Origin of the sequence: Pseudomonas sp. R3-57, from assembly GCF_051132065.1 — a bacterium.
GTDB lineage: Bacteria > Pseudomonadota > Gammaproteobacteria > Pseudomonadales > Pseudomonadaceae > Aquipseudomonas.
In genome coordinates, this window is the sequence record NZ_CP071655.1 from 4233569 (window position 1) to 4348911 (window position 115343).

Sequence of the window (115343 nt, forward strand, 5' to 3'; positions counted from 1 at the left end):
CCGTGCTGCCGCCGTCCGGTGCCCGTGAACGGCCGCTGGAAATGCCCGAAGCCGAAGTCAAAAAGAAGCCGGAAAAGCCGCCTGAGCCGACAGTCAAACCGACCCGTGTCATCACCACGCCAGTGCGTGGTGGCCAACAGATATACGCCCAGGGTGGCGATCTGGTGGTGGTGTCCTCGGTCAGTCCGGGGGCGGAACTTCTCGCCGATGGCAACATCCATGTATACGGTCCGATGCGTGGCCGCGCGCTGGCCGGCGTGAAAGGCGACACCAAGGCACGGATTTTCTGTCAGCAATTGAGCGCTGAACTGATCTCCATCGCCGGTCATTACAAGGTTTCCGAAGATCTGCGTCGCGATCCGATGTGGGGTTCGGGCGTGCAGGTCAGCCTGTCGGGCGACGTGTTGAATATCATTCGGCTTTAACGGATACTGCCGCATTTTCCAAGCATCTCTAAAACGTAGCGAAAACGGCTCAAACGAAGTAGGAAAAAGGCCTTAAAGCCAAATTCCAGCCAAGGCTGTCCGACTGCAGTAGTTTTCAAGAGATGTTTTTCAGGGGCTGAACAGTCCTTCTTCCTTAGGGGTGAAACACCTTGGCCAAGATTCTCGTGGTTACATCCGGCAAGGGTGGTGTGGGTAAGACCACCACCAGCGCCGCTATCGGTACCGGTCTCGCACTGCGCGGCCACAAAACAGTGATCGTCGACTTCGACGTCGGCTTGCGTAACCTCGACCTGATCATGGGTTGCGAGCGCCGCGTGGTATACGACTTCGTCAACGTCGTGAACGGCGAAGCCAACCTGCAACAGGCGCTGATAAAAGACAAGCGCCTGGAAAACCTCTACGTACTGGCCGCCAGCCAGACCCGCGACAAAGACGCGCTGACCGTCGAAGGCGTCGAAAAGGTCCTGATGGAGCTCAAGGAGCAATTCGAGTTCGTCGTCTGCGACTCTCCGGCGGGCATCGAGAAAGGCGCGCACCTGGCCATGTACTTCGCTGACGAAGCGATCGTCGTGACCAACCCGGAAGTCTCCTCGGTACGTGACTCGGACCGCATGCTCGGCCTGCTGGCGAGCAAATCGCGCCGTGCCGAACGTGGCGAAGACCCGATCAAGGAACACCTGCTGATCACCCGCTACCATCCAGAGCGTGTTGAAAAAGGCGAAATGCTCGGCGTTGAAGACGTCAAGGAAATCCTCTCGGTAACCCTGCTCGGCGTGATCCCGGAATCCCAGGCGGTGCTCAAGGCTTCCAACCAGGGCGTGCCAGTGATTCTCGACGACCAGAGCGATGCCGGTCAGGCTTACAGCGATACCGTCGACCGCCTGCTGGGCAAAGAAAAAGCCCACCGATTCCTCGATGTCGAGAAGAAGGGATTCTTCGAGCGCCTGTTTGGAGGTAGGTAATGAACCTTTTTGACTTCTTTCGTGCCAACAAAAAGCCAAGTACCGCCTCGGTAGCGAAAGAGCGTCTACAGATCATCGTGGCGCATGAGCGCGGCCAGCGCAGCACGCCGGATTACCTGCCAGCCTTGCAGAAGGAACTGGTCGACGTGATCCGCAAGTACGTCAACATCGGCAACGACGACGTACATGTTGCACTGGAAAACCAGGGCAGTTGCTCGATTCTGGAACTCAACATCACCCTGCCCGATCGCTGAGTCGATCCGGCAGGTACGACGGCGGTTCAGGGTCATTCCTTCAGAGGAATGACGCTGAACCGCCGTTGGCATTTGTTACGAGGCTGTTTAATGCCGTTGTCCAACATCCGCATCATCCATCAGGACGCCGCCGTACTGGTGGTCGACAAACCGACCCTGCTGCTCTCGGTGCCCGGCCGCGCTGACGACAACAAGGACTGCCTGATCACCCGCCTGCAGGAAAACGGCTACCCGGAAGCGCGCATCGTCCATCGTCTGGACTGGGAAACTTCCGGCATCATTCTGCTGGCTCGCGACGCCGACACGCATCGCGAACTGTCGCGACAATTTCACGACCGCGAAACCGAAAAGGCCTACACCGCACTGGCCTGGGGTCAGCCGGAACTCGACAGCGGCAGCATCGATCTGCCCCTGCGTTACGATCCGCCGACCAAGCCACGGCACGTGGTCGATCACGAATTCGGCAAGCATGCGCTGACGTTCTGGAAGGTGCTGGAGCGTTGCGGCGATTGGTGCCGCGTCGAACTGACGCCGATCACCGGTCGTTCGCACCAGTTGCGCGTGCACATGTTGTCGATCGGCCATCCGCTGCTCGGCGACGGGCTCTATGCCCATGAACAGGCGCTGGCAGCGTGGCCGCGGCTGTGCCTGCACGCGAGCATGCTCAGCTTCACCCACCCGCAAAGCGGCGAACGCCTGCGCTTCGAGTGCCCGGCACCGTTCTGACAAGCAGCACCGAACCCCTGTAGGAGTGAGCCTGCTCGCGATTGCGCCCTGTCAGTCAATCCATAATGATCTGACACACCGCAATCGCGAGCAGGCTCACTCCTACAGGGGTTACGCGTCGGATTCAATTGTTTGGCCAATACGTTAAACTCCCGCCCATTGCTGTCTGGAGTTTCTTATGCGCGAAGAGTTGAACCAAGGCCTGATCGACTTTCTCAAGGCCTCCCCTACCCCGTTCCACGCCACCGCCAGTCTGGTTCAGCGTCTGGAGGCCGCCGGTTATGTGCGCCTCGATGAGCGCGAGCCGTGGACCACCGAGCCGAACGGCCGCTATTACGTCACCCGTAACGACTCTTCCATCGTCGCCATCAAAATGGGCCGCACCTCGCCGCTGCATGGTGGTATCCGTCTGGTCGGCGCGCACACCGACAGCCCATGCCTGCGGGTAAAGCCGCAACCGGAACTGCAGCGTCAGGGCTTCTGGCAACTGGGCGTGGAAGTCTATGGTGGTGCCTTGCTGGCGCCGTGGTTCGACCGTGATTTGTCGCTGGCCGGCCGCGTGACTTTCCGCCGCGATGGCAAGGTCGAGAGCCAGTTGATCGACTTCAAGGCGCCGATCGCGATCATTCCCAACCTGGCCATTCACCTCAACCGTGAAGCCAATCAGGGCTGGGCGATCAACGCGCAGACCGAACTGCCACCGATCCTCGCGCAGTTCGCCGGTGACGAGCGCGTGGATTTCCGCGCCGTGCTCACCGATCAACTGGCCCGCGAACACGGTTTGAACGCCGACGTGGTGCTCGATTACGAGCTGAGCTTCTACGACACGCAAAGCGCGGCGGTGATTGGCCTTAATGGCGACTTCATCGCCGGCGCGCGCCTCGACAACCTGCTGTCGTGCTATGCCGGCCTGCAAGCCTTGCTCAACGCCGAAACCGACGAAACCTGCGTGCTGGTGTGCAACGATCACGAAGAAGTCGGCTCCTGCTCGGCGTGCGGCGCCGATGGTCCGATGCTCGAACAGACCCTGCGCCGCGTGCTGCCGGAAGGTGATGAGTTCGTTCGCACCATCCAGAAATCCCTGCTGATCTCGGCCGACAACGCCCACGGCGTGCATCCAAACTATGCCGAGAAGCACGACGCCAACCACGGTCCGAAACTCAACGCCGGGCCGGTGATCAAGGTCAACAGCAACCAGCGCTACGCCACCAACAGCGAAACCGCCGGTTTCTTCCGTCACCTGTGCATGGCCGAGGAAGTCCCGGTGCAGAGCTTCGTGGTGCGCAGCGACATGGGCTGCGGCTCGACCATCGGCCCGATCACCGCCAGCCATCTAGGCGTGCGCACCGTCGACATCGGCCTGCCGACGTTCGCCATGCACTCAATCCGCGAATTGTGCGGCAGCCATGATCTGGCGCACCTGGTCAAAGTGCTCAGCGCGTTCTATGCCAGTCGCGACTTGCCTTAAAGGCTGAACAGCTTCGCGAGCAGGCTCGCTCCCACCTTGGAATGGATTCCAACTGTAGGAGCGAGCCTGCTCGCGAAAGCGCCGGTTCAGACACAAGTAATCTCAAATTGCTGCACCACATCACTCCCCCAACACGAAAAGCCGCCTAGACTTCAGTCATCTCAAAGACAAGGCAGTCTCCATGATCTCGATGTCGTCGTTCCACGCCATGCTCATTCCGATCCTCAGCGGGATGCTCCTGCTGGCAGTCGGTTTCAACTTCCGTGACAAGAACGCCGGCGTCTTCGCCATGTGGATCGGCATGCTGATGATCCTCGCCACGGTGATCTACAAGATCCTCGCCAAACTCAACGAATGACCCGTGCCGGCTCGCATTGCCCCCATGGGCCTCGTACACTCCAGCGCATCCACCCCTTGCCCGGTTGACCGCCCAGTGTTCGCTCGTTTCCTTGCCTTGCCCAGTCTGTTTCTCGTTTGCCTGCTGTGCCTGCTGCCGCTGGCGCCCGCCCATGCGGTCGGTTTGCCCGGCGTGCTCAACACCGGTAAAGCGCAGCCCGTCGCCGAGGAACCGCTCGGCCAGTCCCTCGACGAAGTCATCAAGTCACTGGAAAACGACCAGCAGCGCGCGCAACTCTTGAGCGACCTGAAGAAACTGCGCGACGCCACCAACAAGGCTCAGGCCAGCTCCGAAGAAGGCGTGCTCGGCCTGATCGGCGGCACCCTCGCCAATTTCGAAAAACAGTTCACCGGCGCCGACAGCCCACTCAATCGCTGGGGCAATGAATTCGATCTGGCCAAGGACGAATTGCGCGGCCTGATGCTGCCGGCCAATCAATGGCTGCCAATCATTTTCGGCTTCGCGATGATCCTGATGCTCTGGAGCCTGCTCGCCGCCGCGTTGATCTGGCTCGGCCACCGCGTACGCCTGCGCTTCGGCCTCACCGAAGAACTGCCGCAACACCCCCGCGCGCTCGACATGCTGCGCTTTGCCCTGCGCAAGCTCGGGCCGTGGCTGATCGCGTTGGTGATGACCGTGTACATGAGCTACGCCTTGCCCTCGTCTCTGGGCAAGAGTCTGGCGATGGTGCTGGCGTATGCGTTGGTGGTCGGCACCTGTTTCTCGGCGATCTGCGTGATCGCGTTCTCCCTGCTCGACGGTCCGCACCGTCACCGAGCGCTGTACATCCTGCGCCATCAGGCGTTCCGGCCGCTTTGGCTGATCGGCAGCTTCGCCGCGTTCGGTGAAGCCTTGAGCGACCCGCGTCTGGTCGCCAGCCTCGGCGTGCATCTGGCCCACACTGCCGCTACCGTGGCCAATGTCCTCGCGGCGCTGTCGACCGGCTTGTTCATCTTGCGTTTCCGCCGACCGATCGCGCACCTGATCCGCAACCAGCCACTGTCGCGACGCCTGACCCGCCGCGCCCTCAGCGACACCATCGAAATCCTTGGCACCTTCTGGTACGTGCCGGCGCTGGTGCTGGTGGGTATTTCGCTGTTCGCCACCTTCGTTTCCGCCGGCGATACCAGTACCGCATTGCGCCAGTCGCTGATCTGCACGGTGCTGCTGGTGCTGTGTATGGTCATCAACGGCCTCGTTCGCCGCCATTCACTAAAACCGCAACGCGGGACGAAACGCCATGCGCTGTATTCGGAACGCTTGAAAAACTTCTTCTACACCCTCGCGCATTTGCTGGTGTGGCTGCTGTTCATCGAACTGGGCCTGCGGGTCTGGGGCCATTCGCTGATCGGTTTCGCCGAGGGCGACGGTCATGACGTCAGCGTCAAACTGTTCAGCTTGATCGGTACGCTGATCATTTCCTGGCTGATCTGGATTCTCGCCGACACCGCTGTGCATCACGCCCTCACCCGCTCACGCAAAGGCCTGGCCAACGCTCGCGCACAGACGATGATGCCGCTGATCCGCAACGTGCTGTTCGTGGCGATTTTCATCATTGCGCTGATCGTCGCCCTGGCGAACATGGGCATGAACGTCACGCCGCTGCTGGCCGGTGCCGGTGTCATCGGTCTGGCCATCGGCTTCGGTGCGCAGTCACTGGTCGCGGACTTGATCACCGGCCTGTTCATCATTATTGAAGACTCGCTGGCCATCGACGATTACGTCGACGTCGGCGGCCACCTCGGCACGGTCGAAGGCCTGACCATTCGCACCGTGCGCCTGCGCGATATCGACGGCATCGTTCACACCATCCCGTTCAGCGAAATCAAAAGCATCAAGAACTACTCGCGCGAGTTCGGCTACGCGATCTTCCGCGTGGCGGTGCCGTACAACATGGAAATCGACGACGCGATCAAACTGATGCGCGACGTCGGGCAGAAAATGCGCACCGATCCGTTGCAGCGGCGCAAAATCTGGTCGCCGCTGGAAATCCAGGGCGTGGAAAGTTTCGAGTCCGGCAGTGCGATTTTGCGTGCACGCTTCAAGACCGCGCCGATCAAGCAATGGGAAGTGTCCCGCGCGTTCAACCTGTCGCTCAAACGCCATCTCGACGAGGCCGGGCTGGACCTGGCAACGCCGCGCATGAGCGTGCAGGTGATCACCGCCGGTGGCGGCCAGCCGAAGGAATAGCACTCAGGCGCGCGGTTGCAGTCACAGGCAGGGAAGCCCGACAACAACAATCAAGGAAAAAGCCATGCAACTGACGCGCATTGCCCAGACTGTTTTGCTCAGCCTGATCGCCAGCCACGCCGGCGCCGCCACCCTCGAGAGCAGCCGCCAGCAGATCGCCGAACAAGCGCAACAGCTTGAGCCCGAACTGCTGGAAACCCGCCGCGACCTGCACGCTCACCCGGAACTCGGCAACAGCGAAAAACGCACCGCCGAGCTGGTCGCCAAACAGCTCAAAGCCATGGGCCTGGAAGTCAAAACCGGCGTCGCCCGCACCGGCGTGGTCGCCATCCTCAAAGGCGCCCTGCCCGGCCCGACCGTGGCCCTGCGCGCTGACATGGACGCGCTGCCGGTCAAGGAAGTCTCCGACCTGCCGTTCGCCTCGAAAGCCAAAGGCACCTACCTCGACAAGGAAGTCGACGTCATGCACGCCTGCGGCCACGACGCCCACACCGCGATCCTGCTGAGCACGGCGAAAATCCTGACCGGCATGCGCGACACCCTGCCCGGCACGGTGGTGTTCTACTTCCAGCCCGCCGAAGAAGGCCCAAGCGACTTCATTCCCGACGGCAAAAATACCTGGGGCGCGAAAATGATGGTGCAGGAAGGCGTAATGAAATCACCCAAGCCCGACGCGGTGTTCGGCCTGCACGTCTGGGCCGGCGTCCCCGCCGGCCAGATCGCCTACCGCCCCGGCCCGACCCTGGCCAGCTCCGACGACCTGCGCATCAAAATCCTCGGCAAACAAACCCACGCCGGCCGCCCCTGGGACGGCATCGACCCGATCACCGTCAGCGCCCAAACCCTCGTCGGCCTGCAAACCGTGGTCAGCCGCCGCACCGACATTTCCTCTTATCCATCCGTGGTCAGCATCGGCACCATCAACGGCGGCACCCGCTACAACATCATCCCCGAATCCGTCGACATGACCGGCACCCTCCGCTCCTACGACTACGGCATCCGCCAGAAACTGCACAAAGACGTGCGCCAGACCATCGAGAAAATCGCCGAAAGCGGCGGCGCAAAAGCCGACGTCACCATCATCGAAAAATACGACCCGACCATCAACAATCCGGCACTCACCGAGAAAATGCTCCCGACCCTGAAATGGGCCGCCAAGGACGACGTCGTCCAGGGGCCACTGGTGGGCGGCGCGGAAGACTTCTCCTTCTTCGCCAAGGAAGCGCCGGGGCTGTTTGTATTCCTGGGCGTGACCCCACGAGATCAGGACATGAGCAAAGCCGCGCCGAACCATAATCCGGGGTTCTTTGTCGACGAATCGGCATTGGTGGTGGGAGTCAGGACATTGGCCTCGCTGGCGACGGATTATCTGTATGCGAATGCCGAGGTGGGCAAATGAGACCGAAGCGGTTGAAAACCCTCAACATCAAAAGCCCCTCACCCTAGCCCTCTCCCAGAGGGAGAGGGGACTGATCGTGGCGGATGCGAGAGCTGCGCCGACATGACCTACCGAGTTGTACGCAAATATCGAAGCCAACACAGATCGGCTCCCTCTCCAAGGGGAGAGGACTGGGGTGAGGGGCAGCCACACCACAAAACCAAGGCCAACCACCCGCTTCTCACCACTCAACAATGAGCGCCAGCTCGAGTGCCCTTGATCTTGATTTTGCCTAACCAGCGACATCGGAAGGCTGAGCGCAGGGATCGATCGGGGCGTGGGAGCGCAGCGACCGTCTGGCGCAGCCAGACACAGCGGAAGTAGGTGCAGCGAAGCAAACCGTAGCCGCTGCGCCCGGATCGGTCCCGGAGCGAAGGGACCCGAGCCTGCGAGGGCCGTACGTAGGAGCAAAGCCTTTTGGTTCCTTTTTGGCGTCTGAAAAAGGGACTCGCCGTAAGGGCGAAACCGCCATCAGCACCACCCGAAGCAACGGATATTCACGCAAAACACCCAAAGCCTGGTCGGCCCAGAGGCCGCCAAGGATCAAACCACATCAACCCCAACATGAATCGCATCATGCCGCCAAAACTCCAGATCACAATCAATCAACCGCTCATGCTGATCATAATTGACCCGAGCAATCCGCAACCCCGGACTCCCCACCGAAACCCTTAAAGCGGCCGCCGCATCCACCGACAATGACGTCGGCACAATCTCAAAGCGCACCCGCCCGTAGTGCAAATCAAAATGCCGCGCATACAACTCAGTCATCGACTGATTCAGATCAAACCCCAGAATCCCCGGAAAAAACTGCGGATTCAGATAATGCTCCACGTACAACACCAACCGCCCGTCAATGCGCCGCGAGCGGCAAATCTGAATCACGCTCGACAGCGCCGGCAACTGCAACCACGCACACACCGCGGCCGACGCCGGCTGCAAACGCGCCGAAATCACCTCGGTCGACGCTACCCGCCCCTGCGCACTGACCATCGCGTGAAAGTGACTGCGCTGCATCAGGTTGTAGGCCAGACGCGGCGGCGACACGAACCAGCCCCGGCGCTCCTCGCGATAAATCTGCCCCTGCGCTTCCAGCTGCAACAACGCCTCGCGCACGGTAATCCGCGTCGTGCCGAACAACTCACTGAGCTTGCGCTCGGCCGGCAACTTGCTGCCCGCCGCCAGCAAGCCGTGATCGAGCTGCTCCTGCAACACCTGGCCAATCGCTGTCACCGCTTTTGTTGCCTCATCACGCATCAACGTTACCTATCTGGACTAGACCAGCACTGTTTCGGGGCAAAAGCGCACGGCCAACGTGCCGATTGCTGATGTTGCAAGCCTAGGCAGTGCAGATGACCGGCAGATGACAAAACTGCCCAGCGGTCGTGCTCACGACTTGCAATACATCGGCCAAGTCCCTTGCGTACCGGGCTTTCGGGGTTGGTCTACGCTTAGCGAGCACCTGCCCACACCGGGCACAGAAAAGGCCGGACAAACCGCCGTCGACATTAAAGTGTCATCCAGCCCGCTTAAATTGGCTCAGGTATTGCTGACCTAGACCAACACAAACCGCAATCGCAGCGTTGATCACGACCAAGGAGCTTCGGAATGAAACAGCTTTTCCTGGCAACACTGTTAGGCTCGACCATTGCACTGTGCACCTCCGCCATGGCGGCCGGCACCGATCTGAAAACCCTCGAAGCCGCTGCCAAAGCGGAAGGCGCCGTCAACAGCGTCGGCATGCCGGATGACTGGGCCAACTGGAAAGGCACCTGGGAAGACCTGGCCAAGACCTATGGCCTGAAACACATCGACACCGACATGAGCTCGGCGCAGGAAATCGCCAAGTTCGCTGCGGAGAAAGACAACGCCACCGCCGACATCGGCGACGTCGGTGCGGCCTTCGGCCCGATCGCGGTCAAGCAGGGCGTGGTGCAACCGTACAAGCCAAGCACCTGGGATCAGGTGCCGGACTGGGCCAAGGACAAGGACGGCAACTGGGCGCTGGCCTACACCGGCACCATCGCCTTCATCGTCAACAAGAAGCTGCTGCACGGCTCCGAAGTACCGACCAAATGGGCTGACCTGAAAAGCGGCAAATACAAGGTCTCCATCGGTGACGTGAGCACCGCCGCCCAAGCGGCCAACGGCGTACTCGCCGCTGCACTGGCCAACGGTGGCGACGAGAAGAACATCAAACCGGCCCTGCTGCTGTTCGCCGACATCGCCAAGCAAGGTCGCCTGTCGATGGCCAACCCGACCATCGCCACCATGGAAAAAGGCGAGATCGAAGTCGGTGTGGTCTGGGACTTCAACGGCCTGAGCTACAAGGCCAAGATGGCCAACCCGGATGATTACGTGGTGCTGATCCCGTCCGACGGTTCGGTGATTTCCGGCTACACCACGATCATCAACAAGTACGCGAAAAACCCCAACGCCGCCAAGCTGACGCGTGAATACATCTTCAGCGACGCCGGCCAGACCAACCTCGCCCGCGGCAACGCCCGTCCGATCCGCGCCGAACACCTGCAACTGCCGGAAGACGTCAAAGCCAAACTGCTGCCGAACGAGCAGTACAAAAAGGTCACCCCGATCAAGGACGCCGATGCCTGGGAAAAGACCTCCAAAGGCCTGCCACAGGTGTGGAACGAGGAAGTCATCGTAGAGATGAAGTAAGGCTTCAGATCGCCACTCTTTGATCTGAAGCAAATCCCCCTGTAGGAGTGAGCCTGCTCGCGATAGCGGTCGAACATTCACCAACCATGTTGGCTGAACCACCGCTATCGCGAGCAGGCTCACTCCTACAAGGGATCTCTGTTGAATTTGAAATTCACTGTTTCGCGGAGTTCTTGCCCCTATGAAGCACAACGTCATCCTTGTCGTGTTCGACGGCCTCAACTACGAGGTTGCGCGTCACGCCATGGGGCATCTGCAGGCTTATGTTGGCGCAGGACGCGCCGCGCTCTATCGACTGGAGTGCGAACTGCCGGCCCTGTCCCGACCGCTTTATGAATGCATTCTCACCGGTGTGGCGCCGATCGACAGCGGCATCGTTCACAACAACGTCTCGCGCCTGTCCAGCCAGCGCAGCATTTATCACTACGCACGCGATGCCGGGCTGAAAACCGCGGCGGCGGCCTATCACTGGGTCAGCGAACTGTACAACCGCTCGCCATTCGTCGCGGCGCGTGATCGACACACCGACGATCCGTCCTTGCCGATTCAGCACGGGCACTTCTACTGGAACGACCACTACCCGGATTCGCACCTGTTCGCCGACGCGGAAAACCTGCGCCTGCGCCACGCGCCGAATTTCCTGCTGGTCCATCCAATGAACATCGACGATGCCGGACACAAGCACGGCCTCGACAGCTCGCAATACCGCAACAGCGCGCGTTCGGCCGATATCGTTCTCGCCGATTATCTGCAAGGCTGGCTCGACGCCGGCTATCAAGTGCTGGTGACAGCCGACCACGGTATGAACAACGACCGCTCGCACAACGGCCTGCTGCCGGAAGAACGCCAGGTGCCGCTGTTCGTCCTCGGCGATGCCTTCAGCCTGAACGCGAACGCTGCCCCCAGACAGACCGAAATCTGCGGTACCGTCTGCGAGATGCTCGGCGTGCCCCACGATAAACCTGTGTGCCGGGAGCTGCTCAAGTGAACGCCCTGACTCGCGGCAAATGGCTGGCGGCGCTGTGTCTGGTGCCGTTCGCGCTGTTCTTCATCGTCTTCGAAATCGCCCCGCTTGTCTGGGTGATGATCAACAGCCTGCAATCGGAAGAGTCCGGCTGGGGCCTGGCCAATTTCAGCAAGATCTTCGCATCGAAGTTCTATCGGCAGGCGATCCAGTACAGTCTTGAGATCAGTTTCTGGTCGAGCGTGTTCGGCATCCTGATCGCCGTCCTCGGTGCGTATTCGCTGCGTCGGGTCGACTCGAAACTGCGCAACTTCGTCAACGCCTTCGCCAACATGACCAGCAACTTCGCCGGCGTGCCGCTGGCGTTCGCGTTCATCATCCTGCTCGGTTTCAACGGCAGCATCACGATCATGTTGAAACAGTCGGGGATCATTCAGGACTTCAACCTGTACTCGAAGACCGGCCTGATCATTCTCTACACCTACTTCCAGATTCCCCTCGGTGTGCTGCTGCTCTACCCGGCCTTCGACGCGCTGCGTGAGGACTGGCGCGAATCCGCCGCGCTGCTGGGTGCCAATGGCTGGCAGTTCTGGCGGCACATCGGCTTGCCGGTGCTGACGCCAGCGCTGCTCGGCACGTTCGTGATCCTGCTGGCCAATGCCCTCGGCGCCTATGCCACGGTGTATGCGTTGACCACCGGCAACTTCAACGTGCTGCCGATCCGCATCGCGGCAATGGTTTCCGGGGACATCTCTCTCGACCCGAACCTGGCCAGCGCGCTGGCCGTGGTGCTGGTGGCGCTGATGACCATCGTCACCGTCGTGCATCAACTGCTGTTGAAGAGGAGCTACCATGTCTCGCGCTGAATCCGGCCCGGCCGGTCTCTACCACCGCGTCGTGGTTTACCTGTTGTTCGCGATCCTCTTGCTGCCACTGGCCGGCACTCTGGTGTACTCGATCGCCAGCAGTTGGTCGGCGACCATTCTGCCCAGCGGCTTTACCTTCAAGTGGTACATCCAGTTGTGGAGCGATCCGCGTTTTCTGCACGCCTTCGGCCAGTCGTTGCTGGTGTGCGTCGGCGCGCTGGTGCTGTCGGTGGTGCTGATCCTGCCGCTGCTGTTCGTGGTGCATTACCACTTCCCGAAACTCGATGCGCTGATGAATATCCTGATCCTGCTGCCCTTCGCGGTGCCGCCGGTGGTGTCCTCGGTGGGCCTGTTGCAGCTTTACGGCTCCGGGCCGATGGCGATGGTCGGCACGCCGTGGATCCTGATCGGCTGCTACTTCACCGTGGCGTTGCCCTTCATGTACCGGGCGATCACCAACAACCTGCAAGCGATCAACCTGCGCGACCTGATGGACGCCGCGCAACTGCTCGGCGCCAGCACCTTTCAGGCGGCAATCCTGGTGGTGCTGCCGAACCTGCGCAAAGGCCTGATGGTGGCGCTGCTGCTGTCGTTCTCGTTCCTGTTCGGTGAGTTCGTCTTCGCCAACATCCTCGTCGGCACCCGCTACGAAACCCTGCAGGTGTACCTGAACAACATGCGCAACAGCAGCGGCCACTTCACCAGTGCGCTGGTCATCTCGTATTTCTTTTTCGTGCTGGTCCTGACCTGGATCGCCAACACCTTGAACAAGGACAAAAGCGAATGAGCTATGTCAGCGTCCAACACCTGCAGAAAAACTACGCGGGCACCACGGTGTTCAGCGACATCAACTGCGAGATCAACAAGGGTGAGTTCGTCACCCTGCTTGGCCCGTCCGGTTGCGGCAAGTCGACCCTGTTGCGCTGCATCGCCGGGCTGACACCGGTGGATGGCGGGCAGATCCTGCTCGACGGCGTCGACATCGTGCCGTTGAGCCCGCAGAAGCGCGGCATCGGTATGGTGTTCCAGAGCTATGCGCTGTTTCCCAACATGACCGTCGAGCAGAACGTCGCCTTCGGTTTGCGCATGCAGAAGGTCAATAGCGACGACAGCCATAAACGCGTTTCCGAAGTGTTGAAACTGGTTGAACTGCACGACTTCGCCAGCCGCTACCCGCACCAGCTCTCCGGCGGCCAATGCCAGCGCGTCGCCCTCGCCCGCTCGTTGGTCACCCGCCCGCGTTTGCTCCTGCTCGATGAGCCGCTGTCGGCCCTCGATGCACGAATTCGTAAACACTTGCGTGAACAGATCCGGCAGATTCAACGCGAACTCGGCCTGACGACAATTTTCGTCACCCACGATCAGGAAGAAGCGCTGACCATGTCGGATCGAATCTTCCTGATGAATCAGGGCAAGATCGTCCAGAGCGGCGACGCCGAAACCCTCTACACAGCGCCGGTCGATGTGTTCGCCGCCGGCTTCATCGGCAATTACAACCTGCTCGACGCCGAGGCCGCTTCGAAGCTGCTGCAGCGGCCGATCAACCACCGCATCGCGATTCGTCCGGAAGCCATCGAGCTAAGCCTCAACGGCGAACCCGACGCGCAGATCCGCAGCCACAGCCTGCTGGGCAATGTCATTCGCTATCGCGTCGAAGCCCGAGGCGTTGAGCTGGTGGTGGATGTGCTCAACCGCTCGGCAGCGGATTTGCTTCCCGATGGTCAGCGCCTGGCACTTTCCATCGATCCGACCGCCCTGTGCGAAGTAGCTTAGGAGCAGCTGCAAGCTTCGAGCTATCAGCTTCAAGCTGTAGACTGCGGCGCACCTGATTTTAATTCTTGCAGCTCGAAGCTTGTAGCTTGCAGCTGTTCTCGGAGAGAACCCATGGCTTTGGCAATTTTTGATCTGGACGAAACGTTGATCCACGGCGACTGCTCCTCGCTGTGGAGCGAGCAAATGGTCCGCCTCGGTTGGGTCGATGGCGAATCGTTCATGCAGCGCGACAAGGAATTGATGGACGCCTACGGCCGCGGCCACCTGGCGATGGAAGACTACATGGCCTTCAGCCTTGAACCGCTGATCGGCCGCACGCCGGCAGAAATCGACCACCTGGTTGGCCCGTGGGTAGAAGATTTCATCGAACCGATCATCTTCAGCGATGCGACCAAAACCATCGCCGCACACCGCCAGGCCGGCGACCGCATTCTGGTGATTTCGGCATCGGGTACGCACCTGGTCAAACCGATCGCCGAACGCCTGGGCATCGATGAGGTGCTGGCCATCGAACTGGACGTCGCCCATGGCGTTTACAGCGGCAAGACCGTTGGCACCCTGACCTATCGCGAAGGCAAGATCACCCGCTTGCTGGAATGGCTGGATGCCGAGGAAGAAAATCTTGAAGGCGCGAGTTTCTACTCCGACTCGCGTAATGATCTGCCGTTGTTGCTGAAGGTGGATTTCCCGCATGTGGTCAACCCGGACCCGGTGCTGCTCGAACACGCAGAAAAATCCGGCTGGCCAATCCATCTGTGGAAATAAACCGATCCCTGTAGGAGTGAGCCTGCTCGCGATTGCGGTCTATCTGCCAACTGTGATGGTGACTGACACGGTGCTATCGCGAGCAGGCTCACTCCTACAGGAGGGCTGTATTGTCAGCTCAGGCTTTCATCAATCAACAACACCACTTTCCCCGCCACCGTATTGCTCGCCAACTCGGCAAACGCCGCCTCGGCATCCTTCACCGCAAACGCCTTGGCCAATTGCGGACGCAACCGCCCTTCAGCAAACAACGGCCAAACTTGCTGACCGAGATCGCTGAGCAAATCTGCCTTGAACTGATCACTGCGACTGCGCAATGTCGAACCGAGCAGTTGCACACGCTTGGCCAGCACCTGCGCCAGATCCAGTTTCGCCTCACGGCCCCCCATCAGACCGATCAGCACCCAACGTCCGTCCAGTGCCACCAACTGCAGATTCAGCGCCGAATAGTTGCCGCCGACCGGATCGAGGATCACATCGAACGGACCGAAATCGCGCAGGCTTTGCAGATCGTCAGTACGCAGCACGCCGCCCTGCGCGCCCAATGACTCGCAGTAAGCCAGACGTTCGGCCGAACCGACGCTGACCCAACACGGGTTACCGAAAGCCTTGCACAGCTGAATGGCGGCTGAACCGATTCCACTGGCGCCGGCATGCAGAAGAACTTTCTCACCGGGTTTGAGCGCCGCAAGTTGAAACACATTCAGCCAGACTGTTGCATAAACCTCGGGCAATGCGGCGGCTTCGATCAGCGAAACGCCTTCAGGAACCGGCAGCACGTGCCGCCCATCGACAACCACCTCTTCAGCCATGCCGCCCCCGGCCAACAAGGCGCAAACCCGATCACCGACCTGCCACGCACTCCCCGCGCCGACCTCGCTGATGATCCCGGAGCACTCAAGACCGAGCACTTGGCTGGCCCCTGGTGGCGGCGGATACAGCCCCGCTTTCTGTAACAAATCGGCGCGATTGAGGCCGGCTGCCGCCACTCGGATGCGGACTTGTCCTACATCGCACGTAGGACTCGGCTCTTCAACCCATGCCACTTGACCGTCAACGCCTTGCAATGCCTTCACAGTGCCTCCATAGTGAGTCTGGACTGAGCCCGAAGCTGTAGCGCCGGGCTTTTTGCATTATGCGACCGGCTCTCGTAGAACCGGCGACTTCAAAGACGGCCTAATATGCGTTATCAATTGTCCCCGCGTCGAATCAGCATGAAGCATCTGCTCCCCAGCACCGCCCTCGCTCTTTTCATCGGTATCGGTCTGTTGCCGGTGTCGGGCACTACATTCGCAGCCAACAGCTGGGACAAGTTGCAGCCTGATCGCGATGAAGTCATCGCCAGTCTAAACGTCGTCGAGTTGCTCAAGCGTCATCACTACAGCAAGCCGCCGCTGGACGATGCGCGTTCGGTGATCATCTACGACAGCTACCTCAAGCTGCTGGATCCGTCGCGCAGCTATTTCATGTCCAGCGACATCGCTGAATTCGACAAGTGGAAGACCCAGTTCGACGACTTCCTCAAGAGCGGCGACCTCAACGCCGGGTTCACCATCTACAAGCGCTATCTGGACCGCGTCAAGGCGCGTCTGGACTTCGCCCTTGCCGAGCTGAACAAAGGCGTCGACAAGATGGACTTCACCACCAAAGAGACCTTGCTGATCGATCGCAAGGACGCGCCTTGGCTCAAATCCACCGCTGAACTCGACGACCTCTGGCGCAAACGCGTCAAGGACGAAGTGCTGCGGATGAAGATCGCCGGCAAAGAGCCCAAGCAGATCCAGGAAACCCTGACCAAGCGCTACAAGAACCAGTTGGCGCGCCTGGACCAGACCCGTCCGGAAGATATCTTCCAGGCGTACATCAACACCTTCGCCATGTCCTACGATCCGCACACCAACTATCTGTCGCCGGACAACGCGGAGAACTTCGACATCAACATGAGCCTGTCCCTCGAGGGCATCGGTGCCGTGTTGCAGAGCGACAACGATCAGGTGAAAGTCGTGCGTCTGGTGCCGGCAGGCCCGGCTGACAAGACCAAGCAAGTGGCTCCGGCCGACAAGATCATCGGCGTTGCCCAGGGCAACAAAGAAATGGTCGACGTGGTCGGCTGGCGTCTGGACGAAGTGGTCAAGCTGATCCGCGGGCCGAAAGGCACCGTGGTGCGCCTTGAAGTGATTCCGGCGAGCAATGCGCCCAACGACCAGACCACCAAGATCGTGCCGATCACCCGTGAAGCGGTGAAGCTCGAAGACCAGGCCGTGAAGAAGTCGGTGCTGAACCTGAAACAGGACGGCAAGGACTACAAGCTCGGCGTGATCGAAATTCCGGCCTTCTACCTCGACTTCAAGGCGTTCCGTGCCGGTGACCCGGATTACAAGAGCACCACGCGCGACGTGAAGAAGCTGCTGACCGAACTGCAGAAAGACAAAGTCGACGGTGTGGTCATCGACCTGCGCAACAACGGCGGCGGTTCCCTGCAGGAAGCCACCGAGCTGACCAGTCTGTTCATCGACAAGGGCCCGACCGTCCTCGTGCGTAACGCCGATGGCCGCGTCGACGTGCTGGAAGATGAAAACCCGGGCGCGTTCTACAAAGGGCCGATGGCGTTGCTGGTCAACCGCTTGTCCGCCTCGGCTTCGGAGATCTTCGCCGGCGCCATGCAGGACTACCACCGTGCGCTGATCATCGGCGGTCAGACTTTCGGTAAAGGCACCGTGCAGACCATTCAGCCGCTGAACCACGGCGAACTGAAACTGACCCTGGCCAAGTTCTACCGGGTTTCCGGGCAGAGCACCCAGCATCAGGGCGTGCTGCCGGACATCGACTACCCGTCGCTGATCGACACCAAGGAAATCGGCGAGAGCGCCCTGCCGGAAGCCATGCCGTGGGACACCATTCGCGCGGCAATCAAACCGGCAGCCGATCCGTTCAAGCCGTACCTGGCTCAGCTCAAGTTCGAACATGACACGCGCACCGCCAAGGATGCCGAGTTCGTGTTCATCCGCGACAAGCTGGCGCTGGCGCAGAAACTGATGGAAGAAAAAACCGTCAGCCTCAACGAAGCCGAGCGTCGTGCCCAGCACGCCGACATCGACGCCAAACAGCTGACCATGGAGAACCTGCGTCGCAAGGCCAAAGGCGAAGAACCGCTCAAAGAGCTGAAGAAAGAAGACGAGGACGCACTGGCGGCAGCCGATCCGGACAAAGTCAAACCGGAAGACGATGCCTACCTGAGCGAAACCGGGCGCGTACTGCTCGATTACCTGAAGCTGAGCAATCAGGTGGCCAAGAAGTAAGTGATGGCAAATTAATGCTGACGATCCCTGGATCGTCATCAAACAGTCATCATTCTGTCGTGCAATAAAGGACCGAGAGCTCACGCTCCCGGTCCTTTTTTTATCGCCAGAGACTGCCATGACCACGACCGAACAGCTGAGCGCGTTGAGCTCGATCCTGACTCAAAGCGGTTTGCACAGCCTGTTCCAGCCGATCATCAGCCTCTCCGAGCGACGCATCCTCGGTTACGAAGCGCTGACTCGCGGCCCGTCCAACAGCCCTCTGCACTCACCGATTGCGCTGTTTGCCGTGGCGCGTCAGGCCGGCCGTCTGAGTGAGCTGGAGATTGCCTGTAGAGAATCTGCCTGCCGGCGTTTCAACGAGCAGAAGCTTCCGGGCAAACTGTTTCTCAACGTCTCGCCGGAATCTCTCCTCGAAGCGGCGCATCAGCCGGGACGAACCTTGCAGTTGCTGCAGGACTTCGGCATTCCGCCCAGTCAGGTGGTCATCGAACTGACCGAACAGACACCCATCGACGATTTCCAGTTGCTGCAAACCGCCCTGCATCATTACCGGGCCATGGGTTTTTCCATTGCGCTGGATGACCTTGGTGCCGGGTATTCGAGCCTGCGCCTGTGGTCAGAACTGCGCCCGGATTACGTGAAGATCGACCGGCATTTCATCGACGGCATTCATCAGGATGCGTTGAAACGCGAGTTCGTCGGCTCGATTCTGCAAATCGCCAAAGCGTCGCGCGCGCAAGTTATCGCCGAAGGCATCGAGCTGCCGGAAGAACTCGCCGTTCTGACTGAAATGGGCGTCGATCTGGTGCAAGGCTATTTGCTCGGTCGCCCCCAGGAACACCCATCGCGAGACTCGCGCGCGCTGATGCCGAAACACGACAGCAGCGCCGTAGCGCTGAACGACGAAGGCAGCGACCTCAGCGCCCTGCTCAACGAGCAGCCGGCGGTGCACCGCGACACACCCACCGCCACCGTGCTCGAAGCGTTCCGCCGCCAGGCCAACCTCAACTCACTGGCGGTGCTAGACGAACAGGGCCAACCGGCTGGCATCGTCCACCGTCATTCGCTGTCCGACGCCCTGCTCAAACCGTTCGCCACCGACTTGTTCGCACGCAAGCCGATCAGCCGCCTGATGAGCGACGACTTCCTCGCCGTGGAAATGAGCCAGTCGCTGCAACAAGTCAGCCGCCTGATCACCAGCCGCGCTCGCCAGCGCATCGAAGAAGACTTCATCATCACCCTCAACGGTATCTACCTCGGCCTCGGCCGGGTAATCGACGTGCTCAAGCTGATCACCGAACTGAAAATTCAGCAGGCCCGCTACGCCAACCCGCTGACCTTGCTGCCCGGTAACGTGCCGATTCAACAATGCCTTACCCGCCTGCTGCAGCAGGGCCGCGAGTCGATCATCTGCTACGTTGACATCGACAGCTTCAAACCTTTCAACGACATCTACGGCTACGGCCGTGGCGACGAAGTCCTGCTGTGCCTCGCCCAGTGCCTCAACGAACGCGTCGACCCCACCCGCGACTTCGTCGGCCACATCGGCGGCGACGACTTCCTCCTCGTCCTCGGCCCGGAAGACTGGCGCAAACGCCTCAATCAACTGCTTGATGATTTTCAGAGCCAGTGCCGCCGGTTCTACCGGCCTGAGCATCTTGAGGCGGGGTGTTTCGTCGCGCCGAACCGCCAAGGCGTGCGGCAGGAGTTTGCGTTGTTGTCGCTGTCCATTGGCGTGGTGCACCTACACCCCGAGGCCTGCGCGCAGCTGGATGCGAGCCAGCTGGCGGAGATGGCTTCGCAGGCAAAGCATCATGCGAAGAATGTTCCGGGGTATAGCGTGCATGTGCTCGGCGATTTAGCGCCCACACCCCGGACGACGCAACTAGTTAGTTAAGACCACGAGAGAGGCCGCCCTAATAGCACAAAAAGCCAGACTGGAATTTCATTGTCCGAGGTCTTTTTTTTCATTTCGATATTTCGTCAAACACCTTAACAAAACCCCCATAAAGCGCGGCCTTTCGGCAACTTCTTGACCGAAATAAGTCGTCATACGATTGAATACGAGGTCAAAATTGTCATTCGTCATCAAAAAATGATCGACTGTTCCTATGAGAGATTCTTGCTCTGTATCTGTGTACTCATAAAATTCAGGCTTTAACAAAGTATCGAATAACTCCGTCAACTGCTGCGAATCATTGACGTCTTTTTCAGCTATCAATCGCTCTCGCTCTATGTCGTGAGTATTTTCAATATCGAATACAAACAGTAAATTTTTTATGTCCAAAATCTCATATATTTTTTTCATCAATCAAAATCCGCGTACGAAGTTACGGTGTCGCCATTTGCTTTGAGAATAACTACAGCTTTCTTTTGCTGCCCATAAACCCCGTCCCTCGTATAACCTTCGCCAATGATCTTCCCCATATCCATCGGCCTTCTCGACGTTTGCAGATCGGTCCTTCGGAGTATCAGCTTGGCTCTGTAGATAGCATTTAGCTGGTCTCTATGACTGAGAAAATGAGTGGCCGCGCTAGGGATTTTAGGTTCTCCATGGTTTGGTCCGCCGTAGTAGGTCTCTACTATCCCAGTTGTCGGATTTTTCCCTGTCATAATTCGTTCAAATTGAGATCGTAGAGTTGTTTGAGCTCCGTGCTTCTCTACAAAGTGAGCGCCTTGTGTTGACCTCTCCATCTCACCCAAACGCCGATAAGCGTTTGCCTCCGCCAACTCATCAATCCTCGCCCTCCGCTCCTGCGCCGTCATCTTCGGCAGCGCTGGCTCACCCTCATCAACCTTAGCGCCACCAGTCCCACCCGGCACTTCGCAACCCGGCTTCTTCGGCGGCGGGCAGTTGGAGTTCAACCCCAACGGATCCACCCACCCCGTCGGATTCGGCACGTACTGGTATTGATTCAACCCACCCGCCAGCTTCACCGGATCGGGCGTCAGATAGCGCCCCAGCCGCGGGTCGTAATACCGGTGCCGGTTGTAGTGCAATCCGCTTTCGGCATCGAAGTACTGCCCTTGAAAACGCAGCGGCTGGTTCAGGTAATCGTCGCCGGCCAGGGTCAGTGCGGCGGTTTTGCCGTAGGCGTCGTATTGCGCGGACCAGACGATGTCGCCGCCGTAGTCGGTGAGTTCCTGCGGCGTGCCGAGGTGGTCGAGTTGGTAGTAGAACGGGCAGGCTTTTTTCGGGCCTTTGCCGTCGATCAGCGCGAGCGGGCGAAAGGTGCCGGGTTCGTAGACGTAGCTGCGGTATTCGTTCTCGCTGCTTTCGGCGACGACTTGGTCGCCTTGCCAGAAGAATTCGGTGGTCTGGCCGTCGACGGTTTTGCGGATGCGGCGGCCGAAGGCGTCGTATTGATAGGTCGCGGTCTGACCGTCGGGACGGGTCAGGCCGATCAGGCGGTGCTGGCTGTCGTAGCGGTATTCGGTGACGAGTGTCTGTTCTTTGCCGCGGCGTTCGCGGATCAGGTTGCCGAAGGCGTCGTAGTCGTAATGGCGGTCGCCCTGCATCAGCAGGCGGTTACCTTTGACCTGACTCGGGCCGGCGCGGTCCTGCATCAGCAGGTTGCCGGCCGGGTCGTGGGCGAAGGATTCCGGCAGTTCGTCGCGCGAATGGCGGACGCGAATCAGCCGGTCGAGGGCGTCGTAGCCGTAGGTGCGTTGGCCGTGGCGGCTGTCGGCGATGTGGGCGAGGTTGCCGTTGGCGCTGTAGGCATAATCGCGGCGGTAGACCGAATCGCGCTGATGGCCTACGGCGTGAGCCAGTAACCTTCCCTGTTCGTCGTAGGCATATTCGCTGAGCAGCAGGCCTTGCTGGCGCTGCACTTCGCGGCCGAACTGGTAGACGTGGCGGGTCAGCGGCGTGCCGTTGAGGTCGATCGCCGTCAGCGCGCCGCCTTTGGCGTAGTGGTAATCGAGTTTGCTGTTGTCCGGCAGGCGCAGACGTTTGAGCTGGCCGCAGGCGTCATAGGCGTAACGCAGGGTGCCCCAGCCCTGGTGTTCGGTGATCAGCCGGTCCTGGCGGTCGTATTCGAAGGCCAGCGGGTGGTTGTGGCCGTCATCGACGGCGATCAGACGGCCGAGGCGGTCGTAGGAATATTTAACATTGATGCCGTCAGGCAGGGTCTTGACCAGTAGGCGTCCGGCCGCATCGCGCTCATAAGCAGTCAGCAAACATGAGCCGTCATCACCAAACTCGGTCTTTTCCAGCAGATGCCCGTTGAGGTCATAGGCATACGCCGTGCGCCGTCCGTCAAAACCCGTTTCCTGTCGGATCAATCCGCTTGGCGTGTAGTCCAGCCGGTACTTTTCCCCGGACTCGTTTTCGATCTCGGTGAGCAGCAGTTGCGCGTGGTCATAGCGGTACTGCACCTGCGTGCCGTCGGGGTTGATCCGCCGCGAGACCAGGTGCAGGTCATCGTCGTACTCGTAACGGGTGATGCGCCCGAGTTCGTCGCGTTCGGCGGTGACCTGGCCGTAGGCGCCGTAGCTGTAGGCGCGGCTGCTGCCGGTAGGAAAAGTCGTCAGGATCAGTCGGCCAACGGCGTCCCATTGCTGGCGGGTGACGGCGCCGTGTTCGTCGGCAGTCGTCGTCCGCCGCCCCAATGCGTCGTAGGAAAAGCGTCGCACACCGCCATCGGGCAGGGTTTCTTCGGTCAACTGGCCGAGCGGATTCCACACCAGCTTATGGCGGCTGCTGTCCGAGTAGCGGATCGACAGCAGTTGCCCGCGCACGTTGTAGTAGTAATGGGTGACCTGGCCGTCAGGATCGACCGCTTCAGTGACGTCGCCCTCGGCGTTGCGCCGATAAATCCACACCGCATCGCCGCGGGTGCGCCGGTAGAGAAAACCGTTGCGATACTCGTAGGACGTTGGCACATCATCCGGAGGAATCAACGCGATCAGCCGTCCGACCTCGTCGTAGCGGTATTCGGTGACCGCGCCCAGCGGGTCCTGCTCGGCGATCAACCGGCCTTCAGCGTCATAGGCCTTGAGGTGTTCGCCGCCATCCGCCTCGACCTTGCGCACCAGTCGCGCGCGGTCGTCGTGAACGTAGGTTTCTTCGGTGCCGTCGACGTACTGCACCGCGACGCTGCCGTCGTCGGCCCAGACGTAGCGGGTGTTCATTTGCGAGAACGAGGCCCAGTGGCGGACGCACCGCGCCGCCTTGCCGGAGCGTTCCCATTCCCAGAAAAAACTCGCCCCACCGGCCAGTTGCCGCTGCAGGATGACGTGAGCGTCGTCGTAGTCGTAACGCTCGCTGTCGCCGACCGCGTTGGTGGCTTCGATCAGATTTTGATAGGCATCGAAGCCATAACTAACGAGCGTCTGTTCGGTGTGCCAGGCAGCCTCACGAAACACCTGATAATCCACGCCGACCAACTGCGCGCGGTCATAACGCAACAGCAGCGAACGACCAGCGCCGTTATCGAGTCTTTGCACTCGATCAGCCCGATCACGAAGCACCGAGAGCCGATTGCCATACGCATCACTGATCGCCGTCAGCCGACCCGCGCGAAAGTGATAAAACCGCGCCGTCTCGCCGGCCAGCGCGAGAATCAGTTCCTCCGGTTCATCGCCAAGAAAAATCGCTGCCCGCGAGAGACTGTTATGAATCGCCGGCCGGGTCGCACTGGGCAACGGAAACCGCGTACGCCGGTTTTCATGGTCGACCCAGACAACAAACTCACCCTCAAACTCCAGCCGATGCGCCAGCGAGTGGCTCCAGCCAAACCCCAATCCAATGTCGATCTCAACGGCGCTTGAGCGATACAAACGGCTGAATTCAAACGGCAGCACACCATCAAGCACCGCATCCGTCAGCGTCAGCAGCTCCTCACCGGTAACCATCGACACCGGGCAACCATTGGTGCAGGTCAGCGGCACGCAATCGGCGCTGTCGCCGTTGGGGTTTTTCGCTTGGTCGGAAGCGTCGTCGTGCGGCTCGTCTTTCTTCAGCGTGGTGTTGCGCCTGGCATCCCAACGCAGTTGCATCCGGCCTTTCTTCACACCGACTGCAATACCGCGGGCAGCGACGCTCTTGTAGCGGTCGACGTATTCAATGAAGGTGCTGACGATGCCGAAGATGGCCTTGACCAACCGCTTCACCGCCGAGAGCAATTGCACGGCGCGGTCAGCCAGACGCAGGGTCAAATAGGCAATGCCCGCACCGCCACTGGCGAATGTCAGAACCACGCCGATCAGCACATCGATGAGCAACTGCACGATCATCATTGACGCGGCTTCGGCGGTTTTGCCGGCGATCTCACTAGGCGGCAGCATCTCCAGCCAAAGGCTGGCCGTGCGCAGCAGCAAACACAGCGCCGCTTCGTCACTGACCAGCAACTGCAGCTTTTCCATCAGCTCAGGTGCCGTCGTGGCCAGTTCCATCAACTCGGTCGCGCCGCTGCCCAGTCGCTCAACAAACGCGCCGGGGTTTTGCAGGATGTCGGAGAGCAGGCCGATGCTGTCCCAGACGCCCTCAATCGCCGCCCAACTGCCGGCCAGCAGGCCGTTGCCGGCTGCCGTCGCCACGGACTGCGACCACTGCGGCCTGAAGCCTTGCCATTCGCTGCGCAGCCAGCCGTCCAGTTCGCGGGTCAAGCCGTCATAGGCTTTGAAAAGATCGTCGAGCTGGCCCGGCGTGACCTCGCTGTGCACTTGCACCCGGTAGAACTTGCCCGGCGTGCCCTCGAACGAACCCTTGCCTTGAGCATCAAGGGTCACCGGCGTCGTTTCGCCACCGTCCATGGCGATTACATCGACTTGAATGTTGCCGAGCGCAATGTCGTAGACCGACTCGAACTTGCTCTCGATCTGCATCACCCCGCCCTGCGGACACTGCACGACATCCGAGAAAAACTGGTCGTCCGTGCTGCTGACAGTGGTGCTGCGTTCGCCGAAGCGGATGACCCGCTCCATGCCCATCAGCGAAGGCATGTCCGCCGCATGGCTGACCGAGTCGGCGCTACGACTGGCCCAATGCTCAAGTTGCTGGCGGTAGAGACTGAGAGTGCCGGGAAAGCTGTCGAGTGCTTGCTCGATGCGGTGGATGGCGTCCATCAGCGCACGCGCAAGTGCGAAGTGGATGGGTTCAGCGGGTCAAACATGAGCGTTCCCTCGCGCAAAAAGTTAGGCGCGGGAACTGTGCGGGGGATCAATCAGGAAAGAAGTCAGGCAAGTAGGCGATACCTGTAGGACTTGTCTGTAAAAAATTACCTACAGATAAACAGGTGCGCGAAAACGCAAACATGGCCTGAGGAAAACCTCAGGCCATGTTTATAGAACCGACATAAAGAGAATTAATGCGTTGAATCGCCGCGGCTCAGTTCTTTCAATTTGAGCTCGGCCAAGGGATGCCCGGCCCTGGCAGCGATGCCCCACCAGCGCGCAGCGTCGGCAGTGTCCGGCGCCTTGCTCGGTGTGCCGGCGAGGCTGATCACGCCGAGCTGATAAGCCGCTTTGCCGTCACCACCGAGCGCTGCCAGACGCAACAAGCGCACGCCCTCTTCGCGCGCACCGAGGCCGACGCCGCGAAAGGTCAGGATGTGTCCGTAGAAGCTTTGCGCACCGACATCGCCAAGGTTGGCCATGCGCGCAAACCGGCCTTCAAGCCAGTGCCAGCCACGCGGCTGACGCACCAGCCACGACCAATGAAACAACCGGCGGGCCAGCCAGTAACCGGCCCGCGCCTTGAGGCGCAAGAACACTCAGGCCTCCGCCGATTCCGGGTACTCGTACTCAAAGACCCGCACCACTTCCGAGGCATGCCAGGAGGCAGCGGCGACGCCATCGGACGGCCCGGAAAAACGCCCGAGACGTTCAACGCATTCAAAAAAACCGGTGCGTGGCAAACGGCTTGCGCCCTGGCTGATCACCAGCGAACTGCGCAGTGGTTGTTCAGCCCTGGCGTCCAGTGCCGCCAGATGCTCAAGCGCGGCAGTCAGGGTTTGCATGGCCGGTGTCGGCAGTTGCAAACGCTCCAGCAAGGCCCGGTAAGTCAGCAGATGGCGCTGACGTCGCGCCTGATCCAGTTCCCCCAGCAGTCCGTCCCAATGTTGTCGGCTGATGCGTACGCTCACGATTCTTCCCTCCACCCTGGCACCGTCAATTCCCAGGCCAGGCTGCGGCGAATCGCGGCGTCGGGCTGACGCTCGCCACTTTCGATCATGGCCAGATAAGACGGGCTGATGCCTACCGTGCGGGCCAGCGCCTCGATGGCGATGCCCTTCCCTTCGCGCAAACTGCGTAGTTGATCCAGACCCGGAAGAATCGGATCTGCCGTGGCTGCGAGCGGCGTGGCTGCCGGACGCGTCGGTGTCTCGTTGATGCCTGCTGCTTTTAGTAGAGCCTGATACTGAGCCCAGGGCAGAACCGCGTATTCGGGTTCGCCATCGCGAGCAATTATCTGAATATCCATGACTACCCCGTAGGACAACAACACTTAGCGAGTCGGCACTTTTCCCTAGAAGTGTAATCCTAACAGCGGCCAAGGTCGCGGGGGGTATCTATCTGCAGGCAGGTTTGCACAATCAGGGCTTTTTGGGTCCCTGAAGTTGCAGTTGTTCGGGGGTGTCAGGCAAGCGTTCGACCACGGCGAGTTTTTCCGGCGCCTGGCGGTTGCGCCACTGGCGAAAGGCATCGAGCTCACCGCTGAGGGTTTTCATCAGCCAGGCCAGGACGGCGACGTCGTCGAGCATGCCGAACATGGGGATGAAATCCGGCACCGCATCCACCGGGCTGAGGAAGTACATCAAACCCGCCACCACCGAAATCAGCGCTTTGCCGCTGATGGCTCGGTACTCGCCGCGCCAGTAGGCCAGGCACAAGGCCTGAAGCAGGCGCAGATCGTCTTTGAGTCTACCGAGGCGATTGCCTTGTGCCGCGCCTTTGCTGGCGACTGCGAACAACAAGGTCGGCAAACGACCACGGGCCAGCAGACGGCCGGCCAAGGGCAGGAATCGAGCGAAATTCCACGGAGCTTTCATCTATTCCTCCCACTGAAATGTTATCCACACAAATTGTGGATAACCTTGTGAACAGAGCTGCATTTCAGCGCTGAAAGCCCCGTTTCATAAGGGCTGCGCTCAGATCGGGCGTTTTTTACTCACATAAAAAACCCCAATATTTCATTGACTTGGCTGCTCAGGGCGGCTAGCGCGGGCAGCCTCAATGGCTATGACTGTGCCAAGCGGCATCGGTTCGTTCTGTTTACCCTTGCCAAGGTCCAGATGCAACAACGCCCCGCATAAGCGAGGCGTTGTTGTTGAAGCTTTTACCAATTACTTGGCAGCGGCAGCTTCTTTGGCCGGATCCTTGATGGCCAGCAGTTCGAGGTCGAAGACCAGAACCGAGTTGGCCGGGATTGCCGGGCTAGGCGATTGCGCGCCGTAAGCCAGATCGCTAGGGATGTACAGTTTGTACTTCTCGCCAACGTGCATCAGTTGCAGACCTTCGACCCAACCCGGGATCACGCCGCTCACCGGCAGATCGATCGGGCTGCCGCGCTCGACGGAGCTGTCGAACACGGTGCCGTTGGTCAGCTTGCCGGTATAGTGAACGGTCACTACGTCAGTCGGCTTGGGCTGTGGGCCGTCGGCTTTCTTCACCACTTCGTATTGCAGACCCGAAGCGGTAGTGGTCACGCCGGCCTTCTTGCCGTTTTCTTCGAGGAATTTCTTGCCGGCGGCTGCCGACTCTTCGCTCATCTTGGCCATGCGCTCTTCGGCACGCTTTTGCAGCGCGGCGAAGGCTTCGACCAGCTCTTCATCTTTCAGCTTCTGTTCTTTCTTGCCGACGGCATCTTCGATGCCCTGGGCTACCGCTTTGGAGTCCAGGTCATCCATGCCTTCCTGAGCCAGGCTTTTGCCCATGTTCAGGCCGATGCCGTAGGAAGCTTTCTGCGCCGGGGTTTTCAGCTCTACGCTGGTCTGCGAGTCACAACCCGCGAGTACCAGGCTAACCAGGGCTACCGCCGCCGCCAACCGATGCTGTTTCATGCTATTTCCTTGTTCATGCGCCGAATGGGCAATCGAGTAAAGCCGCGAGCTTATCAGGCCGCCACGACCAATGGCTACCGGCATGAGAGCAGCAAACTTGCGATAAGTTCAGGGACTCAAAGGTATTGGCCGCCTGCAACGATGAAGCTTCTGTCATCTGCTTGCGACAATCGCAGCCAGCCCTTTTCGCTACATCTGGCGTAATGGCCACTTGCCGCATAGGGGCTTACTCAGGCATAACAGCGCAACAACTCGACAAGGACGTTTATCTTGCGCCTCTTCTTCCGTGTGCTGACGCTGATCGTCGTACTGCTGGGCCTCGTTCTGGCCGTGGTGCTGTATTACATCGCCAATCCGAAATTGCCTTTCTACACGCCCGCCGAGCAAGTGCATTACCTTGATCAGTGGAGCGAGCAGGACCGGCAAACCTATTACTTCACGCCGCAGGGCACACAGGTCAAAGGCCTGCGCTACGAATGGTTCCAGGCACTCGAACTGCCCTTCTCGCAGCAGCGCTTCGCCTCGCCCGAGTACCTCGCACGTTTCGGTTTCCTGACTGATCCGCACCAGCAAGCCACGCCAAACAATCCCGGCAACCTGCCCGTCGGCTTCGCTCGACATCAGAATCCTGGCAGTGGCGAGCACTATCTGGACATTACCTGCGCCGCTTGCCACACCGGTGAGCTGCGCTTCAAAGGTCAGGCTGTGCGGATCGATGGAGGCGCGGCGCAACACGTGCTGCCGTCCAGCGTTCCTACACTGCGCGGTGGCAGTTTCGGACAGGCATTGGTAGCCAGTCTGACCTCGACTTACTACAACCCGTGGAAATTCGAACGTTTCGCCAGAAACGTATTGGGCGATGCCTACGACGCGCGCCAGCAACAGTTGCGCAAAGACTTCAAAACCTCGCTCGACACCTTCCTCAAGGTGGCCTGGAACGATACCCATCGCGGCCTCTATCCAACCGAAGAAGGTCCCGGTCGCACCGACGCGTTCGGGCGGATCGCCAACGCCACGTTCGGCGATGCGATTTCCGCGAGCAACTATCGCGTGGCCGATGCGCCGGTGGATTACCCGCAACTGTGGGACATGTGGACGTTCGACTGGGTGCAGTGGAACGGCTCGGCGCAACAGCCGATGGCGCGCAATATCGGCGAGGCGCTGGGCGTCGGCGCCACGCTGAATTTTTTCGACAGCAACGGCCAACCGCTGCAAGGCGATGCGCGCTACGCCTCCAGCGTGCGCGTGCGTGATCTGCATACCATCGAAGAAACCCTGCAAAGACTCCGCCCGCCCGCCTGGCCAGAGGCGCTGTTCGGTGCCATCGACAAGCCGCTGGCCGCGAAGGGCCGCGCACTGTTTACCGAGAATTGCGCCGGTTGCCATGTGCCGCCGCAGACTCAGGAAGGCGGGCGCTGGGTGCAAAGTCTGCACATGTTGCCGGTCGCGGTGATCGGTACCGATCCCAACGCCGCCAACAACATTGCCAGCCACCGTTTCGACCTGAGCGCGCTGCAATGGGACCTGAAAGAGCTGGAAACGATGGACGTCAAACTGCACCCGACGCCCAAAGAGCCGCTGGACCTCAGCCAGTTGTCAGTGGCCAAGGGACTGGCGTACGTCACCGCTTTTGTCGAGAACCGCGCCTATCGTGAAGCCAACGTCACGCCGCAGGAGAAACCGCAACTGGACGGTTTCGGCCTGCCGATCGGTGTACGGGAAAAAGTCGCCTACAAGGCGCGGCCATTGGCCGGGGTCTGGGCCACTGCGCCGTTTCTGCACAACGGTTCGGTGCCGAGCCTTTATCAGTTGCTGTCGCCGCAGGATGAACGCGCCAGCACCTTCTATAAGGGCAGCTTCGAATACGATCCGCGCCATCTGGGTTACCGCACCGAAGCGTTCACCAATGGTTTCCTGTTCGACACGCGCATCAGCGGCAACCACAACAGCGGTCATGAATTTCGTGCCGGCGAACGCGGCAACGGCGTGATTGGCCGCTTATTGCAGCCGGAAGAACGCTGGGCCTTGCTCGAATACCTGAAAGTGCTCGGCGGCCCGCTGGAGGCGCAACTGCCATGATCTCGACCTTCAATAAAGAACTGCCACTGTTGGCGCGGATCTGGCTGCGTATTGGCCGATGGCTCGGCAAGCTTGTGCTGATCGCGCTCGCCGTCGGCCTGCTCGGCTGGGCCACTGCCAGCGCCTGGTTCGCCTGGCAGCACCGCGGCCCGGTGTCGGCGCTCGAGCAAGTTCCGGCTGGCGAAGCGGCGTTGACGCAAAGCGTGATCCAGACCGCCGTGCGTATCGTCGATCAGCATCGCGAACCGACGCGCTATCTGCGCGATGCCCACGCCAAGGCTCACGGCTGTGTCAAAGCGCAGGTGCAGGTCTTGCCGGATCTCGAGCAGTCCCTGCGTCAAGGCGTGTTCAATGAGCCGGGCAAAACCTGGCAGGCGCTGATCCGGCTATCGAACGGCAATGCCTATCCGCAGTTCGACAGCATGCGTGACGCCCGCGGCATGGCGATCAAACTGCTTGATGTTCCGGGTAAACAGTTGCTCGGCAACCGCCAGGCTTCGCCGGAACAGGATTTCGTCATGTTCAGCCACCCGAATTTCTTTGTCAGCGATGTCGCCGAGTACCGGCAGAATGTTGCGGCGCAGGCCGATGGCAAAAAAGTCATGGCGTTCTTCCCGACGTGGGATCCGCGCACCTGGCAGGTCCGCCACTTGTTCATAGCGCTGGCAACCTTGGCCCCGCCCCCGGACAGCCCGACCGAGACCACGTACTTTTCGGTTTCACCGTATAAATTTGGCGAGGCCAACGCGAAGTTTCGCGTCGTACCGGACCCGGACAATTGCCCGACGTACACATTGCCCAAGCAAAACCACGATCTGCCGAATTTCCTGCGCAGTGCGTTGACTCAACAATTGTCGACCGACCGGGTGCCGGCCTGCTTCGTTCTGCAGATCCAGCGTCAGGATGCCAACAAGTTCATGCCGATCGAGGACACCAGCATTGAATGGCGCGAGAAGGATTCGCCCTTCGAAACCGTCGCGCGGATCACTTTGCCGCCGCAGGATTTCGACACTCCGGCGCTGAATCTGCAATGCGACAACCTTTCGTTCAACCCGTGGTTCGGCATTGAAGCGCATCGCCCGATCGGTGGCATCAACCGCCTGCGCAAAGCGGTGTACGAGGCCGTCAGCGACTATCGTCATCAACGCAACGCCGAGTGAGCCGCGCAAAGTGCAGAAACACAAACGCCAGACAGCAAAAAGCCCGCACTAGGCGGGCTTTCCGTGGTATCTGGCGTTCAGTGTTCCAGATGCCGAATATGGCGCAGCGGACGGGACTCGAACCCGCGACCCCCGGCGTGACAGGCCGGTATTCTAACCGACTGAACTACCGCTGCGCGAAACGCTTGAAACGAATGGTGGGTGATGACGGGATCGAACCGCCGACATTCTGCTTGTAAGGCAGACGCTCTCCCAGCTGAGCTAATCACCCTTCGCTTCGTTACGGGGCGCATTATGCCACAAGTTTTCGTAATGTGCTGATTTAATTGAAGTTTTTTTTCAAATAAATCCGAAAACCGGTGAAACGATGCATCCCGTGGGTACAACCTTGGGGCAGAAAAAAGCCCGCTTCAGCGGGCTTTTCCGTGGTGACCTGGCGTTCAGTGGTCCAGGTTACCGAATATGGCGCAGCGGACGGGACTCGAACCCGCGACCCCCGGCGTGACAGGCCGGTATTCTAACCGACTGAACTACCGCTGCGCTAAACACTTGAAACGAATGGTGGGTGATGACGGGATCGAACCGCCGACATTCTGCTTGTAAGGCAGACGCTCTCCCAGCTGAGCTAATCACCCTTCGCTTCGGTGTGGCGCGCATTCTACGGAGCGCCCCCACCTCTGGCAAGCACTTTTTTAAATAATTTTCCGAGGCCTTCCAAAGGCTTAGAGAAGGGTTGGCCTATGCCACGGCGAAGACAATAATGCCCCCCTTTGTATAAAGGAGAGACTCACCCCATGTGGTTCAAGAACCTGCTTATCTATCGCCTGACCCAAGACCTGCCTGTCGATGCCGAGGCGCTGGAAACTGCACTGGCCACCAAACTGGCGCGTCCATGTGCAAGCCAGGAGTTGACCACCTACGGTTTCGTCGCGCCGTTCGGCAAAGGCGAAGACGCACCACTGGTGCATGTCAGCGGTGACTTCCTGCTGATTGCCGCGCGTAAGGAAGAACGCATTCTGCCGGGCAGCGTCGTGCGTGACGCGGTCAAGGAAAAGGTCGAAGAGATCGAAGCCGAGCAGATGCGCAAGGTCTATAAAAAGGAACGCGACCAGATCAAGGATGAAATCATCCAGGCCTTCCTGCCGCGCGCGTTCATTCGTCGCTCGTCGACCTTTGCCGCCGTCGCGCCGAAACAGGGGCTGATCCTGGTCAACTCGGCCAGCCCGAAACGCGCCGAAGACCTGTTGTCGACCCTGCGTGAAGTGATTGGCACCCTGCCTGTGCGTCCGTTGACCGTGAAAATGGCACCGACCGCCGTGATGACCGATTGGGTCACCACGCAAAAAGCCGCCGACGACTTCTATGTACTGGACGAGTGCGAACTGCGCGACACCCACGAAGACGGTGGTATCGTGCGCTGCAAGCGTCAGGACCTGACCAGCGAAGAGATTCAGCTGCACCTGAGCACCGGCAAAGTGGTCACCCAGTTGTCGCTGGCGTGGCAGGACAAACTGTCGTTCATGCTTGACGACAAGATGACCGTCAAGCGCCTGAAGTTCGAAGACTTGCTGCAGGATCAGGCAGAACAGGACGGCGGCGACGAAGCCCTCGGCCAGCTCGACGCCAGCTTCACCCTGATGATGCTGACCTTCGGCGACTTCCTGCCGGCACTGGTGGAAGCGCTGGGCGGGGAAGAGACTCCGCAGGGGATCTAAAACCAACCTGTTCCCATTGAAGGAACCGGTCCAAATGTGGGAGCTGGCTTGCCAGCGATAGCGGTGTTACAGATGGCTTATAGGGAGTCTGACACGCCGCCATCGCTGGCAAGCCAGCTCCCACAATGTTATGTGGTGTAACCTAAAATAAGGACCAGGCCATGCGCGCACTGACTGCACTCAGCCGTTTCGTCGGCAATACCTTCGCTTACTGGGTTCTGATTTTCGCCGTGATCGCGTTTCTGCAGCCGGCGTGGTTCCTAGGCCTGAAAAGCGCCATCGTGCCGCTGCTGGGGCTGGTAATGTTCGGCATGGGCCTGACCCTCAAACTTGACGACTTCGCTGCCGTTGCTCGCCATCCATGGCGTGTGGCGTTGGGCGTGGTTGCGCATTTCGTGATCATGCCCGGTGTGGCGTGGTTGCTCTGTCAAGTGTTTCATCTGCCACCGGAAATCGCCGTTGGCGTAATCCTGGTCGGCTGCTGTCCGAGTGGCACGTCGTCCAATGTGATGACCTGGCTGGCGCGCGGTGATCTGGCGTTGTCGGTGGCCATCGCCGCCGTCACCACCCTCCTCGCCCCGCTGCTGACACCGGCGCTGATCTGGCTGCTGGCTTCGGCGTGGCTGCCGGTGTCGTTCATGGAGTTGTTCTGGTCGATCCTGCAAGTGGTGCTGCTGCCGATCGTGCTTGGTGTGGTGGCCCAGCGCGTATTGGGGGACAAGGTCCGCCATGCGGTCGACGTGCTGCCACTGGTGTCGGTGGTCAGCATCGTGATCATCGTCACGGCGGTGGTCGCCGCCAGTCAGGCGAAGATCGCCGAGTCGGGCCTGCTGATCATGGCGGTGGTGATGCTGCACAACAGCTTCGGTTACCTGCTCGGCTACTTCACCGGGCGCCTGTTCAAATTGCCATTGGCGCAGCGCAAGTCGCTGGCGCTGGAAGTCGGCATGCAGAATTCGGGTCTCGGCGCCGCGCTGGCCAGCGCGCACTTTTCGCCATTGGCGGCAGTGCCGAGTGCATTGTTCAGCGTCTGGCACAATATTTCCGGCGCGCTGCTGTCGACGTATTTCCGCCGGATGAGTGAAAAGGCAGATCGCGATACTGCGGCGCAACAAGCGGCCGACTGAGGCGAAAACTTGATCCCCGGGTTAATGATCGCCACTATATTGCGCAACGCGGGGACGACCCTGCGGCTCGCTCGAGTCATTAATCTGGGGACGACCCCGTCAAACGATGGAGGTCTCGCATGTCCTGGATCATTCTGTTTTTCGCCGGCCTGTTCGAGGTTGGCTGGGCCGTCGGCCTGAAATACACCGACGGCTTCACCCGCCCGCTACCCACCGTACTGACCCTTGCAGCCATGGCCATCAGCCTTGGGTTGCTGGGCCTGGCCATGAAGGAATTGCCGCTGGGCACGGCTTATGCGATCTGGACCGGAGTCGGTGCTGTCGGCACGGTGATCGCCGGGATCATTCTGTTTGGCGAATCGATGGCGTTGATTCGGCTGGCGAGTGTGGCGTTGATCGTGACCGGGTTGATTGGCCTTAAGATCAGCGCTTAGGCCACCGGCCCCATCGCTGGCAAGCCAGCTCCCACAAGATTGGTGTACACCATCGAACCTGTGGGAGCTGGCTTGCCAGCGATGAGGGCCGTCCAGTCAACGCCTATCTAACGGATCCGCGCAATTCTCCGACCAACACCTGCAACTTCGCCGGCTCCGCCCCTTCGGTAATCGCCGAACCCGCGACCAGCGTCACCCGCGACCACAACCGGCGCAAAAAGCCCTTGTTCGGATCGCGACTGAAGAAACTCCCCCACAACCCCTGCAACGCCAACGGAATCACCGGCACCGGCGTCTCCTCGAGAATCCGCGTCAACCCACCCCGGAACTCGTTGATCTCGCCATCGGCCGTCAATTTGCCCTCGGGAAAGATGCACACCAGTTCACCTTCCTTCAGATACTGCGCAATACGGCTGAAGGCCTTTTCGTAAATCTGGATATCTTCCTGGCGTCCGGCGATGGGAATCGCGCCAGCGGTGCGGAAGATAAAGTTCAGCACCGGCAGGTTGTAGATCTTGTAGTACATGACAAAGCGAATCGGCCGACGCACCGCGCCGCCGATGAGCAAGGCATCGACGAACGACACGTGGTTGCACACCAGCAACGCCGCGCCTTCATCGGGAATCGCTTCAAGATTGCGGTGCTCGACGCGGTACATGGAATGGCTGAGCAGCCAGATCATGAAACGCATGCTGAACTCGGGCACGATCTTGAAGATGTAGGCGTTGACGCCGATGTTCAGCAGCGACACGACCAGGAACAGCTGCGGGATCGACAGCTTGGCCACGCTCAGCAGCACGATCGAAACAATCGCCGAAACCACCATGAACAGCGCGTTAAGAATATTGTTCGCGGCAATCACCCGCGCCCGCTCGTTCTCGGCGGTGCGCGACTGGATCAGCGCGTACAGCGGCACGATATAAAAGCCGCCAAATATGCCCAGGCCAAGAATGTCGATCAGCACTGCCCAGGTGTGAACGAAGCCGAGCACTTCAATCCAGCCATGACCGTTGACGCTGTCGGGAATCCCGCCGGAATGCCACCACAGCAGCAGGCCGAACACCGTCAGCCCGAACGAGCCGAACGGCACCAGCCCGATCTCGACTTTGCGCCCGGACAGCTTCTCGCAAAGCATCGACCCCAACGCAATGCCCACCGAAAACACAGTGAGGATCAGGGTCACCACGGTCTCATCGCCGTGCATCCACTCCTTGGCGTAGGCCGGAATCTGCGTCAGGTAAATCGCCCCGACAAACCAGAACCACGAGTTGCCGACGATCGAGCGCGACACGGCGGGCGTCTGGCCCAGGCCGAGTTTCAGCGTCGCCCAGGATTGGCTGAAGATGTTCCAGTTCAGGCGCATCTCCGGGGAGGACGCAGCAGCGCGGGGAATACTGCGGCTGGCCAGATAACCCAGCACGGCAATGCCGACGATGGCGGCAGACACCACCGGCGCGTAGTGTTCTGACGACATCATGATCCCGGCACCAATCGTCCCGGCGAGAATCGCCAGAAACGTGCCCATTTCCACCAGACCGTTGCCACCGACCAACTCGTCATCACGCAGCGCCTGCGGCAGGATCGAATACTTCACCGGCCCGAACAGCGCCGAGTGGGTGCCCATGGCGAACAGCGCCACCAGCATCAGCGACAAATGATCGAAGAGAAAACCGACCGATCCTACGGCCATGATCGCGATTTCCGCGAGTTTGATCAGACGGATCAGTGCGTCCTTGGCGAACTTTTCGCCAAACTGCCCGGCCAGTGCCGAGAACAGAAAGAACGGCAGGATAAACAACAGCGCACACAGGTTGACCCAGATCGAGCGGTCACCCTCGATGGTCAGCCGATAGAGAATCGCGAGAATCAACGACTGCTTGAACACGTTGTCGTTGAACGCACCGAGCGACTGCGTAATGAAGAACGGCAGGAAGCGCCGGGTGCGCAGCAGGTTGAACTGTGAGGGGTGACTCATCTTCCGTGTTTCCCTGATGTTTAAGGTAGCGAGGCCTGGATACTGCTTATTGGAATCTCGAACCGCGTTCCAGGCCACACCTTACCTAAACTTTTCAGGTTATTGCTTCAAACCTGCGATGCAAGGCGAGACAAACAGCTCGCCGCGCCAGGCACCCTGCACGGTGCGCTTGCCGACGATCAGCCACATCAGCGCCAGCAACATCACCAGCGCCGTGCCGACGACGCTGAAAAACGTCAGGTTCAAGGTGCTCGCCAGTTTCAGGGTGGCCAGCGAATACACGCCCAACGGGAAGGTAAACCCCCACCAGCCGAGGTTGAACGGGATGCCATCGCGCAGGTAGCGCACGGTGATCAACAGCGCCATCAACATCCACCAAAGGCCGAAGCCCCACAGCGTGATACCGGCGACCAGCCCGAGCCCGGCAGCGATTTCACCGACGCCCGGCAAACCGTTGGCAGCGAAAATCAGCGGCGCATCGCTTCCCAGCAGCAGCATGCCCAGCGCGCCGGTGCCGATCGGCCCGAGGGCCAGCCAGCTCGACGCGGCCATGTTTTCATGGGGCAGTTTATGCAGGGCCATGCGCAGCAGCAGGATCGTCAGAATGCTGAACGCCACGGGTAGGGAAAATGCCCAGAGGACGTAGCTTGTGGTCAGCACCACCAGTTGCGCATGAGCATCGGTGAGATGCGGCGCAAGCAGGCCACCACTGGCCGCGGCCACTTCCGCTGCCACTACCGGCAGCAGCCAGACGGCGGTCATCTGATCGATACTGTGTTCCTGACGGGTGAACATCATGTAGGGAATCAACACCCCGCAAGCGAGCGACATTGCCACGTCAATCCACCACAGCACTTCGGCCAGATCAATCACGCCCTCGCCCCAGCGCGGCAGACCGAATACGAGAAAGCCATTGATGATCGTCGCCAGCCCCATCGGGATCGTGCCGAAGAACATCGACACGGTGGAGTGGCCGAAAATCCGCCGGGCTTCGTCGAAAAACAGGATCCAGCGTGCGGCGTAGGCAACGGTAAACAGCGTGAACAACAGAATGTTGAACAACCACAGTGCTTCAGCCACGGCGCGCAGGCCGGGAACGGCAAACGGTAGTTGCGCCAGCGCCAACGCCAGCACACCGGTGCCCATGGTTGCGGCGAACCAGTTGGGAGTGAACTGACGAATCACTTCACGCGGGTGCTGAAGCTGGCTGAACGGCATGAGGCCGGGTTTGGCGGTTTGTGGGCAAATCATCATGAACTCCTGTCCTCTGGTGAGGTTGAGTCCATGGTAGAACCGAATCGAATATCTATATAACGGGTAATATCTCTAACTGTTATCGGCTTTGCCGATATGGGTCAAACGCTGCCTTCGTTTTCGATCACCAGAATCCGCGCCTCGCCTTGCGGATGGGCGACATGCTCGGTGCCCACGGAGGCGTAAAAGATGTCACCGACGGCGAGCTGCACCTGTTTTTCTTCGCCCTGTTCGCGGTAATGCATCGTCACTTGACCATCGAGCACTACGAACACTTCCTCGCCATCGTTAACGTGCCACTTGTATGGTTGATCAGTCCAGTGCAGGCGCGTGGTGATGCCGTTCATGCTGGCAATGTCCAGCGCGCCCCAGGCGCGGTCGGCGGTGAAAGCTTTGCTGCGAATAATCTTCATGATCGGTTCGAGAGAAGAATGGCCAAGGCAGGTTAACCGAAAGCCCGACGATCAGGGCGCGCTGCATACTTTGGCAGGCGCTGCACGCAAGCTGAGCAGCAACGCGGCGACAGCCAGGATGATCAGCACCGCGCCGTAACCATCGGTTGTCTGCACTAACCCGTAGAGGTGCGAGAAGTGCCCGGCGAGCATTGCCGGCAGGCAGAACGCCAGATAACTGAGCACGTAATACGCCGCCATCAACCCGGCGCGCTCATGCGGCAAGGCCAACGGAACCAGGCTGCGTACGGCGCCGAGAAATCCCGAACCAAAACCACAACCGGCCACCAGCGTGCCGAGGAAAAACAACGGCAGGCTGGCGCTGTGCACGCCCAGCAGAATCAGGATCACACCGATCGGCAGCAGGCTGGCGCCTAAACGCAGCGCTTGTGCTGCCGGACGCTGACGCAGGGTAAAAATCATCATCGCGCCGGTCACGGTCAATACGGCTACCGTCGCGCCGCCGATCAGATTTGACGTCGACCCGGTAGCGGTGCGCACCAGCGATGGCGCGAGAGAGGCGTAAAACCCGCCGAGCGCCCAGGTGGCTGTGTTCAGCGGCAATACTCGCCACAAGGTCGACCGGGCTTGCACCGGCACATGCAAGGTTGGCCGCAACGAGGCCCACGCGCCAACCTGCGGTGTGACGCTTTCCGGCAATCGCCAGACATACACGCCCTGCAAGACAAACAGCGCCAGCAACAGCCAATAGGTCAGCTGCAACGGTGCCGGGGCAAATTCGGCCAGCAAACCACAGCCCATCCCGCCCAGCGCCATGCCCAGCAACGGCGCCACGCTGTTGATCAGCGGGCCGTGCTGGCGATCGGTATCGAGCAATGTCGCACTCAACACAGCCGTGGCCATGCCAGTGGCGAAACCTTGCAGAACGCGTGCACCGATCAGCCATTCCACGCTGTTGGCGTAGATGAACAAGAGCATCGCCGCCCCATTGAGGAGTATCGCCGTGAAGATCACCGGTTTGCGGCCAAGGTGATCCGACAGCGAACCCACGGTCAACAACGCTGCGAGCAGACTGAGCGCATACACGGCAAAGATCAGCGTCAGCACCGTCGCGGAAAATTGCAGTTGCTGCTGATACAAGTGATACAGCGGTGTTGGCGCTGTAGAGGCGGCGAGAAAACTCAGTAAAGTGATCGCCAGAAACCACAGGCTGGATCGATTGGACGCAAGGCTAAACATGTGCACACTCCGCAAAAGCTAATTTTTTGCTTTTGCGCAGTGTGCTACCGCCTCGCGCTTAAAGCAAATTCTTTGTGTTAAGGTCTGCGCCATGGCTATTAAAGAAGGTTTACGCCCCGGCGGCCGCAGTGCCCGGGTGCAAGAGTCGGTTCATTCGGCTGTCCACGCGCTCCTCGAAGAACAGGAGCGCTCCACCGTGACCGTGCCGCAAATCGCCGCACGCGCGGGGGTTACGCCGTCGACGATCTATCGGCGCTGGGGCGATCTGGCGGCGTTGCTTGCCGATGTCGCCCTCGCCCGCCTGCGCCCGGATAGCGAACCGGCCGACACCGGCAGTTTGCGCGGCGATGTTCGCGCCTGGGCCGAGCAATACCTCGATGAGATGAGTTCGGAGATCGGGCGCAACATGATGCGCGACGTGCAGGCGAGCGCGACGCCAGGCTATTGCGTGACGATTATCGGTGCGCAGTTGCAGGCCATCGTTGATCGTTATCCGGATGAAGCGGCGCCGAGTGTCGATCGGCTGATCAATCTGGTGGTGGCACCAGTGGTGTTCCGGATTCTGTTTTCGGCGGCGGCGCTGGAAATTGATGAAATGCACAGGTTGATTGATATCGCATTGCACCAGGATTGACGCCTTCGCTGGCAAGCCAGCTCCCACAGGGATCGCCAGCGAGCACAAACAGGGTGGGCACCATGAATCATGTGGTAGCTGGCTTGCCAGCGATGAGGCCCGCCTGGTCACCCGAGAAACCCTCCGGTTCCACACCTGCGACACCCCGCCACGCCACGACCATGGTCGACACTGACTAACCGCCGCGCGCGTGCCAGACTGTCCGCCCGGGCAGGAGTGCCCCGGGAGTCTTTAGTCGGGAGTGTTGCATGTCGCTGTCCACCGGGCTGATCGCCGTCGTCGCCCTGGCCTATATGGCCATCATGTTCGCCATCGCCTTTTACGGCGACCGTCGCAGCACGCCATTGCCGCCGCGTGTGCGTGCCTGGGTGTACAGCCTGTCGCTGGCGGTTTACTGCACCAGCTGGACGTTTTTCGGTGCGGTCGGTCAGGCGGCGGAGCAATTGTGGTCGTTTCTGCCGATCTACCTCGGGCCGATCCTGTTGCTGGTCGGCGCGCCGTGGGTCCTGCAAAAAATGGTGATGATCAGCAAACAGGAGAACATCACCTCCATCGCTGACTTCATCGCCGCGCGCTACGGCAAATCGCAATCGCTGGCAGTGGTGGTGGCGCTGATCTGTCTGGTCGGCGTGCTGCCCTACATCGCCCTGCAACTCAAAGGTATCGTTCTTGGCGTGAACCTGTTGATTGGCGCCGGCGCCGACGCGATGGGCACGCGCGCGCAGGACACCGCGCTGATCGTGTCGCTGGTGCTGGCGCTGTTCACGATCGTCTTCGGTACGCGCAACCTCGATGCCACCGAGCACCACCGCGGCATGGTGCTGGCGATTGCCTTCGAATCGCTGGTCAAGCTGTTCGCGTTTCTCGCGGTCGGCGCGTTCGTCACCTACGGCCTGTATGACGGTTTCGATGATCTGTTCAATCAGGCGATGCTCGCGCCGCGCCTCGAGCAATACTGGAAAGAGACGATCAACTGGCCGTCGATGGTGGTGCAGACCGGCGTGGCGATGATGGCGATCATCTGCCTGCCGCGGCAGTTCCACGTCACCGTGGTGGAAAACATCGATCCGCAGGATCTGCGCCTGGCCAAATGGGTGTTTCCGGCCTACCTCGCCCTCGCTGCGCTGTTTGTAGTCCCGATCGCTTTGGCCGGGCAGATGATGCTGCCGAGTGACGTGCTGCCCGATTCTTTCGTGATCAGCCTGCCACTGGCCCAGGCGCATCCGGCGCTGGCGATGCTGGCGTTTATCGGCGGCGCATCGGCGGCCACCGGCATGGTGATTGTCGCCAGCGTGGCGCTGTCGACCATGGTTTCCAATGACATGCTCCTGCCGTGGCTGCTGCGGCGCAACAATGCCGAGCGGCCGTTCGAAGTGTTCCGTCAGTGGATGCTGTCGGTGCGCCGCGTGAGCATCGTGGTCATTCTGCTGCTGGCCTACGTCAGCTATCGCTTGCTCGGCTCCACCGCGAGCCTGGCAACCATCGGCCAGATCGCTTTTGCCGCAGTGACGCAGCTGGCCCCGGCCATGCTCGGTGCGCTGTACTGGAAGCAGGCCAACCGGCGCGGCGTGTTTGCCGGCCTCGCGACAGGCACATTCCTGTGGTTCTACACCTTGGTCTTGCCAATTGCCGCGCACAGTCTCGGTTGGTCGCTGAACAGTTTTCCGGGGCTGGCATGGCTGCACAGCAACCCGCTGAACCTGCCGATCAGCCCGCTGACCCAAGGCGTGGTGCTGTCGCTCGCCGGCAACTTCACCCTGTTTGCCTGGGTCTCGGTGCTGTCGCGCACGCGGGTGTCGGAACACTGGCAGGCCGGACGTTTCATCGGCCAGGAGATCAGCGCACGGCCAAGTGCGCGCTCGATGCTGGCGGTGCAGATCGACGATCTGCTGCAACTGGCTGCGCGCTTCGTCGGTGAAGAACGTGCGCGGCAGAGCTTTATTCGCTTCGCCTACCGCCAGGGCAAAGGCTTTAACCCGAACCAGAATGCCGACAGCGAATGGATCGCCCACACCGAGCGTTTGCTCGCCGGTGTACTCGGCGCTTCGTCAACGCGTGCGGTGGTAAAAGCCGCCATCGAAGGCCGGGAAATGCAGCTGGAGGACGTCGTGCGTATCGCTGACGAAGCCTCAGAAGTGCTGCAATTCAACCGTGCCCTGCTGCAAGGCGCGATTGAAAACATCACCCAGGGCATCAGCGTGGTCGACCAGTCGCTGAAACTGGTGGCGTGGAATCGTCGCTATCTGGAGCTGTTCAATTACCCCGACGGCTTGATCAGCGTCGGCCGGCCGATTGCCGACATCATTCGCTACAACGCCGAGCGCGGTTTGTGTGGCCCCGGCGAAGCGGAAGTCCACGTTGCGCGACGCCTGCACTGGATGCGCCAGGGCCGCGCGCACACCTCCGAGCGGCTGTTCCCCAACGGTCGAGTGATCGAGTTGATCGGCAACCCCATGCCCGGCGGCGGCTTCGTCATGAGTTTCACCGACATTACCGCGTTCCGCGAAGCCGAACAGGCTCTGACCGAAGCCAACGAAGGGCTGGAGCAACGGGTCAGCGAACGTACCCAGGAACTGTCGCAGCTCAACCTGGCGCTGACCGCGGCCAAAGGCACCGCCGAAGCGGCCAGCCAGTCGAAAACCCGCTTTCTGGCGGCGGTCAGCCACGACCTGATGCAGCCGCTCAACGCCGCCCGCCTGTTCTCCGCCGCCCTCTCCCACCAAAGCGAAGGCTTGAGCAGCGACGCGCAAAAACTGGTGCAGCACCTCGACAGCTCGTTGCGCTCGGCCGAAGACCTGATCAGCGATCTGCTGGATATTTCCCGCCTGGAAAACGGCAAGATCAACCCCGATCGCAAGCCCTTTGCGCTCAACGAACTGTTCGACATTCTCGGCGCCGAGTTCAAGGCCCTGGCGCAGGAACAGGGGCTGACCTTCCGCGTGCGCGGCAGTCATTTGCGCATCGACAGCGACATCAAGTTGCTGCGGCGGATTCTGCAGAATTTCCTTACCAACGCCTTCCGCTACGCCAAAGGCCCGGTGTTGCTCGGCGTGCGCCGGCGCGGCGCTGAGCTGTGTCTGGAAGTGTGGGATCGCGGGCCGGGCATTCCCGAGGACAAACAGCAAGTGATCTTCGAGGAATTCAAACGCCTCGACAGCCACCAGACCCGCGCCGAAAAAGGCCTCGGCCTCGGCCTGGCGATCGCCGACGGCTTATGCCGCGTGCTCGGCCATACCCTGCGCGTGCGTTCATGGCCGGGGCGCGGCAGCGTATTCAGCGTCAGCGTACCGCTCGCGCGCTCACAAACCGCGCCGGCCAGCGCCATCGCCGAAATCAACGGCAAGTTGCTCAGCGGCGCACAGGTCCTGTGTATCGACAATGAAGACAGCATCCTGATCGGCATGAACAGCCTGTTGAGCCGCTGGGGCTGCCAAGTCTGGACCGCGCGCAACCGCGATGAATGCGCAGCGCTGCTCAGCGAAGGCGTCCGCCCGCAACTGGCGCTGGTCGACTATCACCTCGACCACGGCGACACCGGCACCGAACTGATGGCGTGGCTGCGCACGCGCTTGGGCGAACCGGTGCCCGGGGTAGTGATCAGCGCCGACGGACGCCCGGAGATGGTCGCCCAAGTGCATGCGGCGGGCCTGGATTACCTGGCCAAACCGGTGAAGCCGGCGGCGTTGCGAGCATTGTTGAGCCGGTATTTGCCGTTGTAGGGGGTGATCTTGTAGACGCTATCGCGAGCAGGCTCGCTCCCACAGTTTGATCGCATTCGTTCAGTTGGAATGCCGTCTACCTCTAGGAGCCAGCCTTCTGGCGGTGGCGGTGGTTCATGCAAATGCTTGAACTCAGCCTGAAAATCAAAAGCCCCTCACCCTAGCCCTCTCCCGGAGGGAGAGGGACTGACCGAGGTGGATGCGAGAGATACGCTGACCTGGGATACCGAGTCGTATGCGATTTCAAAGCCAACGCAAATCGGCTCCCTCTCCAGGGGGAGAGGGCTGGGGTGAGGGGCGAATCCAACCGAAATCCCAAGCCAACCACCCGCTTCTAACCACTCAACAATGAGCGTTAGCTCGAGTGTTCTTGATCTTGCGTCACCGGCGACGTCGGAAGGCTGAGCGCAGGGATTGATCCGGGCGTGGGAGCGCAGCGACCGTCTGGCGCAGCCAGACACAGCGGAAGTAGGTGCAGCGAAGCAAACCGTAGCCGCTGCGCCCGGATCGATCCCGCAGCGAAGGAACCCGAGCCTGCGAGGGCCGTACGTAGGAGCAAGCGTTTTGGTTCCTTTTTGGCGTCTGAAAAAGGGACTCGCCGTAAGGGCCATCCCTTTCAAGGTCTTCTGTAAAATCCCCTGAAATTCATTTAGGGATACCCGAACGATGTGGGCCGATGTTCTAGCGCGTTTCGAGAAAAAAGCACCTGCCAGTGTCATGGCCAAATTGGCGCTGGAGCAGGCTATTGCCCCTGAGTGGATCGATCAGGTTTTCGAAGAGCATCGGCAACGGCAGTACTCTCGCGAACTGCTGTTTTCGACCATTATCAAGCTGATGTCCCTTGTTTCATTGGGCTTGAAGCCATCCCTTCACGCCGCCGCGCGGCAGCTTGAAGATCTTCCTGTGAGCTTGGCGGCTCTTTACGACAAGATCAGTCGTACCGAGCCTGCTCTGTTGCGCGCGTTGGTTACGGGCTGTGCACAGCGCCTGACTCCAACCATCAGGGAGTTGGGCTGCACGGCGATGTTGCCGGGCTGGCAGATTCGGGTGGTGGATGGCAACCACTTGGCGTCCACTGAGAAGCGTCTAGGGGCTTTACGTAATGAGCGCGGCGCTGCTCGTCCCGGTTTTTCGGTGGTTGCCTACGACCCCGATCTGGACCAGGTCATCGACCTTCAGGCGTGTGAGGATGCGTACGCAAGTGAGCGTGTTTGTGTGCTGCCTCTATTGGCCAATGCCGAGCCGGGCCAAGTCTGGCTGGCTGATCGGCTCTACTGCACGCTGCCGGTTATGGAGGCCTGTGAGCAGGTTCAAACCTCGTTTGTCATTCGTCAGCAAGCCAAACATCCACGCTTGATTCAAGAGGGTGAATGGCAAGAGCCGGTACCTGTGGAAACAGGCACTGTGCGAGAGCAGATCATCCAGGTCAGAGGCGGTTACCAATGCCGGCGTGTCGAGCTGACGCTTCATTCGCCAACGGACTCCGGTGACAGCAGTTTGATGTTCTGGAGCAACCTGCCTGAGAGCGTCACTGCACCACAGATCGCGGAACTCTATCGCCGCCGCTGGAGCATTGAAGGCATGTTCCAGCGACTGGAAGCGATTCTGGAAAGTGAGATTGAAACTCTTGGTAGCCCAAAGGCTGCCTTGCTCGGGTTCGCTACGGCGGTACTGGCCTATAACGTTCTGGCCGTCCTCAAACGAAGTGTTGAGCAAGCTCATCGCGATACCCAGCCGAAAGGATGGGAGGCCTCTATCTATCACTTGGCGGTTCAAGTCAGGAGTGGATATGAGGGAATGCAAATTGCGTTGCCCGCGGAACATCTTCCCGTTATCCCGCTAGAAAAACTGGCCCAGCGCTTATTGGAACTGGCCAGAAATATCCAGCCCAAACAAGTCGCGAAAAGCCCTCGCGGTCCCAAAGTGCCCAAGCCTAAAACATGGGTCCAGGGCACCGCAGTACATGCGCATGTTTCAACGGACCGGTTAATCAAGGCTAAAAAAACGAAAAGACCTTGAAAGGGATGGCCGTAAGGGCGAAACCGCCAGCCGCAGTACCCGAAGCAACGGATATGCACTCAAAAACCGAGCGCGCCAAGCTTCTAGTCCGGCAACTCGACCAGCCCATCAACATCCGTCATCGCCCGCTCCAGCAGATCAGCCGGCAGACTCTTGCTCGCCCGCGCCCCCAGCAACTTCAACTGCTCACTGCGACTGACCAGATTGCCCCGCCCTTCTGTGAGCTTGTTACGCGCCGAACTGTAAGCCTTGTCCAGTTGCTGCAAGCGATTGCCCACCTCGTCCAGATCTTGAATGAACAACACAAACTTGTCATACAGCCACCCGGCACGCTCAGCGATCTCCCGGGCATTCTGACTCTGGCGCTCCTGCTTCCACAGACTGTCAATGACCCGCAACGTAGCGAGCAAAGTGGTCGGGCTGACAATCACGATATTGCGATCGAAGGCCTCCTGAAACAGCGTCGGTTCAGCCTGCAACGCCGCCGAGAACGCCGCTTCGATCGGCACGAACAGCAAAACGAAATCAAGGCTGTGCAAACCTTCCAGACGCTTGTAATCCTTACCAGCCAAGCCCTTGACGTGATTGCGCAGCGACAGCACGTGCTGCTTGATCGCGATCTGCCCGAGCGTGTCATCGTCGGCGGCTACGTATTGCTGGTAGGCGGTAAGGCTGACCTTGGAGTCGACCACCACTTGCTTGTCGCCAGGCAGGTAAATGATCACGTCCGGCTGGAAGCGCTCGCCGTCCGGGCCTTTGAGATTGACTTGGGTCTGGTACTCTCGGCCCTTCTCCAGACCGGCGTGTTCAAGCACGCGCTCGAGAATCAGTTCGCCCCAATTGCCTTGGGTCTTCTGCCCTTTCAGGGCACGAGTGAGATTGGTCGCTTCATCGCTCAGGCGCAGGTTCAGCGCCTGTAAACGCTCAAGTTCCTTGGCCAGGGAAAAGCGCTCACGAGCCTCAGCCTGATAACTCTCCTCGACGCGTTTTTCGAAGGACTGGATGCGCTCCTTCAGCGGATCAAGCAACTGGCCGAGCCGTTGCTGACTGGTTTCGGCGAAGCGCTGTTCGCGCTCATCGAAAATCCTCCCGGCCAGCTCGGCAAACTGCGCGCGCAGTTCATCGCGCGAGCCTTGCAGGTCGTCGAGGCGTTGTTGATGGCTTTCCTGTTGCTCGCGCAGCTCGGCATTCAGCGACGCGGCTTGCGCATCGAGGCGGCGCAGTTCGGCTTCCTTGTTGGCGCGTTCGAGGTTCCAGGCGTGGGCGGCGTCGCGAGCGTCGTCGCGCTCGATCTGCAGCAGTTCGACTTCACGACGCAGGGCGGCCAGCTCAGCCTGTTTGGCGGCGTTGGCCTGGCCGAGATCGGCGACTTCATCGCGACTGGCCTCGAGCTGCGCATTGAGCCCGTCCTGGGCCAGTTGCGCCATGGCCAGCCGTTCTTCCAGCAAGGCCTGCGCGGCTTGCCCGCTGCTCGCCCGGCGTTGCAGCTGCCAGGCAAGAGCCAACAAGGGCAGCCCTGCCGCTGCGAGACCGAGCAATATGCTGGTCAAGTCCATAGCCATAGCGACTCCTGCCGGTCCGATAAAGCCTGAAGGTTAACCAAGGTGTCAGGTCTTGGACAGCTCAGTCTTCGAGCTGGCCGAGTTCCCTTTGTGCACGACGGTCGCCGGCGCGGGCGGCCTGGCGCAGCAGTTCCTGGCCAATGCGTCGATCCCGTGCGTTACCGCACTCGCGGCACATCAGTTGACCGAGGCGGCTTTGCGCCGTGACCACGCCTTCGCGCGCCGGTTGCTTGAGCAGGCGGCCAGCGAGGTGCTTGGCGTTATGGCTGGCGCTCAGGCGCGGACTGTCGAGCAACCATTCCGCAACACGTACGGAAAATCGCTTGGGCGGGGTAACAGCAGGAAGGTCTGAGGTAACAGAGTCTGATACTGAGCGAAACTTCATAAAGCACTGTGGGACGAATCGGAGGCGCGCCACTCTACTCTTTTTTTCTTACAGGTAAAGTCTAAAAACAACCCGGCACGCCCGTGCTAGAGCAAGCGCTCGGGACAATCCACAGAAGCTGTGGATAACTCAGTGGACAACCGTCCTGCAACCCGCGCAAAGCCTTATGGAACGGGGCTCGCAGTCAAACTGACGATTTTTTCACCAACAAAAAAAAGCGATGTTTTTCATTGACTTAAACTTTCGATGCAGGCAGCCACCGGGGTCAGGATTGATATGACAGTGCTGTGACAGCCTGCGCAACTAATGTGCACAAGTACCTGTTACCCGGTTATATCGCTGCGCTTTTTCGGGTCGTTTTGGCTGTTGATCCGTGGATAAGCCGCTTGCCAGCGCGGTTGATCAACGTAACCGCGCCGACCGACGGTCGAAAAATGCCCGTTTACGGCGGCCACGTTTTCACGCCAGGCAAACCCTGCGCTGGACTGCAATGTTTTTTTTCGCCGGCCATTTGCTTTAGCGATTTCGATCCGTTACTATCCGCGGCGTTAGTACCAAGCTGAAAGTCAATTCCGGTCGAACACATCCCCACGGTCAGCCTCTTGCAAAGAAGCCCAACCGAAAAAAGCGGGAACGACCCCTCGATGGTTTCCAGGTAAATCTTGCGCCAACACAGCCTTCCACTGATGCGAAGGGTGTTGCGAAGAACACTTACTCTGACCGAACCAACCTGCAAATTGATCAGGATCTTCACCCTGGGCCCAGAACCTCTGCCCTCGTTGTGATGCCTGTCCTCCTAAGTACCTACCTGCCAGCCCAAAGCGCGCCAACTTAATATAGCGCTGCAAACTGGCTGCTTTGTTCCAGTCGGGTTCTTCGTTCGATCAATGGTGATCGACGTTACTGGAACGTTTTAACGTTGCACGGTTCTTAACCGTGTCATTTGTAGGAACACCTAATAACTATGTCTACTCAAATCCAGACTCAGGATGCCATTCGCACCCTAACCAACGCTTTTGCCCCCATGAACTGCATGATCATGGCCGCTCGCAAAGGCTGCTTCAGCTTCACCGTGGTCAATGAACACGGGATCGCCCGCCACAGCGAGCGTCTGTACCCCGATCAGTACTCCAGCGCCGAACCGCTGCAGGCCGTGATCGATCGTACACGTCAGGCGCTGATCGCCTGAGAGCCGAAAAGGCTGCAAGCACAAGCCCCGCATGAAAATGCGGGGCTTTTTATTGCCCGATGTTTCTCTTTTTACGCATTAAGCCTAAGTACCAACGGATATAACGTTTATAACTCGAAGCCGGAAAGAATTTAAAAACAGGCTTTTACGTCGCGAATATGACACTACACTTGAACTCGGGCGACATGATTCGCTCACGGCGAGCCTGAACCGATCCACCGCTGCCAAGCCTCCTTCAGGACTCGCCACCCATTACCAGAACCGAGGGATTTATGGGTATCGCTGCCAGTGAACTGTGTCGATATGTGATTCGCCCTACGCTGATCTATCTGGGCCGTCACTGCGCCACTGCCGAATCACTGCTGCTGGGCATTGCCGCCAGCCAGTCAGCCCTCGGATCCGCCCTGCACGACCGCCGTGGCCACGGCCTCTACCGCATCGCCGAACAGCGCCATCAAGCGCTGTGGGATGACTACCTGGCGCTCGACCCGGAGCGTGCCAGCCTGGTACGCGGCCTCGCCAGTCAGCATGCGTTTCTCAGCGGTCCACACGTCGAGTTGACCGTCAATCTGCGTTATGCCACCGCCATCGCCTGGCTGCTGGTTGAAGAACAAAACCCCACCCTCCCCGCCCCGAACGATCTGTTGGCGATGGCGCGCATCTGGCGTCAGACCTTCCAGCCCCAGGGCCGTCTGCGCGATTTCACATTTGCCTGGCAAACCTGTGTTTCACCGCTGAAGCAGGTCGCCTGCTGACCGAGCGGTTTCGCAAGTTCTCGCAACAGGCCGCCATTCTGGTCGGATTGTCCTACAAAACCTCTCTAAATCAAGGCATACGGGCTATAGCGCTGCGGCGAAAATGTTGGTAATTTTCGCCCCGGTGATCACCAGGAGTTCTAATAATGAAAAAAGTCATGCTCAAAACCACCCTTAGCCTCGCCGTTACCCTTGCCTCCACCCAGATTTTCGCGGCAGGTTTTGCCCTTAACGAACAAAGCATCAGCGGGATGGGGACGGGTTTTGCCGGGCGATCTTCTTCTGCCGACGACGCAAGCACTGTTTATGGCAACCCGGCCGGCATGGCGCGCATCAAGCGCGAACAAGTCACCGGCGGTGTCGCCCTGGTTGACGCACATACCGATATCAGCGACGCCAGCTCCAGCCCCAACCGCGGTAGCAACGACGGCGATATGGTGCCTCTCACCGCCGTACCGATGGGCTTTTATGTCAAGCCGATCGACGATCACTGGGCATTCGGTCTGGGCGTGTACGTGCCGTTCGGCCTGATCACCGATTACGAAAACGGCTTTGCCGGCCGTTACTTCGGCAGCAAGTCCGAAGTGCAAGTCATCACCTTCCAGCCAACCGTCAGCTACGCCTTCAACGACAAGGTGTCGATCGGTTTCGGTCCGACCATCAACCGCATCGACGGCTCGCTGGAATCGAACCTGTCGATCACCCAGGCGCTGCCGGACGGCAAGGTCAAGATCAAGGGTGACGACACCGCGCTGGGCTACAACATCGGCGTGCTGGTGCAAGCCACCGACACCACGCGCGTGGGCCTGACCTACCACTCCAAGGTTGATTACAAGCTCGAAGGCGACACCAAGGTCAAGTACGGCGCACTGGCGCTGGCAGGTCTGGGCGCCAGCCAGAAGTACGACGCTTCGCTGAAGATCACCACGCCGGAATCGGTGGACCTGTCGGTTACTCAGGCAATCAACGATCGCTGGAACGTCTACGCCGGTACTACCTGGACCCGCTGGAGCCAGCTGGACAAGATCACCGTGAAAAACTCCGGTGTGCAGCCTGCGCTGGCCGGCCAGTTCGGCTCGATCAACGAAGACCAGAACTGGCATGACTCCTGGGCTTACGCCGTCGGTACGTCGTACCAGTTGAACAAGGAATGGGTACTGCGTACCGGCCTGACCTTCGACCAGTCGCCGACCAACAACGAAGACCGCTCGCCACGTATCCCGACCGGCGACCGGACCATCTTCAGCATCGGTGCCGGCTGGAGCCCGACCGACGACCTGACCATCGACGTTGCCTACTCGTACCTGAAGGAAGAGTCGGTCAACATCCGCAACGAAAACGCACGTGGCCAAAGCTACGACGCCAAGTATGAAAACTCGGCAAACGGTTTCGGTGTCGGCGCGACCTACCGCTTCTGATGCACGCTGGCGAGGCTGACCCCTCGCCACAAAAAAGCCCCGCTCTCTTGCCAGAGGCGGGGCTTTTTCATGCAGATCCAAAATTCGGGAACAGGGTGAGTCAGTTGGCCAACGGCTTCGAGGCAATCGCCTTCTCGATCGCCGCAATGAACTCCGGATCATCCGGTTTGGTCAGGCTTGAGAAACTGGCAACGACCTTGCCCTGCCGATCGATCACGTATTTATAGAAATTCCATTTCGGCGCATTGCTCTGCGCAGCCAGCACTTGAAACAGGTGCGTGGCATCGTCGCCGCGGACCTTTTGCGGTTCGGTCATGTTGAAGGTGACGCCGTAGTTGGCGTAGCAGACCTTGGCGGTTTCGGCGCTGTCCCTGGACTCTTGCTTGAAGTCATTGGACGGCACGCCGAGCATTTCCAGGCCCTGGGGCTTGAAGCGCTGATTGACCGCCTCAAGACCTTCGAACTGCGGGGCGAAACCGCAGAAGCTGGCGGTGTTGACCACCACCAGCGGTTTGTCCGCGTACTGTTTGCACAGATCGATGGATTCCTTGGCCCGCAACTTCGGCAGCGAACCTTGCAGCAGCTCCGGGCAATCCGCGGCCTGGGCGAGGCCGGTCATCGCCAGCAGCAATGCGGGAACAGCACACCAACGCATCAACATGTCGAACATCCTTGAGCAGTTGTCAGGCCTTGACGTTACTCGCCATGCCGAGTTCTAGCAAATGCTCATGCCCAACTGCATCAGGGCCAGACCGCCCTGCTGCCAGCCCCACCACGCCAGCGCCAGCAGCGCGGCGCCGAGTGCGCTGATGGCCAGTCGCGGCCAGAGGCGATTCACGCGGCGCTCGCACTGGCTTGCAGGCGTGCGACCGGGCACTCGCGCACCGGCCAGTTCAACGCCGCGGCCAACAGGCTGAGAAGAATCGCCACTTGCCAGATCAAGTCATAACTCCCGGTGCGGTCGTACACCACCCCGCCCAGCCAGCCGCCGAGGAACGAGCCAAGCTGATGGAACAGGAACACGATGCCACCGAGCATGGACAGGTTGCGCACGCCGAACAAGGTCGCCACCGTACCGTTGGTCAGCGGCACTGTCGACAGCCACAAAAAGCCCATGGCCATGCCGAACAGGTACGCCGATGTGGTGGTTACCGGCAGCCACAGAAACAACACGATCACCACCGCCCGCAACAGATACAGCCCGGTCAACAAGCGCGGCTTGGACATGCGCCCGCCGAGCCAGCCGGCGGTGTAGGTACCGAAGATATTGAACAAGCCGATCAGCGCCAGCACCGTGGTGCCGACTGTGGCCGGCAGGTGCTGGTCGACCAGGTAGGCCGGCAGGTGCACACCAATGAACACCACCTGGAAACCGCAGACGAAGAAGCCGAACGCCAACAGCCAGAATCCGGAATGCGAGCAAGCTTCACGCAAGGCTTCGGACAGGCTTTGCTCATGCCCTAGGACCGGCAATGGCTTGTCCTTGAGCATGCTCACCAACGGCACGATCATCGCCACCAACAGGCCCAGCACCAACAACGCCGCCGACCAGCCGAGCCAGCCGATCAGGCCGAGGGTGCCCGGCAACATCGCGAACTGGCCGAACGACCCGGCGGCGCTGGCAATGCCCATGCCCATGCTGCGTTTCTCTGCTGGCACGGCGCGCCCGACCACACCGAGAATCACCGAGAATGAGGTGCCGGACAGGCCGATACCGATCAGCAGCCCGGCACTGAGCGACAGCGTCATCGGCGAATCGGACAAGCCCATGCAGACCAGCCCCAGCGCATACAGCACTCCGCCGATCAGCACCACTTTCGCCGCGCCAAAGCGGTCGGCCAATGCACCGGTGAACGGCTGCGCCAAGCCCCAGATCAGGTTCTGCAAGGCAATGGCGAAAGCGAACACCTCGCGCCCCCAGCCGAACTGCGCGCTCATCGGCGACAGAAACAGACCGAACCCGTGGCGCACGCCCAATGACAACGCCAGGATCAGCGCACTCCCCAGCAACACCCAACCGCACGTACGCCACATCGATGTCATTATTATTCTCCGGTCGCGGGTATATACCCGCTTGAGTTCGGAAAAAACCGGCCTCAGGCCAGTTCATCCAGCAATTTGAGCAAGGTCTCGCGTTTTTCCGCGCCGAGCCGATCAATCAAGCGCTCCTGCGCCGCTTCCCAGGCCGGCAATGCTGCGGCCAGGCGCTGCGCACCGGTTTCGGTCAGACGGACGATGCGGTTGCGCATGTCCTCGCCTTCGGCCAGCGCCACCAGCCCTTCGCCTTCCAGCACCCGCAGATTGCGCCCGAGGGTGCTGCGGTCCAGGCCCATGGCTTCGGCCAGTTCGGAAATGCTCGGCTGCTCCAGACGCTGCAGATTGCACAGCAGAGAATACTGGGCAACGTTGATCCCGAAGCCGTCGAGGGCGCCGTCGTAATGCCTGCTGACGCCACGCGCGGCGCGACGCAGGTTGATGCATAAACACTGAGAAGGAAGCATGGTGCGTGTATATACCCGCGACTGTGTTAAATCAAGTTACAGATGGATTTTGACCGGAACATTTGTGGTGGCTGGAATATCGCTATCGCGAGCAGGCTCACTCCTACAGGGGATTGCATTTCAAATGTAGGAGCGAGCCTGCTCGCGAAGGGGCCAGCACAACCGACGCGAAAACCTCAGACCAACGCCAGCCCAACCAACACCGCCATCTCCAGCAATTCCAGCAACGCCCCCGCCGTATCGCCAGTCGTCCCGCCCAACCGGCGCATCATCACCTGACGCAGCCAGACAAACATGACGACGCAAATCACCACCGCAACGATCCCGGCAATCAACGCGCACGCAAGCGCACTCAAGCCCAGCACCCACCAGCCCGCCCTGCGTGGCAGATGGTCGGCCAACGCCTGCCCCAAGCCGCCGGCCCGCACATACGGCGTGGTCAGAAACAATCCTAACAACGCCGACCGACCCAGCAGCGGCACGATGATCAACGCCAGCCCCTGCCCTTGCTCGATCAACGCCAGCAACGCGGCGAACTTGAGCAGCATCACCAGCACCAGCGTTACCACGGCAATCGGCCCGCTGCGTGGGTCTTTCATGATGGTCAGCGTGCGCTCGCGATCACCGAAACCGCCGAGCCAGGCGTCGGCGCTGTCGGCCAGACCATCGAGATGTAGCGCGCCGCTGAGCAACACCCAGACCGTCAGCAACAGTGCCGTGTGCAGCAGCAACGGCGCACCGGCCAGCAGCAGATTCAAACCCCAGAGGATCAGGCCAAACAACAAACCCACCAACGGATAGAACAGCAATGAGCGACCGAGCTGTTCCGGCTCGGGCATCCCCGGCAGCCGAATCGGCAAACTGCTGAGAAACTGCAAGGCGATCCACAGCGGCAACATCTCAGTGACCTTCCTTGAGCGAGCCATCGGCCGCGACCGTCAGCGCAAATAGTGCGCCATGACCCACCTCGACATTCAGCAGTTGCTCGCGAGGCAAACCGCGCGCCCGCGCCAGCAGCAGGCGCATTACGCCGCCATGGCTGACCAGCAGAATCCGCTCACCTGCGTACGCGGCGTACAGCCGTTCAATGGCCGCCAATACCCGCGCCGAAAAGTCGCTGACCGCTTCTCCATCCGGTGGCGTAAAGGCATACGGATTAGCCCAGAACAGCCCCAACGCCTCGGCGTCAGTCTCCATCAGCGCCGCCGCACTTTGTCCTTCCCAAGCGCCGAAATGCAGTTCCTGCAAGTCCTTGTCCAGATGCACGCTGAGGTTCAGTTGTTCGCCGAGTTCGGCGGCGAACCGCGCGCAACGCTGCAACGGCGAGCTGACGATTCGATCCCACGGTCCGCCCGCGACCACCGCCGCGCGCATTTGCGCCCAGCCCTGCTCGGTCAGCGCATCATCAAGACTGCCGCGCAAACCGCCGCCCAGTTCGGTTTCGCCGTGGCGCAGCAGATGCAGATGCAAAGTCATGCGGGACGATCCGCCACTGCCGCTTCGGCGAACGTTGCCATGTGCCCGTGCAGATCGCAGGCCAGGCGCAACAGCGGCACCGCCAGCGCCGCGCCACTGCCCTCGCCCAAGCGCAGACCGAGTTCCAGCAACGGCTCGGCCTGCAGCGTTTCGAGCACATGCCGATGCCCCGGTTCGGCACCGCGATGGCCAAACAGCAGCCATTCGCGGCAGGCCGGATTCAAGCGCACCGCGACCAGCGCCGCGACTGTGCAGATAAACCCGTCCACCAACACCGCAACACCCTCCTGCGCCGCCGCCAGATAAGCGCCGACCAGCGCGGCGATTTCGAACCCACCGAGGTTGAACAGCGTCTGCAACGCATCGCCGCGCTGTGCCGCGTGCAGTGTCAGGGCACGCTCGATGACCTGCGCCTTATGACTGACGCCTGCGGCATTCAACCCGGTGCCGGGACCGGTCAGGTGCGCGACCGGGCAATCGAGCAAGGCGCAGGCCAGGGCGCTGGCCGCCGTGGTATTGCCGATGCCCATTTCGCCACCGATGAACAACTGCGCGCCCGCCGCTTTCGCCCGCAGCAGGGTTTCACGCCCGGCCTGCAAGGCCCGCTCGCCTTGAGCTTGGGACATTGCCGCGCCGTGGACGAAGTTCGCCGTGCCCGCGCCGATGTTCACATGCCGCACGCCGGGCAGATTCAACGCCGGATTCACTGTGCCCAGATCGACCACTTCCAGCTGCGCGCCGAGCTGGCGCGCCAACACGCTGATCGCCGCGCCGCCGCTGACGAAGTTGAGCAGCATCTGCCCGGTGACTTCCTGCGGGAACGCCGAAACACCCTCGGCGACCACACCGTGATCGCCGGCAAAAATCGCGATCCAGATCTGCTCCAGCGTCGGCTTGACCTGCCCTTGCAGGCCGGCCAGTTGCACCGCAACGGTTTCCAGCCGACCGAGCGAGCCGGCCGGTTTGGTCAGTTGCTGTTGCCGCGCCGCCGCTTGTTCAACGGCGTTGTTGTCGACCGATTGGCACGGGTTGAGCCACCAGGCTTGAGTCATAACGCAGGTCCTTTCAGAGTCAGGGGCAGGCCGGCAACGGTCAGGACGACTCGCTGACAACGCTCGGCCAGAGCTTGATGCAGCCAACCGGCTTCATCGACATAGCGGCGAGTCAATTCGCCCAGCGGCACGACACCCATACCGGTCTCGTTGCTGACAAAAATGATTTCACCGGGCAGCGAGGCCAGGCAATCGAGCAGCGCTTCACGCTCGGCGACGAGGCGTTCGGCGTCGTCGAGCATCAGCAGATTGGTCAGCCACAAGGTCAGGCAATCGACCAACAGGCAACGCTCGGCGCTGGCAGATTCGCGCAACACCCGAGCCAGTTCCAGCGGTTCTTCGATGAGTGCCCATTCAGCCGGACGGCGGGCGCGATGGTGAGCGACGCGCGCGTTCATTTCGCCATCGAGCGGTTGGCTGGTGGCGACGTACGTCACCGCCAGCTGGCTGTCGCTGGCGAGTTTTTCGGCCAACCGGCTTTTGCCGGAGCGGGCGCCGCCGAGGATCAGTTGGAGCATGGGGAACATCCTGAAAATTGTGGGTTGAGGCGACTGGCGCTATCGCGAGCAGGCTCACTCCTACAAGGGATCTCGAGTAGCCATGAATTTTGTGTAAAACACATAACCCTGTAGGAGTGAGCCTGCTCGCGATGAGGCAATTGAACCCACCTCAAACCCCACAGAGCTCACGCAACAACCCGGTATCCAGATGCTGCTCCACCAGATCCGCCAGGCGCTCGATATCGCGCTCGCGCAGGCCGTGGTAATCCACCGTTTGCACATCGCTCAACCCGGCCCAGCGCAGCACCGCCACACAAGCCTGGGGCGATTCGAACAAGCCATGCAGATAGGTGCCGAACACCTGACCGTCAGCATTTTGCGCGCCGTCGCGACGACCGTCGTCAAGCAACACCGCCGCGTTCTCCAGCGCCGGCCCGCGGGTGACGCCAGCATGGATTTCATAGCCGCTGACTTGCGCGTTTTCCAGCGCCAGCCGCCCGCGCACGTTGCGCAATTGCTTCTCGGCTTCGAGCGTTGTTTCAAACGCGAGCAAGCCCAGCCCGGCGCTGGAACCTGCTGCGCCTTCCAGACCCAGCGGATCGTGGACCTGCTCGCCAAGCATCTGCAGACCACCGCAAATGCCCAACACTTTGCCGCCGTAGCGCAAATGCCGGTTGATCGCGGTTTCCCAGCCGTTGCCACGCAGATACGCAAGGTCGCTGCGCACGCTTTTCGAGCCCGGCAGGATGATCAGGTCCGCAGGCGGAATCGCCTGCCCCGGCCCGACAAATTGCAGATCGACTTGCGGATGCAAACGCAGCGGATCGAAATCGGTGTGATTGCTGATGCGCGGCAGCACCGGCACCACGACTTTCAGTACTTGCTCGGCCTTGTCGGTCTGGCGCTGGTCGATGCCGTCTTCCGCTTCCAGATGCAGATCCAGCACATACGGCAGGACGCCAACCACCGGTTTGCCGGTGCGCTGTTCCAGCCAATCGAGGCCCGGTTGCAGCAAGGCGATGTCACCGCGAAAGCGGTTGATGATGAAACCCTTGACCCGCGCCTGCTCGCTCGGCGACAACAACTCCAGGGTACCGACCAGATGGGCGAAAACCCCGCCGCGATTGATGTCGGCAATCAGCAGCACCGGGCAATCCACCGCTTCGGCAAAGCCCATGTTGGCGATGTCGCCGGCACGCAGATTGATCTCGGCCGGTGAGCCCGCGCCCTCGACCATCACCAGTGGATAGGCGGCGCTAAGGCGTTGGTGCGAGGCCAGCACCGCTTGCATGGCGATGGCTTTGTAGTCGTGATAGGCGACGGCGTTCATCGTCGTCACCGCGCGGCCGTGAATGATCACTTGCGCGCCGGTGTCGCTGTTGGGCTTGAGCAGCACCGGGTTCATGTCGGTGTGCGGTTCGAGATACGCGGCTTGCGCCTGCACCGCTTGCGCGCGGCCGATCTCGCCGCCGTCCGCCGTCACCGCGCTGTTGAGCGCCATGTTCTGCGGCTTGAACGGCACCACCGCGACGCCCTGACGGGTCGCCCAACGACAGAGCGCCGTCACCAGCGTACTTTTACCGGCATCCGACGTGGTGCCCTGCACCATCAGCGTGGTCATGGGTGTTCCTTACGGTAGGCGTCGAAGGCGTGTGCCAGTCGCAGCTCATCGGCGGCATCGCCGGGCAGGCCGAAACGCAGGCTGCTGTTGTGGGTGAACAGGCGCAGGAGGATGCCGCGCCGGGCCATGAAATCGTGCAGCGTTTCGGCGTCTTCGGTGATCAGCCATTGGAACAGCGCGCAGCCGCCCTGCGGCTTGAAGCCGTAGCGCTCAAGCAATGCCGCCAGCCGTTCGCTGGCTTCATCGCTGCGAATCCGTTGGCGCGTGTGATTTTCGGTGTCTTGCAGACACGCCTGACCGAGCACCCGCGTCGGCCCGCTGACCGCCCACGGTCCGACCTGTTCGGCGAGCAGTTTGAGCAACTTGCGCTCGGCTAGCACGAAGCCCAGACGCACCCCGGCCAGACCGAAAAACTTGCCGAACGAGCGCAACACGATCAGGCCGATGAGATGGCTGTGCGCGGCCAGGCTCAAGTGCGGCGTGTTGTCCATGAACGCTTCGTCGACCACCAGCCAGCCGCCGCGCTGGGCCAGCCGCGCGTGCCAGTCGAGCAGCCGCGCCGGGGTCAGGCTGAGGCCGGTCGGATTGTTCGGGTTGACCACCACCAGCACATCGAGGCTGTCGAGAAAGAACTCGACTTCCTGCTCCAGCACTTCGCGGACGATATAGCCACTGCGCCGCCACGCCTCGGCGTGTTCGGCATAGCACGGCGACAACACGCCGACCTTGCCGGCACGGCGCAAGCGCGGCAGCAACTGGATGGCCATCTGCGAACCGGCCACCGACAGCACTTGCGCGGCACCGTAGTAATCGCACGCTGCCTGCTCCAGGCCATCGTCGGTTTCCGGCAGGCGAGCCCAGGCGCGCAAGGGGATTTCCGGGATCGGAAAAGGCCACGGCGCCAGGCCGCTGGACAGGTCCAGCCAGTCGGCTTCGGCAATGCCGTAATCGTGTGCCGCCTTGCGCAGTCGGCCACCGTGCTCAAGCATAGAATTCAGCCCCCACGCAAAGAATCAGCAGCCATAACCATACCCCGCGCTGGACCAATTGCCAGCCGCGCTCGATGGAATCGGCGTCGGCGGGGGCGCCTTCACCGAGTTGAGGGCGCTCGTGCAGTTCGCCGTGGTAGATAGCCGGCCCGCCCAGCTCGACGCCGAGTGCGCCGGCACCCGCGGCCATCACCGGGCCGGCGTTGGGGCTGTCCCATTGTGGCGCCTGGGTGCGCCAGCACGTGAGCGCGAGGCGGGTTTTGCCGAGCAGCGCGTAGGTCAGCGCCACCAGCCGTGCAGGAATGTAGTTCAACACGTCGTCGATTTTCGCCGCCGCCCAGCCGAAGCGCTCGAAGCGTTCGTTGCGATAGCCCCACATCGCGTCCAGCGTGTTGCTCAAGCGATAGAGCACCACGCCCGGCGCACCGGCGACAACAAACCAGAACAGCGCAGCAAATACCGCATCGCTGCCGTTTTCCAGCACCGACTCGGTGGCGGCGCGGGCCACGGCGTTGCTGTCGAGTTCGTCGGTCTGGCGGCTGACCAGATAGCCGACGCGAGTGCGCGCCTCAGCCAGATCATCAGCGCGCAATGCCGCAGCCACTGGAGCGACATGTTCGCCGAGGCTGCGCATGCCGAGGGCACAATACAGCGCAAGAATCTCAACGACCCAACCCACGTACGGCGCCCAGGAAAATGCCGTGGCGAGCAGCGTCAGCGGCAGCACCGCGATCACCCACGCGGTCACGCCATGGCTGCGCCAGCCGCGGCCACCGGCGTTGAAACGTTGCTCGATGCGCCCGGCAAAATTGCCGAACGCCACCAGCGGATGCCAGCGTTTCGGTTCACCGAGCAGCGCATCCAGCGCCACTGCGGCGACACTCAACAACGCCACACTCATTGACTCACTCCCCAATAATTTTCGTACAGCAATTCGTTCAGCGGTCGCGCCTGCGCCCAGCCTTCGAGGACCAGCATCGGCGCCGGGTAGAATTCCTTGACCGGGCCCAGACACAGCACCGCCAGCGGCTTGGCACCCGGCGGCAATTGCAACAGATCCGCCAGCGCTTGCGGCTCGAACAGCGACACCCAGCCCATGCCCAATCCTTCGGCACGGGACGCCAACCACAGATTCTGGATCGCGCAGGACAGCGAAGCCATGTCCATTTCCGGCAGCGTGCGCCGGCCGAAGATGTGCTTTTCACGATCGTCCATCAGCGCCGCCACCAGTACTTCGGCGCAGTCATTGATGCCTTCGACCTTGAGTTTCATGAACTCGTCACTGCGCTCACCAAGGGCTTCGGCGGTGCGCACGCGTTCGGCTTCGACCAGATGCTGGATCTGCCCGCGCAGGGTGCGGTCGCTGATGCGGATGAAGCGCCAGGGCTGCATCAGGCCGACACTTGGCGCTTGATGGGCGGCTTCGAGCAGACGCCGCAGCAGTTGCGGTTCAACGGTGCCGCCGCTGAAATGGCGCATGTCGCGGCGTTCGGTGATAGCTTTGTAAACGGCCTGGCGCTCGGCTTCGGAGAATGCGTTGTCGGTCATGGCCCTTTCGCGAGCAGGCTCGCTCCCACAGGGGATTGCGTTTCGTCAGGTGTTACACCGTCCAATGTGGGAGCTAGCCTGCTAGCGATAGCGGTTTCAAGATCAGGCACAAACAGCGCGGCAATCGCAGTCGGATTCGACGGAAAATAAAAGTGCACATAAGAAGCCGTCATCCGCCCTTCACGATAAACCGCCTCGGCCCCGCGCCCGCCATTCGGGCTCAGCCCACGGGCAATCGGCGTCAGCTCAGTGGTCGTCAGCGAATGATGATACGTGTGGCCGCGCAACGAGCCTTCCGGCAGATCGACCGCCTGCAACGCCAGTGCCGCCAGACGCTTTTGCATCACCGCCTCGCCCTGTAACAACCCGACCAGTTCAGCGCGGGTGCCTTCGACATCGGTCAGCGAATCGAGCAGATAAAGCATGCCACCGCATTCGGCCAGCAACGGCTTGCCTGCCGCATGGTGCGCGCGGATCGCCTCGAGCATCGCAGTGTTCTGTGCCAGTGCAACGTGGTGCAGCTCGGGGTAGCCGCCCGGCAGATACAGACTGTCCGCCTCGGGCAATTGCGTGTCGCGGATCGGCGAGAAGAAGCTCAACTCGGCGCCCATCGCCCGCAACAGATCGAGGCTTGCGCCATAGGTGAAAGCGAACGCTTCGTCGCGGGCAACGGCGATCCGCACGCCTTGCAACAGTGGCTCGGCAGCGATGACATCCGGCGCGGCAAATTCAACGGCCGGCGGCAGCGCCACTTCGCAACTGCTGGCCAGGGCATCGGCGGCGGCGTCGAGACGCAAGTCCAGATCATTCAGTTCGCTGGCCTGCACCAGGCCGAGATGGCGACTCGGCAGCTCGATGCCGGTCTCGCGCGACAACGCGCCGTACCAGCGCAGGCCTTCGGTGAGGCTGCCTTCGAGCAATTGCGCATGACGCAAAGTGCCGACGCGGTTGGCCAGCACCCCGGCGAACGGCAGGTCCGGCTGATATTTCGCCAGGCCCAGCGCCAATGCACCGAAGGTCTGCGCCATGGCGGTGCCGTCGATCACCCCGAGCACCGGCACGCCAAAGTGTCGCGCCAGGTCAGCGCTCGATGGCGTGCCGTCAAACAGGCCCATCACGCCTTCGATCAGAATCAGGTCCGCATCGGCGGCGGCTTCCCACAACAGGCGACGGCTTTCCTGCTCGCCGACCATCCACATGTCCAGTTGATAGACCGACGCACCGCTGGCGCGCTCAAGGATCATCGGGTCGAGAAAGTCCGGACCGCATTTGAACACGCGCACCTTGCGCCCCTGATTGCGATGCAAACGGGCGAGCGCGGCGGTGACCGTGGTCTTGCCCTGGCCGGAAGCCGGCGCGGCAATCAGGACGGCCGGGCAGTGACGGGGCTGATTCAAAGTTCGACGCCTTTCTGCGCTTTGATCCCGGCCTGGAACGCATGCTTGAGCATGCCCATTTCCGTGACCGTATCGCCCATCTCGATCATTTCCGGCTTGGCGCCGCGCCCGGTCACGACGACATGCTGCATCGGCGGCCGCGCCTGCAAATCGCTGAGCACCTGATCGAGATCCAGATAACCGTGCTTGAGGGCGATGTTCAATTCGTCGAGCACCACCAGCCCTATCGACGGATCGCGCAGCAGCTCACGAGACACTTCCCACGCCGCCGTGGCGGCGGCGATATCGCGCTGACGGTCCTGGGTCTCCCAAGTGAAACCTTCGCCCATCACATGGAAGCGCACTTGCTCGGGGAAGCGGCGGAAGAACAGCTCCTCGCCTGTGCTGTTGCGGCCCTTGATGAACTGCACCACACCGCACTGCATGCCGTGGCCCATGGCGCGGGCAAGCATGCCGAAGGCCGAGCTGCTCTTGCCTTTGCCATTGCCGGTCAGCACCAGCACCAGGCCGCACTCGTCGGGCGAATTGGCGATGCGTTCGTCGATCACGGCTTTTTTACGCTGCATGCGCGCCAGATGGCGTTCGTCGCGCTCGGGGGAATCGGTCATGGGGGAGCTCTCCGTTGAGACGGGTAAACGGCGGGCAGGCACAAGAATAGACGGCAAAAAGCCTGGCATCGCCCACCGTGATGCCGCTGGATGGATCAGGCCGGTCTCCGGGCTCATGAGCGGCGTTGGCCAGACTGCGCGCCTTCCCGCTGTTGAGCAGTGGCATTGAACGCAGTGTTCACTCATTTACCGTTGCGGGGGCAGCGCCGGGATCGTCGTGGCTTCGCGTGAAGACCACCCTCACCGGCTTCCCTGTTTCACTCTGTCGACGCAGGTCACAGAGCACCTGAAACAAGCGGCGAAGGTTAGAGGGTTGGGGGTGGAGCGTCAATTAAAGAGGCGGCCATCGGGCAAGAAACTGCGATCGATCAATTATCTGCCGGCAATCTTGTGCCAGACTGTGACAAGTGATATCAAAGAGCCATGCTTTTCTCGAAAAAGCACATCACAACAATAAGGACGATGACGATGCAAGGCATGATCATCAGCAACCCGCGCCTGGAATTCCTGCGCCCGGTGCTTGAACGCTGGTTTGACTGTATCGACCGCTACAACACCGTGCGCGGCGACGGCGATACGCCGTACTGGCATGACGAGAGAGCCAACCTCGGCCTGCTTTCGGCCGCAGCCTGGATGGCCGAGCTGGTGACCTTGAACGACACCGTCACCCGCAAACAGAACGAAGACGGCGAGCGCAACGCCCGCGCCGATCTGTTTATCGCCGGCAACGAAGACCGCGCCTTCATTCAAGGCACCCAGCGCTGGCCACGGGTGAACAACCTCAACCTGACCCAGGCTCTTGCCGACATCACTCAGGACGCCAAACGCATCAGTTACGCCAGCGACCTCAAGCTCGGCTGCCTGTTCGTCGCCCCGCAAAAAGCCCAGCACAGCGCCAGCCCCGAAGAATTGCAGGACATGGTCGACGATCTGCAAAAGGAACACACCTGCGCCGTGGCCTGGTATTTCCCCTATGCCTACCGCAAATTGCACAGCGAAGCGGGCAACTATCACCCGGGCATTGCCGTGCTGTTCAAGGAAGCCCGCGGTTGAGCAGTTGAACCATCGGGCTTGCGCCCTCCTCTATGGTTAGGAATGCATTCATAGGGAAGATCAGCAATGCGCAAGCCCCACCTAGTTTTTGTCATCGCCCTCGCCGGCGGGCTCAGCGCCTGTGGCGAAACCTCCAGCCTGCAAGTCTCCGACGGCACTGGCCCGTCGCCGAAACTGCCGGAACCGAACAAGACCCTGATCCCGACAGTGAACATTGCCCCGGCGATCGGCTGGCCCGAGGGGGCAAAACCGACGGCGGCAGCCGGCACTCAGGTCGCCGCGTTCGCCGAAGGCCTCGATCATCCGCGCTGGCTGTACGTGCTGCCCAATGGGGATGTGCTGGTGGCCGAAACCAATGCGCCACCGAAACCGGACGACAGCAAAGGCATTCGTGGCTGGGTGATGAAAAAGGTCATGGGCAAGGCCGGCGCCGGCGTACCGAGCCCGAATCGCATCACCTTGCTGCGCGATGCCGACAAGGATGGCGTGGCCGAAACCCGCACGGTGTTTCTGCAAAACCTTAATTCGCCATTCGGCATGGCCCTGGTCGGCAACGACTTGTACGTGGCCGATACCGATCGCCTGTTGCGCTTCAATTACGAGCCCGGCACCACCGAAATCAAGTCCCAGCCGATCAAGGTCGTCGATCTGCCGGGCGGCACGCTGAACCATCACTGGACCAAAAACGTGATCGCCAGCAAGGACGGCAGCAAGCTCTACGTCACCGTCGGTTCGAACAGCAACGTCGGCGAAAACGGCCTGGATCAGGAAGAGGGTCGTGCGGCGATCTGGGAAGTCGATCGCGCCACCGGCAATCACCGAATCTTCGCCTCGGGCATCCGCAATCCCAACGGCCTGGCGTGGGAGCCCACCAGCGGCGCGCTGTGGACGGCGGTCAACGAGCGTGACGAGATCGGCAGCGATCTGGTGCCGGACTACATCACCTCGGTCAAGGACGGCGGCTTCTATGGCTGGCCGTTCAGCTATTACGGCCAACACGTCGACGTGCGGGTCAAGCCGCAGAACCTCGACCTGGTGGCCAAGGCCATCGTCCCGGATTACGCAGTCGGCCCGCACACCGCCTCGCTGGGCCTGACCTTTGCCGAGGGCAACAAGCTGCCGGCGCAATTCAAGGAAGGTGCGTTCATCGGCCAGCACGGCTCGTGGAACCGCAAACCGCACAGTGGCTACAAAGTGATTTTCGTGCCCTTCAGTGGCGGTAAACCCAACGGCACACCGGTGGATGTGCTGACCGGCTTCCTCGACAAGGACGAAAACGCGCTGGGCCGCCCGGTGGGCGTGGCGATCGATCAGCAAGGCGGGTTGCTGGTGGCGGATGATGTGGGCAACAAGGTGTGGCGTGTGTCGGCCACAAAATAACTTTCGCCTGACACAAACCAACTGTAGGAGTGAGCCTGCTCGCGATAGCGGTCTTTCAGTTAACGATGATGTTGACTGACAAGGCGCTATCGCGAGCAGGCTCACTCCTACAGGGATTTTGTGTGATTTGATTTACGGGTTATGCGCCAACTGCCCCGGCTGCAACACCCGTTTGGCGCTCAGATAGGCCTTCTGCCAATACGCCTTCGACAGGCTGTCGAGCTTGACCGTGCCGCCCGTTGCCGGCGCATGCACGAAGCGCCCTTCGCCGACATAAATGCCGGCATGGCTGACCTGCGAGCCGCCGTTGGTAGCGAAGAAAATCAGGTCACCGGTCTGCAAGCCTTCCTTGCCGACGTTCGGTGCCTGCATGACGATCATTTCGCGAGTGGAACGTGGCAGCGAGATTCCCGCCGCATCGCGGTAAACGAAGCCGATCAGGCCGCTGCAATCGAAACCCGAATCCGGCGTGTTGCCGCCCCAGCGATAGGGCGTGCCGACGAGGCCGAGCGCGCGAAACAGCACGTCTTCAGCAACCGGTGAAAAAGCCTGTGAAGAGCCGAACACAATCGGCGCGCGAACCACGGGGGCTGGCGGCGGTGTACGACTGGCGCAGGCGCTGAGCAGCGCGGCGCAAAGGATCAAGGTGAGGCGGGCCGACATCGTCATAAGCAGAACATCCTGATCAGGCTGCGGCTTTCTCTGCCGAATGGACAGAAACAAAACCGCCTGCGTCTGTACGCAGGCGGTTTGCCATCAATATGATTCAGGATTCTAGCGGCTACGCGGCAAACTTCAAGTAAGACTTTAACTTCACCTTGTAAAGTTTGTGTCTACTCCGTTTGCCGGCAGCTTGAGTGTCGCCACGAACGCAGCGACAACAGGGCAATTACTTGCGCGCAGTGACCACGGTCGGAGCGTTCGCCAGTGCGCGTTTCGCTTCGATGAAGGTCTTGCTCCAGTAGCTGTCACCCAGACTGTCGATGCGAACACCGCCGCTGCGACGACTGCTGGAGTGGATGAACTGGTTGTCGCCCAGGTAGATCCCGGCGTGACTGACCCGGCCGCGACGGCCATTGGTGGCGAAGAACAGCAGATCGCCCGGCTCAAGGTTGCTGCGCGCAACCAGCGGCGCATCCACGTTGATCATTTCGCGGGTGGAGCGCGGCAGATTCATGCCGGCTTCTTCGCGGAACAGATAACCGATGAAACCGCTGCAATCGAAACCGGCTTCAGAGGTACCACCGAAACGGTAACGGGTACCGATCAGGGACATGCCGCGTTCGAGAATGCTGTCGGCCAGAACAGGAAGCTGATAAGGCTTCTTGCCGTTGAATTCGTTGAGTTCTTTTTCGGTGTCCAGCTCTTCCTGATAAATAACGGAAGACTGGGCCGTGGCGGAATTTTTAACCTGCTGAGGCTGCTCTTGAACTGGAGAATGAGCAGCACAACCGTACAACAGGGTGACGAGTGCGAGAGGCACGAGGGGTGCGAAGCGCTTTAGCATGGGCACGACCGTGGCTGATAGTTGTAAAGAAGCCGAGACTATGCCCGCTATCGTCCTCATTTGCAAATTCAATCGAACTAAATGTGACTTGGCGGTTTCGCGTTTACATCTAAGCGCTTAAGCCCATTTGAACCGATACGCGGCCTGCAACCCATGCAGGAATGCGGATTTTCTGGCGCCTGAAAGATGCCACCCGCCCCTTGAAACCCGCACTACAGCAGGCTCGGCTTACCAGCCCAAGGTTTCTTTGAGGAACGGAATGGTCAGCTTGCGCTGGGCCTGGAGCGAGGCTTGATCGAGCTGTTCGAGCAGATCGAACAATGCACTCATGCTGCGCGTGCCACGGGTCAGAATGAAGTGCCCGACCTCATCGGTCAGGTGCAAACCACGACGCGACGCGCGTAATTGCAGCGCACGCAACTTGTCTTCATCGGAAAGCGGGCGCATCTGGAAGATCAGCGCCAGGGTCAGGCGCGATTTCAGGTCGGCCAGTTTCACCGGCAATTCGCGCGGTGACGTCGACGCGGCGATCAGCAGACGCCGACCGCTGTCACGCAGACGATTGAACAGGTGGAACATCGCCTCTTCCCAATCCGCCTTGCCGGCAATCACCTGCAAGTCGTCGAGACAGACCAGTTCGTACTGTTCAAGGTTGTCGAGGATTTCGACGCCGCGGTCCATCAACTCGGCCAGCGGCAGGTACACCGCCGGCTCGCCCATCTGCTCGAAACGCAAGCATGCGGCCTGCAACAGATGCGTGCGCCCTACGCCGTGTTTGCCCCACAGGTAGATCAGGCTCTCTGTCCAGCCGGCGTCGGCTTCGCAAAGACGCTCGACATAGCCGAGTGCAGCGGCATTGGCGCCTGGGTAGTAGTTGATGAAGGTGGCGTCGTCACGCAGACGCACACCTAGGGGCAGCTGAATCGGTTTCATGCTGACTGAACGGTTACCAAGGAACCGTTAGTGGCCTCTGTGTAAAGTTGGCGAAGTTTATACCCGTGACGCTGAGCGCACAATGCGACAGAGTCCAAGCAAAATCAAAGGTTTGCGTTAACTCGCTGGTTTCATGACAGTTTCTTTGGCGCCAGCGCCTGCGGAAAACGGGGCGACCCGGCCGTTCGCCGGGCCGCCCTTCGCCCTTACAACTCCGGCTCGTCCACACCACTGTAGATGTCGGAATCCTTGTACAGGTCGTGCACATGGCGCACCAGGACCATGATCACCGCCGCCACCGGCAGCGCCAGCAACACCCCGGTAAAACCGAACAACTCGCCACCGGCAAGAATGGCGAAAATCACCGCCACCGGATGCAGGCCGATGCGGTCGCCCACCAAAAGCGGTGTCAGCACCATGCCTTCCAGCGCCTGCCCGACCATGAACACCGCGACAATGCCGACCATCGGGTATAGATCGCCACCGAACTGGAACAACCCGGCGATCAGCGCCGCGCCGATACCGATGACGAAGCCCATGTACGGCACGATCGCCGCCAGACCTGCGATCAGGCCGATCAACAGCCCCAGCTCCAGACCGACGATCATCAGCCCCGCCGCGTAAATCACGCCCAGCGCCAGCATTACCAGCAACTGCCCGCGCACGAACGCGCCGAGCACTTCATGGCATTCGCCGGCCAGCGCCACCACGCGCTCCTCGCGATCACGCGGCAGCAGGCTGCGGATCTTCGCCATCATCACGTCCCAATCGCGCAGCAGGTAAAAGCTCACCACCGGAATCAGCACCAGATTCGCCAGCCAGCCGATCAACGCCAGACTCGACGCCGTCGCCTGACTCAGCACCACGCCGACGATGTCGGTGGTCTGGCCCATGTGTTCACTGATCGCCGCTTTGACCTTGTCAAACTTCCAGAAACCATCCGACAGCCCCAGCTTCGCCTGCGCCCACGGCACCGCGGTGTGCTGCAGCCAGTCGAGCATCTGCGGCGCGAGTTCGTACAGACGCAGCAACTGCTTGGCGAGCATCGGCACCAGCACCAACAGCAATGCGGTGACGATCAGAGTGAACAAGGCGAACACCGAGATCACTCCCCAGGTGCGCGACAGGCCTGCCCGTTCCAGCCGATCCACCAGCGGATCGAACAGATAAGCCAGCAGCAGCGCAACCAGGAACGGCGTGAGGATCGGGTGCAGCAACCATACAAACGCGCAAAGCAGGACTACCCCACCGAGCCAGAACCAACGCCGCGTATCGGCCATTTACCACTCCTGCTTATATATAAAGAAAGATTTACCAACGAAAGCGTAACGACGGCGCCGCCGCTACCGGAGCCGGCGCTGCCACCGGTGCAACACCGCCCTCCACAGTCTGCGGCGCAGGCACCGGAGCCGGCGCTTCTGGCGGCAACTCCTGCAACTTCGCCAGCGAGAGTTGCGCACGCAACTGCTCGGCGCTGCCGCTGACCCGGTAGACGATACGATCGCCGTCAACAGTCTGCAGACGCACGCCGAACGGTTCGAGTAACCGCAACAACGCCGCGTAATGCTCCAGATTCATGCCCTGCACTTCGAGGGTCTGCTGCCCTGACACACCGGGCTTGACCACAAAGCGCGGCGCCAGGCGCTCGGCCACAGCCAGCATCACCGCATCGGCCACAGCAGCCTGATCGGCGCCCTGCACGCTGCCGGCCTCTTTCTGATCGCCCAGCCACAGGCGCCACTTGGCCTGCCACTGCCCGCCTTCTTCACGGGCATGCACGGCCAGCAAGGCGTCGGCGTTGTAGCGTTCGGAGGCACTGCGCAACGGCGCGGCATCGGCGCCCTCGAGTGTCGGCGCGGTGGCGACCAACTGCTCGCTCAGGTCGGCCAGCGGCAGGCGCAGCGGCAAGCCGCGATGTTGCGCCGCCGCACGTAATGGCGTCGCGGCCGCCTGACCATCGCCGACCAGACTCGAGCCTTCGGTCGAATCGTTCAGCCACCAACCGAGAATCGACGGCCGATTGGCGCCCCACAGCGACAACCCGGCGCGACGCAACGCCTGTTCGCTGGTCGCCGGGTCGAAATCGACCTTCAGCACTTCCGGCGGACCGGCATCGAAACCGAATTGACTGATGATCTGTTGCGGATCCTTGCGAATCGCCGCCAAACCGGGGCTTTGCGGGGCTTTCGGGTCGCCGGTCAGGCGCAGCACCAGCGTGTCGAGCGCCGCCTGCGTGGCGCGATCGCGTTCTTCCGGCGCCTGGCCAGTGACTGGCTGGCGCACCTGATAAAGGCCTTTGAGATTTTCGGCGTGACTCGCCAGGCTGAGCAGCGACAGACAGCCTACCAACAATAATTTTACAAAACGCATGGAGAATTCCCGTCGACAGGAGCGGCTGGAACAGGCCGCGTGAACCGTTTGAGCAAGGCTGTGACCCTTGGCCTGCGCAAAACATTCACGCGGCGGCGGTAAGTTTTTGCACAGTGATAACGATAGACGGTTAATGGCCACACCTTATACAGACGTTCAGGGCGCTGGATTGTAAAAAAATTCCGCGGATATGGCCCTGCCCGTCGGTGCGAGGATGGCCGCTGCCCCTCAAGCCTGATAAAATCGCGCGCCTTCGCAGACCGGCAACAGCCGGGCACCCCGAAACTCGCGTGAGGCCACCGCCACCTCGATTTCGATGTTCCCGCTGAACTCGGTCGTTACCCCCTGAATCCCCTCCCCTAAAGGCCTGGATCATGAGCAAGCAACCCTCCCTGAGCTACAAGGACGCCGGTGTAGACATCGACGCCGGTGAAGCATTGGTCGAACGCATCAAGAGCGTCGCCAAGCGCACTGCGCGCCCGGAAGTCATGGGCGGCCTGGGCGGTTTCGGCGCCCTCTGCGAAATCCCGGCCGGCTACAAGCAGCCCGTGCTGGTGTCCGGCACCGACGGCGTCGGCACCAAGCTGCGTCTGGCGCTGAACCTGAACAAGCACGACAGCATCGGCATCGACCTGGTCGCCATGTGCGTCAACGATCTGGTGGTGTGCGGCGCCGAGCCGCTGTTCTTCCTCGACTACTACGCCACCGGCAAACTCAACGTCGACACCGCAGCCCAGGTAGTGACCGGCATCGGCGCCGGCTGCGAACTGTCGGGTTGCTCGCTGGTGGGCGGCGAAACCGCTGAAATGCCCGGCATGTACGAAGGCGAAGACTACGACCTGGCCGGCTTCTGCGTCGGCGTCGTGGAAAAAGCCGAAATCATCGACGGCTCGAAAGTCGCCACCGGTGACGCGCTGATCGCCCTGCCATCGTCCGGCCCGCACTCCAACGGCTACTCGCTGATCCGCAAGATCATCGAAGTCTCCGGCGCCGACATCGAAAACATCCAGCTCGACGGCAAACCGCTGACCGACCTGCTGATGGCCCCGACCCGCATCTACGTCAAGCCGCTGCTCAAGCTGATCAAGGACACCGGTGCGGTCAAGGCCATGGCCCACATCACCGGTGGCGGCCTGCTCGACAACATACCGCGCGTGCTGCCAAAAGGCGCTCAGGCCGTGGTTGACGTCGCTAGCTGGACCCGCCCTGCGGTGTTCGACTGGCTGCAAGAAAAAGGCAACGTCGACGAGACCGAGATGCACCGCGTGCTGAACTGCGGCGTCGGCATGGTCATCTGCGTGGCTCAGGAACACGTTGAAGTGGCCCTGAAAACCCTGCGTGACGCGGGTGAGCAGCCTTGGGTCATCGGTCAGATCGCCGCGGCTGCCGAAGGCGCTGCCCAGGTCGATCTGCAGAACCTTAAGGCTCATTGATGTCCGCACCCTGTGATGTCGTGGTGCTGTTGTCCGGCACCGGCAGTAACTTGCAGGCTCTGATCGACAGCACGCGGACCGGCGACAGCCCGGTCCGCATCGCTGCAGTGATTTCCAATCGCGCCGACGCCTACGGCCTGCAGCGCGCCAGTGACGCGGGTATCGCCACCCGCTCGCTGGATCACAAGGCATTCGAGGGCCGCGAGGCCTTCGATGCTGCTCTGATCGAACTGATCGACGAATTCCAACCAAAACTCGTGGTACTGGCCGGTTTCATGCGCATTCTCAGCGCGAATTTCGTCCGTCATTACCAGGGCCGCCTGCTCAACATCCATCCGTCGTTGCTGCCCAAATACAAAGGGTTACACACTCATCAGCGCGCGCTGGAGGCCGGCGACACGGAACACGGCTGCTCGGTGCACTTTGTCACTGAGGAACTCGATGGCGGACCACTGGTCGTACAGGCAGTATTACCGGTAGAGTTGCACGACACGCCGCAGAGTCTGGCGCAGCGCGTCCACGTTCAGGAACACCGGATTTACCCGATGGCGGTACGCTGGTTTGCCGAAGGCAGGCTGGCACTCGGGGAGCACGGTGCTTTGCTGGACGGGCAGTTACTCGCCGCCAGCGGCCACTTGATTCGAATCTAGGAGATATTATGCGTCGCGCCCTGCTCTTCGCTTGCGCTCTGCTCGCCCTGCCCTTCGCGCAGGCAGCGGACCTTCAACCGTTCTCCGCCAGCTACACCGCCGACTGGAAGCAACTGCCCATGAGCGGCACCGCCGAGCGCAGCCTGGCCAAGGAAGCCAACGGCGTGTGGAAACTCAGCTTCAAGGCCTCGATGATGATCGCCAGCCTGACTGAAGAAAGCACCCTGACGCTGGACAAGGACACCTTGCTGCCGCAGTCCTACCACTTCGAACGCGGTGGGCTGGGCAAAGCCAAGAAGGCTGATCTGGATTTCGACTGGAACAACAAACTGGTCACCGGCACCGACCGTGGCGACGCGGTGAAGATCCCGCTGAACCGTGGCATGGTCGACAAGTCCACCTATCAACTGGCGCTGCAGCATGACGTGGCCGCCGGCAAAAAGACCATGAGCTATCAAGTGGTCGATGACGGCGAAGTCGATACTTATGACTTCCGCGTACTGGGCTCGGAAAAAGTCGAGACCAAGGCCGGCAAGATCGACGCGATCAAGGTCGAACGCGTGCGCGACCCGACACAAAGCAAGCGCATCACCGTGCTGTGGTTCGCCAAGGACTGGGATTATCTGCTGGTTCGCCTGCAGCAGGTCGAGACCGACGGCAAGGAGTACAACATCATGCTCCAGGACGGTACGGTCAACGGCAAGGCTGTCAAAGGCAGCTGATTCGATGCAGGAACAAAGAGCCCCGCGAAATGCGGGGCTTTTTTATTGGCTGCTGGATTGGAGATTTGTGGCTGGCTCGGCCCTCACCCCAGCCCTCTCCCCCAGGAGAGGGAGCCTACCGAGGTGTCTTTTGCTATGCGTCGACCTGACAGACCGAGTCGATTATGGATTCAATGGAGGTCGCTCAGTTCGGTATAGCTCTCCGATTCCCTGCGGTCAGTCCTCTCTCCCCCGGGGAGGGCTAGGGTGAGGGGCTTTTCGAGACACACACTCATACCGAAAACCGCGCCACCATTCCGTTCAAATCCACCGCCAACCGCGACAACTCCTGACTCGCCGCACTGGTCTGATTAGCCCCCGCCGAAGTCTGCATCGCCAGATCGCGAATGTTCATCAGGTTACGATCCACTTCCCGCGCCACCGCCGCCTGCTCCTCCGAAGCACTGGCAATCACCAGATTACGTTCGTTGATCAGGGTAAACGCCGAAGCTATTTCTTCCAGCGCCATGCCGGCAGACTTGGCCAGCTCCAGTGTCGAACGCGCGCGCGAATTGCTCTGCTGCATCGAACTGACTGCCGAATCGGTGCCCTGCTGAATCCCGCCGATCATCTGTTCGATTTCCTGTGTCGATTGCTGAGTGCGATGAGCCAAGGCCCGCACTTCATCCGCAACCACGGCAAAGCCACGTCCGGCATCACCAGCCCGGGCCGCTTCGATCGCGGCGTTCAAGGCCAGCAGATTGGTCTGCTCGGCAATCGAACGAATCACATCCAGTACCTTGCTGATACCATGAATCTTCTGTGCCAGATCTTCGACTTTGGCCGCGTTCTGGGTCACGTCGCCGGCGAGAAATTCGATGGATGTCACCGTCTGCTGCACTTGCTCGCGCCCTTGGCGGGCGATGCGATCGGACTCACGCGACGCTTCGGACGTGGCCACCGCGTTATTCGCCACCTCTTCCACCGCCGCGGTCATCTGGTTGACCGCCGTGGCTGCCTGCTCGATTTCCTGACTTTGCTGATGCAAGCCACGGGTGGCGTCTTCGGTAACGCTGCTCAGTTCCTCGGAGGCCGAGGCCAGTTGGGTGGACGACTCGGAGATCCGCCGGATCGTGTCACGCAGGTTGTGCTGCATGCTCTTGAGTGCCTGCAACAGCCGCGCCAGCTCGTCTTTGCCAGCGATGTGAATATCGCCGGTCAAATCACCACCGGCGACGACTTCAGCGACGCTGAGCGACTGGGTCAAAGGCACGACGATGCTGCGGGTCAACAGCCACGCCAGGCCAATGGTGATCAGCGCGGTCAATGCAATCATCGCGGCAACCCAGACCCGCGAATGGTTGAACACTTGACGTGCCGCTTCGGTGGCCAGATTGGCATTGCGCTTGTTCAGATCGACCAGTTCGCGCAGGGTGACGGCGATCTCGTCGGCCAGCGCGCTCATCTGCTCGTTGAGAATCGCTGAAGCTTCGGCAACCCGATTCTGCCCCGACAGCTGCACAACCTGCGCCTGAAGCTCAAGGTACTTGTGTTCGGCGACCTTGAAGCGATCGAACAGCGCTCGCTCTTCAGGCAAGGCGATAAGCCCCTCATAGCGCCGCTGCGTCTCGGTCAGGCCATTGCGCAGCTCGTTGAGCCTGGCGACGTTCTGCTCAAGCGCCTTGGGGTCTCGATTGAGCAGCAGGCGCATGGTCAATGCGCGCAGACGCAGCATGTCCTGACTCATGTCGCCGACCGCCATTACGCTTGGCAGCCAGTTGTTGTCGACTTCATCGGACTGCGCGCGCATGTTCGACATTTGCAGCAGGGCAAACGCCCCAAGGGCGAAGACCATCACCGCCAACAGACCAAACCCCACGCCGGCGCGCGGGGCGATATTGAAATTACGGATGTTCATGACACGGGCTCCTTCCAGATACGCTGCATCAGCCTGCAGCGGGTTGCTTTAGAAGGTATCGGCATTGCCCTTAAATTGCGTAAGACGAAAAGGCGATAGGCAGACGAGCGGCTAGTTCGAAGCGCTGGGCTTGACGTTTCAGCGCTGGTCAGGGCTTTTGAGCGTATCGCGCGGCAATATCGCCAGGAAGTTATCCCGCGCAACCTTGCGGGCTACCGCCTCCGGCAGTGCATCCAGAAACGGACGATAGCTGTGCATTTCCTGACCGAGTTTGTTGAATCGTCCTACCACGTCAGAGCCGAGCATGAAGCGATCAGGGTACTTTTCCACCAGCGCCAGCCACTCCGGCCGAGGTTTGCCCTGCTCATCCAGCAGGTAAGGCGTGAGCATGCTCCACGACAGATCGACGAACAGATTCGGATAAGCCTCAAGCATGCGCGTCAGGGTCGGCAGCAGAAACGGTAGCTGCTTTTGATGCCGATGGATTTCCGCACTGGTGCCCGCATGCGCCCAGATGAAGCGGGTGTGCGGATGATTACGCAGCGGCTCTTCGACTTCCTGCAGATACAGCGGATTTTTCTCACGTTTGGAGGTGATGTTGGAATGCAGCATCACCGGCAGATCATTTTCCGCAGCAAGGTGATAGATCTTCGTCATCGCTTCGTTGTTGGCTCGCGGGGTGTCGCCCGCGGTGAGTGCGGTCAGATCGTCGTGCCGAGTAAACACTTCGCCAATGCCCTGCCACAGCCCCGGATACAGGTCGAGCATGCGCTGGATGTGCGCGGCGGAGTTTTTGTCGTTGGGATTGAAACCTGACAAGAACGGGTGGAAGTACTGGCGCTGTTCCGGCGACAGCTTTTGCACCGCATCGGCAATGATCACGTCGGTGGCGCTGTACCAGTAGGCGTCGGCGTCATCACCGGCGTAATAGCGCGGGCGCTTGGGTTCGTCCTCGTGCCACTTCTTCGCCACGGGAATGCCGGAAATCATCACATGCTCGATGGAGTTTTCCTTCATGGCCGTCAGCAATTTCGCCATGCCGGCGCTTTCCTGGAAAAAATCCACGTAATGCAGGTGCGCATCGCTGTAGGTGTATTCGCGGGCATGGGCAGTCCCGGCGAGAGCCAGAAGGCAGGCGACAATCAGACGCGACAAAAACACAAGTAATCTCCGGCAGGTGGGCATAGCCTAGACCCCGCCCGAAGGACAAGGGTTCAGCCCTCACGGAAAGCGGAACGTGTACCCGTGGGAATGTTCTATAACTGCAAGGTCTTGCCTGACCCTACGATTTTCCCGCTGCCTGTGAGGTTCTCATGACTGTTACCGTCAATACCGTCTCCGCTGAAGGCTATCGTCACACCGTACAAATCGATGACCACGAACTGTTTGCCGACGTACCGAAAACGGCAGGTGGCGAAGGTTCGGCGCCAGAGCCGCACGATTATTTCGATGCCGCACTCGGCGCCTGCAAAGCGCTGACGCTGAAGATGTACGCGAAGAAGAAAGACATCCCGCTGACTGGTGTGGGCGTCGACGTCAAACGCGACAACAGCGAAGAACAAAAAGGCAAATATGTGCTGCACGTCACCCTGACCCTCAAAGGCGTACTCACCGACGCGCAACGCGACGAACTGCTGCGGGTCGCCGACCGTTGCCCGACTCACAAACTGATGACCACCAGTGACGTGACGATCGAAACCCACACCCCGCAAGGCTTCGACAGCCAATAAACCTCCCATGGCCAGCGGCGGGTTATGCTTCTGGCATCGCCCGCTCAGCCTGGAATGCCCCATGGATACGCAACCCCTGATCATCCGCCCGCGCGCCGAAGACGTCGAAGGCCAGCCGATCCTGCGCCCGCTGCCGTCAGCCAAATGCCGCAGCGTCGGGCCTTTCGTGTTTTTCGATCACATGCTCGAGACGGTTTATCCGACCGGCAAAGGCATGGACATCCGCCAGCATCCGCACATCGGTCTGTCGACCCTCACTTATCTGTTCGAAGGCCAACTGCAACACAAGGACAGCCTTGGTTCGGATCAGGTAGTCAGCGCCGGCGATGTCAGCTGGATGACCGCTGGCAGCGCCATCGCCCATGTCGAGCGCACCCCAGCGCCGTTACTGGCGCAAAGCTTTACCTTGCATGGCTTGCAGGTCTGGCTGGCCTCGCCCAGGGAACATGAACAGGGGCCGGGCCACTACAGCCATCATCCGGCAGCGAGCTTGCCGGTCAGCGATAACCTTGGCGTGCAGATCCGCATGATTGCCGGGTCAGGCTTTTGCCTCGAATCACCGGTGCCGGTACTTTCCCCTACGCTGTATGCCGAAGTACGGATGCAGAGCGCAACGACGCTGCTGATTCCGACCGAGCATGCGGAACGTGCGGTGTATGTGTTGAGCGGCGATGCCCAACTGAGCGGCGACGCCATCGAGGCCCACGCCTTGGTGGTGCTGCCGGCCGGGGAAGAGATGAGTCTGTTTGCCGAAAGTGATGTGCACGCGGTGATATTCGGCGGTGCGGCGCTGGACGGGCCGCGGCGGATCAACTGGAATTTCGTTGCAAGTGATCCGGCGGCGATCGATGAAGCGCGGCGCAAATGGGCGGCCGGGGATTGGCCGACGGTGCCAGGGGAAGTTGAACGGATCGAGTTACCCTGAGATTTATATCGCCTGGAAAATTGCTATCGCGAGCAGGCTCACTCCTACAGGGGAACGCATTCCAAATGTAGGAGTGAGCCTGCTCGCGATGAGGCCCTATCAGCCACCACAGAATGGTTGCCTGACAACTGAATCAGCCCTCGAACACTTCATCCAGCAAAGCATGCATCGACTTGAACGCACGCTTCGCGGTCTTCTCGTCGTACATCATCTTGCCCGGCACGTTCGCATACGGGTCGGTAAACGAGTGCACCGCCCCGCCGTAGCTGAGCAACTGCCAATCCACGCCAGCAGCATTCATCTCGTCTTCAAATGCCGGCAATTGCTCTTTCGGCACCAACGGATCGGACGCGCCGTGCAGCACCAGCACCGAGCCCTGGATGTTCTGCGCATCCGCCGGGTTCGGCGAGTCCAGCGTGCCGTGGAACGACACCGCCGCTTTCACTGGCGCGCCGGTGCGGGCCAGATCCAGTGCACAGCAGCCACCGAAGCAGAAACCGAACACCGCCAGTTTCGACGTATCGACCGCCGCTTCACCCTGGCTCTGCAACTGCTCGAAAGCCACTTGCAGACGTTTGCGCAGCAGAGCGCGGTCGTCCTTGAGTGGCATCATCGCCGCCAGCGCCTGATCGGCATTCTGTGGACGTACGCTTTGGCCGTAAACGTCAGCAATCAACACCACGTAACCTTTGGCCGCCACCGCTTTGGCGATGTCTTCGGCACCGGCGCTGACGCCCATCCAGTTCGGCGCCATCAACAAACCCGGCAGCGCACCCTTGTGCTCGGCGTCGAAGGCCAAACGACCTTCATAAGGCTGGCCGTCAATCTGGTAGACCACGGAACGTACAGTGACTTGGCTCATTTCTGACTCCTGATTCGTTAAACACCAGAATGAAAAAACCCGCCGAAGCGGGTTTTTCCTACAACGTGATCAAACCGACAGTTCAACCAGCAGCTTGTTCAGACGGCTCACATAAGCAGCCGGGTCTTTCAAGCTGTCGCCGGCAGCCAGTGCAGCCTGATCGAAGAGGATGTGCGCCAGGTCAGCGAAACGCCCTTCGCTCTGCTCGCCATCGAGCTTCTCGATCAGCGGGTGGCTTGGGTTGATTTCGAAGATCGGCTTCGAATCAGGCACCTTCTGCCCGCTGGCTTCGAGGATCTGGCGCATTTGCAGACCCAGGTCCTGCTCGCCGATGGCCAGAATGGCTGGCGAATCGGTCAGGCGATGGGACACGCGAACTTCCGCGACGGAATCGCCCAGTGCGGTTTTCAGGCGCTCGACCAGACCTTCTTTGGACTTGGCGACTTCCTCTGCAGCCTTCTTGTCCTCTTCCGAGTCCAGGTTGCCCAGATCGAGGTCACCGCGCGCCACGTCGACAAAGGTCTTGCCGTCGAACTCGCTCAGGTAGCTCATCAGCCACTCGTCGATGCGGTCGGTCAGCAGCAGCACTTCGATGCCTTTCTTGCGGAAGACTTCCAGGTGCGGGCTGTTCTTGACCTGCGCATAGGTCTCGCCGGTGAGGTAGTAGATCTTGTCCTGACCTTCCTTGGTGCGGGCCAGATAGTCGGCCAGACCGACGATCTGCTCGCCGTCGTCACCCTGAGTCGATGCGAAACGCAGCAGACCGGCAATTTTCTCTTTGTTGGCGAAATCTTCTGCCGGGCCTTCTTTCATGACCTGACCGAAGTTTTTCCAGAAGCCCTTGTATTGCTCTGGCTCGTTCTTCGCCAGTTTTTCCAGCATGTCCAGTACGCGCTTGGTCAGCGCAGTCTTCATCGAATCGATGATCGGGTCTTTCTGCAGGATTTCCCGCGACACGTTCAGCGACAGATCGTTGGAATCGACCACACCTTTGATGAAGCGCAGGTACAGCGGCAGGAACGACTCGGCCTGATCCATGACGAACACACGCTGCACGTACAGCTTCAGGCCTTTCGGCGCTTCACGCTGGTACAGATCGAACGGGGCACGGGCCGGCACGTACAGCAGCGAGCTGTACTCGAGCTTGCCTTCGACCTTGTTGTGGCTCCACGCCAGCGGGTTTTCGAAGTCGTGAGCGATGTGCTTGTAGAACTCCTGGTATTCCTCGTCCTTCACTTCAGTGCGCGGACGGGTCCACAGGGCGCTGGCGCGGTTGACGGTTTCCCACTCGACGGCAGGAGCCTCTTCGCCTTCGGCCGGAGTGACTTCTTTCGGCAGCTCGATCGGCAGCGCGATGTGGTCGGAATACTTTTTGATGATGTTGCGCAGGCGCCAGCCATCGGCGAACTCGTCTTCACCGGACTTCAGATGCAGGACGATGCGAGTACCACGCTCTGGCTTGTCGATGTTGGCGACTTCGAACTCGCCCTCGCCTTTCGACGACCAGTGCACGCCTTCGCTGGCGGCGGTGCCGGCGCGACGGCTGTAGACGTCAACCTTGTCGGCAACGATGAAGGCCGAGTAGAAACCCACGCCGAACTGGCCGATCAGGTGCGAATCCTTCTTCTGATCGCCGGACAGGTTTTTCATGAAATCGGCAGTGCCGGATTTGGCGATGGTCCCCAGGTGGGTGATCACATCGTCACGGTTCATGCCGATACCGTTGTCTTCGAGGGTGACGGTCTTGGCGTCCTTGTCGAAGCTCACACGGATTTTCAGATCAGCGCCGCCCTCGAGCAACTCTGGCTTGGCCAGCGCTTCGAAGCGCAGCTTGTCGACAGCGTCAGAGGCGTTCGAGATCAATTCGCGCAGGAAGATTTCCTTGTTCGAATACAGCGAATGGATCATGAGGTGCAGCAGCTGCTTTACCTCGGTCTGGAAGCCCAGGGTTTCCTTTTGAGTTTCCACACTCATGGTCATCAAACTCCAATCAGATGGCAGTGGCCGCGACCCGAATGGTCGGCGGCGGGTTGTCATCTGAGTTGGGGGCACTGTTCAGGATTTCAAGGGTTCATCGATTTTGAAGTGCGCGCGAGCGGTGGCAATCGGTTCGGCCTCGGTCGTTTGCCAAGCGGTGATCGCCACATTGGCGACCCGACGCCCTTGACGACAGACCTGACATTTGGCCCAAGTGTCACGAAATTGTCCGGCGCGCAGGTAATCGAGGGAAAAGTCGATGATCTTCGGCACGCCCGGGGCGCCGGTGAAAATCAGCAGATGCAGGGCGGCCGCCAGCTCCATGAACCCGGCAATCACCCCGCCATGGATCGCCGGCAATAAAGGGTTACCAATGTTGTCCTTGTTCGCCGGCAGCTTGAACAGCAGTTCATCGCCTACGCGTGAACACTCGATGCCGATCAGGCCGGCGTAGGGGATCAGTTTCAGTAACGGCGCGTAGTCGCCTTGCGCATGGGCCAGCTGCAATTGCTGCTTGAGATCTTCGCTCACGGCTTGCCTCCCTTGATTGCGCCGCCAAAGCCCTGAGTGCCCCTGAGCGCCTTGCCCATCCGCATGAACGTGCCGACAACGTGAGCAATGGGTTGCTCGGGGTCGTCCTGATAGGCGAATCCGCGGGCGAAAATCACGTCAGTGGTAACCCGGTAGCACTGGGCAAAGCCATAGACATCCTTATGCGGCTCGGCGGCATGCATGTAATCGATGCGCAGATCGAGGGTCGGGCAGACTTCGAATTCCGGCAGCACACACAAGGTCGACATGCCGCAGGCCGTGTCCATCAGCGAGGTGATGGCGCCGCCATGAATCACGCCGGTTTGCGGGTTGCCGACGATCTGCGGGCTGTAAGGCAGGATCACCGTCAGACCTTCGCTGGAGGCACTCTGCACCTTTAACCCCAGCACCTGACAGTGGCGTAACGCCGATAGAAACCGCGTCGCGCGCTCAAAAACGCTGTTTTCAGCCATATGATAATTACTCGCGTTAAAGCCTTTTGCCAGTAGTGAGAAAAGCGGCAAAAGTTCCGTGATAAAACAAACTTATATATCTGAAACAAATGAGGAACTTAACCCGCAGCCCCGAGTTCTTAAGGCCAGTAGTTATTTTCCATAAGGAGAAACACCCCATGCGTAAGACTTTAGCTATTGCCTTGATGTTGACCGCTTCCCTCGGTCTCGCTGCCTGCGATAAAAAATCCGAGGACAAAGCTCAAGATGCCAACCAACATGCTGAGCAAGCTCAGCAGGACATGAACAAAGCTCAGGATAAAGTGAACGACGCTGCGAAAGAAAACGCCGAAGCTGCCAAAGCTCAGGCTGAATCGAACGCTGCCGCTCAAGACGAAGCTGCCAAGAAGCAATAAAGCGCTTTTGACGCAGTAAAAGAAAACCCGCCAAGTGCGGGTTTTCTTTTGTCCGGGATTTGATGCAATGGCCGCTTACAACAGAACCGTTCTAAAAGTCGGACTAATCATCAGCAACAACGAAGCTACCAAGCCGACCAGCCAGACCAGACTGCGCAACTTCGGCAGATCCGCCAGGTAGAACCACAAGTACAGAACCCGCGCAATCACGAAGATGATCGCCAGCGCATCGATCAGCCATCCCGCCGTTTGCGTGGTGTGCGCCATCAACACACCGACCGCGAACAGGATGAACGCTTCGATACTGTTCTGATGCGTCGCCAGTGCGCGTGCGCCGTAACCGGTCAATTGCGCCTGTTGCTGGCGCGGCAGGTGATTGTCATACCCGCCCTGCTCTTTCATCGCCTTGCCCACCGGCATACGCGCGATATAAATCAACAACGCGCTGATAAACACACACCAGAACGGAATACTCATCAAGCGGCCTCTCTATTGGTTTCGGGCACCGGTGCCTCGGTAGGGGTATAGACCATGACATCGAGTACGTCGGAATGAAATTCGCGGCGATACAACACCACCACGACACCAGCACTCATCAACATGAACAGCCACGGACTGACGAACCAGGCCAGCATGCTCATGCCGAAGTAGTAAGAGCGCAAACCGAAGTTGAACTGGTTGGCCGCCATCGAAATCACCCGTGCGGCTCGCGAGGCGAAAGCTTTGCGCTCCTGCTCGGAAACATGCCGCTCGCCGACCATCGGCGCCGAGCCGACCAGAATCGCCGCAAAGTTGTACTGGCGCATGCACCAGCTAAAAGTGAAGAAGGCGTAGACGAACACCAGCGCCAGACACAGCAACTTGATCTCCGACATGCCCTGCGACGCCTGCTGAACCATGGGAATGTCCGCCAGCAGCGACACAGCTCGATCAGACGCACCGAGCACGGTGAGAATACCGGCGAGGATAATCAGGGTACTGGAGGCGAAGAACGAGGCGTTGCGCTCCAGGTTGCCGATCACACTGGCGTCGGCAATCCGGTTGTCACGCAGCAGCATGCGGCGCATCCAGTCTTCGCGATACAGGTGTAAAACGCTGGCCAGACACGCCGTGTCGCGGGCCTTCCAGGTGGCATAACGGGTGTAACCGCCCCAGCAGATGACAAACCAGAGCGCGGCGAGCAGATGGATCAGATTGGCTTGGATGAACGACATGCAAATCCCTGTGAATATAGATGCTGTACCTGTAGGAGTGAGCCTGCTCGCGATAGCGGTGTGTCAGGCAACTTCAATGGTGACTGACACACCGCTATCGCGAGCAGGCTCACGCCTGCATAAAAGCGACGCAACCCTTCGACGTTAGCTCAGCCAAAAAGACACTGCCTCCTGCGCATAAAAAATGCCCCGTATCGATTGATACGGGGCATTTCCGTTTAATCCTGCGGGATCCGCTTGTGGCGGATCAGAACAGGTCAGGCAACCGCTTCGCTGCGCTTGCCCAGCAGGCGATCGCACACCACAGCAACCACCAGCGTCATCACGCACGGCACCAGCCAGGCCAGCCCCTGCTCGCTCAGCGGCAGTTGGCTGAGCTGGGTTGGCAGCCAGTCGGCCAGGCCGGCGCCTTTCAGCGCGTCGATGCTGCCGAAGACGAACGATACCAGCATCACCGGGCCAAGAATGCGACCGTGCTCATGCCAGAAGTCTTTGCAGAAGCTCAGCGCCACCAGCACGATGCACGGCGGGTAGATCGCGGTCAGTACCGGGATCGAGAAAGCGATGAGCTTGGTCAGGCCCAGGTTGGACACCAGCAGCGAGAACGCCGCGAGGATGATCACCAGTGTCTTGTACGACAGCGGCAACACGCGGCTGAAGTACTCGGCACAGGCGCAGGTCAGGCCGACCGCGGTCACCAGACACGCCAGCGAAATCAGCACAGCGAGGAAACCACTGCCCAGCGAGCCGAAGGTGTGTTGCACATAAGCGTGCAAGACCGCCGCGCCGTTGGTGGCACCGACCGCAACTTCATGGCTGCCGGAACCGAGACGGAACAGGCTGACATACACCAGCGCCAGACCGACACCGGCGATCAGCCCGGCGATGATCGCGTAACGGGTGATCAGCTTGGGCGACTCGACACCACGGGAGCGGATCGCGTTGACGATGACGATGCCGAACACCAGTGCGCCGAGAGTATCCATGGTCAGGTAACCATTGATGAAACCCTGGGAGAACGGCGCGGCAACGTATTCCGGCGTACCGTGGCCGATGTCACCGGCCGGCAAAGCGAACGCGGCGATACCGAGTACGGCGAGCGCGATGATTTTCAGCGGCGCGAGGAAACGGCCAACAGTGTCCAGCAAACGCCCCGGGTACAGGGAAATGAAGAACACCAGCAGGAAGTACACCGAGCTGTAGAGGAACAGCGCCAATGGGCTTTCGCCGGTCAGCGGTGCCAGACCCACTTCGAACGACACCGTCGCGGTACGCGGCGTAGCGAACAGCGGGCCGACCGCCAGGTAGCAGGCAGCCGCGAGGATGCCGCCGGCGATCTTGCCGATCGGGCTGCTCAACGCGTCCATCGCGCCACCGACCTTGGCCAGCGCAACAACAGTGATCACTGGCAGACCGACTGCAGTGATCAGAAAGCCCAGTGCAGCCATCCAGACGTGAGGTCCGGCCTGCAAGCCGACGATCGGTGGGAAAATGATGTTACCGGCCCCTACGAACAGGGCAAACGTCATAAAACCAAGTGCCAGGATGTCCTGACCTTTCAAAACTTTCATTAAGGTAATACCACACTACTGAAATCGGAATTTAGAGGGGGATTGCCCTGTGGGATTAGGGAAATGCTGTCGATCCGTATGGGACTGACCTGTGAAGCTGCGTGGCTGCCTTGTGGGCGACGCACTGCAAAATGGCCGCCAGCCTAACGAATCTGGCACGAAAACGCACTGTTAGAGGGCGAACTATCCGATACACGACGTTTCCGTGTCGCGTTTACATAAGAAAAGCAGCCGCAAGCTGCAAGTTTCGAGCTTGTGGCTTGCAGCTTGCCGCTGCGCTGGAACGACAAAGGCCACCCGAAGGTGGCCTTTGTTGCTGGAGCTAAAAAGTCAGCCGAAGCTTACTTTTTCACTTCCCAGCCAGTCAGCTCGGCCAGGGCCTTGCCGATGTCTGCCAGCGAACGCACGGTTTTCACGCCTGCGTCTTGCAGAGCAGCGAATTTCTCGTCTGCAGTGCCTTTGCCGCCAGAGATGATTGCGCCAGCATGGCCCATGCGCTTGCCCGGAGGAGCAGTCACACCGGCGATGTAGGAAACAACCGGCTTGGTCACGTTAGCCTTGATGTAGGCCGCCGCTTCTTCTTCAGCCGAACCGCCGATTTCGCCGATCATCACGATCGCTTCGGTCTGCGGGTCTTCCTGGAACAGCTTCAGGATGTCGATGAAGTTCGAACCCGGGATCGGGTCACCACCGATGCCGACGCAAGTCGACTGACCGAAACCGGCGTCAGTGGTCTGCTTCACAGCTTCGTAGGTCAGGGTGCCGGAACGCGAAACGATACCGACCTTGCCTGGCAAGTGAATGTGACCTGGCATGATGCCGATCTTGCATTCGCCTGGGGTGATCACGCCTGGGCAGTTAGGGCCGATCAGGACTACGCCCAGCTCGTCGCACTTGACCTTGGCGTCCAGCATGTCCAGGGTAGGAATGCCTTCGGTGATGCAGACGATCAGCTTGATGCCGCCGAATGCCGCCTCCAGGATCGAGTCCTTGCAGAAAGGAGCCGGTACGTAGATCACGCTGGCGGTGGCGCCAGTGGCTTCTACGGCTTCTTTCACAGTGTTGAACACTGGCAGGTTCAGGTGAGTGGTACCACCCTTGCCCGGAGTCACGCCGCCAACCATTTTGGTGCCGTAGGCAATGGCTTGTTCGGAGTGGAAAGTACCCTGCGCGCCGGTGAAACCCTGGCAGATGACTTTGGTGTCTTTATTGATCAGGACGCTCATTACTTGCCCTCCGCAGCTTTAACGACTTGTTGAGCAGCGTCGGTCAGGCTGGTAGCAGCGATGATGTTCAAACCGCTTTCTGCCAGTACTTTAGCGCCCAGTTCAGCGTTGTTGCCTTCAAGACGAACAACAACCGGGATTTTCACGCCGACTTCTTTCACAGCGCCGATGATGCCTTCGGCAATCATGTCGCAGCGAACGATGCCGCCGAAGATGTTGACCAGTACTGCGGCGACATTGCTGTCGGACAGGATGATCTTGAATGCTTCGGTCACGCGCTCTTTGGTAGCACCACCACCTACGTCGAGGAAGTTGGCTGGCTTGCCGCCGTGCAGGTTGACGATGTCCATGGTACCCATGGCCAGGCCGGCACCGTTGACCATGCAGCCAATGTTGCCTTCCAGTGCTACGTAGTTCAGTTCGAACTTGGCAGCGTGCGCTTCGCGCGGATCGTCCTGCGACGGATCGTGGAATGCCTTCAGCTTAGGCTGACGGTACATGGCGTTGGCGTCGATGTTGATCTTGGCGTCCAGGCAGTGCAGATCGCCGTCAGCCTTGATCACCAGCGGGTTCACTTCCAGCAGAGCCAGGTCGTGGTCTTTGAACAGTTTGGCCAGACCAACGAAGATCTTGGCGAACTGAGTGACCTGCTTGCCTTCCAGACCCAGCTGGAATGCCAGCTCGCGACCCTGGGATGGCTGAGCGCCAACCAGTGGATCGATAGTGGCCTTGAGAATTTTTTCTGGCGTGTCGTGAGCGATTTTCTCGATGTCCACGCCACCTTCGGTGGAAGCCATGAACACGATGCGACGGCTCGAACGGTCAACGACAGCGCCCAGGTACAGCTCTTTAGCGATATCAGTGCACGATTCAACCAGGATCTTGGTGACTGGCTGGCCGTTGGCGTCAGTCTGGTAAGTCACCAGACGCTTGCCCAGCCACTGCTGTGCGAAGGCTTTGGCGTCTTCTTTGCTGCGAACCAGCTTTACGCCGCCCGCTTTACCGCGACCACCGGCGTGGACCTGGGCTTTGACAACCCACTCGCTGCCGCCGATTTTGTCGCAAGCTTCTGCTGCTGCTTCCGGGGTGTCTACTGCGTAACCAGTGGAAACTGGCAGGCCGTATTCAGCGAACAGCTGCTTACCCTGATACTCGTGAAGATTCATGCTTTTTACCGTCTTCGTTAGGTACTGCGCATTCGGCGCTGCGCTCGTTTGAGTGCCGCGCCACCTGTGACTGCTGCTTGCGTAGCTGAGCTACGCAAGACTGCGTCCGGCGGACATTCCGCGGTGAGTCTTGCTCGCAAGGCTCACGACGGGCCGCTACCGCCGTGGTTTCTTATTATCAGTTAACGCTTCTTGCGGTTGGCCACGTGGATGGCGCCGCCATTCACTGCCAGAGCAGCTTCATGCAAGGCTTCGGACAGGGTCGGATGGGAGAAGACCATCATGCCCAGGTCTTCAGCGCTGGTGCCGAATTCCATACCGATCGCGCCCTGCTGAACCAGTTCTGCAGCGCTCGGGCCAATCACGTGCACGCCCAATACGCGGTCGGTCTTGGCATCGGCGATGACCTTGACGAAACCACCGGTATCGTTGGCAGCCATGGCACGGCCGGAAGCTGCGAACGGGAAGGTACCGACGTTGACTTCAACGCCTTCGGCCTTCAGCGCCTGCTCGGTTTTGCCAACCCACGCGATTTCCGGGTGAGTATAAATAACCGAAGGGATCAAATCATAGTTCATCTGAGCCTTGTGGCCCTTGATACGCTCGACGACCATGATGCCTTCTTCGGACGCCTTGTGCGCCAGCATCATGCCGCGAACCACGTCACCGATGGCGAATACGCCCGGTACGGCGGTTACGCAGTGGTCGTCGACGGCGATGAAACCGCGCTCGTCGAGGGCTACGCCGCTGTCGGCTGCAAGCAGATCAGTGGTCACCGGACGGCGACCAACGGCTACGATCAGCTTGTCGAACGTGATGGTCTGTTCGCCGTTGGCGTCGGTGTAGTTCACCACGACTTCTTCGCCGTTGACTTTCGAACCGGTCACGCGAGCGCCCAGCTTGATGTCCAGACCCTGTTTGGTCAGGGTTTTCAGCGCTTCCTTGGAAACAGCGGTGTCCGCTGCCATCAGGAAGGTGTCCAGCGCTTCGAGCACAGTCACTTCTGCACCCAGACGCGACCATACCGAACCCAGTTCCAGACCGATCACGCCAGCGCCGATCACGCCCAGACGTTTAGGCACGGACTGGAATTCCAGAGCACCGGTCGAATCGACGATGACTTTCTGGTCAACCGGAGCCGGTGGAATGTCGATCGGACGCGAACCTGGCGCGAGGATGACGTTTTCCGCTTCGATGACTTCAACCGAGCCGTCCGGCTTGGTGACTTCGACTTTCTTGCCAGCCAGCAGTTTGCCGTGGCCCTGGATCGAAGTTACGCCGTTGGCCTTGAACAGGGTGGCAACGCCGCCGGTCAGGTTCTTGACGATGCCAGCCTTGCGGCCAACCATCGCAGCGACGTCCATTTTGACTTCGCCGGTCGAGATACCGTGAACGTTGAAGCTTTCTTTCGCTTCCTTGTACTTCCAGGAGCTGTCGAGCAGCGCCTTGGACGGAATGCAGCCTACGTTCAGGCAGGTACCGCCCAGGGCTTGCTTGCCTTCAGCGTCGGTGTACTTCTCGATGCAGGCAGTGCTCAGGCCCAGTTGCGCGGCCTTGATGGCAGCTACGTAGCCACCAGGGCCAGCACCGATCACTACTACGTCAAATTTCTGCGACATTCAAAAAATCCTCTTTAGCAATAAAGCTACAAGCCGCAAGCTTCAAGCTGCAAGCCCACCGGCTCGTCTTGAGCTTGAGGCTTGTAGCTGAAAGCTTGCAGCTGTTTCTTAGATATCCAGCAACAGACGAGCCGGATCTTCCAGCAGGTTCTTGATGGTCACCAGGAAGGTCACAGCTTCTTTGCCATCGATCAGACGGTGATCGTAGGACAGTGCCAGGTACATCATCGGACGGATCACGACCTGACCGTTGATGGCCATAGGACGCTGGATGATGTTGTGCATGCCCAGAATCGCTGCCTGCGGCGGGTTGACGATCGGCGTCGACATCATCGAACCGAAGGTACCACCGTTGGTGATGGTGAAGGTACCACCGGTCATCTCGTCCATCGACAGTTTGCCGTCACGGGCTTTCTTGCCGAACGTGGCGATGCCGCCTTCGATTTCCGCCAGGCTCATCAGCTCGGCGTTACGTAGAACCGGAACAACCAGGCCACGGTCGCTGGAAACGGCAACGCCGATGTCCGCGTAGCCGTGGTAAACGATGTCGCCGCCGTCGATCGACGCGTTGACAGCCGGGAAGCGCTTCAGCGCCTCGGTAGCTGCTTTGACGAAGAACGACATGAAGCCCAGGCGCACACCATTGTGGGACTTCTCGAACAGGTCCTTGTACTTCGAACGCAGGGCCATGACTTCGGTCATGTCGACTTCGTTGAAGGTGGTCAGCATGGCCATGTTCGACTGTGCTTCAACCAGACGCTTGGCCACGGTGGCACGTACGCGGGTCATCGGTACACGCTTCTCGACGCGGTCGCCAGCGGCGAACACTGGAGCAGCGGCCGAAGGAGCAGCAGCCTTGGCAGGCGCGGCAGCCGGAGCGGCTTTCTTCGCGGCAACAGCGGCAACCACGTCTTCCTTGGTCACACGACCGCCCTTGCCGGTGCCGGCAACGGAAGCGATGTTGATGCCGTTCTCTTCAGCCAGCTTGCGTGCAGCGGGAGCCGCGATCGGGTCGTCTTCGCCATCGGCAGCAGCCGGTGCGGCAGCGGCAGTAGCGGCCGGAGCAGCGGCAGCGGCTGGAGCAGCGGCAGCAGCGCTGCCCTCTTCGATCGAGCCCAGAACCTGGTTCGACAGAACGGTAGCGCCTTCTTCAGCAACGATTGCGCCCAGTACGCCGTCAGCTTCGGCCAACACTTCCAGCACGACCTTGTCGGTCTCGATGTCGACGATCAGGTCGTCACGCTTGACGGCCTCGCCTGGTTTCTTGTGCCAGGTGGCAACGGTGCCATCGGCAACCGATTCCGGGAATGACGGGGCTTTGATTTCGATAGCCATTATCTGTGGGTCCTTAAAATTCGGTTTCAGTCAGCGCGAAGGCGTTAAACGGTAAACGCGTCTTGCAGCAGTTTTTCCTGCTGCTCGGCGTGCATCGATGCGTAACCACAAGCAGGTGCAGCCGAAGCCTCACGGCCCGCGTACTCAAGTACGAGAGTCTTGTCGAGGTTTGCGATGCTGCGACGCAAGTGATGCTGGCTGCAGTACCAGGCACCCTGGTTCATCGGCTCTTCCTGACACCAAACGGCATGCTTGACGTTGGTGTACGGAGCCAGGACTTCCTTCAAGTCGTCCTCAGGGAACGGATACAGCTGCTCGATACGCACGATGGCGATATCTTCGCGGCCTTCGGCACGGCGTTTTTCCAGCAGGTCGTAGTAGACCTTGCCGCTGCACAGAACCACGCGCTCGACCTTTTTCGGGTCCAGTGCGTCGATTTCCGGGATCACGGTCTGGAACGAGCCTTCGGCCAGATCTTCCAGCGTCGAGATGGCCAGCTTGTGGCGCAGCAGCGACTTCGGCGTCAGCACGACCAGCGGCTTGCGCAGCGGGCGAATCACCTGACGGCGCAGCAAGTGGTAGATCTGTGCCGGCGTGGTCGGCATGCACACCTGAATGTTGTGCTCGGCGCACAGCTGCAGGTAACGCTCAAGACGTGCCGAGCTGTGCTCAGGGCCCTGACCTTCATAACCGTGTGGCAGCAACATGGTCAGACCGCAGAGACGGCCCCACTTGTGCTCGCCGCTGGTGATGAACTGGTCGATCACGACCTGCGCACCGTTGGCGAAGTCGCCGAACTGGGCTTCCCAGATCACCAGCGCATTTGGCGTGGTGGTCGAGTAACCGTATTCGAAGGCCAGTACCGCTTCTTCCGAGAGGAACGAGTCGTACAGGTCAAAGCGTGGCTGACCGTCGTACAGGTTCTGCAGCGGAATGTAGGTGCCTGCGTCTTTCTGGTTGTGCAGCACAGCGTGACGGTGCGAGAACGTACCGCGGCCGATGTCCTGACCGGTCATGCGAATCGGGTGACCTTCGAACGCCAGGGTCGCGTACGCCATTGTTTCGGCGTAACCCCAGTTGATCGGCAGGCCGCCGGCTTGCATCTTCTGACGGTCTTCGTAGATCTTCGCAACCTGACGCTGAACCACGAAGCCTTCCGGAATTTCCAGCAGCTTGGCGGACAGCTCTTGCAGGGTCTTCAGATCGAAACGCGTGTCGTGACGCGCGGTCCAGGCATGGCCCAGATACGGACGCCAGTCGACGAACAGCTCTTTGTTCGGCTCTTTGACCAGCGATTTCACCACGTGCAGACCGTTGTCCAGCGCGTTGCGGTATTCGTCGACCTTGGCCTGAACACGTTCAGCGTCGAGGACACCGGCCTGGGTCAGACGATCGGCGTACAGCTCACGGGTAGTGCGCTGCTTGGTGATCTGCTGATACATCAGTGGCTGGGTGCCGCTTGGCTCGTCGGCCTCGTTGTGGCCGCGACGACGGTAGCAGACCAGATCGATCACCACGTCACGCTTGAACTGCATGCGGTAGTCGATGGCGAGCTGGGTTACGAACAGCACGGCCTCCGGATCATCGCCATTCACATGGAGGATCGGCGCCTGGATCATCTTGGCAACGTCGGTGGCGTACTCGGTGGAACGCGAGTCCAGCGGGTTGCTGATGGTGAAACCGACCTGGTTGTTGATCACGATGTGCACGGTACCGCCGGTCTTGAAACCGCGGGTCTGCGACATCTGGAAGGTTTCCATGACCACGCCCTGACCGGCGAAAGCCGCGTCACCGTGGATGGAGATCGGCAGCACTTTCTCGCCGGTCGCGTCGTTACGACGGTCCTGACGGGCACGCACCGAACCTTCGACCACCGGAGAAACGATTTCCAGGTGGGACGGGTTGAACGCCATGGCCAGGTGAACTTCACCGCCGGCGGTCATCACGTTGGACGAGAAGCCCTGGTGATATTTCACGTCACCGGAACCCAGCTCGACCTTCTTCTTGCCTTCGAACTCGTCGAACAGCTCGCGCGGGTTTTTGCCGAAGGTGTTGACCAGCACGTTCAGACGGCCACGGTGGGCCATGCCGATGACGACTTCCTTGGTGCCGTACGAGCCGGAACGCTGGATCAGTTCGTCGAGCATCGGAATCAGGCTTTCGCCGCCTTCCAGACCGAAACGCTTGGTGCCCGGGTATTTGGTACCGAGGTATTTTTCCAGGCCTTCACCGGCGGTCACGCGCTCAAGCAGGTGGCTCTTGATGTCGGCGGAGTACGTCGGACGACCACGCACGCTTTCCAGACGCTGCTGGAACCACTGGCGCTGCTCGGAATCGGTGATGTGCGTAAATTCAGCGCCGATGGTGCGGCAATATGTCTGCTGCAACGCTTCGTGAATATCGCGTAGGCTCGCTTCCTCTTTGCCGATGAACAGGTCGCCGGCACGGAAGGTCGTATCAAGATCGGCATTGGTCAAGCCGTAATGATTGATCGACAGGTCTGCAGGTGCAGGACGCTGCCACAGCCCCAGCGGGTCAAGCTGGGCTGCCTGGTGGCCACGCATACGGTAGGCCTGGATCAATCGCAACACTTCAACTTGCTTCTTCTCGTGCTCACTGCTCACGCTGCCGGCGGAAACCGGTTGGGCGCGGCGCTGGTTCTTTGCCAGCAGTACGAAATGATCGCGAATCGTGGAGTGCGAAACATCAGTGGCAGAGTTGCCGTCGGCTGGCAACTTCTGAAAGTAGGTGCGCCACTCTTCTGGCACAGCGTTAGGGTCGTGCAGGTAGAGCTCATAAAGCTCTTCCACATAGGCAGCGTTTCCACCTGAAAGGTAGGCGCTGTTCCACATGCGCTGCATCACGCTTTCTTGCATGCTTGGTCACCCTCGGTTAGGGGAACACCATCGGCGTCGACACCGAGCAAACTTGCAGAAGTCCGAATGCAGCGACTAAAACAAGCCACTTAGGATCACACTGATAGTCCGGGTACCAGCCCGGATGCCCCTGCTTGTCTCATTTCTTCAAAATAAGAGCGGCAGCTTGTGGCTACTGCTCTGGTTATAGCCATGACGCGGGTTGAAGCCCGCGCCACAGCCTCTACGGTGCAACGTTACAGCAGCTGAATCACACGCCGCTCGAGAGCAGCATGTTACGGATGTGACCGATGGCCTTAGTCGGGTTCAGGCCTTTCGGACATACGTTGACGCAGTTCATGATGCCCCGGCAGCGGAAAACGCTGAACGGGTCATCGAGCGAAGCCAGACGCTCGCTGGTCTTGGTGTCACGGCTGTCAGCCAGGAAGCGGTAGGCTTGCAGCAGTGCAGCAGGACCGAGGAACTTGTCAGGGTTCCACCAGAACGATGGGCACGAAGTCGAGCAGCAGGCGCACAGGATGCACTCGTACAGACCGTCGAGCTTTTCACGTTCTTCCGGCGACTGCAGACGTTCGATGGCCGGAGCCGGCGTGTCGTTCTGCAGGTAAGGCTTCACCTTCTCGTATTGCTTGTAGAAGATGCTCATATCGACGACCAGGTCACGGATAACCGGCAGACCTGGCAGTGGGCGAACGATCAACTTGTTACCTTTTACAACGGCGGACAGCGGCGTGATGCACGCCAGGCCGTTCTTGCCGTTGATGTTCATGCCGTCGGAGCCGCAGACGCCTTCACGGCAAGAGCGACGATAGGAGAAACCTTCGTCCTGCTCTTTGATCAGGGCCAGCACGTCGAGCACCATCAGGTCTTTACCACCGGTATCGACCTGGAAATCCTGCATGAACGGCGCAGCGTCCTGATCAGGGTTGTAGCGATAAACACTGACTTGCAACATGGCGGTCACCCCTTAATAAGTCCGGACTTTAGGTTCGAAAGTCGGAACAGTCTTCGGCGAGAAGTTGACGGCACGCTTGGTGACGCGCTTGTCACCCGGGAAGTACAGGGTGTGGCACAGCCAGTTTTCGTCGTCACGGTCTTCGAAGTCTTCACGGGCGTGCGCGCCGCGGGACTCTTTACGTACTTCGGCCGCGATGGCGGTAGCTTCAGCCACTTCCAGCAGGTTTTGCAGCTCCAGCGCTTCGATTCGTGCAGTGTTGAACGCCTGCGACTTGTCGTTGATCTTCACGTTGGCGATGCGGGCACGCAGGTCAGCAAGCTGAGCGATGCCTTTCTGCATGTATTCGCCGGTACGGAATACGCCGAAGTAGTTCTGCATGCAGCTTTGCAGCTCGCGACGCAGGGTTGCAACGTCTTCACCGTCGGTACGGTTGTTCAGTGCGTTCAGGCGCGACAGGGCAGCTTCGATGTCGGACTCGGTAGCGTCGTCGTATTCGATGCCGTCGGTCAGGGCCTTTTCCAGGTGCAGGCCGGCAGCGCGACCGAATACCACCAGGTCGAGCAGCGAGTTGCCGCCCAGACGGTTGGCACCGTGAACCGATACGCAAGCCACTTCACCGACCGCGAACAGGCCAGGAATGATCTGATCCTGACCTTCGGCGTTCTGGGTGATCGCCTGGCCATGAATGTTGGTGGCAACGCCGCCCATCATGTAGTGGCAGGTCGGAACAACCGGAACCGGCGCAACCACCGGGTCAACGTGTGCGAACGTCTTCGACAGTTCGCAGATGCCTGGTAGACGGCTGTGCAGCACTTCCTCGCCCAGGTGGTCGAGTTTGAGCATTACGTGGTCGCCATTCGGACCGCAACCGTTGCCGGCGATGATTTCCTTAACCATCGAACGGGCAACCACGTCACGACCGGCAAGGTCTTTGGCGTTCGGAGCATAACGCTCCATGAAACGCTCGCCGTGCTTGTTGATCAGGTAACCACCTTCACCACGGCAACCTTCGGTCACCAGTACACCGGCGCCGGCGATGCCGGTCGGGTGGAACTGCCACATTTCGATGTCCTGCACCGGCACGCCGGCACGCAGGGCCATGCCAACGCCGTCGCCGGTGTTGATCAGGGCGTTGGTGGTGGAGGCGTAGATACGGCCTGCACCGCCAGTGGCCAATACGGTGGCCTTGGCGCGGATGTACGAGGTTTCGCCGGTTTCGATGCAGATCGCGATCACACCGACGAATTCGCCTTCCTGGTTTTTCACCAGATCGACAGCGTAGTACTCGTTGAGGAACGTGGTGCCGGCCTTCAGGTTCCCCTGATAAAGAGTGTGCAGCAGCGCGTGACCGGTACGGTCGGAAGCGGCGCAAGTCCGTGCAGCCTGACCGCCCTTGCCGTAGTCCTTGGACTGGCCGCCGAACGGACGCTGGTAGATACGGCCTTGCTCGGTACGCGAGAACGGCAGACCCATGTGGTCCAGCTCGAACACCGCAGCCGGGCCTTCCTGACACATGTATTCGATCGCGTCCTGGTCACCGATGTAGTCGGAACCCTTGACGGTATCGTACATGTGCCAGCGCCAGTCATCGTTCGGGTCAGCGGACGCGATTGCGCAGGTGATGCCGCCCTGGGCGGATACAGTGTGCGAACGGGTCGGGAAAACCTTGGTGATCACCGCAGTCTTGTGCCCGCCCTGCGCCAGCTGCAGCGCAGCGCGCATGCCGGCACCGCCACCACCAATAATGATGGCGTCGAAAGAAATCGTTGGAATGTTAGCCATGACTCAGATACCCCAGAGAATCTGCACACCCCAGACGAAGTAAGCGAACATCGCAACGCCGCAAACTGCCTGGAAAAGGAAACGTATTGCCGTTGCGGACTTGCCGAACGCCATTGGCGTCAGGTAGTCGGTCGCGATGGTCCACATGCCGACCCAGGCGTGAGCGCCGAGTGCAACAAGGGCCAGCAGGCTGAAAATACGCATTCCGTTGTGGGCGAACAGTTCATGCCACTGGGCGTAATCGAGGCCAGGGTTGGCGACGATGTATCCGATCAGGAAAATGAAGTAAGCCGCGAGAACGACCGCAGACACACGTTGCGCCATCCAGTCATAGAGGCCCGAACGCGACAGGTTAGTGACGTTAGTTACCATATCCAGACTCCTGCCAGAACGATTACCACCACGGAAACGGCGATAACGATTTTCGAGCCCAGCTTGCCGCCTTCCAGCGTCTCACCGATGCCCATGTCCATGATCAAGTGGCGCACACCGGCTACCAGGTGATACAGCAGAGCGGACAGGATGCCCCAAATCACTAGCTTGGCTAGCGGACTGGTCAGACACGCTTTCACCTGACCGAAGCCTTCCTCGGAGCTCAGCGACTTGTCCAATGCATAAAGCATGATGGCAAGGCACACGAAGAGGATGACACCGGAGATACGGTGAAGAATGGACGTGTAAGCAGTGACTGGGAGTTTGATGGTCCTTAGGTCTAGGTTTACAGGTCGTTGGCTTTTCACGGCTTTTTTTTCACACTGAAGAGCCCCTAACAATCAGGGCAAAGTTGTTGGGGAGTGCACTGGTCAGGTAACCACCACCCAGGGATGCGACCCCCAATGAAAGCAAGCCCAAAAGCCCTTGGCGGTCGGTGGCCGAGTATAGACAGTTAGGCTACTAATGACAACGCGTTCACCTACCCCCAATAGCGGATTGCACAAGTCGCATAAAAGGCGTAAATGGCAGTCAATTTCGAGGAAAAAGTGCGCTTAAAGCCTTCTGGAGCAAGACTTTAGGCAAATTGACATTCGAATTTATCTCACTATAGTGGTGCGGGCCCTGCGTGGGGGGTCTGTCTGATGGTTCAAGCATAAATAGGAGGCCACATGGCTGACAAAAAAGCGCAGTTGATCATCGAGGGCGCAGCCCCCGTCGAGCTGCCCATTTTAACCGGCACCGTTGGTCCCGATGTAATCGATGTTCGGAGCCTGACGGCCACGGGCCGCTTCACGTTCGACCCGGGTTTCATGTCGACCGCCTCGTGCGAGTCGAAAATCACCTATATCGACGGCGACAACGGCATTCTGCTGCACCGCGGCTACCCGATCGAACAGCTGGCTGAAAAGTCGGACTACCTGGAAACCTGCTACCTGCTGCTCAACGGCGAATTGCCGACGGCAGAACAGAAGGCCCAGTTCGTCAGCACCGTGAAAAACCACACCATGGTTCACGAGCAGCTGAAAACCTTCTTCAACGGTTTCCGTCGCGACGCCCACCCGATGGCCGTCATGTGCGGTGTAGTCGGCGCCCTCTCGGCCTTCTACCACGACTCCCTGGACATCAATAACCCGCAGCATCGCGAAATCTCCGCGATCCGTCTGGTTGCCAAGATGCCGACCCTGGCAGCGATGGTTTACAAGTACTCCATGGGCCAACCCATGATGTACCCGCGCAACGACCTGACGTACGCGGAAAACTTCCTGCACATGATGTTCAACACCCCGTGCGAGATCAAACCGATCAGCCCGGTACTCGCCAAGGCCATGGACCGGATCTTCATCCTCCACGCCGACCACGAGCAGAACGCGTCGACCTCTACCGTGCGTCTGGCCGGCTCTTCGGGTGCCAACCCGTTCGCCTGTATCGCCGCCGGTATCGCCGCACTGTGGGGCCCTGCCCACGGCGGTGCGAACGAAGCCGTACTGACCATGCTCGATGAAATCGGCGATGTCTCGAACATCGACAAATTCATCGCCAAGGCCAAGGACAAGAACGATCCGTTCAAGCTGATGGGCTTCGGCCACCGCGTCTACAAGAACCGCGACCCTCGCGCGACTGTAATGAAGCAGACCTGCGACGAAGTATTGAAGGAACTGGGCATCAACAACGATCCGCAACTCGAACTGGCCATGCGCCTGGAAGAGATCGCCCTGACCGACCCGTACTTCATCGAACGCTCGCTGTACCCGAACGTCGACTTCTACTCGGGGATCATCCTCAAGGCGATCGGCATTCCAACCAGCATGTTCACCGTGATCTTCGCCCTGGCACGTACTGTCGGCTGGATTTCGCACTGGAAGGAAATGCTCTCGAGCCCGTACAAGATTGGCCGTCCGCGCCAGCTGTACACCGGTTACGAGTCGCGTGACATCATCAAGCTGGAAGACCGTAAGTAAGGTTTTCCTGTTTTGATGGTTTAGTGGTGTGTCAGGAACGGCCTCTTATATAGAGGCCGTTTTTGTTTGGGATTTTGTAGATTTTTGGGCATATCCGTTGCTGCGGGTGTTGCCGCTGGCGGTTTCGCTCTTACAGCGACTCACTTTTCCAGACGCCGAAAAGTAAGCAAAAGGCTTTGCCCCGGCGTTCGGCCCCTCGCTGGGGCTCGGGGTTCCTTCGTTACGGAATCGATCCGGGCGCAGCGGCTACGGTTTGCTGCGCTGCACCTACTTCCGCTGTGTACGACTTCGTCGTACGGTCGCTACGCTCCCACGCCCGGATCAATCCCTTCACTCAGCCTTCCGAAGGGGCAAAAGATCAAGAGCCAGAGCAAAATCAAAAGCCAGGTCAAAATCAAAAGCCCCTCACCCTAGCCCTCTCCCGGAGGGAGAGGGGACTGACCGTGGGGGATGCTAGGGCTACGCCGATCTGAAATACCAAGTCGAACACAAGTTTTGAACAGCTCACAAATCGGCTCCCTCTCCTCGGGGAGAGGGCTGGGGTGAGCACCAATCCCAAGCCATACGACGCTTCTCACCACTCAACAATGAGCGTTAGCTCGAGTGCTCTTGATCTTGCCTAACCAGCGACATCGGAAGGCTGAGTGGAGGGATTGATCCGGGCGTGGGAGCGCAGCGACCGTCTGGCGCAGCCAGACACAGCGGAAGGAGGTGCAGCGCAGCAAGCCGTAGCCGCTGCGCCCGGATCGATCCCGCAGCGAAGGGACCCGAGCTTGCGAGGGCCGTACGTAGGAGCAAAGCCTTTTGGTTCCTTGGCGTCTGAAAAAGGGACTCGCCGTAAGGGCGAAACCGCCAGAAGCAGCACCCGCAGCAACGGATATTCACCCGAAACCACCCGATAACCGCCCACAAAAAAAACGCCCCGATTTCTCAATCAGGGCGCTTTCTCATACAAGAAACCACAAGCAAATATTAGTGCGAAACCGCCCCACTCGCCCCCAACCCAGTCTGCGACCGCACAAACTGCGGGAAGAACAGCGCCCGCTCGTTGTCCGCTGCCGCCGACTTGTCAGTGATCGAGAAGAACCAGATCCCGATAAAAGCAATGATCATCGAAAACAGCGCCGGGTACTCATACGGGAAGATCGCCTTCTCATGATGCAGAATCTGCACCCAGATGGTCGGGCCAAGAATCATCAAGCCGACCGCACTGATCAACCCCAACCAGCCGCCAATCATCGCACCGCGCGTAGTCAGCTTCTTCCAGTACATCGAAAGCAGCAGCACCGGGAAGTTGCAGCTCGCCGCGATCGAGAACGCCAGGCCAACCATGAACGCAATGTTCTGGCTTTCGAACAGAATGCCCAGACCGATCGCCAGCACCGCCAGAGCGATGGTGGTGATCTTCGACACGCGAATCTCATCCTTCTCGTTGGCCTTGCCCTTCTTGATCACACTGGCATACAGGTCATGGGACACCGCCGAAGCACCGGCCAGCGTCAGGCCAGCCACCACCGCAAGAATCGTCGCAAACGCTACCGCCGAGATGAAGCCGAGGAAAATGCTGCCACCGACCGCGTTGGCCAGGTGCACCGCCGCCATGTTGTTGCCACCAAGCAAGGCGCCCGCTGCGTCTTTAAAGGCAGGGTTGGTGCTGACCAGCAGGATCGCGCCAAAGCCGATGATGAAGGTCAGGATGTAGAAGTAGCCGATGAAACCGGTCGCATAGAGCACGCTCTTGCGGGCTTCTTTCGCGTCACTCACGGTGAAGAAGCGCATCAGAATGTGCGGCAGGCCCGCGGTGCCGAACATCAGCGCCAGACCCAGCGAGAATGCCGAGATCGGATCCTTGACCAGGCCGCCCGGGCTCATGATCGCTTCGCCCTTGGCGTGCACCTTGATCGCTTCGGAGAACAGCGTGTTGAAATCGAAGCCAACGTGCTTCATGACCATCAGCGCCATGAACGAGGCACCGGACAGCAGCAGCACAGCCTTGATGATCTGCACCCAAGTGGTCGCCAGCATGCCGCCGAACAGCACGTACATGCACATCAGCACACCGACCAGGATCACCGCAACGTGGTAATCAAGGCCGAACAGCAGCTGGATCAGCTTGCCGGCACCAACCATTTGCGCGATCAGGTAGAACGCCACCACCACCAGCGAACCGCAGGCAGACAGGGTGCGAATCTGGGTTTGCCCGAGACGGTAGGACGCCACGTCGGCAAAGGTGTATTTACCCAGGTTACGCAGACGTTCGGCGATCAGGAACAGGATGATCGGCCAGCCCACCAGGAAGCCGATCGAGTAGATCAGGCCATCGTAGCCGGAGGTGAACACCAGCGCGGAAATCCCCAGGAAGGACGCCGCCGACATGTAGTCACCGGCAATCGCCAGACCGTTCTGGAAACCGGTGATCTTGCCGCCCGCCGCGTAATAATCGGCGGCCGAGTTGTTTTTCTTCGAAGCCCAGTAGGTGATGTACAGCGTCGCGCCGACGAAGGCCACGAACATCAGGATCGCCGGGATGTTCAGCGGTTGCTTGGCCACGGCGCCGGTCAGGGCGTCAGCGGCCCAGGCACCGGGCGCGAACGCGGCAACGCTTAAGAGAGCAAGTAAACGCCGGATCATTGCTGAGCCTCCTTGAGAATCGCATTGTTAAGGTCGTCGAACTCGCCATTGGCGCGGCGCACGTAGATGCCGGTCAGGACGAAGGCCGAAAGGATCAGGCCGACACCGATCGGGATGCCCCAGGTAATCGAAGATTCCGGACTGAGTTTCGCCCCGAGCACATGCGGCCCGTACGCGATCAGCAGGATGAATGCGGAGTACAGCCCAAGCATGATTGCCGAGAGAATCCAGGCGAATCGTTCCCTTTTCTTGACCAGCTCCTTGAATCGGGGACTGTTTTGAATCGAGAGGTAAATGCTGTCGTTCATTGTTTTTATCCTCGCAGCACAGATTATTGTTGGAACGTAGCTAATGTATGCGGCTGCGAGAGAGGTTCCAGACGACCTTAGTAGTAGATGGCCATGACGTATTCGCCATTTTCAAGCAAACACAAAAACCTGTGGGAGCTGGCTTGCCAGCGATGGCGTCGTTTCAGTCAACTGATTAGTCAACTGACAGACCGCTATCGCGGGCAAGCCCGCTCCCACAGGGTTTGCGGTGATCCGAAGCTATTTGCTGTTATTTGGTCCAGTCGGCTACGCGATCCGGGTGTTTCGCCACCCAGTCCTTGGCCGCTGCATCAGGCTTGGCACCATCCTGGATCGCCAGCATGACTTCGCCGATTTCGTCTTTCGACGCCCACTGGAAGTTCTTCAGGAATTTCGCCACTTCCGGGGCCTTGGCTTCGAGGCCTTTGCTGCCGATGCTGTTGACGGTTTCAGCCTGGCCATACACACCTTTCGGGTCGTCGAGGAAGCGCAGTTTCCACTTGGCGAACATCCAGTGCGGCACCCAACCGGTGACGGCGATGGACTCGTTTTTCTTCTCGGCGCGGGTCAGCTCGGCAATCATGCCGGCGCCGGAACTGGCCTTGAGGCTGTACTTGTCGAGACCGTAATCCTTGATCGCCTGATCGGTCTTGAGCATCACGCCTGAACCGGCATCGATCCCGACGATGCGGTTCTTGAAGGTGTCATCGGTTTTCAGGTCTTCGATCGATTTGGCTTTGACGTACTCCGGCACGATCAGGCCGATTTTCGCATCCTTGAAGTTCGGGCCGTAATCGACGACCTGATCCTTGTTCTTGGTCCAGTAGTCGCCGTGGGTAACCGGCAGCCACGCCGAGAGCATGGCGTCGAGCTTACCGGTGGCCACGCCCTGCCACATGATCCCGGTGGCAACGGCTTGCAGCTTCACGTCGTAACCAAGTTTCTGCTTGATCACTTCGGCCGCCACATGGGTGGTCGCGACGCTGTCGGACCAGCCGTCAACGTAACCGATGTTCAGGGTCTGTTTTTCAGCGTTGGCGAAACTGGAACTCATCGCAAGCGCCAGCACGGCACCTGCGCCTAAAAGTCGTCGCATCTTCATCGTTTACTTCCCCGAATGCTGCGCCCGACGGATGCCGGGCATCGTCAACGTATTGTTATGGTGCACGGCGCCCCCATCACGCCGCACCGCCACTCGATCGAACATCAGCGCGATTTTTCCCCAAGGGTACTGACGCTTCGATCATCAACCTGACGCCGCAGGCGACCTGCTCTGTCAGCGACCTCAAGGCAACGAGAAACGACATCAGAACGCCATTAATCGCGCCTGAATAATTGACGCCAGACAATCCGCCCGAACTTTGCATGTCGTCAGCATGCGGCGCACCAACCCCTCTATAAATGCAGGTAACATGCGTCGCTTTGCAGCCACTCGGCCTGACCATGACCGCGATGTCCCGTTTTCCTTTTCTGCCCTATCTGTTCGCCTGCCTGCTCGGCCTGTTTGCCCTCGCTGGCTTCTGGTTCGGGCTCGGCCAAGCGGTGATCCTGCCGGACGCGGCCACCCCGACGCACAAGCTGCAATGCGCCTCCTACACGCCGTTCGATAAAGACCAGTCGCCCTTCGACGTGCCGTTCAAATTGCGCCCCGAGCGCATGGACGCCGACCTCGCGTTGCTGGCCACGCGTTTCGAGTGCATCCGGACCTATTCGATGACCGGCCTCGAAGCGCTACCGGAGCTGGCGCGCAAGCACGGGCTGAAACTGATGATCGGCGCCTGGGTCAACAGCAACCCGGTCGACACCGAAAAGGAAGTCGATCTGCTGATCCAATCGGCCAACGCCAATCCCGACGTGGTGACAGCGGTTATCGTCGGCAACGAGGCGCTGCTGCGCAAAGAGGTGACTGGCGCGCAACTGGCCCGGCTGATCAACAAGGTCAAAAGCCAGATCAAGCAACCGGTGACCTACGCCGATGTCTGGGAATTCTGGCTCAAGCACCCGGAAGTCGCACCGGCGGTGGATTTCCTGACCATTCATTTATTGCCGTACTGGGAAGATGATCCGTCGAACATCGACGCTGCCCTGCAGCATGTTGCGGATGTGCGTCAGGTGTTCGGCAACAAGTTCGCACCCAAGGACGTGATGATCGGCGAAACCGGCTGGCCGAGCGAGGGCCGCCAGCGTGAGACCGCCGTGCCGAGCCGGGTCAACGAAGCGAAATTCATTCGCGGGTTCGTGGCGATGGCTGAGAAGGAAGGCTGGCGGTACAACCTGATCGAAGCGTTCGACCAACCGTGGAAACGCGGCAGCGAAGGCGCAGTCGGCGGTTATTGGGGCTTGTACGATGCCGATCGCCAAGATAAAGGCGTGCTGGCTGGGCCGGTGAGCAATGTGCCGTACTGGAAGGAGTGGCTGGCGCTTGGTGGTTTGATTTTTCTCGGCACACTGATGCTTGGCGGTCGCGTTCGGAACACGCGCTCGGCGCTGCTGTTACCGCTGCTGGGCGCCCTCGCCGCTTGCTCGATTGGCGCCTGGGGCGATCTGGCACGAGTAACCACGCGGTTTGCCAGCGAGTGGTTGTGGGTCGGCTTGCTGACGCTGTTGAATCTGCTCGTGTTGACGCACGCTGCATTGACCTTGAGTGCGCGCGCGGGTTGGCGTGGGCGTGCGTTCGGCTGGCTTGAGCGGCGCGCCGGCTGGCTGGTCGCGGCGGCCGGTTTTGCCGCGGCGGTGATGATGCTGGAAATGGTCTTCGATCCGCGTTATCGCAGCTTTGCCAGCATGGCGTTCGTGCTGCCGGCGCTGGTTTATGTGTGCCGGCCGGTGAGCGTGCCGCGCAGGGAGATTGCCTTGCTGACCTTCATGGTCGGGGCGGGGATTGCGCCGCAGCTGTATCAGGAAGGGTTGTTGAATCAGCAGGCTTGGGGTTGGGCGTTGGTCAGTGTATTAATGGTGGCGGCGTTGTGGCGCTGCCTGCGGGTTCGCAACACTTAAGCTTCATTGGCTGAAATGTCCCATCGCGAGCAGGCTCACTCCTACAATTGGAATGCGTACCCCTTGTAGGAGTGAGCCTGCTCGCGATGACTGACTATCAGGCGCCGCGGGACTCACGGACCAGGCGCAACCCGCCAATCACCACCGCAAACACCGCCAACGTGGTGTTGTACAACGCCAGCGCCGGCAAACCGATCACCAGCGCCAGCACCGCCAGCCACCACCCTGCCCGTCCCGGCACAACGAAGCCAATCAGTGCCGCAGCGAGCGCCGCCCAGCCCAATACCTTGAAATGAATCATCAACCCAAGGTTGGAGCGCACCACGCATTCCCAACGACTGGCCTCATCGACGCAGATGCCGACCCACTGGCCGTCTTCCATAAAGCCATAACGCGCGGCATAACTGGCAGCCAGCCACAACGGCAACAGCACGAGCAGCACAATCACGGGCAAGCGGCGGGACATGGAGCACTCCAATCTACGGAAATCGGCGGCCAGCTTAATCTGCCGCCCTGCATACGCAAGCGCTAACAACACTTAACTGTTCATTCAGGCCGTGCAAAGTGTATCGTCCAGCTACTATTACTCCGAATTCCGCCCGTTTGGTGCCGCAGCATGGCACTTTGGCGCAAGCGCGGTGGTCATAGCCTGCGAACTTCATTCGGCACCTTCCTCTAAGGGATCTAGTCATGCTCCGTTCCTTGCGCTTCGCCGCGCTGTTCAGCGGCCTTATTTTGAGTGCGTCCGCACTGGCGGTGGATATCGACGCCGCCAGTTATGGCTACCCCCTGACCAATCCGTTCGAGGCGACCATCGCCACGACGCCGCCGGATTTGCGCCCTGAATTGCCGCTCGACGACGACATCAATCAGTCGGATCGCAGCGTCACCCTGCGCCCGGAACGCGAGTTCATCCTCCCGGACAATTTCTGGGCGGTGAAAAAGCTGACCTATCGCATTGCCACGCAAGACAAACCGGCACCGCTGATCTTTCTGATCGCCGGCACCGGTGCGCGTTTTGACAGCACGCTCAACGAATACCTGAAAAAGCTCTATTACAAGGCCGGCTACCACGTCGTGCAGTTGTCGTCGCCGACCAGCTTCGATTTCATCAGCGCCGCTTCGCGCTTCGCCACACCGGGCGTGACCAAGGAAGACGCCGAAGACATGTACCGGGTGATGCAGGCCGTGCGGGCGCAGAACCCGAAGCTGCCGGTGACCGAGTACTACCTCACCGGCTACAGCCTCGGCGCCCTCGATGCCGCATTCGTCGCACATCTGGACGAGACGCGCCGCAGCTTCAACTTCAAGAAAGTGCTGCTGCTCAACCCGCCGGTCAACCTGTACACCTCGGTGACCAACCTCGACAAGCTGGTGCAGACCGAAGTCAAAGGCATCAACAGCAGCACCACCTTTTATGAACTGGTGCTGACCAAGCTGACCCGCTACTTCCAGCAAAAAGGCTACATCGACCTCAACGACGCGCTGCTTTATGACTTCCAACAGTCCAAGCAGCACCTGACCAATGAGCAGATGGCGATGCTGATCGGCACGTCGTTCCGCTTCTCCGCAGCCGACATCGCCTTTACTTCCGACCTGATCAACCGTCGCGGCCTGATCACCCCGCCGAAATTCCCGATCACCGAAGGCACCAGCCTCACGCCGTTCCTCAAGCGTGCGCTGCAATGTGATTTCGATTGCTACATCACCGAGCAGGTCATTCCGATGTGGCGCGCGCGCACCGACGGCGGCAGCCTGCTGCAACTGATCGATCAGGTCAGCCTGTACGCACTCAAGGATTACCTGCAAGCCAGCCCGAAAATTGCCGTAATGCACAACGCCGACGACGTGATCCTCGGCCCCGGCGACCTCGGTTTCCTGCGCAAGACCTTCGGTGATCGCCTGACCGTTTACCCACTGGGCGGCCACTGCGGCAACCTTAACTATCGCGTCAACAGCGACGCCATGCTGGAGTTCTTCCGTGGCTAAATATCTCCTGCTGATTACAGCGCTCCTCTGTGCAGGCGTGGCCCAGGCCGACAACAGCAAAGCCAACGCGCCGGTAGTGGTCGACAGCGACGGTTTCAAGGAACCGCTGACCAAACTGAAATTCAACGCGGGCCTGGACCAGCGCGAGTTCGAGCGTTCGACGCTCAACGCGCTGAACGTCTACGACCCGCTGGAATCGTGGAACCGTCGGGTCTACCACTTCAACTACCGCTTCGACCAATGGGTGTTCCTGCCGGTGGTCGATGGCTACCGCTACATCACCCCAAGCTTCGTGCGCACCGGGGTGAGCAACTTCTTCAACAACATTGGCGACGTGCCGAACCTGGTCAACAGCCTGTTGCAGTTCAAGGGCCAGCGCTCAATGGAAACTACCGCGCGCCTGCTGCTCAACACCACCATCGGGATCGCCGGTCTGTGGGACCCGGCCACCGCCATGGGCCTGCCGCGCCAGAGCGAAGACTTCGGTCAGACCCTGGGCTTCTACGGTGTACCGGGCGGCGCCTACTTCGTACTGCCGATCCTCGGCCCGTCGAACATCCGCGACACCGCGGGCCTTGCCGTGGACTACACCGCCGAATCGGCGATCAACTTCCTCAACGTCTCGGAAGTCAGCTCCAACCATCCGGAAGTCTGGGCGTTGCGTGCGGTCGACAAGCGCTACCAGACCAGCTTCCGCTACGGCCAGATGAACTCGCCGTTCGAGTATGAGAAGGTGCGTTACGTGTATACCGAGGCGCGCAAGTTGCAGGTGGCCGAGTAATTTCGGCGGGTACAAAAAAGGGCCATTCAGTGAAAATTGAATGGCCCTTTTTACTGACACAACAGCGATCAAAAATGTAGGAGTGAGCCTGCTCGCGATAGCGGTCTGTCAGGTAAGAAATGTTTTTCTGGTACACCGCTATCGCGAGCAGGCGAAGGCCTACAGGGGGCAGTGTTCAGCCTTTGATTGCGCGCCAGAGCTTGCCGACCACGGAAACCACCGCCAACACCACCGCACCGGCAATGATCCCCGCGACGCCATTGAGCAACATCGGCACCGCAAACCCGGCGCTGCCTGCCGCTGCGCCGACGCCTTCGATCCAGTGGTGCACCACCGGCACGCCATGGGTGAGGATGCCGCCACCGACCAGGAACATCGCCGCCGTGCCGACCACCGACAGGGTTTTCATCATGTACGGCGCGGCGCTGAGGATGACGCTGCCGGTTTTCTTCGCGAACTGGCCTGGCTTCTGCGTCAGCCACAAGCCGAGATCGTCGAGTTTGACGATACCCGCCACCAGCCCGTAAACGCCCACAGTCATGACGATGGCAATGCCGGACATGACAACCACCTGCTGAGTCAGCGAAGCATCCGCCACGGTACCGAGGGTGATCGCGATGATCTCTGCCGAGAGGATAAAGTCGGTGCGGATCGCGCCTTTGATCTTGTCCTTCTCATAGGCCACCAGATCGGTCGCCGGGTCCGCCACCGCCTCGGTCAACTGCGCATGCTCGGCCTCGTCTTCGGTCTTGCTGTGCAGAAACTTGTGCGCGAGTTTTTCGAAGCCCTCGAAGCACAGATAGGCACCGCCGACCATCAACAACGGCGTGACCAGCCACGGCACGAACGCACTGATCGCCAGCGCCGACGGCACCAGGATCAGTTTGTTGACGAACGAGCCCTTGGCCACCGCCCAGACCACCGGAATCTCGCGCTCGGCACGCACACCGGAGACCTGCTGGGCATTGAGCGCCAGATCGTCACCGAGCACGCCGGCAGTCTTCTTGGCGGCCATTTTGGTCATCAACGCCACGTCATCCAGAACGGTGGCGATGTCGTCGATCAGCACCAGCAAACTGCTTCCTGCCATGAATCCTGTTTCCTTCTGTGTATTAATGTTGCGAAGCATAACGCGACCGCAGGCCGCGTGGTGCATTGTTGAGCGCCGCGCGAGGCCGGTGCTACCATGCGCAACCGCCAGAACAGGCAAGGAACCACCGGGTTTATGAGCACAATCCGCGAGCGCAACAAAGAACTGATCCTGCGTGCCGCCAGCGAGGAGTTTGCCGACAAGGGCTTCGCGGCGACCAAAACCAGCGACATCGCCGCCAAGGCGGGATTGCCCAAGCCCAACGTCTACTACTACTTCAAATCCAAGGAAAACCTCTACCGCGAGGTGCTGGAAAGCATCATCGAGCCGATTCTGCAGGCCTCGACACCGTTCAACCCGGACGGCGTGCCGAGCGAAGTGCTCAGCGGCTACATCCGCTCGAAGATCCGCATCTCCCGCGACCTGCCCTTCGCCTCCAAGGTGTTCGCCAGCGAAATCATGCACGGCGCTCCGCACCTGAACGCCGACCTGGTCGAACAACTGAACGCCCAGGCCAAGCACAACATCGCCTGCATCCAGAGCTGGATCGACCGCGGCCAGATCGCCCCGATCGATCCCAATCACCTGATGTTCAGCATCTGGGCCGCCACCCAGACCTACGCCGACTTCGACTGGCAGATTTCAGCGGTCACCGGGAAAGACAAGCTGGATGAGGCGGATTATGAAGCGGCCGCGCAGACGATTATCCGGTTGGTGTTGAAGGGGTGTGAGCCGGACTGATAGACCGTAGCGACGCTATCGCGAGCAGGCTCACTCCTACAGGGGAACGCATTCCAAAATGTAGGAGTGAGCCCGCTCGCGATCGAGGCGACGCGGTCTCAGCTCAAACCCAGATCGCCCCCCAAAGCGGATATTCGCCAAGCTTCTCAACCAGCCCAGCGCGCAATGGGTTGGCTACGACATACCGCGCCATTTTCACCAGGTCATCTTCCTTTCGCAGCGCCCGATCATGAAAACCTCTCTGCCAGAGCATGCCGTTTTCACCAGTCGCTTGCCTGACAGACCTGGTGCTCAGCGACTTGGTTTTTTGCATCAGCTCACTTAATGAACCGGTTCGTAATTCAATCAACCAGTGGAAATGGTCCGGCATGACGACCCAGGCCAGTGAATTTACCAATCCCGATTCTTGCGCATTCTGGAATTGGTCGGCGACCAGTTTACCCAAGGCAAAATCTGTAAAAATCGGTCTTCGTTGATGAGTGTTACTGGTCAGCAGATAGATTCGGCTGACTTCGGCATATCGTCCGACTCGCAATTTATGTGCAGCAGGTAGATCCGGCATTCCTTTGCCTCCTATGATCAATTCATAAAAGGCTAGTCCGGAGGGAGGCAAATGGATCGGGAGACTGTTGGCAGGATGTGTCTGGGCGAAAGCTATCGCGAGCAGGCTCACTCCTACAGGGGGATTGTGGCGTTCAGACATTTTGTGTCTGACGCAAACCCAATGTAGGAGTGAGCCTGCTCGCGATGGCGATAACTCAGTCAACGCAAACTCAGGAAACCACCCCCCCATCCGCCCTCAAATCCAGCGCCTCCACCGCTTTGATCGCCACCTGCTCATCCACATCCGACAAATCCCCGCTGATCCCGATCGCCCCCAGCACATTGCCGGCCTGATCACGAATCAACACCCCACCCGGTGCCGGGACGACGCTGCCCTGGCCCATGCTGTTGAGGGCGGCAATGAAGGCCGGGCGTTGTTGGGCGTCTTGGGCCAGCAGGCGCGAGCCTTTGCCCAGGGCGATGGCGCCCCAGGCTTTGCCGATGGCGATGCTGGGGCGCAGCAGGCTGGCGCCGTCTTCGCGTTGCAGGGCGATCAGGTGGCCGCCGGTATCGAGTACCGCGATGGTCAACGGTGCGGCGTTGATGCCGCGCCCGGCGTTGATGGCTTCGCTGACCAGGTTGACTGCGACTTTCAAGGTTAAAGCGCTCATGGTGCCGTCCTCATTTTGTTATAGGGAAAGTCGTGGGGCTGCGCGTTTCTGCCGCAGTCCGATGCCACAAATAGAACACAATGAGTTATTTTTTTGTATACAATAATTCTCGAAAAGCGCCACATGCGACGAAAAGCCACACTCAGACGGGCTTCCGACGAATGAAACAGGCGCTTGAGAAAATGGATTGACCTGCGCCGTCCGCCGTGAATACACTCTGCGCAAAGCCACTTGTATACAATTACAAAACGTAAAGAGGCACAAAACCATGAGCAAAATGAGAGCAATCGAAGCCGCCGTTCTGGTGATGCGCCGTGAAGGGGTTGATACCGCTTTTGGCATCCCGGGCGCAGCGATCAACCCGCTGTACTCCGCCTTGCAGAAGGTCGGTGGCATCGATCACGTCCTTGCTCGCCACGTTGAAGGCGCCTCGCACATGGCCGAGGGCTACACCCGCACCAAGGCCGGCAATATCGGCGTGTGCATCGGTACATCCGGCCCGGCCGGTACCGACATGGTCACCGGGCTCTACAGCGCCTCGGCCGACTCGATTCCAATCCTTTGCATCACCGGTCAGGCACCCCGCGCCCGTATGCACAAGGAAGACTTCCAGGCTGTCGACATCACCAGCATCGTCAAGCCAGTGACCAAGTGGGCGACCACCGTTCTCGAACCGGGCCAGGTGCCTTACGCGTTCCAGAAAGCTTTTTATGAAATGCGCTCCGGCCGCCCAGGCCCGGTGCTGATCGACCTGCCGTTCGACGTGCAGATGGCCGAGATCGAATTCGACATCGACGCTTATCAGCCGCTGCCATTGGCCAAACCGACCGCGACCCGCGTGCAGGTCGAGAAGGCTTTGGCTTTGCTTGATCAAGCCGAGCGTCCATTGCTGGTCGCTGGTGGTGGCATCATCAACGCCGATGCCAGCGATCTGCTGGTGGAGTTCGCCGAGCTGACCGGTATTCCGGTCATCCCGACCCTGATGGGCTGGGGCACCATTCCCGACGATCACCCGCTGATGGTCGGCATGGTCGGTCTGCAGACATCGCACCGCTACGGCAACGCGACCATGCTCAAATCCGACGTGGTGCTGGGTATCGGTAACCGTTGGGCCAACCGTCACACCGGTTCGGTCGACGTCTACACCGAAGGCCGCAAGTTCATTCACGTCGACATCGAAGGCACGCAGATCGGCCGCGTGTTCACGCCGGATCTGGGCATCGTTTCCGACGCCGCCGCTGCACTGACCGTGTTCATCGAGGTCGCCCGTGAATGGCAAGCCGCCGGCAAGCTGAAAAACCGCAGCGCGTGGCTGCAGGATTGCCAGCAGCGCAAGGCCAGCCTGCATCGCAAGACCCACTTCGACAACGTGCCGGTCAAGCCGCAGCGCGTTTACGAAGAAATGAACCAGGTGTTTGGCAAGGACACCTGCTACGTCAGCACCATCGGTCTGTCGCAGATTGCCGGCGCGCAGTTCCTGCACGTCTACAAGCCGCGTCACTGGATCAACTGTGGTCAGGCCGGCCCGCTGGGCTGGACCATTCCTGCCGCGCTGGGCGTGGTCAAGGCCGATCCGAACCGGAAAGTCGTGGCCCTGTCGGGGGACTATGATTTCCAGTTCATGATCGAAGAACTGGCGGTCGGCGCTCAGTTCAAACTGCCGTACATCCACGTCGTGGTGAACAACTCGTACCTGGGGCTGATCCGTCAGGCGCAGCGCGGGTTCGAAATGGACTACTGCGTGCAGCTGTCCTTCGATAACCTCAACGCGCCGGAACTCAACGGTTACGGGGTAGACCACATCGCAGTCGCCGAAGGCCTCGGCTGTAAAGCACTGCGTGTATTCGAACCATCAGAAATCGCCCCAGCCCTGCGCAAGGCCGAACAGATGATCGAAGAGTTCAAGGTGCCGGTGATCGTCGAGATCATTCTGGAGCGTGTGACCAACATCTCCATGGGCACCGAGATCAACGCGGTCAACGAGTTTGAAGACCTGGCACTGGTCGGCAACGATGCGCCGACGGCGATTTCGTTGCTTGACTGACTGCTGACAGCTGATCGTTCCCACGCTCTGCGTGGGAATGCAGCCCGGGACGCTCCGCGTCCCAAAGCGGACGCAGAGCGTCCAATGAGGCATTCCCACGCAGAGCGTGGGAACGAGAATCTAGAACGGGAGACCACCATGCCGCGTTTCGCAGCCAACCTGTCCATGCTATTCACCGAACAGGATTTCCTTGCCCGTTTCGACGCCGCCGCCAAGGCCGGTTTCAGTGGTGTGGAATACCTGTTCCCGTACGACTTCAGCTCAGCTGAAATCAAGGCAAAACTCGATGCCAACGGTCTGACCCAAGTGCTGTTCAACCTGCCGGCCGGTGACTGGGCCAAGGGCGAGCGCGGGATTGCCTGCCTGCCGGACCGGGTCGAAGAGTTCCGCGCCGGGGTCGATCTGGCGATTGCCTATGCGCAAGTACTCGGCAACACCCAGATCAACTGTCTGGCCGGTATCCGTCCGCAGGGCGTCGACGATGCCACCGTGGAAAAGACTTTCGTCGCCAACCTCAAATACGCCGCCGACAAGCTGCAAGCGGTGGGCATCAAACTGGTGATGGAAGCGATCAACACCCGCGACATTCCCGGTTTCTACCTGAACAACACGGCGCAGGCCCTGTCGATTCGCGAACAGGTCGGCAGCGCCAATCTGCTCCTGCAATACGACATCTATCACATGCAAATCATGGAAGGCGATCTGGCCCGCACCCTGCAATCGCACCTGGGCGAGATCAACCATGTGCAGCTCGCGGACAACCCCGGGCGCAACGAACCGGGCACCGGCGAGATCAACTACCGCTTCCTGTTCGAACACCTCGACCGCATCGGTTATCAGGGTTGGGTCGGTTGCGAGTACAAGCCGCTGACTACTACCGAGGCTGGCCTCGGCTGGCTGAAGACCCACAACGCTATCTGACGCAGATCCCCTGTAGGCCTTCGCCTGCTCGCGATGAATTCACCTCGGTACACCTGATGTACCTCAGCGCCTGAATCGCGAGCAGGCGAAGGCCTACATAAAGGCAACAGCTTCCCCTATTTGCTTGAGCAAGACAAAAACAAGAGGAATTTCTCATGGCTAAAATCGGATTCATCGGCACCGGCATCATGGGCCACCCAATGGCGGCGAACCTGCAGAAAGCCGGTCACAGTCTCTTCCTGTCGCAACACCACGACGCCGCGCCGGCCGACCTCGTTGCCGCAGGTGCCGTCGCGCTGGCCAATCCGCGCGAAGTGGCGCAGGAAGCTGAATTCATCATCGTCATGGTCCCGGATACCCCGCAGGTCGATGACGTGCTGTTCCGTGCCGACGGCGTTGCCGCCGGTATCGGCAAAGGCAAAGTCGTGATCGACATGAGCTCGATCTCCCCAACCGCAACCAAAGCGTTCGCGGCGAAGATCAACGAAAAAGGCGCGCAGTACCTCGACGCGCCGGTGTCCGGCGGTGAAGTCGGCGCCAAAGCCGCAACCTTGAGCATCATGGTCGGTGGCGACGCCGATGCCTTCGAACGCGCTCTGCCGCTGTTCCAGGCCATGGGCAGGAACATCACCCTGGTCGGTGGCAATGGCGACGGTCAGACCGCCAAGGTCGCCAACCAGATCATTGTGGCCCTGAACATTCAGGCCGTGGCGGAAGCGCTGCTGTTCGCCTCGAAGAACGGCGCCGATCCGGCCAAGGTGCGTGAAGCACTGATGGGTGGTTTTGCCTCCTCGAAGATTCTTGAAGTGCACGGCGAGCGCATGATCAAAGGCACCTTTGACCCAGGCTTCCGCATCAGCCTGCACCAGAAGGACCTGAACCTGGCCCTGCAAGGCGCCAAGGAACTGAACATCAACCTGCCGAACACCGCCAACGCCCAGCAAGTGTTCAGCACCTGCGCGGCCATCGGTGGCAGCAACTGGGACCACTCGGCGCTGATCAAGGGCCTGGAACACATGGCTAATTTCTCGATTCGCGACAACAAATAAGCCTTCATCAATCCTGTAAGAGTGAGCCTGCTCGCGATGAATTCACCGCGGTGAACCATAGCCACCGCGCCGCCTGGATCGCGAGCAGGCTCACTCCTACAGAGACCTGAATTGTCCTTTCGAATAACAAGAATTCCGGGAGCCCGCCATGTCGGTCGATCCGCAACAACTGCTGCGCGAGCTGTTTGCCACAGCCATCGACGCGGCCCATCCGAACCGGGTCCTCGAAGCCCATTTGCCTGCCGACCGCAGTGGTCGGGTGATCGTCATCGGCGCCGGCAAAGCCGCTGCCGCCATGGCGCAAGTGGTCGAGCGCTGCTGGCAGGGAGAAGTGTCCGGTCTGGTGGTGACCCGCTACGGTCACGGCGCCCCGTGCGAGAAAATCGAAGTGGTCGAAGCTGCGCATCCGGTGCCGGACGCCGCCGGCCTGGCCGTGGCCAAACGCGTGCTGGAACTGGTCAGCAACCTGACTGAAGACGACCGCGTGATCTTCCTGCTCTCCGGCGGCGGCTCTGCCCTGCTCGCCCTGCCGGCCGAAGGCATCACCCTCGCCGACAAACAGTCGATCAACAAAGCCTTGCTCAAATCCGGCGCGACCATCGGTGAGATGAACTGCGTGCGCAAGCACCTCTCGGCGATCAAGGGCGGCCGCCTCGGCAAGGCCTGCTGGCCGGCGACGGTTTACACCTACGCGATTTCCGATGTACCCGGCGACCTCGCCACGGTCATCGCCTCCGGCCCGACCGTGGCCGACCCGAGCACCAGCGCCGAAGCCCTGGCGATCATCAAACGCTACGGCATCGACATTCCGGCCTCGGTGCGCACCTGGCTGCAAAGCCCGGAATCGGAAACCGTCAAACCCGGCGACCCGAGTCTGGCGCGCAGCCATTTCCAGTTGATCGCCCGTCCGCAGCAATCACTGGATGCCGCCGCGGTGAAATGCCGTCAGGCTGGTTTCAGCACGTTGATTCTGGGTGATCTCGAAGGCGAATCCCGCGAGGTGGCGAAAGTCCACGCCGGCATCGCCCGGCAGATCATCAACCACGGCCAGCCACTGGCGGCGCCGTGCGTGATTCTCTCCGGCGGCGAAACCACCGTGACTGTGCGCGGCAATGGCCGTGGCGGGCGCAACGCCGAATTCCTCTTGAGCCTCACCGACAACCTCAAGGGCCAACCCGGCGTCTACGCGCTGGCCGGTGACACCGACGGCATTGACGGCTCGGAAGACAACGCCGGCGCAATCATGACCCCGGACAGCTACGCCCGCGCCGCGGCCCTGGGCCTGAGCGCCAGCGACGAGCTGGATAACAACAACGGTTACGGCTACTTCCAGGCGCTCGACGCGTTGATCGTCACCGAGCCGACCCGCACCAACGTCAACGACTTCCGCGCCATCCTGATCCTTGAGAACTGCAAATCATGACGCCTGATAAAAAGGTCAAAATCCTCGCCACCCTCGGGCCTGCGTTGGATGGCATCGACGACATCCGTGAACTGGTCGAGGCCGGGGTCAATATCTTCCGGCTGAATTTCAGCCACGGCGATCACGCCGACCACGCCAAGCGCTATCAGTGGATCCGCGAAGTCGAGCGCCAGC

The 115343-nt window shown here is 60.2% G+C and carries 105 protein-coding genes, 4 tRNA genes, 1 pseudogene and 1 riboswitch (2 of these 111 running past the window's edge); of the genes and pseudogenes, 45 read left to right on the forward strand and 65 right to left on the reverse strand.

The features are described from left to right. The 8 genes from minC to J3P93_RS19015 form a co-directional block, all read left to right on the forward strand. A protein-coding gene (gene minC, locus J3P93_RS18980; RefSeq protein WP_090282485.1) for a septum site-determining protein MinC crosses the window boundary here: on the forward strand, positions 1 to 425 show its 3' portion. It extends 313 nt beyond the left edge of the window; only the last 425 of its 738 coding nucleotides appear in the window; its start codon lies off the left edge, out of view; the stop codon is at positions 423 to 425. Between the two features lie 170 nt (positions 426 to 595). Further along, positions 596 to 1408, forward strand: coding sequence for a septum site-determining protein MinD (minD, locus tag J3P93_RS18985; protein WP_007913953.1), 813 nt, complete (start codon positions 596 to 598; stop codon positions 1406 to 1408). Continuing rightward, the gene (gene minE / locus J3P93_RS18990) at positions 1408 to 1662 is read left to right on the forward strand and encodes a cell division topological specificity factor MinE (RefSeq protein WP_203421317.1); all 255 of its coding nucleotides are present in this window, start codon (positions 1408 to 1410) and stop codon (positions 1660 to 1662) included. The genes minD and minE overlap by 1 nt, the downstream gene beginning before the upstream one ends. A gap of 90 nt (positions 1663 to 1752) precedes the next feature. Then, entirely contained in the window at positions 1753 to 2388 is a 636-nt protein-coding gene (locus J3P93_RS18995; protein WP_208938147.1) for an RluA family pseudouridine synthase, read from the forward strand. Between the two features lie 178 nt (positions 2389 to 2566). Further along, positions 2567 to 3856: a M18 family aminopeptidase gene (locus tag J3P93_RS19000; RefSeq protein WP_434590681.1), complete on the forward strand. Its 1290-nt coding sequence runs from the start codon at positions 2567 to 2569 to the stop codon at positions 3854 to 3856. A gap of 181 nt (positions 3857 to 4037) precedes the next feature. Further along, on the forward strand, positions 4038 to 4214 hold the full coding sequence (locus J3P93_RS19005; protein ID WP_434590683.1) for a hypothetical protein: 177 nt from the start codon (positions 4038 to 4040) through the stop codon (positions 4212 to 4214). A 75-nt stretch (positions 4215 to 4289) separates the two neighbouring features. Next, positions 4290 to 6443, forward strand: coding sequence for a mechanosensitive ion channel family protein (locus J3P93_RS19010; protein WP_434590685.1), 2154 nt, complete (start codon positions 4290 to 4292; stop codon positions 6441 to 6443). Between the two features lie 64 nt (positions 6444 to 6507). Further along, the gene (locus J3P93_RS19015) at positions 6508 to 7842 is read left to right on the forward strand and encodes an amidohydrolase (protein ID WP_434590688.1); all 1335 of its coding nucleotides are present in this window, start codon (positions 6508 to 6510) and stop codon (positions 7840 to 7842) included. Positions 7843 to 8424: 582 nt separating this feature from the next. On the opposite strand, the gene J3P93_RS19020 is transcribed toward J3P93_RS19015, so the two are convergent. Beyond that, positions 8425 to 9138 (reverse strand): UTRA domain-containing protein, encoded by a 714-nt coding sequence (locus J3P93_RS19020; protein ID WP_434590691.1) that lies wholly within the window; start codon positions 9136 to 9138, stop codon positions 8425 to 8427. A 351-nt stretch (positions 9139 to 9489) separates the two neighbouring features. Here J3P93_RS19020 and J3P93_RS19025 point away from each other — a divergent pair, with 351 nt between their 5' ends. The 6 genes from J3P93_RS19025 to J3P93_RS19050 all read left to right on the forward strand — a co-directional run bounded on the left by J3P93_RS19025 (position 9490) and on the right by J3P93_RS19050 (position 14925). Further along, positions 9490 to 10557, forward strand: coding sequence for an ABC transporter substrate-binding protein (locus J3P93_RS19025; RefSeq protein ID WP_434590694.1), 1068 nt, complete (start codon positions 9490 to 9492; stop codon positions 10555 to 10557). A gap of 181 nt (positions 10558 to 10738) precedes the next feature. Beyond that, complete coding sequence (locus J3P93_RS19030) at positions 10739 to 11545, forward strand: alkaline phosphatase family protein (RefSeq protein ID WP_434590696.1); 807 nt, start codon at positions 10739 to 10741, stop codon at positions 11543 to 11545. Further along, complete coding sequence (locus J3P93_RS19035) at positions 11542 to 12387, forward strand: ABC transporter permease (RefSeq protein WP_434590699.1); 846 nt, start codon at positions 11542 to 11544, stop codon at positions 12385 to 12387. The genes J3P93_RS19030 and J3P93_RS19035 overlap by 4 nt, the downstream gene beginning before the upstream one ends. After that, complete coding sequence (locus J3P93_RS19040) at positions 12374 to 13174, forward strand: ABC transporter permease (protein WP_434590701.1); 801 nt, start codon at positions 12374 to 12376, stop codon at positions 13172 to 13174. Before J3P93_RS19035 ends, J3P93_RS19040 begins: the two co-directional genes overlap by 14 nt. After that, positions 13171 to 14160, forward strand: a complete 990-nt coding sequence (locus J3P93_RS19045) for an ABC transporter ATP-binding protein (RefSeq protein ID WP_434590704.1) — start codon at positions 13171 to 13173, stop codon at positions 14158 to 14160. Before J3P93_RS19040 ends, J3P93_RS19045 begins: the two co-directional genes overlap by 4 nt. A 111-nt stretch (positions 14161 to 14271) precedes the next feature. Beyond that, a complete protein-coding gene (locus J3P93_RS19050) occupies positions 14272 to 14925 on the forward strand; it encodes an HAD family hydrolase (RefSeq protein WP_434590708.1) in 654 nt (217 codons plus the stop codon). A 113-nt stretch (positions 14926 to 15038) separates the two neighbouring features. Here the strand turns inward: J3P93_RS19050 and J3P93_RS19055 are convergent, their stop codons facing one another. Then, the gene (locus J3P93_RS19055; RefSeq protein ID WP_434590711.1) at positions 15039 to 16001 is read right to left on the reverse strand and encodes a zinc-binding dehydrogenase; all 963 of its coding nucleotides are present in this window, start codon (positions 15999 to 16001) and stop codon (positions 15039 to 15041) included. Positions 16002 to 16139: 138 nt separating this feature from the next. Between J3P93_RS19055 and J3P93_RS19060 the strand changes: the two genes are divergently transcribed. Further along, on the forward strand, positions 16140 to 18224 hold the full coding sequence (locus tag J3P93_RS19060; RefSeq protein WP_434590714.1) for a carboxy terminal-processing peptidase: 2085 nt from the start codon (positions 16140 to 16142) through the stop codon (positions 18222 to 18224). Between the two features lie 118 nt (positions 18225 to 18342). Further along, positions 18343 to 20124, forward strand: a complete 1782-nt coding sequence (locus tag J3P93_RS19065) for a bifunctional diguanylate cyclase/phosphodiesterase (protein ID WP_434590717.1) — start codon at positions 18343 to 18345, stop codon at positions 20122 to 20124. A gap of 48 nt (positions 20125 to 20172) precedes the next feature. On the opposite strand, the gene J3P93_RS19070 is transcribed toward J3P93_RS19065, so the two are convergent. From J3P93_RS19070 to J3P93_RS19100, 7 genes are all read right to left on the reverse strand, one after another. Next, positions 20173 to 20535 (reverse strand): hypothetical protein, encoded by a 363-nt coding sequence (locus tag J3P93_RS19070; protein WP_434590720.1) that lies wholly within the window; start codon positions 20533 to 20535, stop codon positions 20173 to 20175. Next, on the reverse strand, positions 20535 to 25298 hold the full coding sequence (locus J3P93_RS19075; RefSeq protein WP_434590723.1) for an RHS repeat-associated core domain-containing protein: 4764 nt from the start codon (positions 25296 to 25298) through the stop codon (positions 20535 to 20537). The genes J3P93_RS19070 and J3P93_RS19075 overlap by 1 nt, the downstream gene beginning before the upstream one ends. 239 nt (positions 25299 to 25537) lie before the next feature. Further along, positions 25538 to 25945 carry a sel1 repeat family protein gene (locus J3P93_RS19080; RefSeq protein WP_434590726.1) on the reverse strand — a complete coding sequence of 136 codons (408 nt, stop codon included), beginning with the start codon at positions 25943 to 25945 and terminating at the stop codon, positions 25538 to 25540. Further along, the gene (locus J3P93_RS19085; RefSeq protein ID WP_007898892.1) at positions 25946 to 26317 is read right to left on the reverse strand and encodes a hypothetical protein; all 372 of its coding nucleotides are present in this window, start codon (positions 26315 to 26317) and stop codon (positions 25946 to 25948) included. Then, positions 26314 to 26655 carry a helix-turn-helix domain-containing protein gene (locus tag J3P93_RS19090; protein WP_090282466.1) on the reverse strand — a complete coding sequence of 114 codons (342 nt, stop codon included), beginning with the start codon at positions 26653 to 26655 and terminating at the stop codon, positions 26314 to 26316. Before J3P93_RS19090 ends, J3P93_RS19085 begins: the two co-directional genes overlap by 4 nt. A 112-nt stretch (positions 26656 to 26767) precedes the next feature. Further along, positions 26768 to 27223, reverse strand: a complete 456-nt coding sequence (locus tag J3P93_RS19095; RefSeq protein WP_434590731.1) for a YkvA family protein — start codon at positions 27221 to 27223, stop codon at positions 26768 to 26770. A 294-nt stretch (positions 27224 to 27517) separates the two neighbouring features. Further along, positions 27518 to 28234, reverse strand: a complete 717-nt coding sequence (locus J3P93_RS19100) for an FKBP-type peptidyl-prolyl cis-trans isomerase (protein WP_007919751.1) — start codon at positions 28232 to 28234, stop codon at positions 27518 to 27520. 270 nt (positions 28235 to 28504) lie between these two features. Between J3P93_RS19100 and J3P93_RS19105 the strand changes: the two genes are divergently transcribed. Continuing rightward, positions 28505 to 30313, forward strand: a complete 1809-nt coding sequence (locus J3P93_RS19105; protein ID WP_434590735.1) for a di-heme-cytochrome C peroxidase — start codon at positions 28505 to 28507, stop codon at positions 30311 to 30313. Positions 30314 to 30339: 26 nt separating this feature from the next. Continuing rightward, positions 30340 to 31473 (forward strand): catalase, encoded by a 1134-nt coding sequence (locus J3P93_RS19110; protein ID WP_434598435.1) that lies wholly within the window; start codon positions 30340 to 30342, stop codon positions 31471 to 31473. Positions 31474 to 31572: 99 nt separating this feature from the next. On the opposite strand, the gene J3P93_RS19115 is transcribed toward J3P93_RS19110, so the two are convergent. From J3P93_RS19115 to J3P93_RS19130, 4 genes are all read right to left on the reverse strand, one after another. Further along, positions 31573 to 31649 (reverse strand) — tRNA-Asp (locus J3P93_RS19115). Between the two features lie 19 nt (positions 31650 to 31668). Next, positions 31669 to 31744 (reverse strand) — tRNA-Val (locus tag J3P93_RS19120). 192 nt (positions 31745 to 31936) lie between these two features. Beyond that, positions 31937 to 32013, reverse strand: a tRNA-Asp gene (locus J3P93_RS19125). Positions 32014 to 32032: 19 nt separating this feature from the next. Further along, positions 32033 to 32108, reverse strand: a tRNA-Val gene (locus J3P93_RS19130). 159 nt (positions 32109 to 32267) lie between these two features. On the opposite strand from J3P93_RS19130, the gene rdgC reads away from it, so the two are divergent. The 3 genes from rdgC (at position 32268) to sugE (ending at position 34749) form a co-directional block, all read left to right on the forward strand. Next, complete coding sequence (gene rdgC / locus J3P93_RS19135; RefSeq protein ID WP_090282462.1) at positions 32268 to 33188, forward strand: recombination-associated protein RdgC; 921 nt, start codon at positions 32268 to 32270, stop codon at positions 33186 to 33188. 161 nt (positions 33189 to 33349) lie between these two features. Beyond that, entirely contained in the window at positions 33350 to 34315 is a 966-nt protein-coding gene (locus J3P93_RS19140; protein ID WP_434590737.1) for a bile acid:sodium symporter family protein, read from the forward strand. 119 nt (positions 34316 to 34434) lie between these two features. Continuing rightward, a complete protein-coding gene (sugE, locus tag J3P93_RS19145; RefSeq protein ID WP_434590740.1) occupies positions 34435 to 34749 on the forward strand; it encodes a quaternary ammonium compound efflux SMR transporter SugE in 315 nt (104 codons plus the stop codon). A gap of 103 nt (positions 34750 to 34852) precedes the next feature. Here the strand turns inward: sugE and J3P93_RS19150 are convergent, their stop codons facing one another. From J3P93_RS19150 to J3P93_RS19165, 4 genes are all read right to left on the reverse strand, one after another. After that, positions 34853 to 36724, reverse strand: a complete 1872-nt coding sequence (locus J3P93_RS19150) for an MFS transporter (protein ID WP_434590743.1) — start codon at positions 36722 to 36724, stop codon at positions 34853 to 34855. 99 nt (positions 36725 to 36823) lie between these two features. Further along, positions 36824 to 37975, reverse strand: a complete 1152-nt coding sequence (locus J3P93_RS19155; RefSeq protein WP_434590746.1) for a TDT family transporter — start codon at positions 37973 to 37975, stop codon at positions 36824 to 36826. Positions 37976 to 38079: 104 nt separating this feature from the next. Further along, positions 38080 to 38391 (reverse strand): cupin domain-containing protein, encoded by a 312-nt coding sequence (locus J3P93_RS19160; RefSeq protein WP_090282457.1) that lies wholly within the window; start codon positions 38389 to 38391, stop codon positions 38080 to 38082. Positions 38392 to 38442: 51 nt separating this feature from the next. Then, on the reverse strand, positions 38443 to 39630 hold the full coding sequence (locus tag J3P93_RS19165) for an MFS transporter (RefSeq protein WP_434590750.1): 1188 nt from the start codon (positions 39628 to 39630) through the stop codon (positions 38443 to 38445). Between the two features lie 91 nt (positions 39631 to 39721). On the opposite strand from J3P93_RS19165, the gene J3P93_RS19170 reads away from it, so the two are divergent. From J3P93_RS19170 to J3P93_RS19180, 3 genes are all read left to right on the forward strand, one after another. Further along, positions 39722 to 40264 (forward strand): TetR/AcrR family transcriptional regulator C-terminal ligand-binding domain-containing protein, encoded by a 543-nt coding sequence (locus J3P93_RS19170; RefSeq protein WP_434590753.1) that lies wholly within the window; start codon positions 39722 to 39724, stop codon positions 40262 to 40264. 248 nt (positions 40265 to 40512) lie between these two features. Next, positions 40513 to 43983: a hybrid sensor histidine kinase/response regulator gene (locus J3P93_RS19175; RefSeq protein ID WP_434590756.1), complete on the forward strand. Its 3471-nt coding sequence runs from the start codon at positions 40513 to 40515 to the stop codon at positions 43981 to 43983. A 717-nt stretch (positions 43984 to 44700) separates the two neighbouring features. After that, positions 44701 to 46002, forward strand: coding sequence for an IS4 family transposase (locus J3P93_RS19180; protein WP_434598317.1), 1302 nt, complete (start codon positions 44701 to 44703; stop codon positions 46000 to 46002). Between the two features lie 83 nt (positions 46003 to 46085). Here J3P93_RS19180 and rmuC read toward each other — a convergent pair whose 3' ends face one another. From rmuC to J3P93_RS19195, 3 genes are all read right to left on the reverse strand, one after another. Continuing rightward, positions 46086 to 47450: a DNA recombination protein RmuC gene (gene rmuC / locus J3P93_RS19185; RefSeq protein WP_434598437.1), complete on the reverse strand. Its 1365-nt coding sequence runs from the start codon at positions 47448 to 47450 to the stop codon at positions 46086 to 46088. 175 nt (positions 47451 to 47625) lie between these two features. Continuing rightward, the gene (locus J3P93_RS19190; protein WP_090282452.1) at positions 47626 to 47949 is read right to left on the reverse strand and encodes a hypothetical protein; all 324 of its coding nucleotides are present in this window, start codon (positions 47947 to 47949) and stop codon (positions 47626 to 47628) included. A gap of 323 nt (positions 47950 to 48272) precedes the next feature. Continuing rightward, entirely contained in the window at positions 48273 to 48404 is a 132-nt protein-coding gene (locus J3P93_RS19195; RefSeq protein WP_434590760.1) for a hypothetical protein, read from the reverse strand. Positions 48405 to 48913: 509 nt separating this feature from the next. On the opposite strand from J3P93_RS19195, the gene J3P93_RS19200 reads away from it, so the two are divergent. The 3 genes from J3P93_RS19200 to J3P93_RS19210 all read left to right on the forward strand — a co-directional run bounded on the left by J3P93_RS19200 (position 48914) and on the right by J3P93_RS19210 (position 51311). Continuing rightward, positions 48914 to 49138 (forward strand): hypothetical protein, encoded by a 225-nt coding sequence (locus J3P93_RS19200; protein ID WP_332761870.1) that lies wholly within the window; start codon positions 48914 to 48916, stop codon positions 49136 to 49138. Positions 49139 to 49410: 272 nt separating this feature from the next. After that, positions 49411 to 49893, forward strand: coding sequence for a hypothetical protein (locus J3P93_RS19205; protein WP_090282450.1), 483 nt, complete (start codon positions 49411 to 49413; stop codon positions 49891 to 49893). A 146-nt stretch (positions 49894 to 50039) separates the two neighbouring features. After that, positions 50040 to 51311 (forward strand): OmpP1/FadL family transporter, encoded by a 1272-nt coding sequence (locus tag J3P93_RS19210; protein ID WP_434590764.1) that lies wholly within the window; start codon positions 50040 to 50042, stop codon positions 51309 to 51311. A gap of 100 nt (positions 51312 to 51411) precedes the next feature. Here the strand turns inward: J3P93_RS19210 and J3P93_RS19215 are convergent, their stop codons facing one another. From J3P93_RS19215 to cobO, 14 genes are all read right to left on the reverse strand, one after another. Then, positions 51412 to 51972: a glutathione peroxidase gene (locus J3P93_RS19215; protein WP_434590767.1), complete on the reverse strand. Its 561-nt coding sequence runs from the start codon at positions 51970 to 51972 to the stop codon at positions 51412 to 51414. A gap of 54 nt (positions 51973 to 52026) precedes the next feature. After that, positions 52027 to 52149 (reverse strand): hypothetical protein, encoded by a 123-nt coding sequence (locus J3P93_RS19220; protein WP_269458358.1) that lies wholly within the window; start codon positions 52147 to 52149, stop codon positions 52027 to 52029. After that, a complete protein-coding gene (locus J3P93_RS19225) occupies positions 52146 to 53354 on the reverse strand; it encodes an MFS transporter (RefSeq protein ID WP_434590771.1) in 1209 nt (402 codons plus the stop codon). Before J3P93_RS19225 ends, J3P93_RS19220 begins: the two co-directional genes overlap by 4 nt. A gap of 53 nt (positions 53355 to 53407) precedes the next feature. After that, positions 53408 to 53812: a MarR family winged helix-turn-helix transcriptional regulator gene (locus J3P93_RS19230; RefSeq protein WP_394507810.1), complete on the reverse strand. Its 405-nt coding sequence runs from the start codon at positions 53810 to 53812 to the stop codon at positions 53408 to 53410. Positions 53813 to 53988: 176 nt separating this feature from the next. Next, on the reverse strand, positions 53989 to 54711 hold the full coding sequence (locus J3P93_RS19235; protein ID WP_434590775.1) for an adenosylcobinamide-GDP ribazoletransferase: 723 nt from the start codon (positions 54709 to 54711) through the stop codon (positions 53989 to 53991). A 1-nt stretch (position 54712) separates the two neighbouring features. Then, positions 54713 to 55288, reverse strand: a complete 576-nt coding sequence (gene cobC / locus J3P93_RS19240) for an alpha-ribazole phosphatase family protein (protein ID WP_434590778.1) — start codon at positions 55286 to 55288, stop codon at positions 54713 to 54715. Next, entirely contained in the window at positions 55285 to 56340 is a 1056-nt protein-coding gene (cobT, locus tag J3P93_RS19245) for a nicotinate-nucleotide--dimethylbenzimidazole phosphoribosyltransferase (RefSeq protein WP_434590781.1), read from the reverse strand. Before cobT ends, cobC begins: the two co-directional genes overlap by 4 nt. Further along, on the reverse strand, positions 56337 to 56858 hold the full coding sequence (cobU, locus tag J3P93_RS19250) for a bifunctional adenosylcobinamide kinase/adenosylcobinamide-phosphate guanylyltransferase (protein WP_434590784.1): 522 nt from the start codon (positions 56856 to 56858) through the stop codon (positions 56337 to 56339). The genes cobT and cobU overlap by 4 nt, the downstream gene beginning before the upstream one ends. A 151-nt stretch (positions 56859 to 57009) precedes the next feature. Continuing rightward, positions 57010 to 58461 carry a cobyric acid synthase gene (locus J3P93_RS19255; RefSeq protein ID WP_434590787.1) on the reverse strand — a complete coding sequence of 484 codons (1452 nt, stop codon included), beginning with the start codon at positions 58459 to 58461 and terminating at the stop codon, positions 57010 to 57012. Further along, complete coding sequence (gene cobD, locus J3P93_RS19260) at positions 58458 to 59450, reverse strand: threonine-phosphate decarboxylase CobD (protein ID WP_434590790.1); 993 nt, start codon at positions 59448 to 59450, stop codon at positions 58458 to 58460. The genes J3P93_RS19255 and cobD overlap by 4 nt, the downstream gene beginning before the upstream one ends. Beyond that, on the reverse strand, positions 59443 to 60351 hold the full coding sequence (gene cbiB / locus J3P93_RS19265) for an adenosylcobinamide-phosphate synthase CbiB (RefSeq protein WP_434590793.1): 909 nt from the start codon (positions 60349 to 60351) through the stop codon (positions 59443 to 59445). The genes cobD and cbiB overlap by 8 nt, the downstream gene beginning before the upstream one ends. After that, complete coding sequence (bluB, locus tag J3P93_RS19270; RefSeq protein WP_434590796.1) at positions 60348 to 60998, reverse strand: 5,6-dimethylbenzimidazole synthase; 651 nt, start codon at positions 60996 to 60998, stop codon at positions 60348 to 60350. The genes cbiB and bluB overlap by 4 nt, the downstream gene beginning before the upstream one ends. Continuing rightward, positions 60995 to 62395: a cobyrinate a,c-diamide synthase gene (locus J3P93_RS19275; RefSeq protein ID WP_434590799.1), complete on the reverse strand. Its 1401-nt coding sequence runs from the start codon at positions 62393 to 62395 to the stop codon at positions 60995 to 60997. The genes bluB and J3P93_RS19275 overlap by 4 nt, the downstream gene beginning before the upstream one ends. Next, entirely contained in the window at positions 62392 to 63003 is a 612-nt protein-coding gene (cobO, locus tag J3P93_RS19280) for a cob(I)yrinic acid a,c-diamide adenosyltransferase (protein ID WP_016773703.1), read from the reverse strand. Before cobO ends, J3P93_RS19275 begins: the two co-directional genes overlap by 4 nt. Positions 63004 to 63084: 81 nt before the next feature. Then, a riboswitch (cobalamin riboswitch) is annotated at positions 63085 to 63308 on the reverse strand. 163 nt (positions 63309 to 63471) lie between these two features. Here cobO and J3P93_RS19285 point away from each other — a divergent pair. Together J3P93_RS19285 and J3P93_RS19290 are read left to right on the forward strand one after the other, a co-directional pair. Beyond that, entirely contained in the window at positions 63472 to 64056 is a 585-nt protein-coding gene (locus J3P93_RS19285; RefSeq protein WP_434590803.1) for a hypothetical protein, read from the forward strand. A 66-nt stretch (positions 64057 to 64122) separates the two neighbouring features. Beyond that, positions 64123 to 65436 carry a PQQ-dependent sugar dehydrogenase gene (locus tag J3P93_RS19290; RefSeq protein ID WP_434590806.1) on the forward strand — a complete coding sequence of 438 codons (1314 nt, stop codon included), beginning with the start codon at positions 64123 to 64125 and terminating at the stop codon, positions 65434 to 65436. 132 nt (positions 65437 to 65568) lie between these two features. Here J3P93_RS19290 and J3P93_RS19295 read toward each other — a convergent pair whose 3' ends face one another. From J3P93_RS19295 to J3P93_RS19315, 5 genes are all read right to left on the reverse strand, one after another. Then, entirely contained in the window at positions 65569 to 66105 is a 537-nt protein-coding gene (locus J3P93_RS19295) for a C40 family peptidase (RefSeq protein ID WP_434590809.1), read from the reverse strand. 220 nt (positions 66106 to 66325) lie between these two features. Further along, the gene (locus J3P93_RS19300; RefSeq protein WP_090282434.1) at positions 66326 to 66943 is read right to left on the reverse strand and encodes a C40 family peptidase; all 618 of its coding nucleotides are present in this window, start codon (positions 66941 to 66943) and stop codon (positions 66326 to 66328) included. A 228-nt stretch (positions 66944 to 67171) separates the two neighbouring features. Continuing rightward, the gene (gene hda / locus J3P93_RS19305; protein WP_007919828.1) at positions 67172 to 67876 is read right to left on the reverse strand and encodes a DnaA regulatory inactivator Hda; all 705 of its coding nucleotides are present in this window, start codon (positions 67874 to 67876) and stop codon (positions 67172 to 67174) included. 206 nt (positions 67877 to 68082) lie between these two features. Continuing rightward, entirely contained in the window at positions 68083 to 69156 is a 1074-nt protein-coding gene (locus tag J3P93_RS19310) for an AI-2E family transporter (RefSeq protein ID WP_208938176.1), read from the reverse strand. A 31-nt stretch (positions 69157 to 69187) separates the two neighbouring features. Then, positions 69188 to 70246, reverse strand: coding sequence for a DUF2066 domain-containing protein (locus J3P93_RS19315; protein ID WP_434590815.1), 1059 nt, complete (start codon positions 70244 to 70246; stop codon positions 69188 to 69190). Positions 70247 to 70620: 374 nt separating this feature from the next. Between J3P93_RS19315 and purM the strand changes: the two genes are divergently transcribed. Genes purM through J3P93_RS19330 form a run of 3 tightly spaced genes read left to right on the forward strand, consistent with a single transcriptional unit; the run spans position 70621 to position 73051 of the window. Continuing rightward, positions 70621 to 71679: a phosphoribosylformylglycinamidine cyclo-ligase gene (gene purM, locus J3P93_RS19320; RefSeq protein ID WP_047600249.1), complete on the forward strand. Its 1059-nt coding sequence runs from the start codon at positions 70621 to 70623 to the stop codon at positions 71677 to 71679. Further along, positions 71679 to 72329, forward strand: a complete 651-nt coding sequence (purN, locus tag J3P93_RS19325) for a phosphoribosylglycinamide formyltransferase (protein ID WP_434590819.1) — start codon at positions 71679 to 71681, stop codon at positions 72327 to 72329. Before purM ends, purN begins: the two co-directional genes overlap by 1 nt. Before the next feature lie 8 nt (positions 72330 to 72337). After that, positions 72338 to 73051: a DUF3108 domain-containing protein gene (locus J3P93_RS19330; RefSeq protein ID WP_090282429.1), complete on the forward strand. Its 714-nt coding sequence runs from the start codon at positions 72338 to 72340 to the stop codon at positions 73049 to 73051. A gap of 271 nt (positions 73052 to 73322) precedes the next feature. Here the strand turns inward: J3P93_RS19330 and J3P93_RS19335 are convergent, their stop codons facing one another. From J3P93_RS19335 to J3P93_RS19345, 3 genes and pseudogenes are all read right to left on the reverse strand, one after another. Continuing rightward, entirely contained in the window at positions 73323 to 74186 is an 864-nt protein-coding gene (locus J3P93_RS19335) for a methyl-accepting chemotaxis protein (RefSeq protein WP_434598439.1), read from the reverse strand. Positions 74187 to 74225: 39 nt separating this feature from the next. Continuing rightward, positions 74226 to 74948, reverse strand: a pseudogene (locus J3P93_RS19340) (MCP four helix bundle domain-containing protein); the annotation flags it as partial. Between the two features lie 138 nt (positions 74949 to 75086). Further along, positions 75087 to 76133, reverse strand: coding sequence for an amidohydrolase family protein (locus J3P93_RS19345; protein WP_434590822.1), 1047 nt, complete (start codon positions 76131 to 76133; stop codon positions 75087 to 75089). Between the two features lie 128 nt (positions 76134 to 76261). Here J3P93_RS19345 and J3P93_RS19350 point away from each other — a divergent pair, with 128 nt between their 5' ends. Together J3P93_RS19350 and J3P93_RS19355 are read left to right on the forward strand one after the other, a co-directional pair. Further along, entirely contained in the window at positions 76262 to 76678 is a 417-nt protein-coding gene (locus J3P93_RS19350) for an OsmC family protein (RefSeq protein ID WP_434590825.1), read from the forward strand. A 61-nt stretch (positions 76679 to 76739) separates the two neighbouring features. Further along, positions 76740 to 77603: a pirin family protein gene (locus tag J3P93_RS19355; protein ID WP_434590828.1), complete on the forward strand. Its 864-nt coding sequence runs from the start codon at positions 76740 to 76742 to the stop codon at positions 77601 to 77603. 133 nt (positions 77604 to 77736) lie between these two features. Here J3P93_RS19355 and J3P93_RS19360 read toward each other — a convergent pair whose 3' ends face one another. From J3P93_RS19360 to J3P93_RS19375, 4 genes are all read right to left on the reverse strand, one after another. Further along, positions 77737 to 78465 carry a dienelactone hydrolase family protein gene (locus J3P93_RS19360; RefSeq protein ID WP_434590831.1) on the reverse strand — a complete coding sequence of 243 codons (729 nt, stop codon included), beginning with the start codon at positions 78463 to 78465 and terminating at the stop codon, positions 77737 to 77739. A gap of 69 nt (positions 78466 to 78534) precedes the next feature. Then, positions 78535 to 80439 carry a molecular chaperone HtpG gene (gene htpG / locus J3P93_RS19365; protein WP_434590834.1) on the reverse strand — a complete coding sequence of 635 codons (1905 nt, stop codon included), beginning with the start codon at positions 80437 to 80439 and terminating at the stop codon, positions 78535 to 78537. Positions 80440 to 80520: 81 nt separating this feature from the next. Beyond that, entirely contained in the window at positions 80521 to 80973 is a 453-nt protein-coding gene (locus J3P93_RS19370) for a PaaI family thioesterase (protein WP_434590837.1), read from the reverse strand. After that, on the reverse strand, positions 80970 to 81446 hold the full coding sequence (locus J3P93_RS19375) for a PaaI family thioesterase (protein WP_434590840.1): 477 nt from the start codon (positions 81444 to 81446) through the stop codon (positions 80970 to 80972). Before J3P93_RS19375 ends, J3P93_RS19370 begins: the two co-directional genes overlap by 4 nt. A gap of 158 nt (positions 81447 to 81604) precedes the next feature. Here J3P93_RS19375 and J3P93_RS19380 point away from each other — a divergent pair, with 158 nt between their 5' ends. Beyond that, entirely contained in the window at positions 81605 to 81841 is a 237-nt protein-coding gene (locus J3P93_RS19380) for a hypothetical protein (protein ID WP_008082962.1), read from the forward strand. A gap of 75 nt (positions 81842 to 81916) precedes the next feature. Here J3P93_RS19380 and J3P93_RS19385 read toward each other — a convergent pair whose 3' ends face one another. From J3P93_RS19385 to sdhC, 12 genes are all read right to left on the reverse strand, one after another. Next, positions 81917 to 82318, reverse strand: a complete 402-nt coding sequence (locus tag J3P93_RS19385) for an MAPEG family protein (protein ID WP_434590844.1) — start codon at positions 82316 to 82318, stop codon at positions 81917 to 81919. Next, complete coding sequence (locus J3P93_RS19390; protein WP_434590847.1) at positions 82318 to 83055, reverse strand: DUF599 domain-containing protein; 738 nt, start codon at positions 83053 to 83055, stop codon at positions 82318 to 82320. Before J3P93_RS19390 ends, J3P93_RS19385 begins: the two co-directional genes overlap by 1 nt. Before the next feature lie 257 nt (positions 83056 to 83312). After that, positions 83313 to 84626: a branched-chain amino acid transport system II carrier protein gene (brnQ, locus tag J3P93_RS19395; RefSeq protein WP_434590850.1), complete on the reverse strand. Its 1314-nt coding sequence runs from the start codon at positions 84624 to 84626 to the stop codon at positions 83313 to 83315. A gap of 341 nt (positions 84627 to 84967) precedes the next feature. Further along, positions 84968 to 85852, reverse strand: coding sequence for a succinate--CoA ligase subunit alpha (sucD, locus tag J3P93_RS19400; protein WP_090282418.1), 885 nt, complete (start codon positions 85850 to 85852; stop codon positions 84968 to 84970). After that, positions 85852 to 87018, reverse strand: coding sequence for an ADP-forming succinate--CoA ligase subunit beta (sucC, locus tag J3P93_RS19405; RefSeq protein ID WP_090282417.1), 1167 nt, complete (start codon positions 87016 to 87018; stop codon positions 85852 to 85854). Before sucC ends, sucD begins: the two co-directional genes overlap by 1 nt. A 182-nt stretch (positions 87019 to 87200) precedes the next feature. Then, positions 87201 to 88637, reverse strand: a complete 1437-nt coding sequence (gene lpdA, locus J3P93_RS19410) for a dihydrolipoyl dehydrogenase (RefSeq protein WP_434590854.1) — start codon at positions 88635 to 88637, stop codon at positions 87201 to 87203. A gap of 108 nt (positions 88638 to 88745) precedes the next feature. Continuing rightward, positions 88746 to 89972 carry a 2-oxoglutarate dehydrogenase complex dihydrolipoyllysine-residue succinyltransferase gene (gene odhB / locus J3P93_RS19415; protein WP_090282415.1) on the reverse strand — a complete coding sequence of 409 codons (1227 nt, stop codon included), beginning with the start codon at positions 89970 to 89972 and terminating at the stop codon, positions 88746 to 88748. Between the two features lie 44 nt (positions 89973 to 90016). Next, positions 90017 to 92848 carry a 2-oxoglutarate dehydrogenase E1 component gene (locus tag J3P93_RS19420; protein ID WP_434590857.1) on the reverse strand — a complete coding sequence of 944 codons (2832 nt, stop codon included), beginning with the start codon at positions 92846 to 92848 and terminating at the stop codon, positions 90017 to 90019. Positions 92849 to 93098: 250 nt separating this feature from the next. Next, the gene (locus J3P93_RS19425; protein ID WP_016773675.1) at positions 93099 to 93803 is read right to left on the reverse strand and encodes a succinate dehydrogenase iron-sulfur subunit; all 705 of its coding nucleotides are present in this window, start codon (positions 93801 to 93803) and stop codon (positions 93099 to 93101) included. Positions 93804 to 93815: 12 nt separating this feature from the next. Further along, positions 93816 to 95588 (reverse strand): succinate dehydrogenase flavoprotein subunit, encoded by a 1773-nt coding sequence (gene sdhA, locus J3P93_RS19430; protein WP_042607585.1) that lies wholly within the window; start codon positions 95586 to 95588, stop codon positions 93816 to 93818. 3 nt (positions 95589 to 95591) lie between these two features. Then, the gene (sdhD, locus tag J3P93_RS19435; RefSeq protein ID WP_056721678.1) at positions 95592 to 95960 is read right to left on the reverse strand and encodes a succinate dehydrogenase, hydrophobic membrane anchor protein; all 369 of its coding nucleotides are present in this window, start codon (positions 95958 to 95960) and stop codon (positions 95592 to 95594) included. Continuing rightward, positions 95954 to 96328, reverse strand: coding sequence for a succinate dehydrogenase, cytochrome b556 subunit (gene sdhC, locus J3P93_RS19440; RefSeq protein WP_016773673.1), 375 nt, complete (start codon positions 96326 to 96328; stop codon positions 95954 to 95956). Before sdhC ends, sdhD begins: the two co-directional genes overlap by 7 nt. Positions 96329 to 96691: 363 nt before the next feature. Between sdhC and gltA the strand changes: the two genes are divergently transcribed. Further along, complete coding sequence (gene gltA / locus J3P93_RS19445) at positions 96692 to 97981, forward strand: citrate synthase (RefSeq protein ID WP_093103347.1); 1290 nt, start codon at positions 96692 to 96694, stop codon at positions 97979 to 97981. 972 nt (positions 97982 to 98953) lie between these two features. Here gltA and J3P93_RS19450 read toward each other — a convergent pair. The 3 genes from J3P93_RS19450 to J3P93_RS19460 all read right to left on the reverse strand — a co-directional run bounded on the left by J3P93_RS19450 (position 98954) and on the right by J3P93_RS19460 (position 102022). Next, complete coding sequence (locus J3P93_RS19450) at positions 98954 to 100612, reverse strand: cation acetate symporter (RefSeq protein WP_042607583.1); 1659 nt, start codon at positions 100610 to 100612, stop codon at positions 98954 to 98956. Next, positions 100609 to 100920, reverse strand: coding sequence for a DUF485 domain-containing protein (locus J3P93_RS19455; protein ID WP_090282412.1), 312 nt, complete (start codon positions 100918 to 100920; stop codon positions 100609 to 100611). Before J3P93_RS19455 ends, J3P93_RS19450 begins: the two co-directional genes overlap by 4 nt. Before the next feature lie 250 nt (positions 100921 to 101170). After that, positions 101171 to 102022 carry a glycine betaine ABC transporter substrate-binding protein gene (locus J3P93_RS19460; RefSeq protein WP_090282411.1) on the reverse strand — a complete coding sequence of 284 codons (852 nt, stop codon included), beginning with the start codon at positions 102020 to 102022 and terminating at the stop codon, positions 101171 to 101173. A gap of 299 nt (positions 102023 to 102321) precedes the next feature. Here J3P93_RS19460 and J3P93_RS19465 point away from each other — a divergent pair, with 299 nt between their 5' ends. Continuing rightward, positions 102322 to 103917, forward strand: coding sequence for a beta (1-6) glucans synthase (locus J3P93_RS19465; protein ID WP_434590865.1), 1596 nt, complete (start codon positions 102322 to 102324; stop codon positions 103915 to 103917). A 97-nt stretch (positions 103918 to 104014) separates the two neighbouring features. Here the strand turns inward: J3P93_RS19465 and J3P93_RS19470 are convergent, their stop codons facing one another. Beyond that, positions 104015 to 104383 (reverse strand): hypothetical protein, encoded by a 369-nt coding sequence (locus J3P93_RS19470; RefSeq protein WP_434590868.1) that lies wholly within the window; start codon positions 104381 to 104383, stop codon positions 104015 to 104017. 224 nt (positions 104384 to 104607) lie between these two features. Here J3P93_RS19470 and J3P93_RS19475 point away from each other — a divergent pair, with 224 nt between their 5' ends. Beyond that, on the forward strand, positions 104608 to 105906 hold the full coding sequence (locus J3P93_RS19475) for a serine/threonine protein kinase (RefSeq protein WP_206414945.1): 1299 nt from the start codon (positions 104608 to 104610) through the stop codon (positions 105904 to 105906). After that, entirely contained in the window at positions 105899 to 106687 is a 789-nt protein-coding gene (locus J3P93_RS19480) for an MlaA family lipoprotein (protein WP_434590872.1), read from the forward strand. Before J3P93_RS19475 ends, J3P93_RS19480 begins: the two co-directional genes overlap by 8 nt. Positions 106688 to 106862: 175 nt before the next feature. On the opposite strand, the gene J3P93_RS19485 is transcribed toward J3P93_RS19480, so the two are convergent. Continuing rightward, the gene (locus J3P93_RS19485; RefSeq protein WP_434590875.1) at positions 106863 to 107777 is read right to left on the reverse strand and encodes a DUF808 domain-containing protein; all 915 of its coding nucleotides are present in this window, start codon (positions 107775 to 107777) and stop codon (positions 106863 to 106865) included. Positions 107778 to 107912: 135 nt separating this feature from the next. Here J3P93_RS19485 and J3P93_RS19490 point away from each other — a divergent pair, with 135 nt between their 5' ends. Beyond that, on the forward strand, positions 107913 to 108518 hold the full coding sequence (locus J3P93_RS19490) for a TetR/AcrR family transcriptional regulator (protein WP_090282405.1): 606 nt from the start codon (positions 107913 to 107915) through the stop codon (positions 108516 to 108518). A 103-nt stretch (positions 108519 to 108621) separates the two neighbouring features. On the opposite strand, the gene J3P93_RS19495 is transcribed toward J3P93_RS19490, so the two are convergent. Further along, complete coding sequence (locus J3P93_RS19495) at positions 108622 to 109080, reverse strand: REP-associated tyrosine transposase (protein ID WP_090282404.1); 459 nt, start codon at positions 109078 to 109080, stop codon at positions 108622 to 108624. 211 nt (positions 109081 to 109291) lie between these two features. Beyond that, positions 109292 to 109732 (reverse strand): GlcG/HbpS family heme-binding protein, encoded by a 441-nt coding sequence (locus tag J3P93_RS19500; protein ID WP_434590879.1) that lies wholly within the window; start codon positions 109730 to 109732, stop codon positions 109292 to 109294. Positions 109733 to 110000: 268 nt separating this feature from the next. On the opposite strand from J3P93_RS19500, the gene gcl reads away from it, so the two are divergent. From gcl to pyk, 5 genes are all read left to right on the forward strand, one after another. Beyond that, positions 110001 to 111776: a glyoxylate carboligase gene (gcl, locus tag J3P93_RS19505; RefSeq protein WP_042607573.1), complete on the forward strand. Its 1776-nt coding sequence runs from the start codon at positions 110001 to 110003 to the stop codon at positions 111774 to 111776. A 138-nt stretch (positions 111777 to 111914) separates the two neighbouring features. Continuing rightward, a complete protein-coding gene (gene hyi, locus J3P93_RS19510; protein ID WP_434590883.1) occupies positions 111915 to 112697 on the forward strand; it encodes a hydroxypyruvate isomerase in 783 nt (260 codons plus the stop codon). A gap of 155 nt (positions 112698 to 112852) precedes the next feature. Further along, complete coding sequence (locus J3P93_RS19515) at positions 112853 to 113746, forward strand: 2-hydroxy-3-oxopropionate reductase (RefSeq protein ID WP_434590886.1); 894 nt, start codon at positions 112853 to 112855, stop codon at positions 113744 to 113746. A gap of 148 nt (positions 113747 to 113894) precedes the next feature. Next, positions 113895 to 115169 carry a glycerate kinase type-2 family protein gene (locus tag J3P93_RS19520; RefSeq protein ID WP_434590889.1) on the forward strand — a complete coding sequence of 425 codons (1275 nt, stop codon included), beginning with the start codon at positions 113895 to 113897 and terminating at the stop codon, positions 115167 to 115169. Next, positions 115166 to 115343: the 5' portion of a pyruvate kinase gene (gene pyk, locus J3P93_RS19525; RefSeq protein ID WP_434590892.1), read on the forward strand. It continues 1238 nt past the right edge of the window; 178 of the gene's 1416 nt are visible here — the first part of the coding sequence; the start codon lies at positions 115166 to 115168; its stop codon lies beyond the right edge, outside the window. The genes J3P93_RS19520 and pyk overlap by 4 nt, the downstream gene beginning before the upstream one ends.

Coding starts and splice junctions, on each gene's coding strand:
- minE (WP_203421317.1), top strand. CDS start 1,408: ATGAACCTTTTTGACTTCTTTCGTGCCAACAAAAAGCCAAGTACCGCC.
- J3P93_RS18995 (WP_208938147.1), top strand. CDS start 1,753: ATGCCGTTGTCCAACATCCGCATCATCCATCAGGACGCCGCCGTACTG.
- J3P93_RS19000 (WP_434590681.1), top strand. CDS start 2,567: ATGCGCGAAGAGTTGAACCAAGGCCTGATCGACTTTCTCAAGGCCTCC.
- J3P93_RS19005 (WP_434590683.1), top strand. CDS start 4,038: ATGATCTCGATGTCGTCGTTCCACGCCATGCTCATTCCGATCCTCAGC.
- J3P93_RS19015 (WP_434590688.1), top strand. CDS start 6,508: ATGCAACTGACGCGCATTGCCCAGACTGTTTTGCTCAGCCTGATCGCC.
- J3P93_RS19020 (WP_434590691.1), bottom strand. CDS start 9,138: ATGCGTGATGAGGCAACAAAAGCGGTGACAGCGATTGGCCAGGTGTTG.
- J3P93_RS19025 (WP_434590694.1), top strand. CDS start 9,490: ATGAAACAGCTTTTCCTGGCAACACTGTTAGGCTCGACCATTGCACTG.
- J3P93_RS19030 (WP_434590696.1), top strand. CDS start 10,739: ATGAAGCACAACGTCATCCTTGTCGTGTTCGACGGCCTCAACTACGAG.
- J3P93_RS19040 (WP_434590701.1), top strand. CDS start 12,374: ATGTCTCGCGCTGAATCCGGCCCGGCCGGTCTCTACCACCGCGTCGTG.
- J3P93_RS19045 (WP_434590704.1), top strand. CDS start 13,171: ATGAGCTATGTCAGCGTCCAACACCTGCAGAAAAACTACGCGGGCACC.
- J3P93_RS19050 (WP_434590708.1), top strand. CDS start 14,272: ATGGCTTTGGCAATTTTTGATCTGGACGAAACGTTGATCCACGGCGAC.
- J3P93_RS19060 (WP_434590714.1), top strand. CDS start 16,140: ATGAAGCATCTGCTCCCCAGCACCGCCCTCGCTCTTTTCATCGGTATC.
- J3P93_RS19065 (WP_434590717.1), top strand. CDS start 18,343: ATGACCACGACCGAACAGCTGAGCGCGTTGAGCTCGATCCTGACTCAA.
- J3P93_RS19070 (WP_434590720.1), bottom strand. CDS start 20,535: ATGAAAAAAATATATGAGATTTTGGACATAAAAAATTTACTGTTTGTA.
- J3P93_RS19075 (WP_434590723.1), bottom strand. CDS start 25,298: ATGGACGCCATCCACCGCATCGAGCAAGCACTCGACAGCTTTCCCGGC.
- J3P93_RS19090 (WP_090282466.1), bottom strand. CDS start 26,655: ATGGATATTCAGATAATTGCTCGCGATGGCGAACCCGAATACGCGGTT.
- J3P93_RS19095 (WP_434590731.1), bottom strand. CDS start 27,223: ATGAAAGCTCCGTGGAATTTCGCTCGATTCCTGCCCTTGGCCGGCCGT.
- J3P93_RS19100 (WP_007919751.1), bottom strand. CDS start 28,234: ATGAAACAGCATCGGTTGGCGGCGGCGGTAGCCCTGGTTAGCCTGGTA.
- rdgC (WP_090282462.1), top strand. CDS start 32,268: ATGTGGTTCAAGAACCTGCTTATCTATCGCCTGACCCAAGACCTGCCT.
- J3P93_RS19140 (WP_434590737.1), top strand. CDS start 33,350: ATGCGCGCACTGACTGCACTCAGCCGTTTCGTCGGCAATACCTTCGCT.
- sugE (WP_434590740.1), top strand. CDS start 34,435: ATGTCCTGGATCATTCTGTTTTTCGCCGGCCTGTTCGAGGTTGGCTGG.
- J3P93_RS19150 (WP_434590743.1), bottom strand. CDS start 36,724: ATGAGTCACCCCTCACAGTTCAACCTGCTGCGCACCCGGCGCTTCCTG.
- J3P93_RS19155 (WP_434590746.1), bottom strand. CDS start 37,975: ATGATTTGCCCACAAACCGCCAAACCCGGCCTCATGCCGTTCAGCCAG.
- J3P93_RS19160 (WP_090282457.1), bottom strand. CDS start 38,391: ATGAAGATTATTCGCAGCAAAGCTTTCACCGCCGACCGCGCCTGGGGC.
- J3P93_RS19165 (WP_434590750.1), bottom strand. CDS start 39,630: ATGTTTAGCCTTGCGTCCAATCGATCCAGCCTGTGGTTTCTGGCGATC.
- J3P93_RS19170 (WP_434590753.1), top strand. CDS start 39,722: ATGGCTATTAAAGAAGGTTTACGCCCCGGCGGCCGCAGTGCCCGGGTG.
- J3P93_RS19175 (WP_434590756.1), top strand. CDS start 40,513: ATGTCGCTGTCCACCGGGCTGATCGCCGTCGTCGCCCTGGCCTATATG.
- J3P93_RS19180 (WP_434598317.1), top strand. CDS start 44,701: ATGGCCAAATTGGCGCTGGAGCAGGCTATTGCCCCTGAGTGGATCGAT.
- J3P93_RS19190 (WP_090282452.1), bottom strand. CDS start 47,949: ATGAAGTTTCGCTCAGTATCAGACTCTGTTACCTCAGACCTTCCTGCT.
- J3P93_RS19200 (WP_332761870.1), top strand. CDS start 48,914: ATGTCTACTCAAATCCAGACTCAGGATGCCATTCGCACCCTAACCAAC.
- J3P93_RS19205 (WP_090282450.1), top strand. CDS start 49,411: ATGGGTATCGCTGCCAGTGAACTGTGTCGATATGTGATTCGCCCTACG.
- J3P93_RS19210 (WP_434590764.1), top strand. CDS start 50,040: ATGAAAAAAGTCATGCTCAAAACCACCCTTAGCCTCGCCGTTACCCTT.
- J3P93_RS19215 (WP_434590767.1), bottom strand. CDS start 51,972: ATGTTGATGCGTTGGTGTGCTGTTCCCGCATTGCTGCTGGCGATGACC.
- J3P93_RS19225 (WP_434590771.1), bottom strand. CDS start 53,354: ATGACATCGATGTGGCGTACGTGCGGTTGGGTGTTGCTGGGGAGTGCG.
- J3P93_RS19230 (WP_394507810.1), bottom strand. CDS start 53,812: ATGCTTCCTTCTCAGTGTTTATGCATCAACCTGCGTCGCGCCGCGCGT.
- J3P93_RS19235 (WP_434590775.1), bottom strand. CDS start 54,711: ATGTTGCCGCTGTGGATCGCCTTGCAGTTTCTCAGCAGTTTGCCGATT.
- cobC (WP_434590778.1), bottom strand. CDS start 55,288: ATGACTTTGCATCTGCATCTGCTGCGCCACGGCGAAACCGAACTGGGC.
- cobT (WP_434590781.1), bottom strand. CDS start 56,340: ATGACTCAAGCCTGGTGGCTCAACCCGTGCCAATCGGTCGACAACAAC.
- cobU (WP_434590784.1), bottom strand. CDS start 56,858: ATGCTCCAACTGATCCTCGGCGGCGCCCGCTCCGGCAAAAGCCGGTTG.
- J3P93_RS19255 (WP_434590787.1), bottom strand. CDS start 58,461: ATGACCACGCTGATGGTGCAGGGCACCACGTCGGATGCCGGTAAAAGT.
- cobD (WP_434590790.1), bottom strand. CDS start 59,450: ATGCTTGAGCACGGTGGCCGACTGCGCAAGGCGGCACACGATTACGGC.
- cbiB (WP_434590793.1), bottom strand. CDS start 60,351: ATGAGTGTGGCGTTGTTGAGTGTCGCCGCAGTGGCGCTGGATGCGCTG.
- bluB (WP_434590796.1), bottom strand. CDS start 60,998: ATGACCGACAACGCATTCTCCGAAGCCGAGCGCCAGGCCGTTTACAAA.
- cobO (WP_016773703.1), bottom strand. CDS start 63,003: ATGACCGATTCCCCCGAGCGCGACGAACGCCATCTGGCGCGCATGCAG.
- J3P93_RS19285 (WP_434590803.1), top strand. CDS start 63,472: ATGCAAGGCATGATCATCAGCAACCCGCGCCTGGAATTCCTGCGCCCG.
- J3P93_RS19290 (WP_434590806.1), top strand. CDS start 64,123: ATGCGCAAGCCCCACCTAGTTTTTGTCATCGCCCTCGCCGGCGGGCTC.
- J3P93_RS19295 (WP_434590809.1), bottom strand. CDS start 66,105: ATGACGATGTCGGCCCGCCTCACCTTGATCCTTTGCGCCGCGCTGCTC.
- J3P93_RS19300 (WP_090282434.1), bottom strand. CDS start 66,943: ATGCTAAAGCGCTTCGCACCCCTCGTGCCTCTCGCACTCGTCACCCTG.
- hda (WP_007919828.1), bottom strand. CDS start 67,876: ATGAAACCGATTCAGCTGCCCCTAGGTGTGCGTCTGCGTGACGACGCC.
- J3P93_RS19310 (WP_208938176.1), bottom strand. CDS start 69,156: ATGGCCGATACGCGGCGTTGGTTCTGGCTCGGTGGGGTAGTCCTGCTT.
- J3P93_RS19315 (WP_434590815.1), bottom strand. CDS start 70,246: ATGCGTTTTGTAAAATTATTGTTGGTAGGCTGTCTGTCGCTGCTCAGC.
- purM (WP_047600249.1), top strand. CDS start 70,621: ATGAGCAAGCAACCCTCCCTGAGCTACAAGGACGCCGGTGTAGACATC.
- purN (WP_434590819.1), top strand. CDS start 71,679: ATGTCCGCACCCTGTGATGTCGTGGTGCTGTTGTCCGGCACCGGCAGT.
- J3P93_RS19330 (WP_090282429.1), top strand. CDS start 72,338: ATGCGTCGCGCCCTGCTCTTCGCTTGCGCTCTGCTCGCCCTGCCCTTC.
- J3P93_RS19335 (WP_434598439.1), bottom strand. CDS start 74,186: ATGCAGCACAACCTGCGTGACACGATCCGGCGGATCTCCGAGTCGTCC.
- J3P93_RS19345 (WP_434590822.1), bottom strand. CDS start 76,133: ATGCCCACCTGCCGGAGATTACTTGTGTTTTTGTCGCGTCTGATTGTC.
- J3P93_RS19350 (WP_434590825.1), top strand. CDS start 76,262: ATGACTGTTACCGTCAATACCGTCTCCGCTGAAGGCTATCGTCACACC.
- J3P93_RS19355 (WP_434590828.1), top strand. CDS start 76,740: ATGGATACGCAACCCCTGATCATCCGCCCGCGCGCCGAAGACGTCGAA.
- J3P93_RS19360 (WP_434590831.1), bottom strand. CDS start 78,465: ATGAGCCAAGTCACTGTACGTTCCGTGGTCTACCAGATTGACGGCCAG.
- htpG (WP_434590834.1), bottom strand. CDS start 80,439: ATGAGTGTGGAAACTCAAAAGGAAACCCTGGGCTTCCAGACCGAGGTA.
- J3P93_RS19375 (WP_434590840.1), bottom strand. CDS start 81,446: ATGGCTGAAAACAGCGTTTTTGAGCGCGCGACGCGGTTTCTATCGGCG.
- J3P93_RS19380 (WP_008082962.1), top strand. CDS start 81,605: ATGCGTAAGACTTTAGCTATTGCCTTGATGTTGACCGCTTCCCTCGGT.
- J3P93_RS19385 (WP_434590844.1), bottom strand. CDS start 82,318: ATGAGTATTCCGTTCTGGTGTGTGTTTATCAGCGCGTTGTTGATTTAT.
- J3P93_RS19390 (WP_434590847.1), bottom strand. CDS start 83,055: ATGTCGTTCATCCAAGCCAATCTGATCCATCTGCTCGCCGCGCTCTGG.
- brnQ (WP_434590850.1), bottom strand. CDS start 84,626: ATGAAAGTTTTGAAAGGTCAGGACATCCTGGCACTTGGTTTTATGACG.
- sucD (WP_090282418.1), bottom strand. CDS start 85,852: ATGAGCGTCCTGATCAATAAAGACACCAAAGTCATCTGCCAGGGTTTC.
- sucC (WP_090282417.1), bottom strand. CDS start 87,018: ATGAATCTTCACGAGTATCAGGGTAAGCAGCTGTTCGCTGAATACGGC.
- lpdA (WP_434590854.1), bottom strand. CDS start 88,637: ATGTCGCAGAAATTTGACGTAGTAGTGATCGGTGCTGGCCCTGGTGGC.
- odhB (WP_090282415.1), bottom strand. CDS start 89,972: ATGGCTATCGAAATCAAAGCCCCGTCATTCCCGGAATCGGTTGCCGAT.
- J3P93_RS19420 (WP_434590857.1), bottom strand. CDS start 92,848: ATGCAAGAAAGCGTGATGCAGCGCATGTGGAACAGCGCCTACCTTTCA.
- J3P93_RS19425 (WP_016773675.1), bottom strand. CDS start 93,803: ATGTTGCAAGTCAGTGTTTATCGCTACAACCCTGATCAGGACGCTGCG.
- sdhA (WP_042607585.1), bottom strand. CDS start 95,588: ATGGCTAACATTCCAACGATTTCTTTCGACGCCATCATTATTGGTGGT.
- sdhD (WP_056721678.1), bottom strand. CDS start 95,960: ATGGTAACTAACGTCACTAACCTGTCGCGTTCGGGCCTCTATGACTGG.
- gltA (WP_093103347.1), top strand. CDS start 96,692: ATGGCTGACAAAAAAGCGCAGTTGATCATCGAGGGCGCAGCCCCCGTC.
- J3P93_RS19450 (WP_042607583.1), bottom strand. CDS start 100,612: ATGATCCGGCGTTTACTTGCTCTCTTAAGCGTTGCCGCGTTCGCGCCC.
- J3P93_RS19455 (WP_090282412.1), bottom strand. CDS start 100,920: ATGAACGACAGCATTTACCTCTCGATTCAAAACAGTCCCCGATTCAAG.
- J3P93_RS19460 (WP_090282411.1), bottom strand. CDS start 102,022: ATGAAGATGCGACGACTTTTAGGCGCAGGTGCCGTGCTGGCGCTTGCG.
- J3P93_RS19465 (WP_434590865.1), top strand. CDS start 102,322: ATGCAGGTAACATGCGTCGCTTTGCAGCCACTCGGCCTGACCATGACC.
- J3P93_RS19470 (WP_434590868.1), bottom strand. CDS start 104,383: ATGTCCCGCCGCTTGCCCGTGATTGTGCTGCTCGTGCTGTTGCCGTTG.
- J3P93_RS19475 (WP_206414945.1), top strand. CDS start 104,608: ATGCTCCGTTCCTTGCGCTTCGCCGCGCTGTTCAGCGGCCTTATTTTG.
- J3P93_RS19485 (WP_434590875.1), bottom strand. CDS start 107,777: ATGGCAGGAAGCAGTTTGCTGGTGCTGATCGACGACATCGCCACCGTT.
- J3P93_RS19490 (WP_090282405.1), top strand. CDS start 107,913: ATGAGCACAATCCGCGAGCGCAACAAAGAACTGATCCTGCGTGCCGCC.
- J3P93_RS19495 (WP_090282404.1), bottom strand. CDS start 109,080: ATGCCGGATCTACCTGCTGCACATAAATTGCGAGTCGGACGATATGCC.
- J3P93_RS19500 (WP_434590879.1), bottom strand. CDS start 109,732: ATGAGCGCTTTAACCTTGAAAGTCGCAGTCAACCTGGTCAGCGAAGCC.
- gcl (WP_042607573.1), top strand. CDS start 110,001: ATGAGCAAAATGAGAGCAATCGAAGCCGCCGTTCTGGTGATGCGCCGT.
- hyi (WP_434590883.1), top strand. CDS start 111,915: ATGCCGCGTTTCGCAGCCAACCTGTCCATGCTATTCACCGAACAGGAT.
- J3P93_RS19515 (WP_434590886.1), top strand. CDS start 112,853: ATGGCTAAAATCGGATTCATCGGCACCGGCATCATGGGCCACCCAATG.
- J3P93_RS19520 (WP_434590889.1), top strand. CDS start 113,895: ATGTCGGTCGATCCGCAACAACTGCTGCGCGAGCTGTTTGCCACAGCC.